A 110138-nucleotide genomic window follows, 5' to 3' on the forward strand; every position below is an offset into this window, starting at 1 on the left:
TTCATCGAGAGCATGCCATCTGGCTTTGGCACGTTGAAGGCGGTGCGCCATTCAGCGCTGCTGTCGAAGACGCCTGCGCAATGGAGCCGTCCGGCGATGCCGCTCGGCAGTCATCCGGCAGAGTGGCCGGTGACAAACTGACGTGAAGCTGACGTGTCGCAAATTTTTAACGCAAACCGAAAGGCGGCCGGCGTTTTTTAGGTTGTTTGAAATCACAATTCGGCACTATTAGCGCGACCGATGACGCTGGCATCCGCTGGTATCATCGCAGACATGACCGGGCCCCATGGTAGTTGAAAATACCAAGCGTTTGCAGGTGCTTACAAAACAACGGGTAATTACATCCGTAGTTTTACTAGCTCTTGCCGGTGCCGGGGCCTACGGCTTCCTCTATGCGGGAGCCAAGGAGAAGAGCCACTCCGAGATCTCCAGCCAATCGCGCAGAAATGCGCAGAACTTCACGCCGACGCCGTCCGAATGGGCGACGCTGACGATCGAGCCGGTCAAGGCCAAGACCTTCCGCGCCGAGTATGTCACCGAGGGCAAGGTCGCAGTCGACGAGGACCGTTCGACGCCGGTGTTTTCACCCTATGCAGGCCGGGTGACCAAGCTGCTCGCCAAGCCAGGCGAGGTGCTGAAGCAAGGCCAACCGCTGTTCACGATCGAGGCCGCCGACACCGTGCAGGCCCAGAACGATTTCATTGCGGCGATGAGCTCGCAGAACAAGGCCAAGTCGGCGATCGATCTTGCCGATATCCAGTTCAAGCGCGCCAAGGACCTCTACGAGGGCCATGCCATCCCACTGAAGGACTATCAGCAGGCGGAAGCGACCCAGGTTCAAGCGCTGAACGACATGCGCTCCTCGGCGACAGCGCTGGAAGCCGCGCGCAACAAGCTGCGGATCCTCGGCTTCACCGACGAGACCATCAAGGCGTTCCAGGACAAGGGCGTCATCAATCCGGAAGTCACGATCTATTCGCCAATCGCAGGCACGGTCGTGCAGCGTAAAATTGGCCCCGGCCAGTACGTCAATTCGGGCGCCAGCGATCCGGTCTTCGTCGTCGGCGACCTCTCCACGGTCTGGCTCACCGCCTTCGTGCGCGAGAGCGATGCGGCTGCCGTGTGCATCGGGCAGGACATCACCGTCAACGTGATGGCGCTCCCGGGCCGTCCCTTGACCGCCAAGGTCAACTACGTCGCCGCCGCGATCGATCCGAACACCCGTCGCCTGCTGGTCCGCGCCACCATCGACAACAAGGACGGTCTGCTGAAGCCGGAGATGTTCGCCAACGTAACGATCTATTCGTCCGGCGACCGCGCCGCGCCGGCGGTACCGAAGCAGGCCTTGATCTACGAAGCCGACAAGGTCCGGCTCTGGGTGGCACGCGAGGACAAGTCGGTCGAGCTGCGGGAGATCAAGATCGGTCTCATCAATGGCAATCTCGTCGAGGTCACCAGCAATCTGAAGCCCGGCGAGCAGGTGGTCACCAAAGGCAGCCTGTTCATCGACCGCGCGGCGTCCGGCAGCTGATCGACGGGCCGGGAAAAAAAGACAAGCTGAAGACCTGAATGGATCGCCTCGTCGCCCTTGCCGTCAACCGGCGCTTCCTGATGGTCGGGATGTTCGTCGCCGTGCTCATCGGCGGCCTGATTGCGTTCAACCAGCTCAACATCGAGGCTTATCCGGATCCGACCCCGCCGATGGTCGACATCGTGACGCAGAGCCCGGGCCTGTCGGCGGAGGAGATCGAGCGCTACATCACGATTCCGATCGAGACCCAGGTCGCGGGTCTGAAGAACGTGACGACCATTCGCACCATCTCGCTCTACGGCCTCTCCGACGTCAAACTGCAGTTCTCGTTCGCTTACACCTATGACGAGGCATTGCAGCAGGTGTTGAACCGCCTGGCGCAGCTCGCGCCGCTGCCCGGCAATGTGCAGCCGCAGATCTCGCCGCTCAGTCCAATTGGCGAAATCTTCCGCTACCGTCTCGTCGGCCCGCCGAACTACAGCGTGCTCGACCTCAAGACCATCCAGGACTGGATCCTCCAGCGGCGCTTCCGTGCCGTGCCCGGCGTGATCGACGTCACCGGATGGGGCGGCAAGAGCAAGACCTACGAGCTCCAGGTCGACTTCAACAAGCTGGTCGCCAACGGCCTGACGCTGCCGCAATTGCTCCAGGCGGTCGGCAATTCCAACGTCAATGTCGGCGGCAACACCGTCAATATCGGTCAGCAATCGGCCGTGGTGCGCGGCGTCGGCCTGATCCGCTCGATCGACGACCTCGCCAACACCATGGTCTCGCAGACCAACGGCAATCCGGTGCTGGTCAAGGACGTCGCCACCGTCACCGTCGGCCAGAAGCCCCGTCTCGGCATCGCCGGCCTCGATGAGTCCGACGACATCGTGCAAGGCATCGTCCTGATGCGCCGCGGCGAGCAGAGCTCGCCAACCATCAAGCGCGTCCACCAACTCGTTCAAACCATCAACGACTCCAGCATCCTGCCGCCCGGCGTGCGCATCGAGCGCATCTATGACCGCGGCGACCTGATCGACCTCACGACCCACACTGTGCTCCACAACATGGTGATCGGAATTCTGCTGATCGTGTTGCTGCAGTGGATATTCCTCGGCGATCTCCGCAGTGCGCTGATCGTCGGCGCCACCATTCCGTTCGCGCTGTTCTTCGCGGTGATCATCCTGGTGCTACGGGGGGAATCGGCGAACCTGTTGTCGGTCGGCGCGATCGATTTCGGCCTGATCGTCGATGCCACCGTCATCATGGTGGAGGCGATCTTCCGGCGCCTGACGCAGACGACGCCGATGTCGGAATCCGAGCAGATGTCGTCCGAGACGCTGTTCGGCATGAAAAGCCACGCCATTCTCAGCGCGGCGGCCGATGTCTCTCGTTCGATCTTCTTCGCCGCGGCCATCATCATCGCGGCCTTCCTGCCGCTGTTCACGCTCTCCGGCGTCGAGGGCAACATCTTCGGACCGATGGCCCGGACCTATGCCTACGCGCTGGCCGGCGGTCTGCTTGCGACGTTCACCGTCACTCCTGCGCTGTCGGCGATCATTCTGCCGGCGCATGTTCATGAGACCGAGACCAGGGTGATGCTGATCCTGCATCGGATCTACATGCCGGTGCTGCATTGGGCGGTCGCCAACCGCGGCATCATGCTCGGTGGCGCGTTCGGCCTCGTACTGATGACGGTTGCGCTCAGCCGCTTGCTTGGCCTCGAATTCCTGCCGAAGCTGGAGGAGGGCAATCTCTGGATCCGCGCCACGCTGCCGCCGACCATCTCGCTTCAGGAAGGCAACTCCTACGTCAACGAAATGCGCAAGGTGATCCGCGCGCGGCCTGAAGTGGAATCCGTGGTGTCGCAGCACGGCCGCCCCGATGACGGCACCGACGCCGCCGGCTTCTTCAACGCCGAGTTCTTCGCGCCCCTCAAGCCCGCCAGCCAATGGCCCGGCACCCGCGACAAGGAAGAGTTGACCGCGCAACTGCTCAAGCAGCTTGACGATCGCTTCCCCGGCGTCGAGTTCAACTTCTCGCAATATCTCCAGGACAATGTCTCCGAAGCCGTTTCCGGCGTGAAGGGCGAGAACTCGATCAAGCTGTTCGGCAGCGATCTCCAGGCGCTGACCGACACCGCCAACAAGATCAAGTCGGTGCTATCAACCGTGCAGGGCGTCACCGACCTTGCCGTGTTCACCTCACTGGGGCAGCCGACCATCCAGATCGATATCAACCGTGCCAAGGCCGCGCGCTATGGCCTCGCGCCGGGCGACATCAACGCCACCATCAAGGTCGCGATCGGCGGCGACACCGCCGGTGACATCTACGAGGCAGGAAGCGACCGCCACTTCCCGATCATCGTTCGTCTTGCGCCGGAATTCCGCAGGAGCGCCGAGGCGATCCAGAATTTGCGGATCGGTGCGCCCGGACCGAACGGCACCGTCACGCAGATCCCCCTGAGCGAGGTCGCCACCATCAGCCTCGTCTCGGGTGCGGCCTACATTTATCGCGAGCAGCAGGAGCGCTATCTGCCGATCAAGTTCTCGGTACGTGAACGCGACCTCGGCAGCGCCATCCGCGAGGCGCAGCAGAAGATCGCCGCTCAGGTGCAACTGCCGCCCGGCGCGCACATGGACTGGGTCGGCGAATTCGGCAATCTCCAGGACGCGATCCGGCGATTGTCGATCGTGGTGCCGATCTCGCTGGCGCTGATCGGCGTCCTGCTCTGGTTCAATTTCGGCTCGATGACCGACACGCTGCTCGCCATGAGCGTGATTCCGATGGCCATCTTCGGCGGCGTGCTCGGTCTCTTGATCACAGGTACCGCCTTCAGTGTCTCGGCGGCGATCGGCTTCATCGCGCTGTTCGGCATCGCCGTGATGGACGGCATCATCATCCTGTCGCAGTTCAACCAACTCATCGAAGAGGGCATGGACCGCATGACCGCGGTGATACGCACCGGCGAATTGCAGCTTCGGCCGGTGCTGATGACCTGCGTCGTCGCCGGCATCGGCCTGTTGCCGGCCGCGCTGTCGGAAGGCATCGGCTCGCAGGTGCAGAAGCCGCTTGCGGTCGTCGTGGTGACAGGCATGATGCTCGCCCCTATCGTGATCCTGGTGACGCTGCCGGTGTTGATCTCCTTCTTCTCCCGCCGCGCACGCTGACGCCGCCAATCACAGCATCCGCTGCGCGATCCGCACCAGCATCATGGTGCCGAGGCCCAGCAGCATCAAGCTGGCCAACCGACTGCTCATCGACAGCATGCGCGGCGTCAGCCGTGACCGCGCCATTGCCACGATCGTGCTGAGCACGGTCCACCAGATCGCGGAACCGACGAAGACACCGGCGATCAGCGGGGCTGCCGCGGTCTGCATTGAAAAGGCGTGCAGCGCAGCCAGAAACAGGATGACGGTCAGCGGATTGGTGAACCCAAGCGCGATGGCGCTGAGATAGGCCCGCGCCAGATGCACGTTGTCGACGACGTCGGTCCTCTGGAGCGCGACCGAGCCGCGATGGGTCCGGATCGCGAACCACAGCAGCGTGAGCGCCGAGACGGTGCCGAAGCCGGCGGCATTGGCCTCGACCCGGGGCTGTGCCAGCGAGCCCAGTCCTAAAACCGCGAGAGCGCTGTAGGTGAGATGCACGGTCGCGGCGCCGAAGCCGGTTGCGAGGCCCGTGGCCATGCCGGATGCCAATGTGCGCTGTATGCACAGCATGCCCATCGGTCCGATGGGGGCGGCCACGGTGAAACCAATTCCAATGCCGGAAAAAAGCGCGGCAAGATAATGCGATAAAGGCATGCACCCGCACGAACAAATGAAATCTGTGCGTGTGCGTAGCCCCGAAAAAGAATGGCCGCCTCAACCAGAAGGGTGAGAAACGGACGAGAGCACAAACACGTTCGTGTGAGTCCAACGAGTTTGTGCCTTCGCGACAACAGTTCCACGCCTCATTGTGGAACCGTGTCGCGGTCGTTGAACCGAATTGCGCTTGGCGCGACTCAGAACCCGTAGAGTTGCGCCGGGTTGTCGACCAGGATCTTCTTGCGCACATCTGCATCCGGCGCCCACACCGGAAGCTGGTTGAGCAGGCGGCCGTCGTCGATCTGGTAGAGCGGCGCGATGTCGGTGGCTTTGCGTCCCTCGACACGGCTCGAATCCGGATGCGGCCAGTCCGTGCCCCAGACGATGCGGTCCGCATTCGCCGCGATCAGTGCGCGGGCATAGGGCACCATGTCCTGATAATCGGGCGCGAGCTTCGAGGAGCGATAGGCGCCGGAAATCTTGACATAGGCCTTGCCGGATTTCACCAGCGCGACCAGGTCGGAAAATCCCGGCTGCTCCAGCCCAAGCGAGGCCTCAAGGCCGCCGAAATGGTCGAATACAACGGGTACTGGCGCCGTCTCGACGAGGTCCTTGATCGCCGAGATCATGGGAAGCGTCGTGTAGAGCTGCACGTGCCAACCGCGCGCCTTCATGCGCTCGACTGCGGCGGTGAAGCGCGGCCGGCCGACATTGGGGTCGTTGACGCCGCCGGTCGCGAGATTGAGGCGGACACCGCGAAAGCCGTCTGCCTGCATCGTGTCAAGCTGGGCCTCGGTCGTTTTGTCGTCGATCACGGCCACCCCGCGCGCGGCCGCGCCACGCGCTTTCATGCCGAACAGCGTCGACGAGTTGTCGGTGCCGTAGACGCTCGGCGTCACGATCACCACGCGCTCGATATGCAGCGCCTTGTGCAGCGCGGCCATCTCCTCCGGCGAAGCCGGTTCCGGCGTGTAGACGCGGCCCGCGAAGAACGGAAATTTTTCGACATCGCCATGGATGTGGGTGTGACAGTCGCAGGCATGGGCCGGGACGTCGAAATTGACCGGAGTGGCGGGCTGCGCGGCACGTGCGTGGGCTTTGTTCGACATGGCAACTCCGGCGGCAAGGGAGGCAAGCAGGACGCTGCGTCGGCTGAGCATGGTTTCTCTCCCTGTATTATTATTTGGCAGTGGCATCGTGACAGTATCACATCAGCCCGGCAGCCGCTGCGCTTCGCTGCATAGCTGCTCGACGAGGTCCGCAAGCAGGCGTGAGCCGTCGACGCGCACGACCGGGCAGGGCAGCTTCGCGAGCCACGCCTCATCTCTTGCGAGACTGCGACCCTCGCGATCGCCGGCTTCGTAGTGCGAGGCCCAGTCGACGAACGACTCCGCCTCCTCATGACGCCAGCCGCCCTGTGCGACGGCATCCGCTCCGAAATGCGTAGCCTCGCGGTCACGCAGGCGCTGCAAGCGAAGCTCGCGCGGCGTCGTCACAAAGACGACGAGATCGAAGAATGGGATGAACTCGTCGCCCCAGCCGGTGACCGTTCCGCTCAGCACCCAATCGAGCCGCGGCAGAAACATCTCGCGCATCAGGCGCAGACGCTCGGCAGCGGGGCGCGTGGTCTGGTAGGGCGGCGCCGTCGGCAGCCAGAAATAATCATCGCTGTCGTGATGCGGCAGCGCAAGCCGGCTCGCGAGCGCGCGGCCGATCGTCGTCACGCCGGAGCCGGAGGCTCCCATCAGATGGATGCGGCGGCTTTTCATCGGCACCAAGCCAGACGATTGAAACTACTGCCCCGATGGCGTGCGCAGGCCGTGCCAGGCGTCGCGGACCTGCTGGTAGTGCACCTCGGGCAGATAGTCCGGCGTGTTCAGGCTCAAGGTCTTGACGTCGAGATGGCCGACGGCGCTGAGCAGCGTGTAGGAAGCGATCACGCGGTCGCGATTGGCGCCGATCAGGCGGGCCTTGGCCTGGATCAGATCGGCCTGCGAGTTCAGCACATCCACCGTCGTGCGCTGTCCGCCGGCGGCCTCGCGCTGCACGCCCTGGAGCGCGACGGTCGCCGCCTTCACTTCGGACTCCGAAGCCGAGACCGCGATCTTGGCGCCTTCATTGGCAACCCAGGCGCTGACCGCCGCCGTGCGCGCCTGGTTGCGCACCTGATCGAGCACGAGCCGGCTCTGCGCCCTGATTTCCTTGGCCTGCCGGGTCTGTGCGGCGGCCTGGCCGCCGTCGTAGATCGGCACGGTGACATTGGCGACGATCGAGGCCTGATCTTCGGCGAAGGTGCCGAGCGTCGGGTCGTTGTTGCGGCTCTTGCTGGCGCTGCCCTGGACGCTGGCGCTCGGCAGCAGCGCGCCTTCGGCGACGCGGATGTTGGTGGAGGCGACATCGACGTCGAAGCCCGCCGCCATCACCGCTGGGTGCTGGCGGATCGCCATCGTCAGCGCGTCTTCGCGGCTCTTCGGCAGATAGCGGTCGACGACTTCGGCGGCCCGAAGCTGCGACGGCGCATTGCCGATCACCTGCGCGTAGATCGCCTGGCTCACCGCCAGCGCGACTTCCGCGGCGTTGAGATCGGAAAGCCCGCGGTTGAGCCGCGCCTCGGCCTGGGCGCTGTCGGTCGGCGTGACGTCGCCGGCGTTGAGGCGCCGCTGGGTGACCGAGAGCGTTTCGCGCAGGAAGGCGACGTTGGAGCGCTGCGCCTCGACCAGCGACTGGTTGGCGAGGACATTGGTGTAGGCGGTGACCGCGTCGAGCAGCACACCCTGGCCGACGTTGCGCAGCGCCTCGCGGCCAGACTGCACCTGGAGTTCGGCGGCGCGCACGTTGTTGGCGGTGCGGAAACCGTTGAACAGGGTCTGCGACACGGTGACGCCGATGATCCATGGCTTCAGATTGGCGGTCTGGATGGTGTTGTCGGGCAGCAGGTTGCGCACCGACTGCAACCCGGCGCTGAGGCTTGCCACGATCTGTGGCCGGTAGCCGGCGAGCGCCTGCGGCACGTTCTCGTCGGTGGCGCGCTGCCGCGCACGCTCGGCATTGAGTTGCGGATTGGTCTGGTAGGCCTTGGCGAGCGCCTCCGGCAGCGCTTCCGCCCGTGCGGCCGAGGGCAGGGCGCAACACAGCGCCAGCGTGGTCCATGTCGCGAGCACAGGAGCCACGCCCGATCGATGCCGCGTCATCACGCGACCAGCTCTGGCGGCACGCCCAATCATGTAATCCCGCAAATCCCGGCTGTCCGCCCCCGCCGACGGCGGCTCTCTTAGCTGTTTAACCAGCCGAGGTCCCGCAGGCAAACTGCCGCGGGGGAAACCCCCATGTATTCCGTGCTTGTTGCAGGCACGTCACAGGGATTCTGCGGGAAAGCGGCAGAGCCTTACACCAGGCTGACCGCTCGCCTGCCTTTACCTGTTCTTGTTCACCGGCTTCCGCTTCTCGATGAACGCCGCCATGCCCTCGGAGCGGTCCTCCAGTGCGAAGGTCGAGTGGAACAGGTTGCGCTCGACGCTCATGCCCTCGGCGAGCGTGGTCTCGAAGGCGCGGTTGACCGCTTCCTTGGCCATCGCGACCGCGGGCCGCGACATCGCGGCGATCTTCTCGGCCGCGGCCATCACCTCGTCCATCAGCTTGTCGGCGGGAACGATGCGGCTGACCAGGCCGCTGCGCTCGGCTTCGGCCGCATCCATCATGCGGCCGGTGAGGCAAAGGTCCATCGCCTTGGACTTGCCGATCGCACGGGTCAGGCGCTGGGTGCCGCCGATGCCGGGGATGGTGCCGAGCGTGATTTCGGGTTGACCAAATTTGGCGGTGTCGGCGGCGATGATGAAGTCGCACATCATCGCGAGCTCGCAGCCGCCGCCGAGCGCATAGCCTGCGACCGCGGCGATCGTCGGCTTGCGGCAGCGCGCGACCCGATCGCCGCCGATCGCGGCAAAATCCTCCGAGAACATGTCGATGAAGCCTTTCGGCTGCATCTCCTTGATGTCGGCGCCGGCAGCAAACGCCTTCTCGCTGCCGGTCACGACGATGCAGCCGATGGCGTTATCGGCTTCGAGATCGTCGACGGCCGCGGCGATCTCGCGGAAGACGCCGAAGGAGAGTGCGTTGAGCAGCTTCGGCCGGTTCAGCTTGATGATGCCGACCGCGCCTTTGCTTTCGACGATGATGTGTTCGAACGTGCTCATGCTCCACCCACGCTTTTGGTTGAGCGGGCAATGTGCCCGCTCGCGCGGTGGGCTTCAAGAGGCCGCAAAGCCATCGGCGCGAGGACGGCCGGAACACGCGGCCAGATGCGCGTTCCGGACCAGGTCCCGCGGGCCGGCGATCAGGCCAAAATCACGCCATGAACATACGCGCGGCGGAGGCCAGCGTCAGCAGCGTGCCGACGCCGATGAAGATTTTTCCGATCAGGGAGCTCTGGTCCCAGGCCGAGCTCTGCTGGCTGCTTGCCATCACCGGCGCCGGACGCGGCTGCGCGTCGATCACCGCCCTCTGCGCCGGCGTGTTGTCCTGTTGCAGGGCGCGGTCGATGTCGTTGAGCTGATCGGGTGCGACGACCTGGCTCTCGGCGTTCGGGGCGGCGGTATTATCGGCCGCGGCCTGGACGTTGTCGTTGGCCCGGCCCGTCATTGCGGAAGCGGCAGCCGCGGTCGGCGTATCGGCGGCGGCGAGTTGCGCGTTGGCGTTGGCGATTTCCGGCGGCATCTGGCTCGAGGTCGGCGCGTCACGATTGTCGGCCTTCGTCTCATCGGCCGTTGCCGCGGCGTCCTTCTTGTCGGCCTTGTCGTCGGATTTTTCTGCCGTCTTGGTGTTGTCGCGGTGACGCGACGTGTGATGCCGCTGCTTGGTCGGCTTGACCGTGTCGGCCTGTTTGCCCGCGCTGTCCGACTTGCTGCTTGCGGCTGAATTCGGCGCCGCCTGTGCAACGCCCCCGAACAGCAAGAAAAGCCCGGCCAGGAGAATCAGGGCCGCGCGCCCGCTGGCTTTCATCATGTTGACGATCTCCCCAAATTCCGCCCGTCCCGGGACTGAACAGAGACCCTGGGGCGTGACCACAGCGGGGCAGAAAATGGGAATCTTCGGGCCACACCGGGCAAAAGCGCGGCAAAACCGCTGCCTTCGCAGCCGGCCGCGGGGTGCGGACTGGACCGATCGGTGTTATGAGCCGTCGCAGATCCTGACGGCCGCATCGGTCGCGTGGCCAAGCAAGATCACGAATTCGTGATCTGGCTGATGCCAGCGTAACAAACTGAAAGAGCGGCCGAATTGCATGGTGAGGGGCGCGCGTGCGCGGACGTGAGGACGAGTGGACCGGCCTGATGCGGTCGGCCATGGCAGGCGATGACGCGGCGTATCATCGCCTGTTGAAGGCGGTCACGCCTGTGCTGCGCGCTGCCGCGAGGCGCGGCCTGGCTCGGGCCGGGCAGCCTCCCGACCAGGCCGAGGATATCGTGCAGGAGATTTTGTTGGCGGTGCATCTGAAGCGGCACACTTGGGACAGCGAAGCCCCCTTCGCCCCGTGGCTGTTTGCGATCGGCCGCAACAAGCTGATCGACATGCTGCGGCGACGGGGCAGGCGGATCTTCGTCAACATCGACGATTTCGCCGAGACCCTGCCGGGCGAGGCGCCGCAGGAGACGGTCTCGGCCGGCGAAGTCGCCAGCCAGCTCAATACGCTGCCGCAGCGCCAGCGCGACGTGTTGCAGTCGATCGCGGTCGACAGCACGTCGATCAAGGACACGGCGGTGAAATATTCGATGAGCGAGGGCGCGGTGCGGGTCGCGCTACATCGCGGACTTGCCGCGCTGACTGCCAAACTGCGGGACCAGTAGTCATGGACACCGATCAACTCATTCGCTCGCTCGCGGCCGACAACGCCCATCGTCCGCCGCGCGTCGGCGCGGTGCTGACCATGGCGCTGCTGGTCGCTGCGCCGCTGTCGATCCTGATCTTCGCCACCTTTCTCGGTGTGCGTCACGACGTGATGAGCGCGATGCACAACCCGTTCTTCGACATGAAGTTCGCGGTCACGCTGTCGCTCGCGATCCCGGCGATCATCGTCAGCCTGCATCTGTCGCGTCCCGAGGCCTTGCTGCGTGGCTGGGGCTGGCTACTGCTGCTGCCGGTCGGGCTGCTCGCGGTGGCGATCGGCAGCGAGGCGATGATGGCGCCGGCCATGCCGATGACGATGCGACTGGTGGGCAAGAATTCCAGGGTATGCCTGTTCGCAATCCCTGCGATGTCGCTGCCGCTGCTTGCTGGGGCCCTGTTCGGCCTGCGTCACGGCGCGCCGTCCCATCCGGCGCTCGCCGGGGCTCTCGCCGGCCTGGTGTCGGCCGGGCTCGCCGCGACGCTGTACGCTTCACACTGCACCGACGACTCGCCGCTGTTCGTCGCGACCTGGTACACGCTCGCCACCGCGTTGGTGGCGGCAATTGGCGCGCTCGTGGGGGCGAGGGTCCTACGCTACTAGCTCGCCGGCTTCACGCCGCCGGCGTCGCGCCCTGCTGCATGCGGTGGAAGCGCAGCACCTGCTGCGCGGTCGAGCTGCGCAGCGCCTCGTAAGCGTCGCGTAGCGTCAGCATGTCGGTCTGCGAGCCGCCTGAGAGCTTCTCGCGCAGGGCAATGATGGCGCGGACGCTCGACCATTGCATGGCCGCGACCTTGGCGAGGATCATCACGCCCTCGATCCGGCTTTCGATCATCATGGTCTCGGCGGTCTCGACTGCGACGCCCGCAAGCGCCGCGAGCCCCGCATTGGTCTCGTCGAACTTGCCCTGCTCCGCGAAGGTGGCGACCTGGAGCTCGGTGAGGCGGCCGTCCTCATGCAGCGACTTCACCAGCGCGCGCGCCCTCTCGGTCTGCCTGGTCATGCTGGCGGCGCGGATTCGCTGGGCCGCTTCCTGGACCACGCTGGACACGTCGTCCGCGAACTCGGGGTGCGCGGCCTCCAGCTTCCTGCGCACGGCCAAGGAGGCCTTTGCGACCAGCTTCAAATAATGATGGCGGGGCAAGTCGGGCCGCAGGCCGATGCAACTGGCGAGGTCGTCGTCACGCTCGGCGCGGGTCACGAGGTCGGCGAGACTTCCCTCCGACAGTTGCGCACCCGGATTGCTGACGGTCGATTGCACCACGTCCTCGTCGCCGCGGGTCACCAGCACGTCGGTCAGCGCTTCCGACAGCACCCGCCGTAGCGAGATCGCCTTGAGATGGGCTTGACCCCTGGTGCGCGCGATCTCGATCAGGATCTCCTCGTCCAGCCGTTCGGATTTCGACAGCACCGGGCCGGAAACCTCAATCACCTCGTCGAGCGCGAGCGTGCGGATGATCTTCGGCGGCGCAGCCGCGATCGGTGCGAGGCGGTCGGCGAGCAGCGCCTTGGCGGACGTCTCGATCTGCTCGATCAGGCATTGGAACACGTCATCGAACACACGAACGTGGTCGTCGGAATAGTCCGAGGCGTTGCCCACGAAGAGATCTGTGACGCGGCGCAGCGTCTCGACCCGGTGCGCGACGGTGCCGTGCGAGAGCGCGGTTTGCAATTCCTCGAGCAGATTCTCGGATGATTTGGCGGATTTAGATCTCATTGCCCTGTCCTGGCGCGTTCGGCCCGGCAGCGGCTTCGGTCGCGCCGGGAGAAAATGGATTGATCAGCTGGTTGCAATGCGGTTGCGCCCCTGTGCCTTGGCGGAATAGAGCGCGCTATCGGCGCGCACGAGAAACGTGTCGGCGGTATCGTTGTCGCGCAGCGTCACGACGCCCGCGGAAATGGTCACGCGCATGCCCGGGGAGAATGCGCTCCAGTCCAGATCGGCGACGATGCCGCGCAGCCGATCGAGCGTGCGCGATGCCGCATCGCCGTCCGTCCCCGGCAGCAGCAGCAAGAATTCCTCGCCGCCGTAGCGGCCGAAGCAGTCGGCCGGGCGGATGTTGGCGAAAATGGTGATTGCGAAGGTGCGCAGCACCTCGTCGCCGACGGGATGGCCATGGGCGTCGTTGATGCGCTTGAACCAGTCGAGATCGATGAGTGCGATCGCGCAAGGGGTCGATGTCTGCCGCGATTTTTCGATCTCGGCGTCGAGAAGCCGCATGATGCAGCGGCGGTTGTAGGAGCCGGTGAGTTCGTCGAGCTCCGCCAGCTCCTCGATGCGCTGATAGGCGGCCTTCAGCTCGATGCTGCGCCGGTACAGGATCTTGCGCAGCGTGGCGCCGAACAGGCCGAGGAAGGCGCACTGGCCAATCACCAGCACGAAGCACAGCATCGAGGCGGCCCGTTGCAGCTGGGTCGTAACCGGCAGTCCGATTGGCAAGTCCGAGGCGAGGAAGACCAAGGCGAGCCCGCAAGTGGCGAGGCCCCAGGTGAGCATCGCCTGGCTCGATGTCATACGAAGCGTGCCGAAGGCGAAGATCAGAAACAGCACGGCAAGGAACGCAACTCCGACTGTCGGCACCGCGAGCAGGAACAGCAGCTGCAGCGACATATGCGCCGAGATCTGGAAGACGGTGAGGTAATGATCCTCGAACCGGTCGCCGAAGCCCGCTTCCGACAGCACGGTGAAGGTTCCGATGGTCAGAAGGCCGCCGAGCCAGAACAGTGACGGAACGCCCATGGAGATGACGCCGTCATAGGCGTAGAGCAGCAGGACGGAGGCGCCGAGCGAGTAGCTCGCCACCTGGCCGACATACATCTGGCGCCGCTGCCGGATCCGGCGCGCCAGGACCTCGGGTGCCGCAGCCGCGGTCGTCAGGGCGAGATCCGCGGCCTCAGCGGCATTCCTCTCGGGAAAGGACGTCGCAGCCGTGCTCATGGTCCCGCCCAATGGTGGATGTCAGCCCAAAAATCTACGTGGCAAGCCTTTAGGTTTGGTATCCTTCGAAACCGAATCCACGCTGTGCAGCGCAGGAGCGGGGACGTCGAGCGGCCGAGGAATTTGCCGGCCGTGAGGCGTCGTGTGCGACGCGGTCGAGCCAAAGCAGGGCTTCGGAAGACATATGTCGTGCTAGGCTGCTAAGGTTCCATGCACGTCGGCTTCTCTATGCTGGACGGCATTGCTCAGGAAAGTGCTTCATTACTATGTTACCGTTCTTGAGCGCGGCGCCCAGCCGCGGGTGGCAAAAGGAAATTTCGCGTATGTGGGGTAGATCACACAGCCTCCCGTATGACTGCGGTAGGCTGAACAATTTTACCCCTCCCGTCGAACCGTCTGCCGCATCGACCCGACCAATCTTGCGAGACGGCCTTTGAGCGTGACACAAGCGGCTTCGGACGAGATCCTGATCGCCAGGATCGCTCAAGGCGACCGGCTCGCCATGCAGGTGCTGTACGGGCGGCACCATGTAAGGGTGTATCGGTTCGGCCTTCGGCTCGTGCGGGACGAGCAGGCGGCGGAAGACCTCATCAGTGAGGTATTTCTCGACGTCTGGCGTCAAGCCGGCAAGTTCGAGGGCCGATCCGCCGTTTCCACCTGGCTGCTGGCCATTACCCGATTCAAGGCCCTGTCTGCGCTTCGGCGCAGGAAGGATTTTGAGTTGGACGACGACGCCGCGAACGCGATCGAGGACACGTCCGACAATCCGGAAACGGCGGTGCAGAAGAAGGATACCAGTGAAGCGTTGCGGGAGTGTCTGACGGGCCTCTCGCCGGATCATCGGGAAATCGTCGATCTCGTCTACTACCACGAGAAATCCGTGGAAGAGGTGGCCGAAATCGTTGGCATCCCGGAGAACACTGTGAAGACGCGCTTGTTCTATGCGCGCAAGAAATTGGCCGAACTGCTGAAGGCAGCCGGCATTGAGCGAGGCTGGCCATGATGGCTTTGAGCAAGAAGATGCTGGAGCAAGAGCCCGGTGAAATTGAACTGCTGCTGCCGTGGCACGCCGCCGGCACGCTGAACCCGCGCGATGCGCGCCGCGTCGACGAGGCGCTAGCGCGCGATCCCGAGCTCGCGAAGCAATATGCCGCGATCCGCGGCGAGTATGAAGAGACCATTCATCTGAACGAGAGCCTGGGTGCTCCGTCGGCGCGCGCGATGCAGAAGCTGTTCGCGGCGATCGACGCCGAGCCCGCGCGGGCGGCCGGTTCGCTGCCGCTGTCGGCGCGCATCGCCACCTTCTTTGCGAGCCTGTCGCCGCGCACTCTCGCCTGGTCGGCGAGCCTTGGCGCCATGGCCCTCGTGCTGCAAGCCGGAATCATCGGCGCGGTGTTGACGCAGACCCAGACTGCGACCTTCCAGACTGCTTCGCTTTCGACCAGCGCTCCGATCACACGCGACCTCGGCACGACCGTCCCGCCAGCGCGCGCGCTGGTACGCTTCACGCCCGAGGCGCGCGTCGCCGACATCACCGCATTGCTCGACGGCTACCAGGCTTCGATCATCGGTGATGCCAAGGGCGGCATGTTCCGCCTCCAGTTCGACAAGGCGATGAGCCGTGACGAACTCAACTCGCTGCTTGGCAAGATGCAGCGCGAGAAGTTCGTCAACCTCGCCGTCGCGGCGCCGTAAGGCGCTTCCAAGCTGATGACGCGCAAGTCCGAAAGTGGAGTAAGAGCCGGGGTCTGCGCTTCGTCGGTCGCAGCCGCGCTTTTGCTCGCCGCCTGTCTCGGCGTCGAGGTTGCGCAGGCGCAGGCGATCATGCGCACGCCGACGATCAGCGTCCCCTCCCGAATGCCGACCATTTCTCCTGGCATCGCCGCACGCGTCAGTCCGGGCGTTGCAGCCAGAGCGGTGGCCGTCGGCCGCGGTCCCGGTCCGATCGTGACGACGAGGATTTCGGCGCGGATGGGGCCGACGCCGGTGCTGCCTTATGCGCGCTACTCCCCGAACCTCTATCCCGCCTGTACCGCGCCCGATCGCGACGCCGCCGGCGAATGCCTGGCGCAGCAGAATGCAGGCGGCGATGGCTCGGGCAAATCGGGCAAGAAGACCGCCGGAAAGCGGCGCGGCAACAACGCGCCCGTCGCCGCGGATTTGCGTACCTTCGCCGACGAATTCGTCGCCGAGATCGATGGCGGGCTGTCGTCGACCGAGGCCGACGAGCTTGCGCGTCGCCATGGCCTGACGCGCGTGTCCTCCGAGAATTTTCCGCTGATCGGGGCGACGTTCGGACTGTTCCGCATCACCGACGGCCGGCCCTCCGCGACGGTGCGGCGTGAATTCGCGGCCGACGGCAGCGTGCGTTCGGTCCAGCCGAACTTCCGCTACCTGCTTCAGGACCAGAAATCGTCGGTGCCGACCGAGGGAGATCCCGCGCAATATGCGCTGGCCAAGCTCCGCCTGCCGCAGGCACATACTCTCGCGCATGGCGCCAATGTGACGGTTGCTGTGATCGACTCCGGCATCGACGCCCGACATCCGGAACTTGCCAATTCCATTGCCGATAATTTCGATGCGCTCGGTAGCGCCGAAGGCCCGCACATTCATGGCACCGGCATTGCAGGCGCCATCGTGGCGCATGCCAAGCTGATGGGCAGCGCGCCCGAGGCGCGCATCATCGCCATCCGCGCCTTCGGCGGCACCACCGGCGGGGCCGAGAGCTCGTCCTACATCATCCTGCGCTCTCTGAACTATGCCGCCGAGCACGGCGCGCAGATCGTCAACATGAGCTTTGCCGGTCCCAAAGACGCGGTGATCGAGCGGGCCATCGCGGCGACCGCCGCGCGTGGCCTGGTGCTGATCGCAGCCGCCGGCAATGCCGGCGCGAAGTCGCCGCCGCTCTATCCGGCCGCCAATCCCAACGTGATCGCGGTCAGCGCAACCGACCAGCAGGACCGGCTGTTCACCGCCTCCAACCGTGGCAACTACATCGCGGTCGCGGCTCCCGGCGTCGATATCTTCCTGCCAGCGCCTGACGGCAAATACCAGATGACGTCGGGCACCTCGTTCTCGGCCGCGTATGTCTCCGGCGTCGCAGCGCTGCTGCTCGAGCGCAACTCCGCCTTGAAGCCGGAAGCGCTGCGCACGACGCTGGCGAAGACGGCGCGTGACCTCGGTTCACCCGGGCGTGATGATCTGTTCGGCGATGGCGGGGCCGACGCGTTTGCCGCGGTCATGGCCGTTCCCGCCGCCGGCGCGACGCCGGTCGCGGCCGCATCCGGTACAACAAAACGTGAAGATATCGAGAAGCGTCGCGACGAGCCTGGCATCCGCGCATTAGAGCAACCCTCGTTGTCGAGCACCGAGGATAAAGCCACGGTTTCTCAGGCGGATAGGCCGGCGACGCGATAGCGGCTGCGACAACTTTGCGCGCGGCGCGAAGGTTGAAAAATCAAACGCCGCATTGAACGTTCGGCCCGCTGCCACGACCAAATTATGTGGGAGCGGTTATCCCTCCCCATAAGTCATATCAGGCGCGAGCGCCCATCCACCCCAAGCGCCCATATGGCTCGACCCGTCCGGTTGTCCCCCCGGACGGGTCTTTTCTTTTTGGGCGTCCAATCCCTCGAAGCCTGCGCGAGATCAGCTTCCGGTTGAGAGATCGTGGCTCACTCATCGCCACTGCTCCGCCGGCACGCCGCAAGCGCGCTATGCTTGTGCGAAGCTTGACTCCAAAACCGCTTGAATCTCCGCACGACTACGGAGTTTGGCGACGAAAACATCGTCGTTGCTGGACAAGTCAAAACTTTTCCACAAAATATTCACGTCGCGTCTAAATTGATTCGTGTGCGTTGCGTCGCGTCCGTATTTTCTCCTGACGGGCTGATTTATGACACATCGCCAAGAGGCTATTCGCGACGTGGCTATTGGCCGCGACATTGCGGCACGCTGGTGCGCTCTCGCCGAGCAGCGGCTGGTGCATCTCTCCGAGATGTTCGAGACCGGGCGCTGGCGCCGCTATCACTCCGAGATCGCATTTCTCGAAAACATCCAGGAAGCGAAGCTCGCCGTCCAGACCTGGCGCGCCCTTGCCACCGGCGCTGACGTCGCCACGGCGGCCGCGAGCGTGTCGCCCGCATTCGGCTGGTCGCCGGCGACCATGCCCCGCATGTTTCCGCGCGAGCAGCAGGCGCAGACAGTGCAACCGAAGGCCGTGCACATCGTCCCGGAGACCGCCGTGCCGGTCAGGCTCGATCCCAAGCCGGGCGTTCTCGCCGACATCTCCGAAGCCCCGGCCGCGCGGGTCGCCGCGCCTGCCCCGATGGCACCGCTCCAAGTGCCGGCTGCCATGGCGCCGCCCACCGCGCCCGTCGCGATGACGGGGCCCAAGGTGCCGGCCGCGACGGCAGCGCCCAAGGCGCTGGCTGCGATGGCGGCGCTTCTGCCGCAGTTCTCTCCGCCGGCAGCCGAAATTGTCGCAGCCCCCGAGCGCCTGGTTGAGTTCACCTTCAGCCTCGACGGGCTCGAAGCGAAGTATCCACTGCTGCGGAACGCGTTCTAGCGTTCGGGAGGAGGCGAGCAGCGGCAGCTATCGCCGCACCGCATTCCCGCCGACCACCAATTGCGCAAACCGCTGGGCGCCGTCCACCGACAGATCGGACGTCACGGCGCGCGCATGATCGAGCCCGACCACGGCGCCGCGCGGGGTTTCCGAGATCATGTTGTTGTTGACGAGCGCGGTGCCGGCGCCGGGCACGACGGACACCCCGACGCCGGCCAGTGCCTTGCGGACCACGTTGCCCGTGATCGCGACGTCGCGGAGATATTTGCCCCAGCCGGCGACGATGCCGTAGGACGGCGCGTTCTCGATCACGTTGCCGGTGACAGATGAATCCGCCTCGATGTAGATGCCGATGCCGGCATCGTCATCCGGCGCGGTGCCGATCGGCCGCTTCGGGATCAGATTGCGGATGATGTTGCCCTGGACCACGGCGATGCGGCCGCCTTCGTTGAAATTGCAGACGGAGACGCCGACCGCGGCGCCGTCCACAATGTTGTTGGCGATCACCGCGGCCTCGAAAGCGAATTCCGAATAGAGCGCGACCTCGCGCACATCGCTGACGCTGTTGCCGGTGATGTGGATGTTCGAGGCCGAGTTGCCGCGCACGGCGGAGTAATCGCAGTTCTTGATGCGATTGCCGCGCACGATGACGTTGCCGGCGCGGAACGTGTTGATGGCGTTGCCGTACTGGCCGGAGCCGCCGGGGCCGGCCTTGATGTCCTCGATGCGGTTATCGGTGACCAGCGTGCCGTCATCGCCGATGGCCGTGCGCAGGATCTCGATGCCGTTGTCGTTGGTGCCGGTGATGGTGTTGTGGGAGACGCTGAGACCCCTGGCGTCGAACGACACCACTGCCGTCACCGCGATGTTGGTAAAGATGTTGCCCGAGATGTCGCCGGAGACCTGCTCGAGCCAGATGCCGCTGCCGCCGGAGCCGGTGATCGCGCAATCGGTGATGCGGACGTCGCGTCCGCCGAGGATCTGGATCAGCCCGCGCCGCGTCGGCAGCGGAATGCCGCCGCCGTCAAAGGTGATGCCGGAAAGGCCGATTGCATCGGAGCCGTCGCTCTGGATCGCCGAGGCCCCGCCGGTGAAGACGAATTTTGTCGCGCCGCGCACGCCGATCAGTTGCGCGCCGTTTGGCAAGCGTAGCAACCCACTGCGGTAGATGCCGGGTGGCAGCGCTAGCGGCATCTGCGCCCGCGCAGCCTCGTCGATCGCCCGCTGGAGCGCGCGGGTCTGATCCTCGCTGCTGCCGGGCCGCACGCCATATTGCGTGGCATCGCGGCCGAGCAGCGACGTCAGCGGCGCCGCACGCGCGGCGTCGGCTGGTATCGCGAGCGCGCCGGCGAGGCCTGCGGTCGATGCTCCAATGAGATGGCGGCGATTGAGGTCCATGACGCGTCCTCCGGCGGACGCGGGGGTCCGCAGCGGTTAGGTAGCGCAAAAACGGGACCGCGCGGCTGGGGCCGTGAGGATTGTTCGCGGTAGGGTTAAATGTTTACACAGTCGTGTTCCGAGCCTTCCGTGCCAACTGTACCATCTCCATCAGCATCGCTTCCCCGGCGTCCACCAGTTCCTCCAGCGTGATCCGCGGCGCGCCCTTGCGGCGCACGGCGCCACTGCGCGCGAGCAGGGGAATATGGATAAATGCGGCGAGCTTTGGCCCGCCGCCCCTGACGTTTTCGATCGCGCGCCAGCTCAGGTAATTGCAGAGATAGGCGCCGGCGTCGCGCGAGGGCCGCGCGTCGATGCCGGTGAGGCGGGCGGCGCGCAGCAGCCTTGCGGTGTGCGGGCCGAAAATCAGCGCGTCCGCATTACCGGCGATGCCGCGCTTGCTCGAGCGGGTGTTGGCGGCATCGGGCCAGAGCATGGTGACGGCGTTGCGCGCGCGGCTCTCGATGCGCAGATAGGGCGTGCGTGCGGCGAGGCCGAACATCAGCAGCGCGTCGGGCTTCTCTTTCGCGAGCACCTCCGGCAATTGCCGGTCCACCGCGGCATAGGTGACTGGGAAGATGTGGCTGGAGATCGCGGCATCGTCGAGTGCGGGACGGCGCAATTGCACCAGCCGGGCGACCAGCGGCTGGGTCGGATTGTAGGGCGCGCCGGGGAACGGGCCGAAGGCGGTGAGGAGAACGCGGAGCTTGTCGCTCATTGCAGCAACTCCAGGATCTTTTCGGCGGCGAGCGCCGGCGTGAGATGGCCGTCGGCCACCTCGGTCTCGATCTTCCGGACCTTGGTTCGCACCGACGCCTCGCTGCGCAACCGCGCCAGCATGCGTTGCTCCAGCATCGACCACATCCATTTCACCTGCTGCTCGCGCCGCCGTGCGGCGAAGTCGCCGGAGGCATTCATCGCCTTGCGGTGATCGAGGACTTTCTGCCAGATCTTCGCAATGCCGTCGCCAGTCAGCGCCGAATAGGTCTCGACCGGCGGATGCCAGTGCTCGGAGCGTGGCGTCAGGATATGCAGCGCGCCGCGATAATCGGCGGCGGTGATGTTGGCGCGCTTGAGATTGTCGCCGTCGGCCTTGTTGATCGCGATCATGTCGGCGAGTTCGACCAGGCCCTTCTTGATGCCCTGCAATTCGTCGCCGCCGCCTGGCAGCATCAAGGCCAGGAAGAAATCGGTCATGTCGCAGACCGCGGTCTCGGACTGGCCGATGCCGACGGTCTCGACCAGCACGACGTCGAAGCCGGCCGCCTCGCACAGCAGCATCGCCTCGCGTGTCTTGGCCGCGACGCCGCCGAGCGTGCCCGAGGACGGCGAGGGTCGGATGAAGGCATCGTCGGAAGCCGAGAGCCGGGCCATCCGCGTCTTGTCGCCGAGGATCGAGCCGCCGCTGCGGGCTGAGGACGGATCGACTGCGAGCACCGCGATCTTGTGACCCTGTTCGATCAGATGGATGCCGAGCGCGTCGATGGTGGTGGATTTGCCGACGCCGGGCGAGCCGGTGATGCCGACGCGGAGCGCTCTGCCGGTGTCAGGCAAGAGCATCTGCACCAGCTCGCGCGCCAGCGCCTGATGGTCGCTGCGCCGGCTCTCGACCAGCGTGATGGCCCGCGCCAGCGCCGCGCGGCTGCCGGCGCGAAGGTCATGGGCGAGGGATTTGATGTCCAGTGAAGGCTTTTTCTCAACCATGCCCTGCTTTACAACGCCCGCGTGGGGCAGGCGAGGGCCGCCCGCCCGATATCACCGGGATGTCGCCGCCACTCCGGTCCGCACCGGTTTCAGCTTTCGCCACGCCCAGACCATCACCGGCCACAGCAGCGCCCCGATCGCCATGGCGGCGAGGATCGCGGCCACGGGGCGCTCGAAAAACGGCAAAATGCTGCCGTCCGACTTGATCAGCGAAGTGACAAAGGCCTGCTCGACCATGGTGCCCATGACGATGCCGAGCACCATCGCGGCGACGGGATAACCGTTGGCTTCCATGACATAGCCGATCACGCCGAAGGCGGCGACGGTGACGACGCCGAACATGTTGTTGCCGATAGCGAACGAGCCGACTGCGCAGCACAGCATGATGATGGGCATGATGGCGGAGCGCGGTGCCAGCAGGATGTAGGCGGCAACCCGGATCATGGCGATTCCGAGCGGGATCATCAAAATGTTCGCGATGATGAACATCAGATAGATCGCGTACATGCTCGACGCTTTCTCGGTGAACAGCGTCGGTCCGGGGTTGAGCCCCTTCATGTAGAGCACGCCGATCGCGATCGCAGCGATGGTGTCGCCGGGAATGCCGAACAGTAATGATGGCACCCAGCCCGAGGCGATGCTGGCATTGTTGCTGGCGCCGGCCTCGACCAGGCCCTCGACATGGCCGGTACCGAATTTCTCCGGTTCCTTGGAGAAGCGCTTCGACATCGCATAGGACACCCAGGCGGCCATGTCGGCGCCGGCTCCGGGCAGCACGCCGATGATGATGCCGACGATGTTCCCGCGCGTCATCTGCCAATGGTATTTCTTGGTCAGCTTCCACTGACCGGCCATGATGCTTCCGAATTTGCGCCGCGGCAGCGGCGGCGGCTCGGGCGTCAGCATCGCGCGCATCACCTGGGCGACCGCGAACACGCCGACCAGCGCGGGGATCGGCTCGATGCCGCCGAACAGATCGGTGAGGCCGAAGGTGAAGCGCGGCACGCCGCCGGGATTTTCGATGCCGACGCAGGAGACCAGCAGACCGAGGAACATGCCGGCGATCGCCTTCACCGGCGAGGAGCGCGCCACCAGCGTCGCGCACATCAGGCCGAGCAGCGCCAGCCAGAAATACTCGAAGGTCGAGAACGAGAGCGCGATCTCGGCTAGCGGCGGCGCCAGAATCATCAGCGACAGCACGCCGGCGATGCCGCCCACGGCCGAGAACCACACGCCGGCCCCGAGCGCCAACTCGGCCTGTCCCTTCCGGGTCATGGCGTAAGCCTCGTCGGCATAGGCGGCGGAGGCGGGCGTGCCGGGGATGCGCAGCAGCGCACCGGGGATGTCGCCGGAGAAGATCGCCATCGAGGAGGCCGCCACGATGGTCGCAATCGCCGCGATCGGCGAGAGATAGAAGGTGACGGGGACGAGCAGGGCGGTTGCCATCGTCGCCGACAGGCCCGGCAGCGAGCCGATCACGAGCCCGTACACCGAGGCTGCGAACATCGCGATGATGACCTCCCAGGTGGAGATCAGTGCGAACGCTTCAATCAGGGTTTTCAGCATGGGGTCACCAGGGTGTCGGCAACAGGCCGGCGGGAAGCGGCACGCGCAGCAGCTTGCCGAAGATGAGGTGGATGGCGAACGGCGCCAGCGCTGCGAGCGGCAGCGCCAGCTTCCACTTTGCCCCCAACGCGGTCGAGGTGACGTAGACCATGATCGCCGCGGTGATGATGAAGCCGAGCCGGTCGGCCGCGACCACGTAGAACAGCAACAGCGCCGGCGGCAGCAGCGCGCGCAGGCCGTACAACTTTCCCTGAGGCGGCGGGGCAGCCGCTGCCTGGCCATCCTCGAGCGGGATCAGCTCTTCCGCCTCTTCGAAGGTGTGACCGATCCCGAACACGATCGCGAGCCCGCACAGCGCAAGCCCAATGCCGATCACGAGCGGAAATACGTTGGGGCCGACCGGCTGCCCGGGTACCGGCGGCAGCAGCCAGCCGCCATAGGCGGCTGCGGTGCCGAGCACGACGAGAAACGATCCCGTGACGGAGTCGGGAAGGCGCATGGGAGGATCCTATGAGATTTCTTATCCCTCACCCCGTTCTTACGGAGAGAGGGTGGAGTCCGGGGCTGCGTCCGCGTTGGCGGTGAAAGCTGGACTTGGAGAGACTCCCCCTCACCCGAATTTGGGCTGCGCTCAAATTCGACCTCTCCCCGCAAGCGGGGAGAGGTGACAAGATCACGCCTTGCTCAGACCCGCCGCCTTCATCGCTTCGCCCATCTGGGCGTCGCCCTTGTCCATGAAGCTTGCGAACTGGCCGGCATCGCCCCACACGGTGCCGAAGCCGCGATTGCTCATGAAGTCCTTGAACTCGGCGGAGTCGTAGACCTTCTGCAGCGCCGCGGTGAGCTTCGTTGCGATCTCCGGCGGCAGGTTCTTCGGCCCGGCGATGCCGCGCCAGGCGCCGGTCGCGTAGTCGATGCCCATCGCCTCCTTCAGCGTCGGCACGTCCTTGAAGATGGGATTGCGCGCCGGCGCCATGATAGCAAGGCTCCTGGCCTTGCCGGCCTCGATGATGGCGCGGGCTTCCGGCACCGAGCAGGTGGTGAGGTCGAGGCCGCCGGCGGCGAGGTCCTGCATCGCGGGTGCGGCGCCGTTGGACGGCACCCAGGCGACCTGGTTGGCAGGCAGGCCCATCGCCTGCATCCAGCCGACCAGCGCCAGATGCCAGATGCCGCCCTGGCCGGTGCCGGAGGCCTTGAACTTGCCGGGAGGGGCCGCCTTGATGGCTTCCGCGAGCTCCTTCACCGTCTTGTAGGGCGAGGAGGAGGAGACCTGGATGCCCGGGGGGTCTTCGTTCATCAGCGCCAGCGGGGTGTAGCTCTTCGGCGCCAGCTCGGTCAGCCCTTGCCAGTGCATCATCGAGATTTCGACGGTGAGCATGCCGATGGTGTAGCCATCAGGTTGCGCGGTCGCGATCGCGGTATGGCCGACGACGCCGGAGCCGCCGGTGCGATTGACCACGTTGAAGGGCTGGCCGAGATCCTTCTCCAGAAGCGCTGCGACAATGCGCGCGGTCGCGTCAGTGCCGCCGCCCGCGCCCCAGGGAACGATCACGGTGACGGGCCGCGCTGGATAGGCTTGCGCGCGTACGGGTGTGAGACCGAATGCGGCGGATGCCGCGACTGCGGCAGATGAAGCCGCAAAGCTGCGGCGCGTAATCTTGGACATCAATGCCTCCCAGCGGCGCCCACGACGTCGGGCGCTCTTGTCTATGGCGACATTCTAGTCGGCTTTGCAGCGCGGCTGCAAGGTAGCGCTACCAGCGCTCTGCGGGCAACGCGGCCCTCATGCGTGGAATAGTGGAAGGCGAGGCCGGGAGTCTTGCCCGCCTCGGTTGAGGACGCAAACGTCACCGCGCCCATCTGAGCAGGCTCCGCTTCAATTCCGCGAACCAGTCGTCGCAGTCGCGCTCGCATCGCGCTTCATCTTTGCGACCATGAGCGATGCAGTCACCCCCTTCACCATTGCGGTCATGGCGGCGTCGTTGTCGGCGGTCTCGGTGAAGAATGGGCGGATTGCCGAGCGGCGGCCGAATTACTCTGCCGCCTCGCTATGCCCGAGCCGGGCGTTCAGCTTGCGGATCAGCTCCTCGGCCGCGTCCGCGATCACCGTGCCCGGCGGGAAGATGGCTTCCGCGCCGGCCGCGTAGAGCGCATCGTAATCCTGTGGCGGCACCACGCCGCCGACGATGATCATGATGTCGTCGCGGCCCTGCTTCTTCAGCGCGGCCTTGAGCTCCGGCACTGCGGTGAGGTGGGCGGCGGCAAGCGAGGAGACGCCGAGGATGTGGACGTCGTTCTCGACCGCTTGGCGCGCGGCTTCGTCGGCGGTCGCGAACAGCGGCCCAATGTCGACGTCGAAGCCGATATCGGCGAAGGCCGACGCGATCACCTTCTGGCCGCGGTCGTGACCGTCCTGACCGATTTTTGCGACCAGGATGCGCGGACGGCGGCCTTCCGCCTCCTCGAAGGCGTCGATCAGCGCCTGAACCTTCTCGACCCGGTTACCCATGCTGGACGCCTCCCGCTTGTAGACGCCGGTGATGGATTTGATCTCGGCGCGGTGCCGGCCGAACACCTTCTCCATCGCGTCCGAGATCTCGCCGACGGTTGCCTTCGCGCGCGCAGCGTCGATGGCCAGCGCCAACAGATTGCCGTTGCCTTCGCCCGCCGAGCGCGTCAGCGCGGCGAGCGCGGCCTCGACGTCCTTTTGGTTGCGTTCGGACTTCAGCCGCGTCAGCTTGTCGATCTGGAGCCGGCGGACATTGGTATTGTCGACCTTGAGGATATCGATCGGAGCTTCGTCCGTCGGCTTGTATTTGTTGACGCCGATCACCGCCTGCTTGCCGGCGTCGATGCGGGCCTGGGTCTTGGCCGAGGCTTCCTCGATGCGCAGCTTCGGTACGCCGGCCTCGATCGCCTTGGCCATACCCCCGAGCTCCTCGACCTCCTGGATGTGGCCCCAGGCCTTGGCGGCGAGGTCGCGGGTGAGACGCTCGACATAATACGAGCCGCCCCAGGGATCGATGATGCGGGTGGTGCCGCTCTCGTGCTGCAGGAAGAGCTGGGTGTTGCGGGCAATGCGCGCCGAAAAGTCGGTCGGCAAAGCGAGCGCCTCGTCGAGCGCATTGGTGTGCAGCGACTGGGTGTGGCCTTGCGTCGCCGCCATCGCTTCCACAGTCGTGCGCATCACGTTGTTGAAGACGTCCTGCGCGGTCAGCGACCAGCCGGATGTCTGGCAATGCGTGCGCAGTGACAGCGAGCGCGGATCCTTCGGATTGAAAGGCTTCAGCAGCTTCGCCCAGAGCAGCCGCGCGGCGCGCATCTTGGCCACTTCCATGAAGAAGTTCATCCCGGTCGCCCAGAAGAACGACAGCCGCGGCGCGAAGCGGTCGACATCGAGGCCCGCCGCAAGGCCGGCACGAAGGTATTCGACGCCGTCGGCCAGCGTATAGGCGAGCTCGAGGTCCTGCGTCGCGCCGGCCTCTTGCATGTGATAGCCGGAGATCGAGATCGAATTGTATTTCGGCATTTTTTGCGAGGTATACGCAAAAATGTCCGAGATGATCCGCATCGAAGGCGCGGGCGGATAGATGTAGGTGTTGCGCACCATGAACTCTTTCAGAATGTCGTTCTGAATGGTCCCTGAGAGCTTCTCCGGCGGCACGCCCTGTTCCTCGGCGGCCGCAACGTAGAGCGCGAGGATCGGCAGCACCGCGCCGTTCATGGTCATGGACACGCTCATCTGGTCGAGCGGAATGCCCGCAAACAGCGTGCGCATGTCGTAGATGGAATCGATGGCAACGCCGGCCATGCCGACGTCGCCGCCGACGCGCGGATGGTCGCTGTCATAGCCGCGATGGGTGGCGAGATCGAACGCGACCGAGAGGCCCTTCTGTCCGGCCGCGAGATTGCGGCGGTAGAACGCGTTGGAATCCTCCGCGGTGGAGAAGCCGGCATATTGCCTGACGGTCCAAGGCTGGTTGACATACATGGTCGGGTAGGGGCCGCGCAGATAAGGCGCGATGCCCGGATAGGTATCGAGGAAGTCGAGCCCGGCCAGATCGGCCTCGCTATAAGCGGGCTTCACCAGAATGCCCTCGGGCGTCAGCCACGGCTCGGCGCTGCCGGTCGGGGCGCCGGCGGCGGCGCGCTCGAAGGCGACGTCGGCGAAATTGGGAATGCGGGTCATTCCTTGGGATCCTCAAACCTGCGATTGCGCTCAATCAGCTTTTGCACATTTTTCTTGTAGACGGGATCGTCCAAGCGGCTCTGAGTAATTTGGCCGGTCCCAACCCAGAGCAGCCGCGCGAACAGCTTCCCAATCTTCCATTCTGCCAGACCGAGCAACGTTTGTCCGAGCAGCTGAAACATGGCGGCGCCTCAATCATGGTCCGGATGCTGATGGCTGACGATGGTCGCCATCTTCTCCGGTCCGTAATTCTGCTGCGTGGTCTGGCTTGGAAGATTGGCGATCCCGACCACCCAGCCGAGACGGGACTCGGTGCCGAACTGCCGCGTCGGCACCACGTGGTCCGGGCGGTCGAACGCGCCGGTCATGATCTCGATCCGATCGCCGTCGATGCGGCCAAAGCTCAGCGGCGTGCCGCAGGCGGCGCAAAAGCCGCGCTCGGCGATGGAGGAGGAGCGGAAGAACGACGGCTTTCCCTTGGTCCAGGCGAAGTCCGTCTTGTTGATGTCGGCAAAAGAGGCGAACGGCGCGCCGCTGGCCTTCTGGCACATCCGGCAGTGGCAGATCGAAACCCTGTTCGGCGCCGTCATGACTCCAAAGCGCACTGCCCCGCATTGGCAGCCGCCGGTGAGAACGGGTTTGCCTGCTTCCGTCATGGCTGCTCCATCCGTCGATACGTGTCTTGCAGCGTCGCAAGCGCATCGGCACCGGCAAAGACGAAGCCGGTGACGCCGGCTGCACGCAGCGCCGCCTCGACATCGGTCGGGCGGCCTGCCAGATAGATAAGTCGGGCCCCGGCGGTTTGCAGGGCCTGCGCCGCGGCTTGGGCGTGTTCCGCATAAACCTTGTCGCTGGAACAAAGACAGGCGAGCCCGGCGCCGGAGGCCTTGAAGGCCGCAGCTAGCTGGGCCGGATCAGCGAAGCCCTCGCTGTCGACAGCCTGGATGCCGCCGGTCTCGAACAGGCTTTTGGCAAAGGTCGCGCGCGCCGTGAAATCAGCGGGCGTGCCGAGATTGGCCAAGAAGACTTTCGGCCGCGCGCCGTGTGCCTTCAAGGCCGCATCGGATTTGTCGCGCAGCGCCTCGAACGGTTCCGCAAGCCGGATCGGCGGCAGCGGGTCGAACTTGTATTTTTGCTCGCCATAGGGCGCCAGCGCGATCGGCGTCGCCTTCAGCACCGCAGTCTCGTTCTCGTGCAGGTTCGGAAACTCACTGGCGCCGGTCAGCACGTCGCGGCGTTTTGCGATGTTGGCGTCGCGGGCTTTTCGCGCAGCCGCGACCTTGCTCTGGAACAGGCCCTGCTGAAGCGCAGCGAAGGCGCCGCCGGCTCTCTCGCTCTCCTGGAAGAGCGCCCAAGCCGCGTCGCAGAGCTGGCCGGTCAGCGTCTCGATGCCGCCTGCGCCTGCCGCGGGATCGCTGACCTTGGCGAGGTTGCTCTCTTCCAGCAGCACGAGCTGAGTATTGCGCGCCACGCGCCGTGCGAATGGATCGGGCAGGCCGAGCGCCAGCGTATGCGGCAGCACGGTGACCGCGTTGGCGCCGGCAAGTCCGGCCGCAAACGTCGCCATGGTCGCGCGCAGCATGTTCACATAGGGATCGCGCTGCGTCAGGATGCGCCAAGCGGTATCGGCGGCGATGTACAGCGGTTTTGGCGTGAGCCCGCACGCCGTCTCGATACGCGCCCACAGCAGCCGCAATGCGCGGAATTTTGCCATGGTGAGGAACTGGTCTGCATCCGCGGCAAGCCGCGCATAGACCATGCCCTGCGCCTGCTCCAGAGGAACGCCCGCGCCCTCGATCGCGCGGAAATAAGCGACGCCGCAGGCGAGCGCGAAGGCGAGCTCCTGCGCCTCCGAGCCACCGGCATCGTGGATCACGCGTCCGTCGGCCGATGTAAACGGCCCCTTGAAGCCGAGCGCGGAGAGGCCCTTGACGCCGCCGGTGATGGCCGGAACGATCTCATCCCAGGTATAGGGGCTGTGGCCCCACACCGCGCAGGCCGCGAGCGGATCGAGCCCGAAGCGGATGTCGCAGGCCCCGGGATCGATGCCCTTGCTCTTCACATATTCCGCGACGTGGATCGCCGCCATCCGCGATTGCGGACCGATCTCGAGCTCGAGGCCGATGCCGGCATCGAGATGGACGTCCTTCAAGATCCTTGCGACTGCGTCGGCGGTCGGTTCCAGCCCGAAACCGTGAGCGGCATTGCCGCCGGCGAACACCAGCGCCAGACCCGTCGCGCCATTTTCGAGATCGGTCAGTGCCTGCGCATTCGCCGCACTTGCATCGGGATGGTCGATCCGCTGCATGATCCGCCAGGGCGCCGCCGCCGGCCGGCCCACCACGGGCGCAACACCTTTGGCGCGCGGATAGAGCGGATCGATCTTGAGTCCGTCATAGGTCTTGGCGACCAGCTTCTCGAACGGCGCGCCCTTTAGCACGCCATCGACCAGCTTGCGCCAGTCGTCGACGGTCGCCTTGGGAAAATCCGCCGCCAGCGGCAGGTCGTCAGTCGCGGAGGTCATGCGGCGAAGGGCTCCCGAAAATCTTGTTGTTCGCAGGCGAAATTGCCACGGCCGGCCGTCCCTGCAAACGGTTGTTTTTGGTTAACCGGTATCCGGAAGCCGCTCAATGCCTTGTGTCGAGACGCTGGCGAGACCGTCATGGACACGAATGCCTGCGATCACGCGGTCGGGCGCGATCTCGGCCAGCGGCACCAGCACAAAGGCGCGCTCGAATAGGCGCGGATGCGGCAGGGTCAGGTCAGGCTTCTGCATCGACACATCGTCATAGGCGATCATGTCGAGATCGAGCGTGCGCGGGCCCCAGCGCCGCTCTTTATCGCGCGTGCGGCCGAATTTCTGCTCGACCTTCTGCATCACGAACAGGAGCGCATGCGGATCAAGGCTGGTCTCGATCTCGATGCAGGCGTTGATGAAGGGAGCCTGGTCCTCGTCGCCCCAGGGCGGCGTCGCATAGTCCGACGAGCGCGCGATCAAAGCGGCCTGCGCCATGCCGCAGATATGGGCGATTGCCTTCTGGAAGGTCGCGCGGACATCGCCGACATTGCCGCCGAGCGCAATCAGGACGCTCGCCATGTCAGGGGTGCCGCGAGCGCGTCAGCATGACGCCGACGTCGTCGAAGATCGCGGCGATCGGCGCATGCGGCTTGTGCACGGTGATCTTGACCGCACGGATGCGCGGAAAGTGCGACAGGATGGCGTCGGCCACCGCGCCGGCCGCGCGCTCCAGTAGCTTGTAATTGGTGTTCTTGAAGGCCGCGGTGGTGGTCGCCACGACGTCGGCGTAGGACACGGTGTCGGCGAGCCGGTCGCTGCGGGAAGGCTCCGACAGGTCGGTATAGAGCTCGAGGTCGATGACAAAGCGTTGGCCGACCTCGGTCTCGTGCTCCATCACGCCGTGGCGGGCATGGATCGACAGGCCGGTTACGAAGATCGTATCGGTCATGGCTTGCTCTCGATTGCGTGCGCCACTCGCAGGGCCTGCAAGGTCTCGGCGACGTCGTGGGTGCGGATGATTTTCGCGCCGCGTTGTGCGGCGAGCAGATGTGCGGCGATCGAGCCGGCGAGCCGCTCGGTCGGCTCCGACGGCGACACCGAGGCGATGAAGCGTTTTCGCGAGGCACCAACGAGGATCGGCAGGCCGAACATGTCGAGCTCGCGAAGTCGTGCCAGTGCAATCATGCTCTGTTCTGCCGTCTTGCCGAAGCCGATGCCGGGATCGAGCACGATCTTGTCGCGGGCGATGCCGGCTTGTGCCGCGATATCCAGCGAGCGCTGGAAGAACGCCTTCATGTCCGCAATGATGTCGATGGCGGGATCGACCCTGTCGCGGTTATGCATGACGATGACAGGGACGCTCCTCGCGGCCACCAGCGGCGCCATGCCGGCGTCGCGTTGCAGGCCCCAGACGTCGTTGGCGATCGCAGCGCCCTGATCGAGCGCAAAGGCCACCACCTCGGCCTTCATGCTGTCGATCGAGACCGGCACGCCGAGCGCCACGATGTCCGATAGCACCGGCTTGAGCCGGGCCAGTTCGTCTGCCGCGGTGACCGGCCGGGCGCCCTTGTAGGGCCGGGTGGACTCGGCACCGATATCGATGATGTCGACCCCCACCTCGATCATCGCCCGCGCCCGCGCGAGTGCCTGCTCGGGCGCGATGAATTCGCCGCCGTCGGAGAATGAATCCGGGGTGACGTTGAGCACGCCCATCACCGCCGGGATCGGCCGCTCCAGTAACGTCCGCAGCACGTCAAGCCCGACTGAACCGGCCGCCGGGACGGATGGGGAGGGCGAGGCATTCATGCGGCCCGCTTTAGCGGTCGGGGAGGGGGAGTCAAGACGGGAAGGCGTGGGTTGCCAGCGTTTGGACAGGGCGTCGCACACCCTCGCTGTCATTGCCCGCGAAAGCGGGCAATCCAGTATCCAGAGACAGTGCCGCGATACGGAGGAGCCGCGGCGTACTGGATACCCCGCTTTCGCGGGGTATGACGGCAGAGTTGGGATGCATTGTTGCTCATCGGGCAAAACAATGCCGAGAGAGTAGCGCCCACCCCGTATGCGGAGAGCAGCAGTCCTAATACGAAATCTTCGGCGGCAGCTTCTTCGCCTTGGCGATGATGTCGCCGACCGACTTCTCCGAGGGCAGGATGCGGAGCAGCTTTTTCTTCTCGTTGGCGTCCCGCATGCTCTGGGCGAGCCTTGCCGGGTTACGGTAGGCGAGCTCGCGCACGGTGGTGACGCCGGCGGCGCGGACCAGACCGACCTTGGCCCTGCCCATGCCGGGGATGCGCATGTAGTCGGAGACGTTGGCCCATTCCAGCAGCAACTGCTCGCTGATGCCGGTCTTCACGGAGAGCGCCTTGCGGCCCTTCACGGTCGAAGCCGCCTCGAGCAGCGCGTCGGTGGTGCGGATACCCTGCGCCTTCAACTTGTTGGCGGCAAAGGCCGACAGGCCCTCAATCTCGGAGATCGGATATGTCATGATACTCGATGTGAAATGCGCAGGCGTCAGGCGAACTGGCTGAGGCCCGGGGTCCCCGCGATGATCTTGCCCATCTGATCCGCTCCGATTTTGTCTCGGCCGAAGCGAAAAAGTTCACGGGCGATGTTCTGAATCTCGGACATGCCAAGTCCCAGGCCCATCAGGCGCGTGCCGACCGCCATCAGGCCGCCGCCCATCAGCCGCGACAGTCCTCCGCCGGTGCCGGATGCCTCGATTGCCGCTTCTGCACCTGGAATCTGGTCGATCAGGACCTGGACGCTGTCGGAAGGACCCTCGTTGCGGAGGAAGCCCAAGATAATGCCGACGGTCTTTTCGGCGACAGCACTATCTATGCTGGCGTTTGTCGCCAGCCGCCCGATTAGCTCGTCCATATGGCCGCCCCTCAGCCGGTTCACATGCCGGAGTATTGCTTTCGAAAATGATCTTGAGCCGGTGTGGTGTGAAATACAAGCGATGAACGCCATCAACGTTCCGATTCATTCTCGAACGCGCGAGAAGTGTTGCAGTGATGCAAGAGCGGAGATGAAATCGGCAAAAAAATGCCGCGATGCGAATGCGTCCTTCCTACTTTCGGCGGATGTCCACCTGCATATTTCCGACGATGTCGCATGCCCGGAGCGCGTTGAATGGTTTCAATCAGCGCGCGACATGCGTTAAACTACGGAACTGTGCATTCGAGTTTCGATATGCGAAACAGGGCAGAGAGATCAGGGAATAATGACCGCACAGGACAGCAAGCTCGGTGATACCGACGACAAAATCTTCGTCGGTAAAGGAAACGAGCAGGCTTGGCTGACGCTGGCGTTCGCCAATCGCCACGGCCTCGTCACAGGTGCAACCGGAACCGGCAAGACGGTCTCGCTGCAGGTTATGGCGGAAGGATTTGCGCGCGCCGGTGTTCCGGTCTTCGCGGCCGACATCAAGGGCGACCTCTCGGGCATCTCCGAGGTCGGCGTGCCCGCGGATTTCATCGTCAAGCGCGCCACCGAGATGGGACTGACGTTCGAGCCCGACCAGTTCTCGACGGTGTTCTGGGACGTGTTCGGCGAGCAGGGCCACCCGGTCCGTGCGACCGTCACAGAAATGGGCCCGCTGCTGCTCGCACGTATGCTGGACCTGAACGACGTGCAGGAAGGCGTGCTCAACGTCGCCTTTCGCGTCGCCGACGACAACGGGCTGACCCTGATCGACATGAAGGATCTGCGCGCGCTGCTCGATGCCATCGTGCCCGATGCGGGCAAGAAGGGGACGGATGCCGAGGACAGTCCGCTTGCCGAGATCAAGAAGGCGGCGCAGGGTTTTGGTAATGTCACCAAGGCCACGGTCGGCACCATCCAGCGCCAGCTTCTGGTGCTCGAGAACCAGGGCGCCACCAAATTCTTCGGCGAGCCGGCGCTGACGCTGAAGGACTTCATGAAGACCGACCGCGACGGCCGCGGCATGGTCAACATCCTCGTCGCCGACAAACTGCTGCAGAGCCCACGGCTTTACGCGACATTCCTGCTGTGGATGCTGTCGGAATTGTTCGAGGAGCTGCCCGAGGCCGGTGACCTGCCCAAGCCGAAGCTGGTCTTCTTCTTCGACGAGGCGCATCTGTTGTTCAACGACGCGCCCAAGGCGCTGATGGACAAGATCGAGCAGGTGGTGCGCCTGATCCGCTCCAAAGGCGTCGGCGTTTATTTCGTGACTCAAAACCCGGTCGACGTGCCCGACCGCGTGCTCGGACAATTGGGCAACCGGGTGCAGCACGCGCTGCGCGCCTTCACCCCGCGCGACCAGAAGGCGGTCGCCGCTGCGGCCCAGACCTTCCGCCCCAACCCGAAGCTCGACACCGCCAAGGTGATCATGGAGCTCGGCAAGGGCGAGGCGCTGGTGTCCTTTCTCGAAGGCAACGGCACGCCGGCGATGGTCGAGCGGGTGATGATCCGGCCGCCATCGGCCCGGATCGGACCGATCACGCCGGAAGAGCGCAAGGCGATCATGGATGCAAGCCCGGTGAAGGGCAAATACGACACCGCCGTTGATGCAGAGTCCGCCTACGAGATCATCCAGAAGCGCATTGCCGGCACGGCGGCGACTGCCGATCCCGGCGCGGCCGGCGGCATTGGAGGCGGTGGCATCCTCGGCCAGATCGGCTCGATGGTCGGCACCATCTTCGGCACGAACGTCAAGCGCGGCCGCCTCTCGACGGGCCAGGTCATCGCCCGCGACGTGACCCGATCGGTCACCAATCAGGTAATCGGGGGGATGGCGGCCAATATCGGCAAGTCCGTCGCCGGCCAGCTTGGTGGCTCGATCGGCCGCACGCTGGTCCGCGGCGCGCTCGGCGGCTTGCTGCGCAGGTAGGCAGAAAGCCTCGTTTGAGGCAACTCCTCCGCAAACCCGCCGCTTGTGCGCGGCGGGTACAAATTCGGGTGATCAGGACTCTCCAAGCGTTCGTTGGTCTGCTAGGTGCTATGGCCCCTGACTGGACCACATCGTGACCTCACCTAAATCTTTCGTTCGATCCGGCGCACTCCGAACCCTGTCGTTGCGTGCGCCACTCGACCTGCTCTTCCTGCTCTGCTGCTTCATCCTGGCTGCCGATGTCCTTGGTCCCGAGATCTTCGGGCACGGCAAGACCAAGGACTACGGCCTGTGGTACTGGGCCGGGCAGCAGGTCTTGAAGGGTGGGCCGCTCTATCCCGGCGATATCCACCAGTACTTCGAGTTCATCTACCCACCGCTGCCGGCGATCCTGCTGGCAGTCCCGAGCTGGTTCGGCAAGATCGCGCTCTACAGCGTGCTGTCGATCCTGAATATTGCGGCGTGGTGGTACACCGGGATGCTCTCCAATGCCATGAGCGGTTCGGGCCGGACGCCTGGCCCTTGGCTGGAGGCGCTGCCCGCTCTCGTCACCGTGACCTTCGTGTTCGACATGTTCGATCTTGGCCAGCCGAACCTCGTCTTGCTGGCGATGATGCTCTACGGCTTCTGGAGTTTGCAGCATCAGCGCTCCTGGCTCGCAGGCTTCATGTTCGCGCTCGCCGCCGCCATCAAGGTGTTTCCCATTGCGGTGCTGCCCTATCTGGTCTGGCGGCGAAAGTGGGGAGCCGCCGTCGCTACGGTCGCGTTCGCCGGCATACTTCTCTATATCGTGCCGGCCCCCATTCGCGGCTTCGAGCGCAACGCCGCCGAGGTCAAGACCTGGTATCAGGGCATGGTCGGGTCGAGTTCGGAAAAAGGATTTGGCCAGCGCGACGAGCAGAACTGGTCGTGGGTGAACCAGTCACTCATTGCTGTCACGCACCGGCTGGTCCGGCCAATCAACTACAATCAGGAGGATCCGAGCAAGCCGCCGCGCACGATGAATGTCATCGACGTCGATTACAGGACGGCGAACTGGATCGTGCTGGCGCTGTCGGCGTTGCTCGGACTCGGCTTCGTCGCGGTCATGCCACGGCAAGCGCGGCGCACGGCGCGTTCGGACGCCGAGGAACTCGGCATCCTGTTCTGCCTGATGACGGTGGCATCGCCTCTGGCGCGGCAATACTACTTCATGTGGCTGTTCTTCCCGATGACGGTGCTGATGCATCGTGCCGCCTTCGACGAGCGGGCGAACGTGCGCCTTGGAACCTGGCTCGCCCTTGGCGCCGCCGGCATCCTCATGCTGCTGGCGCTGCCGTGGTTTCCAAATGTCTTGCAGGCCTGGGGCAACAACCTCGTCGCCACGGCGGTGCTCGCAGCTAGTCTCGCATGGCACATCCGGCATCCGCCGGTTGCGGCTGGCCCCAACGCCGCGGCAGCGCTAAAAGCCGATAGTTCTTGAGAAGACATCTTGAGCCCCGACGTCTTGGGATTCGAACGCAGGGAATACGACCAATGGCAAATGCGCAGCTTCAATCCGTGCTCGACCACATCGATAAGGAGTTCGACAACAGCCTGGAGCGCCTGTTCTCGCTGTTGCGGATCAAGTCGATCTCCGCCGATCCGGCCTTCGCGGCCGATTGCAAGGCGGCGGCCGAGCATCTTGCCAGGGACATCGCGAGCCTCGGCGTTGCCACTGAAGTGAGGCCAACCGCCGGCCATCCCGCGGTCGTCGGCAAGAGCTTCGCGGGCGGCCGTCCGCATGTGCTGTTCTACGGCCACTATGATGTGCAGCCGGTCGATCCGCTCGAGCTCTGGCACCGCCCGCCATTCGAGCCTGTTGTGACCGACCATGCCGATGGCCGCAAGATCATCGTGGCGCGCGGCGCCGAGGACGACAAGGGCCAGGTCATGACCTTCGTCGAGGCCTGCCGCGCCTGGAAGAAGGTGACGGGGTCGCTGCCGATCGACGTCACGTTTTTGATTGAAGGCGAGGAAGAAGTCGGCTCGAAGAACTTCGTGCCCTTCATCGAAGCCAACAAGGACGAGTTTAAGGCTGACTACGTGCTGGTCTGCGACACCGGCATGTGGGACCGCAACACGCCGGCGATCACGACCTCGCTGCGCGGCCTGCTCTATGAGGAGCTCAAGATCACCGCCGCCAATCGCGACCTGCATTCCGGCGTGTTCGGCGGTAGCGCGATGAACCCGATCCGGGTGCTGACCAAAATTCTCGGCGCGCTGTTCGACGACGACAATCGCATCACCATTCCGGGCTTCTATGATGGGGTGAAGGACACGCCGCCGGATATTCTCGCGCAGTGGAAGAAGCTCGATTTCACGCCGGACACATTCCTCAAGCCCGTTGGGCTATCGATACCGGCCGGCGAGAAGGGCAGGCTCCTGGTCGAGCAAGCTTCCACGCGTCCGACCTGCGACGTCAACGGCATCTGGGGCGGTTATATCGGTGAGGGCTCGAAGACGGTGATCCCGTCGCACGCCTCGGCCAAGGTCTCGTTCCGACTGGTCGAAGGGCAGGATCCGCAAAAGATCCGCAAGGCTTTCCGTGAGTACGTGACGGCGCGCATTCCGGGAGACTGCAAGGTCGAGTTCGGCGACCACTCTGCCGGGCCTGCGATTGCGCTCGACTGGAACATGAAGCCGCTCGCCGCGGCCAAGACCGCGCTGACCGAGGAATGGGGCAAGGAGACCGTGTTGATGGGCTCGGGCGCCTCGATCCCGATCGTCGCGGACTTCAAGCGTACGCTTGGGCTGGATTCGCTGCTCGTCGGTTTCGGCCTCGACGACGACAATATCCACTCGCCGAACGAGAAGTACGACCTCCGCAGTTTCCAGAAAGGCATCCGTTCCTGGGCCCGCATCCTCGCGGCGCTGGCGGAGGTGAAGTAGGGCGCTCTTTCCTCGTCATTGCGAGCGTAGCGAAGCAATCCAGAAATCTCTCTCCGGCGCCAGCCTGGATTGCTTCGTCGCTTCGCTCCTCGCAATGACGGGGCCAAATAAAAACGCCGCCCGGAATTGGGCGGCGTTTCATTCCAAAAGGCGTAGAGGTTCGTTGACCGTTACCCTACACCAAATCCCGAAAATTTCAAGAGCGGTAGCCCGGAAGCTCGCGGTCCAGCTTGCGTAGCAGCGGTGGCCACACGAGGTTGGTGGCGCGCAGCTCGGCGCGGTCGCGGTTGGCGAGCAGCTCGGTGTTCTTGTCGATCGCGACATCGTCGACCGGGTAGACCGGCGTGCCCAGCGCGCGCGTACGCACCTGCATCGAGCAGGCTCGCTCGAGGTGATACATGCGCTCGAAGGCCGAGGCGACCGAGCGCCCGACCGTCAGCGTGCCGTGGTTGCGCAAGAGCATGTGGTTGTGGTCGCCTAGGTCCTTCTGCAGCCGCGGCCGCTCGTCGTGGTCGAGGGCGATACCTTCATAGTCGTGATAGGCGAGGTCGTGGGTGACGAGCTGGGCGGTCTGGTTCAGCGGCAGCAGGCCTTCGGCGCTGCTCGAGACAGCGGTGCCGTCGAGGGTGTGAAGATGCAGCACGCAGATGGCGTCCTCGCGAACCTCGTGGATCGCCGAGTGGATGGTGAAGCCGGCGGGGTTGACGCTGTATTCGCTCTCGGAGAGCTGGTTGCCGTGCAGATCGACCTTGACGAGGCTCGACGCCGTGATCTCGTCGAACATCAGCCCGTAGGGGTTGATGAGGAAATGATGGTCGGGGCCGGGCACGCGCGCTGAGATGTGGGTGTCGACCAAGTCGTCCCAGCCGTAGAGCGAGACGAGGCGATAGCAGGCGGCGAGATTGACCCGTTGCTGCCACTCGGCCTCCGTCATGTTCGACGGCACTTCCTTCAGGCGCGCTTCCGCTGGCGACATGGCTGATCTCTCCGAACATCGTTGTTGCAGGGAGGGAGCGTAGTCCTGCCGCGACCTGCCAGCAAGGCACACAAAGCGCGGCAGTCCAGCGTAGCCCGCATGGGCGAAGCGACATGCGGGGCTGCCTGATAGGCCCCGGATGTCGCTGCGCTCATCCGGGCTACGGTCCTACAAGAGAGAAGAATTTTTACGGCGCCGGGATCGAGAGCAGGCTGGAAATGCTGCTGCCGCGGATATCGTAGACGCGGGCGAACACCACGTCGTCGCGCTTGATCTCGACCAGCACGGGGGCGGTGAGGCCCTTGCAGTAGAACTCACCGAGCGTCATGGCGAAATCGGCGGCATTGGAATCCCAGCCAATGGTGAAGTCGGGGCCGAGCGCGACCTGGGCGGGACGCTGCGGACCGCACACGGCGACCTTCCATTTCCGGTTGCGCGGCGGCACTTCCTGGCGTTCGACCAGCTGCTCGCGCAATTCGTCGGAGGCCTGCTTCAGCGCGAGGCCCCAATAATCCAGCATGAAGCGGTCGTCGGCGCCGCGCACGGTGCCGGCGATGTGGTTGAAGTGGGTGTATTGATAGGGATGCAGGCGGATCATCTCGGCGAGCGAGAGCGCAAGGCCAAAGCAGAAGGTGGCGAGCACGACCGGCTGCCAGGTGCGATGATTGGCGCGCAGGCGCTCCATGGCCCAGCCAAAGGCGACGCCGCCGAGCACCGCCATCGGCGGGATCACGAAGACGAAATGGCGGATGCCATTGTACAGCGCCGGTCGCTTCACCATCGCGATCGCGAGCGGCAGCGTCGCGGCGAGCGTGAGCATCAGCAGGATGGTCTTGCGGCGGGCTGGGACCTCGCGGCGGGGCAGCATAACCAAGGTGCCGATCACGGCGCCGAACGTCAGCACTAGCATCACCTCGGGCAACTGAAGTGCGAACAGCGTCGGCAGATAGGACCAGGGCATGTCAGGCACGGATACGATCGCGCCGTCGAACATCTCCTTCCAGGGTTTCTCGAAGAAGTGCGAGAAGTAGGTCAGCGCCTCGAAGGGATTGCCGGGCTCCATGATCGACCACGGCCAGATCAGCCCCATCACGAGATAGCCGAGCACGAGGCCGGGCAGCAGCACGTAGACGACATGAGCGAAGCGTCGGACCGACTCGCGCAGGCCCTCGCTGCGCAGTTCCTCCAGGAACAGCGGCATGAAGCCGATTACGGCATAGACCAGCGCAAGGCCGCCGAGGATGCGGGTGCCGAGCGAGAGGCCGGCACCAAGGCCGACGATCAAGATCGTGCGCGGCGAAGGCCGCGGATATTCCTCGGCGAGGCGCACAAGGCCCAGCATCAGGATGATCATGGCCACGGCGAAGGGCGCATCCTTCGGGTTCATGAACATGTGGCCGTAGAAGATGGGGCAGAGCGCGAGCAGCAAGAGTGAGGCAAGTCCCGCAAGCGGGCCGCCGATACGGCGGCCGAGCCGCCACGTCACGGCAAGTCCGATCACGCCGACGACGGCGCCGACCAGACGGCGCGTCTCGAACAGCTCGAGCGGAATCACCTTGTGCAGGAGGGCCGCGACCATGTCGAAGCCGCCGCCATACATATAGAGGTTGGCGAAGGAGAGTGCCGCGGTGTCCTTGAAACCGGAACCGAACATGCGCAGCAGCAGGTCGGCATATTCGGCGTGGGTGTAGTCGTCCCAGCCGAGCCCATAGTCGCGGAAGGTCAAGCCTGCAATGACGGCGACCGCAGCCAGCACCAGCATGGCGAGATCGTCGCAAGTCCGTTCAACCGAGCGCCGCAGAGGCGTGTCGATCGCCGAAGTCGTGATGGATGTCATGGCTATTGGTGACCCGGAATCCCCTCTTGGCCCTGCTGGTGCGCGCGGGCCTGCTCCCCGGAATCCCTATAGCGCAGTTCCATTACCAAGTAATTGGGCATTATGGCTAAATTCCTGATGCAACGCAGCAAATCCGACCAACTTGAGAGCAGCCTAGAAGTAGCGAGCCGTAGCTGAAGGGAATGTGAATAAGTCCCTGATTTCCTTTCCTTTAGGAACGCAGCCTATAATTCGACGTTGGCGTGGAACACCGGATGACGGTATCGTGGCGTGACGAGTGTCGCGTATGGCTGCGCGGCCGGGGGTGAGTTCGATGGCGTTGGCATTGTTGATCGCGGGGATTTTCGCCGTTTTGGCGGGCCTCCTTGCGATCCTGTTCGGCTTCACCGTCAGGGAATTCAGTCTCGGCAGTACCCTCATAATCTCCGGTACCATCGGCGTCTGCTCCGGACTGTTACTGGCCGGCCTCTACGTGGTGGTCGCGGAGTTGAAGGGCATCGCTCGCCGGCTGGCTGGATCAATTGCACCATCCGACGTTCGGGTCAGGCCCGTGCTGCCGGGTCTCGGGATGGCCGGGACGCCTGCCCCCGCGCCTGAGCCGGCGGGCGCCGAGAAGATGGAGCCGGCGCCGCCATTGCCGGCCGCAGGACCGCCGCCTTGGCAGAACGAAGCAGCCGCGCGCGAGCGTCCGCGCGTCGAGCCGCCGCCAGCGCCGGAAGCTCCGAGCCCGCCTGAGGTTCCGGAACCGCCGCGCCGGCGCAACCTGTTGTTCGCCTCGACCTCCCGCAAGGAGCGTGAGCGCGCGGAAGCGAAGACCGGCGAGGGCTTGCCGCCGCTGCCGCATGCCGAGCCGTCGGCGGAGCCTGCCGCCCCGGAGACGCCGCCTGCGAGCTTTGACGACGCCTGGCCGAAGCCGGACCGTATGAGGCCTCCGGAGCCGCCGGCCGCCGCGCGGCGCCCGCCACCGCGCTCGCCGTCGACCTTCGCTGAGCCTGCTCCGCCGCCCGCACCCGAGCCTGCGGCTGCGGCCGAGCAGGCGCCTGTGACCGTGCTCAAATCCGGCATCGTCGACGGCATGGCTTATTCGCTCTATTCCGATGGCTCGATCGAAGCCCAGATGCCTGAGGGGATGATGCGCTTTGCCTCGATCGACGAGCTGCGCTCCCACCTCGACCAGCGCGGCGCTTGAGAGCGGGCGCAGGCAAATCTGGTGCAGGCAAAGGCTAGCGTAGACAAGTAAAGCGGTGGTGTTCTTGTCACTTCGTCAGTAATCAGCCCGGATTCCTTAGTCGTCCCATTTCAGCCGAACGTATTGTTGACACGGAATACTTTGGCGTCGTCTCTCGCGTGAGACGCAAGGTGGAGAAAGGCGGGGCTTATGTCGGATGCTGGGGCTAAGAATTTCGTTGAGCTGACGGCGGGCATCGTGTCGGCCTATCTCAGCAACAATCCAACGCCTGCGGCTGAGATTCCGAATCTGATCAGCCAGGTGCATGGCGCGCTGGTGCGCGTTTCGTCAGGCCGCACCGAGACGGCGCCGCTCGAGCCAGCGAAGCCGGCGGTCTCGCTGAAGAAGTCGATCGCGCCCGATTATCTGGTTTGTCTGGAAGACGGCAAGCGCTTCAAGTCGCTGAAGCGCCATCTGCGCACCCAATACAACATGACGCCGGAGCAATATCGCGAGAAATGGGGCCTGCCGGCCGACTATCCCATGGTCGCACCGAACTATGCGGTGGCCCGCTCGCAGCTTGCGAAGCAGATGGGACTGGGACAGCAGCAGCGGAAGCGGAAGTAGAGTTTCTACGACGCTTCCGCGAGCGCCTCTTTCGCGTCGGTCTTGATCCGCTCGACCATCGAGCGCAGGCCGTTGGAACGCTGCGGCGTCAGATGGTCGCGAAAGCCGAACTCGTCGAATACGGCAATGGCGTCGGTCGCAAGAATCTCCTGTGGCGTGCGGCCGGAGTAAAGCGACAGCACGATCGCGACCAGCCCGCGCACGATGTGGGCGTCACTGTCGCCGCGATATGTCAGGATCGGCGCGCCGTCATCGCGACGATCAATCAGCTTCTGAAGCCAGACCTGGCTGACACAGCCATTCACCTTGTTCTCGGCCGAATGCTCGGCTTCGGACATCGGTTCCAGGGTGCGGCCGAGCTCGATGACGTACCGATAGCGGTCGTCCCACTCGTCCAGAATCTCGAAATTATCCCTGATTTCATCGATCGTCGTCATGCTGGCCCAAAGTTCCCGTTCAGGCCAATATAGGGACGCAAAGCGCCGAAATCGATAGGGTTTGGGCCCTAATTCGCTGTCGCGGGCGCCGGGCCGCGCCATTCCAGCGCGAGGTCGTCCTGGGACAGGGTGTCGCGCGGCGCCTCGCTCGCAGCAAGATCGCCTTCGCCGGCCAGCGCGATCGAGCCGGTGTGGTCGGGCGCCTTCTTGTCGGGCTTCTCGAGCTGCTCTTTCTTGTCGTTGATGATCTGGTAGATCTTCTTTGCGCCGTCCTGCGCCCGCTGGCCGATGATGGTGGCGGCCTGTCCGCCGACCTCGCAGGCCGCTGGCTGGCGCTTGCAGAACTGGGTCATGTCGGAGACGGCCGCGGTCGCAGCCTGCACCGCGTCGGCAGCGCCGATCTGCGGCAGCTTGTCCGATTCGGGCGTCTTGTCCCGCGGCAGGAGCACCAGCACCAGCCCGAGCCAGAATGTGATGCGAAGCAGAAAGCGCATCTTGCGACCTGTATGTTAGATCCCGCCGCGGCGATCTCCGCGGATGTCGGACCTAGCAACTCTCGATAAATCGCAAGTGATTGCCTTCCGCTTAATTCGCGGAAAATTGACTCAAGAATCTTTGCTATCGATGGTGTCGTAAATTTTCGATTGACGTCCGTGCCGTGAGCGCTGCCGCCACGCCCGTCCACCATTTCGAAACCATGCGCATCACGGTGAAACCCTGTGTTCACCATCCTCGCCGATGACGTCGTCAAATCGTCTAAAAAGCCCTGCGATGACGGGGTGTCCGGCGGCGCGCCGCGATGCCTTAGTGTTCGTTTAAGGTCGCTCTGACACGGTGGCTCAACGATAAGGAGGCGTTCCGGCGCGTCTTCCCGACGAATGAGCCGAAGCGCGAGACCCGTGACAGTTTTGAGTATCATCCGCGATTGTCTCGATGCGCTGCTGCATCCCTCCGCGCGTTACGACGCGCTGACGCGAGCGCGCCATCGTGCCTTCATGGCCCCGCGGCTGCTCGGCAGCCTAGCCGCCTTTGCCGCATTCCCGGTCTATCTCGCCATGCGCGGCGCGCCGAGCGCGATCGAGGTGGCAGCCTTCGCCTGGCTGATTGCGCCGATCCTGTTGTCCTGGTTCCTGTCGCGCACCGGCCGTTACGAAGGCGCGCATGTGCTGTCGTCGCTGGCGCTCTCGGGCCTGATCATGGCGGTTGCGGTGACGACCGGCGGCATCGAATCATTCGCCGCAATCTGGCTGGTTGTCGTTCCCCTCGAAGCTGCGCTGTCGGCCTCGCGCCGCGTCGCGGCCTTTGCCTCGCTGCTGGCGCTGTCCTGCGCCGGCATCCTGATCCTCGTCAGCCAGCTCGGCTGGCTGACGATTGGCGATACCAGCGCTGCGGAACGCGGCGTGCTGATAGCGTTCGGCGTCGCCTCGGCGACGCTCTATGCCGCAGGTCTGGCCTTCGGAGCGGAATCGCTCGCGCGCACCAGCGTTGCGCTCCTGTTGCGTGAGGAAGAGCGTTACCGCCTCCTGGCGCGGAACATGAGCGACGTCATCTCGCGGCATCAGCGCAACGGCGCGGTGCAGTTCATTTCACCGGCGGTGGAAGCCATGCTCGGCGTGCCCGTCGCGCAGCTGCTCGGCCACGGCCTGTTCGATCGCGTCCATGTCGCCGATCGGCCGGCGTATCTGACGGCGCTGTCCGATGCCGCGCGCGGCGACGTGCGTAGCGTTGAGTTCCGGTTGCGCCGGGAGCGTGCCGGCTCGGAGCGCGGCCAGGTTGATTTCATCTGGGTCGAGATGCGCTGCCGCCCGCTCGATCAGGATCTGGGCCGTGATGCCACGCGCGAGGCCGATGTCGTCGCCGTGATGCGCGATGTCACCGACCGCAAGCTGGGGGAGCAGGCGTTCGATCAGGCGCGCAGCGCTGCAGAGGCGGCGGACGCCGCCAAGACGCGCTTCCTCGCCACCATGAGCCATGAGCTGCGCACGCCGCTGAACGCCATCATCGGCTTCTCCGAGATGATCACGCAGGAGCAGACCTTGATGCTGGGCGCGGCCCAGCGGAGGGAATACGCCCAGCTCATCAACGATTCCGGCCAGCATCTGCTCTCGGTCGTCAACGGCATCCTGGACATGTCCAAGATGGAGTCGGGCAATTTCGAGATGGCGTCCGAACCGTTCGCGCCGCGTGCATCATTGATGCATTGCTGCAATCTGCTGGCGCTGAAGGCGCGGGAGAACGGCGTCGATCTCGTCACCGATGCGCCGCAGGACCTGCCTGTCATGACCGGCGATCCGCGCGCCTTCAAGCAGATCGTGCTCAACCTCGTCGCGAACGCCGTCAAGTTCACCGAGCGTGGCGGTCAGGTCACCGTCACGGCCGCGGTCTCGGGCTCGCAGCTTGCGCTGCGCGTCAGCGACACCGGTATAGGCATCGCGCCTGACGATCTCAAGCGCATCGGCGCGCCGTTCTTCCAGGCCGGCAAGACCTATCAGCGCCGTCACGAAGGCACCGGCCTCGGACTTTCGATCGTGAAGAGCCTGGTGGCGTTGCATCTCGGCGAATTGACGGTACAAAGCAGGCTCGGCGAGGGCACTGCCGTCACCGTCAAGCTGCCGCTCGTCTACACGCCGCAAGCCAAGACGTCTGATATGAAGACTTCTGATGGCAAGATGTCCGACAGCAAGGCGAGCGAGAGCAAGATCGCGACCCTGACGCCGGTGCTACGCCAGGAAGTTCAGGACCATCCTCACGACCAAGTTCAGGACCAACCCGCTCTGGTGAAGAAAAGTGCCTAAAAAGTCTGCCAAGGACGAAGCCGCTCCGCGCCGCCGTGGCGCCAAGGCCGCGGTCATCGATGTCGAGACCGAGCGCAATCTCGTGCTGCGCGTGCTGCTGCATAGCCCCAAGGATACCCTGGCCGGTCTCGTCGCCGTTGCCGCCATCGGCGCGATCGTTGCCAATGCGCTGTTCCTGCAGACCGGCCGGCATCCAGCGCCGATGTTCGGCACCGTGATCAATCTTCCCGCACCGTCGTCCCTGGCGCTGTCGAACCCCTTGCCGCGTCCGCGTCCCGTCGGCGCCGATACCTCGCCGCTCGAGCCGAGAGCGACGGAGTTTCGTGCCGAACCCAGACCTGCGGAAAAGCCGCCGGAGAGGCCCGTCGAGGCGACCGCATCGACGCCGCGCTCGGGCGATCCCATGACCAATCTGGTCAAGCAAACGATTTCGGCGCCGCCCTCCGTCACGCGTCCTCCGGCGCCGATCCCCGTGCAGCAGAGCCCGGCCGCGCGGCGCATCGCCGGCGTGCAGCGCGCGCTGTCCGAATATGGCTACGGGAATTTGAAGATCACGGGGGCGATGGGCGCCGAGACCCAGTCCGCGATCCAGAAATTCGAGCGCGAGCACAAGATGCAGGTCACCGGCCAGCTGTCCGACCGCCTGCTCCGCGAGCTCGGCGCCGCGATCGGACACCCCGTCGAATAGTCGTGACTGTTGCGAAGGCTGGTGCTGATTGCAGCGCTGTCCTATCGTGCGCTCCATGCGTTTGAAATCAAATATCTGGGTCTCAGCCTATCTGCGCCGGTGCCAGACCGAGGGCGTGTACGGCGCGGTGCGGCGTCGCGGCGCGGAGGAGGCGGGTGCGGTGTTCGTGAAGGTCTCGCTGCTTGACGGCAATGCGATGCTCTATGTGCCGGCGCCGCAGACCTCTTATGACGACGGTCGGCCGGTCGATCGCTTCTTTGTGCCGCTTGCGCCGCAACCGATGCCGGAGCCCGCGGTGGAGGAGCGCCTGACCAAGGAAATCCGCTTCGACTCCGATATCTGGATCGTCGAGACCGAAGACCGCGCCGGGCGGCATTTTCTCGAGCTGGCGAAGGCCTAACGATCCGATCCGTCAGTCCCTGTCCGCACCGCGGGCGCGGAGCCGGGCTGCACGCCCGGGCGCGTCTGGCTTGCGCCCACACGTGCGCGCTGGCGCTCGCTGTCATGCAGCGAGGGCTGGTACTTTGCGCGGGTGACGGCGAGCGTCGAGCCGCGCCAGGCGGCCAGCATCACCAGCGCCGCGCGATCGCTGAGGCGATCGTAAAGACGCGACAGCCGGTACACGTCGGTCACGGAGTTGCCGATCTCCGGCTTGAAGAACAGCAGGATACGCTGGAACACCGGGCTCGGCATGTCGAGCGCGCGCGCGGCGACTGCGAGCGCTTCGCCGCTTGCATCGTCGACGATCTGGGCTGCGACGCGCGAGGGCAGGATCAGGCTGTCGCCGAGCTCGGAGGTGAAATTCTCGACATCGCCCGCGATCGCCGCCATCTCGAGGATCTGGATCGCGCGCTTGGCGCGCACGATCGGAATCCGCGGCGCCGCCTTCAGCGGGGTCTGCGCCAGATTGTGCAGGATCAGCGCGCGCTCGGGGGCGCCGGCGCGGAAGAACATGTCGTGGATATCGGCCGCGTCCGTTGGCTGCATTGCCATGTTCGAGGCCATGCGCAGCTCGGCGTCGCTTGGCGTGCGAACCGGCAAGGGGGCAGGAGGGGGAGCAGAGGCGGGCGCCGGGGTTTCGCGCGCGAGCGGAACCCTGCGGCCCTCCTGCGCGGCCGACAGTCCGAGCTTCTGCATGATCGGGGCGGGCGTCGACGGATAGATCGCAAGCCGCGCCTTGACGGCCGCGCGCGTCGCGTCGTCGACCTGGTCGATCAGTCGTGTGGCGAGCTCGACGAACTGGCGCTGCTCGTCGTCGCTGTGGGTGCTCGACTGGACATAGAGGTCGGTCAGCACGCGCAGCAGCGTCGGACGAACATCGACGCCTTCGCGACGGGAGAGGGTCATCAGCCCGTCGAATCCTGGAAACAACGACTTGGTCATGGAGAGATACGCGACCTGGAAGAGATACTCGCCGGAGCCTATCGCGGGCTCCTTTAAAGGCTCGTTAAGGAAAACGAGGCGTGAAGCCGAACGCCTGCTTTGAAGCGTTCTCGTGCCGCAACGGGACGGTGGGTCCCGCCCGTGCGGTTACGGTGCCGCCGGCACGTTTACACCCCGTTAACCATGAACTGATCTTAATGATCCCCATGTTGCAGAGGCGCGCCGGGTCGCGCGGCAATTGAAGAGAGCTGATATGGGGACCATCATCGAATTTCCGGCCGGTCGCCGGGTGGGCGCGTCGGTGGACGTGGCTCCGCGCGCGGACATGGGCACGATTTTGATCCTTCCCGTGATCCGCATCGAGCGCGAGAGCGACGAAACCAGCGGCGATCACGGGCCGGAGCAGGGCACAGCGCCGGGGCGCCGTCGTCGTCGCCGTTAGCCTTCGGACTTTGCAATGCCGGAGAACCTCCGTCAGATCCGGCCCATCGTAACGGCCCTCATGCTCGCAGTGCTGGGCGCGACGCTTGCCGCCTGTAGTGGCGGCGATTTCGGCCGGACCCGTGCCGACATGCGCAGCGACGACATGCATCGCTGGCTGGGCGCGGAAGTCACCTCCAGCGTTGGCCTGAAGCCATCCCAATTCCAGCTCACCGACGAGGAGCGCCAGCTTCGCGACCTCGCCTATCCCCTGATCGAGCCGCCGCTGTCGCGGCCCGCCTGGAAGAGCGTGTTCGGCGACTACAAAGCGCTGCCCTCGCCCTGGCGGCAAACGATCGTGTTCGACCGCACCATGTATGGTCGCACGCTGATCGACGAGCCGCACCGTTCGCATTCTTCGCGCTATACGCAGTTGATGGAAGACGTGCGCAACGACATCACCCGCTTCGAGCCGTTCTTCGCCTCCGCGATCCGCGTCATCGACCTCGACAAGAAGCGCAATGCCAGCATGGCGCGCGTCTCCTCCCTCTCGCCGAAGGAGAAGGAGGACGCGGTCGAGCGCATGCAGGAGAATTCGCTGATCATCCAGTGGGTGCAGCAGTGCCTCGAGCAGCGCGTGTCGTCCTATCGCTGGGGTCTGGAGCGGCTGGTGATCCAGGCGCCCGACGGCATGGCCGCCGATGCCGACCGCCTGATCGGCGAACTCGCCGCCCAGACCGCCAACCCGCCGGTCGCGGCCCAGCCGCCCTACGGCCGTGCGGTCGTCTCGAAGGGTTAGGATTTTCCGCGGGCGCGCGATCGTTGCCCCGCGGGCTTGCGCCGCTGCTTCCGGAGCTTGCTGACAAGATCCTTCAGCGCATCCGGTAGCGGCACGGATGCGCGATAGGCGAGCCCGACCTCGCGCTTGACCTTGACCTCGATCTCGCGCACCGCGACATCCGGATTGCCGCGCGCTACGCCTTCCGGGACGATGGCGATGCCAACGCCGGCTGCGACCAGCGCCATGGCCCAATCCTCTGATTGCGCGATCGCCGCGGTCTGTCGGGCCTGCGGGTTGCGGCGGAAGAACTCGCTTTGCTCGCAATGGCAGCGGTCGATCAAGGGGACGCCGGCGAGATCGGCGGTGCGAAGCTTCTCCTTCAGGGCCAGCGGATGCGACGGCGGCAGCGCTGCGACATAGCGCTCACTCCACAGCGCCACGAAATGTTCGTCAGCGCGCAGCACGCTCTTGGAGATGATCCGCGCGTCGGCGCGCTCGTCGCTGCCGACGAGGCGGAGTGCGATGTCGGCGCGCGCCGTCAGCGGCTTGAGCAGTGCGATCGTCCGGGGCACGTCGAGCGTGCGCATCAGGCCGAGCGTCACATTGGTTTTGGTGCTCGGTCTCCTGAACAGGCTGCGCGCCGCGTCGGTCTCGTCGATGATGCGGCGGGCGAGCGTGTGAAACTGCTCGGCCGAGGCGGTTGGCGCGACGCCCTTCTTGTGCCGGATGAACAGCGTGGTGCCGAGCTCGGCCTCCAGATGGGTGATCGCGGTGGAGATCGACGGCTGCGAAACGAAGCAGACGCGCGCCGCCGCGGTCAGGTTGCGCTCGCGGTAGACGGCGGCGAAGTAGCGGAGTTCGCGTATGTCCATAGGATATGCCTAGAGATATTATCAATATTCGATATTTTACCTATGGATCTAACGATGACAAGAACGCTCTGCTCACAACAGGCAGGGAACGCGCGATGAAAATTCACCATCTCAACACCGGCACGATGTGCCCGATGGGGCGGCGCCTCGTGAACGGCACCGGCAGCCTGTTCCAGCGCGCCCGCATGGTCTGCCATTGCCTGCTAGTGGAGACCAATGACGGGCTCGCCCTGGTCGATACCGGCATTGGACTTGGCGATATCGCAACGCCCGATCGGCTGGGACGACGATGGCTGCGGCAGACCGCGCCAAGGCTCGATCCGGCGGAGACGGCGGTGCAACAGGTGAAGGCACTCGGCTATTCCCCCAAGGACGTGCGCCATGTGCTGCTGACCCATCTCGACCGCGATCACGCTGGCGGCGTGCCGGACTTCCCGCATGCCGCGATCCATGTCCATCGCGCCGAATACGACATGGCGGTGCAGCGCAAGCCGGCGCCGCCGGAAGGGCGCTATGTCACCGGGCAGTGGAGCCATGGACCGAGCTGGACATTCTATGGCGAAGCCGGCGAAGACTGGTTCGGTTTCAAGGGCGTGCGCGCCCTCGGCGACGCAGAGGCGGACATCCTGATGATCCCGCTCGCCGGCCATACGCTCGGCCATTGCGGTATCGCGGTGCGATCAGGCGACAAATGGCTGCTGCACGCCGGCGACAGCTATTTCCATCACGGCCAGCTCGACGCATCGCCCCGCATGCCGCTGGTGCTGGGCTATTTCCAGCGTCGCGCCGACATGGACCGCGGCATGCGGATCGCCAACCAGGTGCGACTGCGCGCGCTGAAGCTGAACCACGGCGAACGCGTCACGATCGTCAACAGCCATGATCCCGTCGATTACGAGCGTTGCCGCTGCAACGCGCATTGATCGCGCCCGTCAGCGCTGTCCGTCGTGCGCGGAGATCGCGGATGCCGCGAGGCCTCCGATGCGCGCGTGAGGCCGGCCGCCGGTCGCCATCACGAGCCCGAAGGCGATCTCGTCGCGCCGTGGTGAATCCCACAGCGTCATCTCCGCGGTGCCGAAATGGCTGCGGACATAGGCGGCGTGGATGTGCCCGAGCGGAACCATGAGCCGCGTGCCCGGACCGCCGATGGTCTTCGCCGCCGGAACGATCGCCTTGGGCTGACCGAGCACCTCGCGCATGCCCTGACCGCCGGCCTCGTGCCAGACCGCGCCGTGCTCGAGCTCGCCGTCCTCGCCGACGATGATGCCCTTGCCATAGGCTTCGATCTGCGCGGCGCCGCCGAGCTGCGCGATCAGCCGTGTTGCGAGCTCGCGCCCGAGTTCGCGCAAGGATGCCTGAAACGGCATCAGGTCGGGTTCGAAGCGGCCCGCGAAAGGATTGCGGATCACCGCAATGGCCGTCCCGACCAGCAGAGGCTTCTCCAGCCGGGGACCGCGCTCGTGCCAGGTGGTCTCGACGCTAAGCGCGGTCTTGCGGATGTCATGGGACACGTCTTGAGACGACATGCGCAGGCGCTATGCTTCGTCGACGACGGGATTGCGCAGCACGCCGATGTTCTCGATCTCGACCTCGACCACATCGCCGGGCGTGAGGAAAACAGGCGGCTTGCGAGTGAAGCCGACGCCGGCCGGCGTGCCGGTGGCGATGACGTCGCCGGGGACGAGGTCGAAGATGGTCGAGCTGTACTCGATCAGCCGCGGAATCGAGAAGATCAGCATCGAGGTGTCGGACGACTGCACCACCGCGCCGTTGACGCGCGTCTCGAGCTTCAATTTGGTGGGATCGCCGATCTCGTCCGGCGTCACCAGCCATGGTCCGAACGGGCCGGTGCCGACGAAGTTCTTGCCGGAGGCGATCTGCTGGGCGTGACGCTGCCAGTCGCGCACGCTGACGTCGTTGTAGATCGAATAGCCTGCCACGTGATCCCAGGCGTCGGCCTGGCTGATGTGACGGCCGCTCTTGCCGATGACCACGGCAAGCTCGCCCTCCCAGTCGAAATTGTCCGAGACTTTCGGCCGGATCACCGGCGCGTTGTGCGCGACCTGGGAGCGCCAGACCCGGAGGAAGATCGGCGGAAATTCCGTGATCTCGCGCTTCATCCCGAACGCCACGGCTTCATTGTGGTGGTCGAGATAATTGCGCACGGCGCAGACGATCTTCTCCGGACGCGGGATCACCGGCAGATATTTGACGTCACTGAGCGCCATTGTGGGCTTGTGCCCGGCGACGATGGCCTCGCGCCGCGCATAGTCGTCGCTGCCGAGGAAGTCCGCGAGAACAGGATACTGGGGCAGGGCGCGACCGAGATCCACCACGCCATTCTCGGCAACGGCGCCCCAGCTCTCCCGATTCCCATCCAAGAACGACAGCAGCTTCATGGTACGCCTCAAAGGTTGGCATTTTCGATCTTGCCTATTATTTTCGAAAATCAGGCGAGGCGCAAGCCCGCGGCGATAAAAAGCCGTTGCCGCCTATTCGGTATCGAGCAGATGCGCGGCGTAGGTCGCCACGTTGTCGGCGGTCGTGCGGATATGCGCCTCGATCAGCTGCACCGCGAGATCCGGATTGCGCGAGATGGCGGCTTGCATGATCGCCTGGTGCTCGCCGGCCTTGTCGCGCGGGCGGGGGCGGAAATTGGCCGAAAGGTGCCGATAGCGCTCGGCGCGATCGAACAGATCGGCGCGAATGGCGAGGAGTGTCGCGGAGCCGCAGGCGGACACCAGCGCCTGGTGGAATTGGCGGTGGGCGATCTTCCATTCGGGATCGCGCAGGGGATGTTCCGGATCGCGCTGCTCGATTCGCTTCAATCTGTGCAGGGTCGAGATGACGGCGATTTCCCAGTCGTCGTCGCCCCGCTCGATCGCGCGGCGGATCAATTCCACCTCGATCAGCACCCGGGCATCGGTGACTTCCACCAGGTCCTGGCGGCTGACCGGCGCCACCCGAAATCCGCGCTGCTCCTGCGCGTCGACCAGGCCTTCGGCGGTAAGCGCCGTCAGCGCCTCGCGCAGCGTCGTGAAACTTACGCCGAATCGTTCGCGCAGGACGTCGAATCGCAGCGGCTCGCCCGGCGCCAGGCCGCAGGCAATGATCTCCTCGCGCAGCCGATGGGTGATGTCGGCGGCAACGGTCTTGCCGAATTCCTTGCGGGAGCGAATGGCGCTTTCGGACATGATTTCTGTCATTTGAATCGATGGCTCAACATGCCGCGCCAACGACCATCTTGCAATAATTTTCGTAAACGGTATGATTTTCGAAAATATAGCTGGGGAGGCGTGTGACATCATGAGAGCGGTGCTGGTGCGTCAGCCGGGTGGGCCGGATGCACTCGAGTTGGTTGAGCTTCCGGTGCCTGTGCCCGGACCAGGCCAGGTGCAGATTCGCGCCGAAGCGTTCGGCGTTGGGCAGCCCGATGTGCTGATCCGGCGTGGCGTCTACAAATGGATGCCGCCACTGCCGGCCAATCCGGGCAACGACGTCGCCGGCCGCATCGCCGCGCTCGGGTCCGGCGTCGAGGGGCTTGCGATCGGCCAGAAGGTGCTGCTGAGCGCACGCGACCTGTCGCAGCGCGGCGGCTGCTACGCCGACTATGTGGTCGCGCCTGCGGACGCCATTCATGTGCTGCCCGACAATGTCGATCTGCAGGCGGCCGTGTGCCTGTCGAACTACCAGGTCGCTTACGCGCTGCTGCACGAGTGCCGCCATCCGCGCGCACCGGCGAGCGTGCTGGTGATCGGGGCGGCGGGTGGTGTCGGCACCGCGCTGGTACAGCTTGCCAAGCTCGCACAGATGAATGTCATCGGCACGGTCTCCACCGAGGAGAAGGCCGCATTCGCGCGGGGCAACGGCGCCGATGAGATCATCTTCTACCGCCGCGAAGACGTGGTGGCGCGGGCCCGCGAGCTGACCAAGGGCGAGGGCGTCGGCCTCGTGCTCGATCACGTCTGTGGGCCTGAGTTCACCGGCTATCTCGGCGCGCTCGGCAAATGGGGGACGCTGCTGTCGTACAACGCCTTCGCCGGGTTGCCGGAAGAAAACCTGATGGCGGCGATGCGCGACCATCTCGACATCTGCCCGGCGATACGCTGCTTCTCCTTTCATATCTACGACCACGATCGCGACGGGCGTCGCGCGCTCATGCGCAATGTGATTGACGCGCTGAGCCGCAATGCGATCAAGCCGGCGATCTCGGCGGTCCTGAAGCTCGACGAGGTCAGGCAGGCCCACACGCTGCTCGAGCAGGGCTCCGCGCTCGGCAAGATCATCATGACGCCATGAGGGGGTGGATCGCACAATGACGACACAAGCACCCATTGCACGCTTCACCCGGCTCCGGCACGCGAGCTTTGCCTCGCCAGATCCCGAGCGGTTGCTCGACTATTACCGCGCCGCGATCGGTCTTGGCCTCGTCGGCCGCGACGGCAACCGCATCTTCCTCGCCAACGATGCCGAGCAGCTTTCGCTGGTGATCGAACCCGGCCACGCGGCGCTGACGAGCATCGCCTTCGAGATAGCTCCCGATGTCCAGATCGAGACGCTCGGCGCGGCGCTGAAGCAGGCCGATCTGCGGCCCGAACTTCAGAGCGATCCCCTGCCTGGCGTTTCCAGGCTGCTGTCGTTCAGCGATCCCGAAGGAACGCGCTTCGAGTTGATCCAGGGCTGGACGCCGACGCCCGCGCAGGAGCGGATCGGAGCGCTTGCCGTCAGCAAGATCGGCCATGTCGCGCTTGCTACGCCCGATCCGCGCGCGGCCTCGGAGTTCTACGCGAACATGATGGGCCTGCGCGTCTCCGACTGGATCGAGGATCGCTTCGTGTTCATGCGCAGCGGCTTCGAACATCACACGCTGAACTTCGCCCGCGCGCCCGTCCGTGGCCTGCATCATGTCGCGTTCGAGCTGCGTGGTGCCGCCCACATGCACGAGGCCTGCGATCATCTCGCGCGGCACAAGCTGCCGGTTCTCTGGGGGCCGGTGCGTCATGGCCCCGGGCACAACACCGCGATCTACCACCGCAATCCCGACGGGCATGTGGTCGAGCTGTTCTTCGATCTCGACCGCATGACCGACGAGGCGCTCGGCTATTTCGAGCCGCGTCCCTGGCATCGCGATCGACCGCAGCGGCCAAAAGTCTGGGTCGGCCTGCCGCGCGACGTCTGGGGCATGCCGCCATCGCCTGAATGCACGGAGTTCGCCCGCTAGCGGATCAAACGCGAGTTGAAGAAACGCCGCCTCGTCGCGGCCAACGATAGAACAACCAAAAGGGAGGACGCATCCATGCAACGGATGAAGCGGCTTGCTGCGGCGATTTTTCTGTTTGGCGGTTTTTTCGCAACCACTTCGGCGTCGGCGGAGAATTATCCGTCGCGCCCGATCCGGCTGTTGCATGGATTTGCCGCCGGCGGCGCGGCCGACACGCTGTCGCGCATCATCGCCGACGGGCTCTCGAAAAAGCTCGGGCAGCCGATCATTGTCGAGGCCAAGCCGGGCGCCGGCGGCAACATCGCCGCGGATGCCATCGCGAAGGCGGCGCCCGACGGCTACACGATCGGGCTCGTCACCGGCGCTCACGCCATTTCCGCGGCGACCTACAAGAGCCTCGCCTACCAGCCGGCCGAGAGCTTCGAGATGATCTCGACGCTGGTCTATTACGCGCTCGTCATTGCCGTGCGTAGCGACTATCCGGCAAAATCGCTGGGCGAGCTCGTCGCCATGGCAAAGCAGAAGCCCGGTGCGCTCAGCTTTGGATCGGTCGGTTTCGGCAGCACGCACCATCTTGCAGGAGAGCTGTTGAACGCAGCCGCCGGCGTCGAGATCGTGCACGTGCCCTATCGCGGCGATTCCCAATCCGTCACCGCGCTGCTCGGCGGAGAGGTTCCGGTGATCGTCGGCACGCCGGTCCTGCTCGCCCCGCAGATCCAGGCCGGTGCGATCCGCGGCCTGGCGGTGACCTCGCCGACGCGCACCGCATTGTTGCCCGACGTGCCGACCGTTCAGGAAGCCGGGATCAAGGGATATGACGTGCGCACCTGGGCCGGCCTGCTGGCCCCGAAGGGAACGCCGCCCGGCATCATCGCCGCACTCAATGCGGCGACGCTGGATGCACTCAGGGATCCCGACCTCAAGCAGCGCCTGGAGACCGCCGTCGGCGGCGAGGTTCGCGGCAGCTCGCCGGAGGAGATGAAGACGCTGATCGAGACCGAGATCAGCAAATGGATCGGCGTGGTGGAGCGGGCGAAGATCCCGAAGATCTGATGGTCGAAGTGCAAAAGTGAACATAGTACCGCCTCGCGCATGCGGTAGTTAACAGCGCGCGAATCGGATTTCCGCGCCGGCGCACATTGTTCGACGGCCCGCTTGAATGTCGGGCAGCGGCGTGCGTCATTGATCGCTCGGGAGGTGAGCGTGGCCGCCAGAGCAATCAGGTATTCGATGCGGGCGTTGATCGTTGCGGCTTGCCTGGTCGCGGCTGCCCAGTCCGCGGCTCAGGAAGACAAGAAAACCGACGACGACAAGCCTGCCGATCCCGATACAGGCGAGAGCACCATCGAGGAGAAAACGCTCGGGCTGCTGCCGAACCCCTGGCAAAAGTACGGGGTGAAGTTTGCGGCCACCTATATCGGCGAGGTGCTCGGAAATCCGACCGGCGGTCTGAAGAAAGGTGCGGTCTACGAAGGCAGGCTCAATCTCGCCGTCGATCTGGATTTCGAAAAACTCGTCGGCATCGACAAGCTGACCTTTCACGCCAACATGTTTCAGATCCACGGCGAAGGCCTCTCGCGCTCGAATCTGCAGAATTTCTTCGTCGTCAGCGGGATCGAAGCGTTGCCCTCGACGCGACTCTACGAGGCCTATTTCGAGAAGCAGTGGGGCGACAAGAAACTATCGCTCAAGCTCGGGCAGCTGGCGGCCGACAGCGAGTTCTTCAATACCAAGTACACGGATGTGTTCACCAACGCCTCGATGGGTTGGCCGGCGATCACGTCGCTTGCTTTGCCAAGCGGCGGGCCGTCGCCGCCCTTGGCGGCCGTGGGCGCGCGCCTCCTGTGGAACGTGACGGACCAGTTGTCCGTCCTTGGCGCGATTTTCGACGGCGACCAGGCCGGGCCCGGTTCCGGCGATCCGCAGGAGCGTAACCGGTATGGCGTCAATTTCCGGGTCAACGATCCGCCGCTTCTGCTCGGCCAGGTTCAATATGCCTGGAATAACAGGAAGGGTGACCCGAACTTGACCGGCCAGTTCAAGGTCGGTGGCTGGCGTCATTTCGGATCGTTCGGGGATCAGCGCTTCGCATCCAACGGCGTCTCGCTGGCCGCGCCAACGAGCAGCGGGGAACCGCGGCTCTTGTCGGGCGATATTGGAGCCTGGGCGGTCTTCGAGCAGCAGATTTATCGGGTGCCGAACAGCGACGATCGCGGCATCGGCATTTTCGCACGCGTGTCCGGCGCGCCGGCTGACCGCAATCTGGTCGATGTCTATGCAGATGGCGGCGTCGAGCTCATCGGGCTCAGCAATGCACGCCCCGACGACAAGTTCGGCATTGCCGCCGGGTATGCGCATGTCTCAAAACGGGCCCAGACGCTCGACGCCGATTATGCCAGGTTCGTCGATCCGCGCTGGCCGGTGCGAAGCTTCGAGGGGCTGCTCACGGCCGTCTATCAATACCAGATCAAGGATGGCTGGACCGTTCAGCCGAACTTTCAATACATCGTCCATCCCGGTGGCGGCGCGACGGCTCCGGCTAGTCCGCTGCCGGGACGGGCATTGCGCAATGCCTCGGTTTTCGGATTGCGCACGACCCTGAAATTTTAAGTCGAGGCAAACGCGAGTGAGGCCATGTCGGCAATCATCGCGCCTCGACCACCTCGCCATCCTCCTTCACGAACCGGCCGACGGGATTGTCCAGGAGATCGATGACGGCTTCCGAGGGCCGGCACAAGCGTGTGCCCTTGGGCGTCACCACGATTGGACGGTTGATCAGGATGGGGTGCGCGAGCATCTGGTCGATCAGCTCGTCGTCCGACCATTTGGGGTCGTGGAGGCCGAGCTCCTTGTAGGGCGTGCCTTTTTCCCGCAGCAGCGCGCGAACGGAGATGCCGAGGGCCTTGACGAGCTCGACGAGCTTTTCGCGCGACGGCGGCGTCTTCAGATATTCGATCACGTCGGGCTCGACGCCGCTTTGCCGGATCATCGCCAGCGTGTTGCGCGAGGTGCCGCAGGCGGGGTTGTGATAGATCGTGACGCTCATAAGGTAGTCTCCGCGATTGGGATGGGGCCTCGCGCCTGGGGCGGTCCGAGCAGCCAGTTCATCAACAGCATGGCGGCAAAGGCTCCGCAGAGCTCCGCGAGAATGAATCCGGGCAGGTCGGTGGGACGTATGCCCGCGAACGTGTTGGTCAATGACCTCGCGATAGCCACGGCCGGATTGGCGAACGAGGTCGAGGCCGTGAACCAATAGGCCGCCGTGATGTACAGGCCGACCAGCCAGGGGACGGCCGCCCGCTGGAAACGGATGCCCGCGACGATCGTCGCGACCAGACCGAAGGCGGCGACGGCTTCGGCGAACCATTGCGGTCCCCCGGTTCGCACCTTCGCCGAGAAATCGAGCAGCGGCAGCCCGAACATCAGATGCGCCGCCATCGTTCCCGCGATGCCGCCGGCAATCTGCGCGACGACGTAAAGTGCGGCGTCGTTCACCGGTAGCTCGCGCTTGCCGGTGAAGACCAGCGTGACGGCCGGATTGAAGTGCGCGCCGGAGATCGGTCCGAGCACGGTGATCAGGACGACCAGAATGGCGCCGGTCGGCAACGTGTTGCAGAGAAGCGCAAGCGCGACATCCTTGGTCAGCGTCTCCGCCATGATGCCGGAGCCGACCACGGTGGCGACGAGAATGCCCGTGCCGAGCGCCTCGGCCGCGAGGCGGCGCGGAAGATCGAATTGATCAGGCACGGCTCCGCTCCCTTCGTCTCGGCTTGCAGCAGGCTTGCAGGGTTTCGACGACCGGCTCGCAAACTTCCGGCCGCCCGCCGCAGCAATCCCGCAGCAGGAAGACCGCAACGTCGCGGAATTCGGTGAGGTTGGCGCGGTAGACGATCGAACGGCTGTGCCGCTCGGAGGTGACGAGGCGCGCGCGCGTCAGGATCGACAGATGGGCAGATAGCGTGTTCGATGGGACTTCCAGCAGGCGGGCGAGATCGCCCGCCGCAAGGCCATCGGGCTCGTGCCGGACAAGCGTTCGGAACGCCTCCAGTCGGGTCGGCTGGGACAGCGCGGCGAGCGCCAGGACGGCTTCTTCTGTTTCCATATATCCAGACTTATGGAACTAATTGGAACGCGTCAATCCGGAATTCCATGGTGGGCGACCGAATAGTTATTTCGAATATTCTAGAAATATGTTTGACAGTTGACATCGGCAGGCGCATCGTGGCGGCCATGAAGATCGACGACGCAGCAGCACGCCTCGAAGCTTTGGGTAACCGGACGCGACTCCAGATCTACCGGGCCCTGGTCCGGGCCGGGCACTCCGGCATGCCCGTCGGTCGCTTGCAGGACAAGCTGAAGGTACCGGCGTCGACCCTGTCGCATCACATCAAGACCCTGGTCTCGGTCGGGCTCGTCAGCCAGGTCCGGGAATCGACGACTCTGATTTGCCACGCAAACTTCGACGCGATGCGGGGTCTGGTCGATTTCCTGGCGGCGGAGTGCTGCGCAGACGAAGTCGGATGCAAGACGACGCAAACGGCGGCGTGATTTTTTTGGCTGATATTGTTCGATGATTCTAGAAGTATGGGAGAAGCCGAATGAACGCTAAGACGGTCGCCATCATCGGGGCAGGGCCTGTCGGACTCGCAGCAGCTGCGCACGTCCTGGAGCGTGGCATGTCACCCATCGTTCTGGAGGCAGGATCCGAAGCGGGGCACGCGGTGCGCCAGTGGCAGCAGGTCCAGCTCTTCTCGCCGTGGGAGTACAATGTCGACAAGGCCGCCGCGCGCCTGCTCGCGCCGACGGGATGGAATTCGCCGGACCCGAGCGCCTATCCGACCGGCGGCGAGCTGATCGATCGATATCTGACGCCGCTTGCGACGCGAACGCCATTGCGCGAGGTGATCCGGACATCCAGCCGTGTCTCCGCTATCAGCCGCGTCGGCTTCGACAAGGCGAAGACGAAGGGGCGTGAGCTGGCCCCTTTCGAAATCCGCTACCAGAACGGCAAGGGCCCCGAAGTGCTGCGCGCCGATGCGGTGATCGACACATCAGGTACATGGTTCTCGCCCAATCCTGCCGGAGGTAATGGTCTGCCCGCGATCGGCGAGCGTGAATGCGCTGGCCACATCGCCTACGGCATGCCCGATGTCCGGGGGGCCGGTCGCGCCAGATATGCCGGGAGGACCGTTGCGGTGCTCGGCGCTGGCCACTCCGCGGTGGGCACACTGATCGATCTCGTGCATCTCGCGGGCGAGGCGCCGGGGACGCAAGCTATCTGGCTGTTGCGCGCCGCCGATCCCGCCAAGGCGTTTGGTGGCGGCCGGAATGACAAGCTCGCTGCACGCGGAGAGCTCGGCAGTGCGTTCGCTGCGCTCGTTGCCTCCGGCAAGATCAGGGTGGAAACCGAATTCGGCGTCACGCATCTGGCTGAGACCGAGGGCCGCCTCGAGATCGCGGCCGGCTCGGGTTGCAGCGGACGGAGCGTGATCGTGGACGAGCTGATCGTCTCGACGTGCTTTCGTCCCGATTTTTCGTTCCTGTCCGAATTGCGCCTGCGGCTCGATCCCGCTATCGAGGCGCCGGTCGCCCTGGCGCCGCTGATCGATCCTAACGAGCACAGCTGCGGCACCGTGCGCCCGCACGGCGCCCGCGAGCTCGCGCACGAAGAGCCGGGCTTCTACATGGCGGGCATGAAGTCGTATGGTCGCGCGCCAACCTTTCTCATGATGACAGGATATGAGCAGGTGCGCTCGATTGCGGCCGATCTCGCCGGCGACAAGAAAGCCGCCGCAAGGGTGGAGCTCGTGCTACCGGAGACCGGCGTCTGCACGCGCGGCGGCGTCGAAGCCGCCGGCGCCGTATCAGGATGTTGCGGTGGGCCGGCGAAGCAGGAATCAACGGCCTGTTGCGCCGCCGACGAAGCAGCAAAGAAGGCCGGCGCTTCGGGGTGCGGTTGTTTATGAAGTCGGTTCTTGCAGCTGATGCCGGAGAGTTATCCATTGTGGTTCGTGCGCCGTTTCGGCGTGGGGGCGGGAGGACAGCATTCGTAACTTGAGCGGCCGGTCTCTGATCGCGGTGATGTGCATCGGCCAGGTCGGCAATCTGCTGCCGCACGTGACGCTATCCGCCAATCTGGCGCAGCATCTGATGCCGACGTGGGGCCTCTCGGCGGCCGAAGGCGGCTTGATGGCGAGCGGTTACGCGTTCGGCTACATGCTCGCCGTGCCCGTGCTGACGACATTGACCGACCGGATCGACGCACGGCTCGTCCTGCTCTGGGGTTCGATCGTCAGCGGGCTGGCGACCGCAGCGTTCGGAATCTTCGCGCAAGGGTTTTGGTCCGCGACCGCGATCTGGTCCCTGGCAGGGCTTGGATTTGCCGGCGCCTACATGCCGGGCCTGAAGGCGCTGACGGATCGGCTTCCCGCCGGCGATAGTTCACGCGCCGTCACGCTATACACGTCGAGCTTCTCGGTCGGCGTCGGTCTCTCGTTCCTGGTCGCGCAGCTGATCGCCGACCGTTGGGGATGGCGGACCGCCTTTCTTGTCACCGGCTTCGGTCCGATCGCGATGGTCGTCGCGTGCCTTCTGATGCAGGAGCAGCGGCCCGCGCCGAAGGCGGGGCGTCTGCTCAACTTCGCGCCCGTCTTCGCCAATCGCGAGGCGCTCGGATACATCTTCGGCTACGGCGCCCATTGCTTCGAGCTCTACGGCATCCGCACCTGGCTGGTCGGGTTTTGGACCTTCGTCGTCGCCCATCAAGGCGCCCCGTCGTGGTTGAGCCCCGTCGTGCTGAGCTTCTGCTTTGCGGTGATCTCGATGCCGGCCAGCATCCTCGGCAACGAGGCCGCGCTGAAATTCGGGCGCCATCGCGCGATCACGGTCGTGATGATCGCGTCGGCTTGCGTCGCGCTGGTCATCGGCCTCAACGCGACAGCGCCGGCATGGGTGCTGGCACTGCTGCTGCTCGTCTATGGCCTGACCTTGCCGGCGGATTCGGGCGCATTGACCGCCGGCATGTCGGCCGCGGCTGTGTCCGAACATCGCGGCGCGACCCTGGCTCTGCATTCGACGGTCGGCTTCGGCCTGTCGGCGGTCGGCGCCTGGGGCACCGGCGCCGCCCTCGATGCAGCCGGCGGCCCGCAGAGCGCGACCGGCTGGCTCTTGGCGTTCAGCGTCCTCGCGGTCGGGATTGCACTGGGGCCGCTGGCGCTGCTGTGGGCGCGGAAGGTGCAGCCTGGTGGGGCGAAGTCGATATGAGGTCGCGCAATTCTACTCGGCGGTGGAAAATCGATCGAGGCGCAATCGATGCCGATGATCGGTCAGAAGGCGAGCGCCTCCCGTCACGGCGGCGAGCGTCCCCAATCCCGTCCCGCCGGCGATCAAGAACATGATCAAGAGTTGATACTTGACGGCGTCGATCGGTTCGACGCCTGCAAGGATTTGACCGGTCATCATCCCCGGCAAAGAGACAAGGCCGATCGCAGCCATGCTGTTCATGATTGGCGTGAAGCCGCTTCTCAATGCGTCCCGCAGGACCGGCAGCAACGCCTGATACCGGGTACCGCCAAGAGCAAGGCAAGCTTCGACGGCGGCTCGTTCGCGCACCAGTGTATTCGTCAGCACGTCCAGGCCCAGGCTTATTCCCGTCATGGTGTTGCCCAGGATCATGCCCAACAATGGCAGCGCATAGCGCGGATGATACCACGGATCCGGACGTAGCTCCGTCAGGAGCGCGAACATCGTGACGGTACCGGCCGCCAGCAGCATGCATCCCGCTCCTAAGCCATAGCTCCAGATACCCGGTAGGCGTCGCTTTTGCCGAGCGACGATTTCCCGTGACGCGAAGAGAACCATGATGACGGCGGCGAGGGCGGTCCAGAGCGGCGAGACCGCGGCAAACAGGAACGTCAATACGTATCCAACGAGCACCAGCTGAAGCACCATCCGCACGGTGGCGATGGCCAGCTGCTTTTCAAGCTTGAGGCGGAGAGCGAGCGAGAGAGCGCCGTCCATGACGACAAGGAGCGCGGGCAGAACCAAATCGCCGTATGCCAAGTGAATGTAATTCACGGCCGATTGTCCTCGATCCCGCCGTCGGCATTCATCACAATGACCCTCGACCCGACGCGGCAGGCCTGGGCGTTGTCGTGAGTGCTCCAGACGACACTCGTTCCGTTCGAAATGCGTTCCGCGATCAAAGATTCCACTGCCGCCGTCGATGCCGAATCGAGGGCCGATGTCGGCTCGTCCAGGAGAAGAACCCGCGACCGCAGCATCAGCGCCCGCACTAGCCCCAGCCGTTGTCGCTCGCCGGTCGACAGTCTTTGGACCGGCCAGGGACCGCAACTGCACGGCAACCCCAGTCTCATGACCAGCGGTAAGGCATCATCCCAGCAGCTGAAGTGATCTTGCACGATGTCTGACCACCAGCCCGGCTCGGCAGCGAGGTAGGTCACCCGCTTGCGCCAAGCCGGAGCGGGCATGGCCTCCCTGAGCGTTCCGTCCAGTTCGACCATTCCTTCGTTGGGATCGAGGTCCGCGATCGAGCGAAGGAGCTGGGTCTTCCCGGCGCCAGAAGGCCCTTGCAGGGCGACGCATTCGCCGTCCTGCAAGTCGAATGAAACGGAGAGGTGCAAGCGCTTGAGCGCGCGGACCGTCAGCATGTGTCAAAGCTTCGCCGGAGCCGATCGGCAACTCGCCTCGCGATCTCCGCCGGCGCCTCGTCCGGATAAGGATGCACCGAGCTGACATTGATCTCGCCGAGGACATAGCTGTCGGTCCCGTCGGGAAGGACCGGACCAAGCATGAAGTCGGCGTCCCAAATCGCAGGCAGGTCAAGTCGCGCAATATCCAGCAACGACGTCAGCTGGGGCGTCCACTCGTCTTCCATCAACCGACGCAGCCGCTGGAAACGCGGCTCTGCGTTCGAGGTGTAGAGGCGCGGTCCGGCCTCGGAACGGGCGGCCGGCGAGTCGACCAGGGCTTTGACCTTGTGATAGCCGAAGCCGGCACAGCGATCGCCCGCCATGTAGCAACGCACCACGCCTTCGCTTAAGCGAGGCTGGAATGGTTGGTCGATCACGCTGCCGTTCTCGAAATACTCCGCGCAACGACGGAGAAAATCATCCAGCGTCAGTTCCTCGGGCGCGTCTTTCGTCGCGTCCAGCACCTTTATCATGGAGGAGGTCGGCAGACTCTCGACCTTCCAGACGCCTTGGCCGCCATTGCCCCGGTTGCGCTTGATCACGCGCGGACCAGCGGCGAGCCGTGTCGGCAACTCGGCGCGCATGGCCTCGGCGCTTTGATATAACGCCGTGTCGCATCCCCAGCCCATCGAGCGGGTACGATAGAGTACCTCCTTGGTGCCCATCTTGAGGATGACATCGGGATGAGCGCTGACCCACACGCCCTGAGCCGCGACGTCTCGCAGCAATGCGTCGAGACCAGCGCGATCTCGACGGTCTTGAATGGGGTTGACCCAGACCAGCACGCCGTCAATCGCGAGCAATTGTTCACGAACGTCCTCGGCGAAGCTTTCATCATAGATCGCCGGCTGGGCTTCAATGCCGACGGCGGCGAGTGCTTCGAAGACGTGTACGAAGCGGCTTTTTTGCGCCGTCGCATCCCGCCGCGCGGCAGCGTCTCCGCGTGAGAGGATGGCGACGGTGTGTCGATGAGAAGGGTGTCGTTCGATGTCCATGCGCAAGCTCCACGAATGGCGTGCTGCGCAGAGCTTGGACCGAGGCCTCACGGGGAGTCTGCTTTGTCCCCACGCAAAGGACACTAGCGGGGCCGTCCGCGAGTTTCAAGACATGGCTGGCGCGGTTCCGCGGAGCGGTGAATTCTTTGTGACGTTCGTCGGCGACTTCGGTGGGCCGCCCGAAGCCTACGCCCGTTGACAGCCGCCGCCCTCGGGTTTTTACTTGGGGTTCGGGGATGTGCGATCTCCCCGTGAGGCGACATGCCCAAGCATCGCGTCCTGATCACCAAGGGCGCACCATGTCATCATACTTTCCTCGATTGCATCCAGCAGACTGGCTCGATTTCTCGGCACGGCGTCCGCGCCGGTCGCATCGCTGTGCGCATTGATGCCCGCGGCCTGTTGCGCCGTGTTGGCACCGAGTAGGGGAAGATCGCGAAACGGACTTCACTTGGGGCAGGACAAGACCAGGAGAATGATCATGCGAACACGAGCAATCTTCCGCACGGTCCTGTTGCTTGCGATCGCGGGCGTGCTGTCGAGCGCGCACGCTCTGACACAGGAGGAGTTGGTCGCCAAGATCCAGGCGGCCGGCTACGCGCAAGTCAGCGATATCAAGTCGACGGCTGAAGGCGTCACCGCCAAGGCGGTGAAGAACGGCAAGGCGGTGACGCTGGTCGTCGACAGCAGTGGTCGGGTTAAAGAGCGAAACTAAGCCGAGGAGTAGCACGATGAAAAGAATCATCTGGGCCGTGGTCGGCATTGGCGTCTGCCTTCTTGCATTTCGCTTCGGCCCCTTCATCCCGGCATATGCCCAGGATGCCGACTGGCAGAAGGTGGACGAGACCCTGGGCCGCAAGCCCGCCGTCTCGGACGACGTCCGCCGTTTCGGCTTTCCCCGCACCGATCTCTCCGTGACATTGGACGGCGTCGCGATCAAGCCGGCGCTGGCGCTCGGTGGCTGGATCGCGTTCAAGCCTGCGCATGGCGGCGCCATGGTCATGGGCGATCTTGTGCTGCTCGAAACCGAGATCAATCCGGTGATGGCGAAGATGATCGCGAGCGGGCTCGAGATCACCGCCGTGCACAATCATCTGCTGCGTGCGAGCCCGGCGACGTTCTACATGCACGTCGCCGGACATGGCGACCCGGTCAAGCTGGCCGCGGCGATCCATGATGCCCTGGCCGAAAGCAAGACCCCGCTGACGGTCACGGCGCCGGCGAATCCGCCGCCCGCCATCGACCTCGACACGGCGAAGCTCGACCAGATCATCGGCGTCAAGGGGCAGGCGAACGGCGGCGTCTACCAGTTCAACGTGAAGCGGCGCGACCCCATCACGGAGGACGGCATGCTGTTGACGCCCGTCGCCGCCATGGGTGTCGCAATCGCCATCAACTTCCAGCCGACGGGCGCGGGTAGGGCGGCCATCACGGGCGACTTCGTGCTGACCAGCGACGAAGTGAACCAGGTCATCCTCGCGCTTCGGACGCACGGCATCGAGGTGACCGCGCTGCACAGCCACATGCTGGACGAACAGCCTCGGCTCTTCTTCATGCACTTCTGGGCCAACGACGATGCCGTCAAGCTTGCCGAAGGCCTCCGCGCGGCGCTCGACAAGACGGCGAGCACGAAGAGCTGATGCGAGGCGGGAGCTGCGCGCGAAGAGGTTCGGTGAAATGCGAGCCGGCCAAATTCACGCGCAAGTATCGCATTGCAGCACTGAAACGGCTCCGACCGTTCCGAACCCAAGCTTGTATCGGTCGTTACCGTTCTACGAACGGAGGAGGTAGGCATGCGTGTCCTAGTGATCACCGCGGCAGTATTACTGTCTTGTACGCTCAGTCCCTCACGCGCCGACGAGACGGCTCCTGCACGTCAGGCGCAGGCGACCGTTCCGGTGCAGCCGGATCGAACTCCCGAGCAAGCTGAACAGGCCCGAGACCAAGACAGGAAGAACGCCGAAGACGTTAAGATCGAACGTGATTGGAAGGCGCAAGGCGGCACCGATGGCGATCGCGCCGGCCGAGCCAATCAATCGGATCAGGATCATCAAACGGTGGGACGTGATTGGCGGGCCCGGCCAGACAACGCCGAGCGTCGTTGAGACAAAATCGAATCCTCTGCGGTCCAAGCCGACAGCGACATATATGGGTGACACGATCACGAGCACCAGCAGGTGACGAGAAGCTTGGTCGGATCCGCGCCGTCTAGTGGTTAGAAACAAAGCTTCGACGGCATTGACAAATTCGACCGGCGCGTAATATTTGCCTCACGGGGAAGCGATCTCCCCGCGAGGCGACATGCCCAAGAATCGCGTCCCGGTTTCGACAAGGACGCTGCATGTCTTCCGTTTTCCGATCCCCTCTCCAAGCCGCTTTATCCGTCTCGCGCCCGCCAGGGCCTCGCTGTCGGCGGTGGGATCACCGTGCCGACGGACTCTGCCGGGCGGGCAGCGATCGTGAACCATCCAACTCGAAATTCATCCGTGATCTCAACGGAGGACTGCCATGACCTACGTCATGAAGCCGCTGTCGTGCGACCCGAGTCGAATCCGCGGCATGTCGGACGAAGTCCATTATCGCTTCGTCTACGACCAGGACGGCACGCTTCGAAGCTATTCGATGGGCGAGCGAAGCATCTGACATAACAACTGACGATTCGGGGATACCGAGACCTCCCCGTGAGATGGAGTCCCATCCAAGCGCTCGCCACCTCGATCCGGGGACGATCATATGGACGCACTTGGCTTCGCTATCTTTGCTCTTGCCGCCCTTGCCGGTGGCTTCGTCAGCGGCTTCTCTGGCTTCGCGATGGGCCTGGTCGTCTCTGGTGTCTGGCTGCACATCATCACGCCGATCCAGACCGCCACTTTGATCGCGGGGTACGGTCTGCTCACCCAAGGCTACGGCATTTATAGGCTGCGACATGTCCTGGATCTGCGCAAGGCATGGCCTCTCGCGCTTGGAACAGTCATCGGCATTCCGATTGGCGTTGAAATTCTCGTCTATCTCAATCCCCTCTATCTGAGGTTCGGAGTCGGTGTGTTGTTGATGATTTACTCCATTTACGGCTTGGCGCGCCCTGTGTTCGCGCCCATGAGAATCGGCACCGGAGCAGACATCGCAATAGGCATCTCGAATGGGATGCTTGGCGGGTTGACGGGGCTCGGCGGCGTGATCTCCACGATATCGTGCCAATGGCGCGGTTGGCCGAAGGATTTGCAGCGGGCCGTGTTTCAGCCGGTGCTGTTCATCGCCTTCGTGGTCATCTCCTTGTCCCAGGCAGCGGCCGGCTCCATTACCAGGGAAACACTGGTGCTGTACGCGTTGGGCGTTCCCTTCATGGTCGCCGGCCTTTGGTCCGGCTTCAAGATGTTCGGGACCATCCAGGACGAGACCTTTCGCAAGGCTGTGTTGGCACTGTTGCTGTTGGCGGGGCTCTCGCTGGTCGTCTCGACCCTCCCTTTTTCCGCTGATCGATAAGGGCATCATGCTATTGAAGCGACTGGGCGCCATCGCCATCCCGAACGGACTGAACAGCGATTTCGATCACGCCGCGTTCGATCCGAAGACGCGCCGCGTCTTCACGGGGGCCTCCTCGCATTCTCCGATGAGTGATGAGTGCAGATCGAGCGCGGCAGGCCGCGCGCGAATTCAATCTTCTGCATGGGCCAGGCTTGCGCTGCCATCCATGCTGGCTTTGTTGATGGGAGGAAATGCCATGGCCGAGACCCTGAATTTCGACAGCGCTGCTGTCGGAACTTCGCCCGACGGGTGGACTTTGACGATGACCGGCAAGGGACAGCCGAAATGGACCGTCGAGGCCGAGGCTACGGCGCCAAGCAAGCCGAACGTTCTCAAGCAATCCGGACGGGCGACGTTTCCCCTCGCCATCAAGCGCGATACGTCCATCCGTGACGGCTTCGTCGAGGTGAAATTCAAGGCCGTTGCCGGCTCCGAGGATCGCGCCGCGGGAGTCATTTGGCGTGCGAAGGATGCCGACAATTACTACGTGGTCCGGGCTAACGCGCTGGAGGACAATGTCGTTCTCTACAAGACGATCAATGGCGTTCGAATGTCGCTCGAGATCGTGGGTCGCAGAGGCGGCTATGGCGTCAGCGCGCCGGTGTCGTCCGGGCAATGGCACCTGCTGCGCTGCGACTTTGCAGGAAGTCGGTTCAAGGTGAGCTATGACGGAAAGCAATTGTTCGAGGTGGAAGACGCCACCATTCCGGACGCGGGCATGATCGGCCTGTGGACCAAGGCAGATAGCGTGACCCTGTTCGATGATCTGACATATGGTGAGAGCAAATAGGCCTTTGGTCACCTATGCCGGAGATTGCCATGAACGTTCGATGCCTGTCGGTCGCGACGGCCCTGCTGATTGCGTCCATCTGCCCAGTACGGGCGGAGGAAGGTCTGGTCGCCTACAAATCGCTCGGTCCAGAACTGGCGCTCGATCTTGCGCGCGCTGCGTTGGCGAACTGCCGCACCCGTGGATACCAGGTTGCAGTTGCCGTCGTCGATCGCTTCGGCGTCACGCAAGTGATGTTGCGCGATCGCTTTGCAGGCCCTCACACGCCCTCGACGGCAGCAGGCAAGGCGTGGACAGCAGCCTCGTTCAAGACCAGCACGACCGAGCTCAATGCGATCAGCCAGCCGGGGATGATGCAGGCGGGCATTCGCAACCTTCCCGGAGCGGTCGTCATTGCCGGAGGACTGATCGTTGAAGCCGGCGGCTCCCTGGTCGGAGCGGTCGGCGTGTCCGGCGCGCCGGGCGGTGACGCGGACGAAGCGTGCGCGAAAGCCGGAATTGATGCCATACGCGACAAGCTGGACTTCTGAGAAGACGTCAAGATCGCGGTCAAAAAGTCCTTCGGCCTTTCACGAGCCTGGCGGCCGTCTGATCCACAGGGACAAGCAGACGCGCCGCCTTCGCACGCGCAGGTGTGGGGCGCTCACCGACAGGAATCGACAATATCCGATTTGTCGCGCCAACCTGAGAAGTAACACCGTCGAGCTTCCCCAACGATTGTTCTCGACAAGCCGATGTCCGCGAGAAGCCGGTCATCCAGTTCGAGAAGCTCGTCGTATTGGCGGCGCCGTGTGATGCCGTCCAGCAGCGCGAGCGTGAGTTTCCAGAACCATGCAGGGCTTGGAGAAGGAACGAAGGCTGCGCTGGATGTGCCGATTGAGCCAGTGGTGCTGTCGCAAGACATGTTTCACCTCCATAATGGAGCGAAACAACGCTTGGCTCGAAAGCTGGTCGGGCGGTTGTGTTTGACCCGATGGCCTTTTCTATCATGCTCGTCTCTGCCGCACAAGCGATCCGCTGATCTGGAAGCTGGAGGCGTCGCTGGAGTGCCGGTCATGCTGAAAGGAACGTTCGGCGCCGCCCGTCCACTGGATCAAGCTGACCGCAACGCGAAGCATCACACCCTGCAAATGAGTGTATCCGACCGAGGAGCACTGATCGGAGCGCCGCCTGATGGTTAAGATCCTCGCTCCCTCAGTGGTGCAACTGAGATCCAGATTCCGACAGAGGCATGCAACGCACGAAGCAGCACCACGGAACAATAAAAAGACTTCGCGGTTAAACGGTCTCCCCCGACACCGGAGTCGACCATTTGCAAGCCCATCAGTCAAAACTTGACGGGATCGACGATACTGCGCGCCTTCAACTGCTCATCGACGCAATCGTTGATTACGCCATCTACATGATCGACCTCGACGGCACAGTCCGCAGCTGGAACTCCGGTGCCCAGCGGTTGAAGGGCTACTCGCCCGACGAAATCATCGGCAAGTCGTTCGCATCCTTCTATACGCCAGATGATCGCACCAATGGGCTTCCAGAGCGCGCCTTGAGCGTCGCAGCACGAGAAGGCCGCTTCAGCGCCGAAGGATGGAGAGTCCGCAAGGACGGAAGCCGTTTCTGGGCATCGGTCATCATCGATGCCGTCCGCAATCAAGCCGGCGAAGTGATCGGCTTCGCCAAGGTCACGCGAGATGTTACCGAACGTCAGGAAGCCCATGAAGAGCTTCTCAATAGTGAGCGGCGCTATCGCCAGCTAATCGAGGCCGTGGTCGATTACGCGATCTTTCAGCTCGACCCACTGGGCAACGTGACAACCTGGAATCCCGGAGCAGAGCGGATCAAGGGCTACGCGCCGCCGGAGATCATCGGTCAGCATTTTAGCGCTTTTTACACGCCCGAAGACATCGAACTCGGTGTGCCCAAGCGTGCGCTTTCAGAGGCGGCGGAGCATGGTCGCTTCGAGGCGGAAGGCTGGCGTTTGCGAAAAGACGGCTCCCGCTTCTGGGCGTCGGTCATCATCGATCGCATCACGGACGAGGCCGGAAACATCGTCGGGTTTGCCAAAGTCACGCGCGACGTTACGGACCGGAAGCGCGCCGAGGACGAGCTCAAGCACGTTCAGGAGCAACTCGCCGCATCCCAAAAGCTGGAAGCGGTGGGGCAACTCAGCGGTGGCATCGCGCACGACTTCAACAATCTGCTCATGATCGTCCTTGGCAATCTCGAAACAGCTGAGCGGCACGCCAAGGCGCCCGGAGCCAATCTGAACCGGGCGCTCGCAAACGCGAAGCGCGGCGCACAGAGAGCCGCGGCGTTAACCAGTCGCTTGTTGGCATTTTCGCGCCGACAAGCGCTCGATCCCAAGCCAATCAACGTAAACAACTACGTCAATGGCCTGCAGGAATTCCTTCAGCGCACGCTCGGAGAGCGCATCGAAGTCCAGACCGTCGGAAGTGCGGGTCTTTGGGAAATCGAAGCCGACGCCAATCATCTGGAGTCAGCCATCGTCAACCTGGCAATCAACGCTCGTGACGCCATGCCCGACGGCGGAAAGCTGACTTTGGAAGCAGCCAACATCTCCGCCGACGATGATTACTGCCGGCTCAATCCTGAACTGGCGCCCGGTCAGTACGTCGCCATTTGCGTGACTGACACCGGAGGCGGAATGTCGCGCGACGTTCTCAGTCACGCTTTTGAGCCCTTCTTTACGACAAAGGAGCCGGGCCACGGCACCGGCCTTGGCCTGAGCCAGGTCTACGGCTTCGTCAAGCAATCCGGAGGCCACGCAAAAATCTACAGCGAGGTGGGGCAGGGCACCACCATCAAGATGTACTTTCCGCGCTTCTCCGGAAGCACACGGCCCGAAGAAATCGCACCTGAGGAAATTGCCGAGGGTGAGCTATCCGAGACCGTTCTCGTCGTCGAGGACGATGAGGATCTGCGCGTCTATATTTCTGACGTCCTGCGGGATCTCAACTATCGCGTCCTCTCGGCCCGCAGCGCTCAGGCCGCTCTGACCATTCTCCTGCAAGACGACTCGAAGGTGGACCTTCTTCTCACTGACGTGGTCATGCCGGGGATCAATGGTCGCGAACTCGGCAGGCGCGCGCATCAAATTAGACCGGGACTGAAGATCCTGTACATGACGGGCTATTCGCGTAATGCCGTGGTCCATCAGGGAAGGCTTGATGAAGGTGTCAACCTGCTGGAGAAGCCAATCTCGCAAGCAAAACTGGCGCTGAAGGTGCGAGAGATTCTGGATCAGTTTGAATGCCCAGGGTCTGACCAGCGGTACTATCCTGACCGCTGGCCGGCGGCGGCCACCGTAGCACCGTCCGTTCTCTGGGGCCTTAGCCGTCATCCCTTCCCTGACTGCCTGGTGCCTCAACGGGCACCAGGATTCCCATACTGCGCTCACCCTGAGGGAGTGGATCGGTAGCCGGACTTCCCCGCTTGACCTTTTTTCGCGCCGTGAGATTTTTAAGGGTCCGAAAAAAGCCGGGGGCGGCGATGAAACTGTTGAACGAATACCTGGAGCGTGCCGTCGGTCTGGAGAAATTGGCGGCGGGCGAGCAGGATTCGACCTTCAAAACTCAGCTGTTGAACCAGGCCGCGGCTTACAGAAAGCTGGCGGCAAAGCGCGCCTTGGAATACGGACTGCCGCCACCAAGCCCGCCAGAAGACCCGCCGCAGCCCTGAGAGAGTTAAAAGATCGATCTGGATCAGGGCCGCCTGCGGCCGTGCGGCTGGTCAGCGAGGGCGACGAGGCCCGGTGACGCATCCTCCAAGAGTATGTCGCGGGCTTTCGCGAATTGATCGGGAAGTTGCGCAAGAAGCTGCACTCCCGAAGTCGAGCTGACATCCGTTGGGCGGGGGACCCTTGCTCCCTGTGTTCAAAATGGAACATAACTCTTTATCGCGAGTTCCTTCCCGATCGCACAGCGGGGTGCGCAGGGGGCCAGCATGCAAGGGACGGGAGTTACTATCCTCGTCGTCGAAGACGAACAGCTTATCCGCGACATGGTGGCCGACGCATTGTCAGATGGCGGCTTTGAAGCCGAAGTCGCCGTCAGCGGGGAGGATGCAGTTAGTCTTCTGCAGGGCAACCAAACCAAGTATCGCGCACTCGTTACCGATATAAATTTGTTCGGAAAGCTCGATGGCTGGCAAGTCGGCCATCGCGCCAGGGAGCTAAATCCGGACATCTCTGTGATTTACATGACAGGCGCGGCGGCCGATCAATGGCCCGCCCACGGCGTGCCCAACAGCATCTTGCTGACCAAGCCATTTGCACCTGCGCAAATCGTGACCGCCGTAGCTCAACTTCTGAATACCGGAACTCCGCCCGCTCAGTCCTGAGGGGAGTGGACGAAGCCTTCTCCGACCGAGGCAGCCTTAGTTCTTCGTCAAGGGCTTGGGCGGCTCTTCGGCCATGGCCTCGACATCAATGGCAGGAAGCTCGCCAGTGCGGTCTTTCAGGTCTGCCGCACGCTGGACCAAGCCAGCAGCGACCGTGGGATTTTTTGTTGTTTTTGCCATGCGCAGCAATGCCGCTGCGGCCTCACGGGCGAACTGATTTAAGCGCGACACGGTTGGACATCCGACACTTAGCTGACGTGGAATGATTCAAGGGTCGAATATTCGTTCCGAATTCGGCTTAAAAATGCGCGCACGACACAAGAAGGGCTTCAGCTCGGGGCTGGGCCAGCTGAGGTCCTTCGTGTGTCGGCACCACGTTATTGGAGCGCGGTTCCGAATGATGCCCAACTAAAGAGGTGGTTCTTGGTTCCCGGTTATCAGCCCAAATTTCGAGAAAAAAACGGGCCCCAGCTCGCGGGGCTATTGGGGGGCATGGAGCTGGGGCCACTCGGGGTCGCCCTTGGGGAAGGGCATCGGGAAAACTTGGCAATCGCAGGAATGTTCCTGTCTTTTCCAAAGAGCGAGTGTGTAGATCAACCGCACGGCCGCGACTTGAGACGTCCTCGTGAAGGACTTCATGACCCCCTGAGCCCCGGTCCTCCGGGGACACACCGCGTTGCAAACTCGCTATGATGGATCGAAGCCGCGCAGAGTCGTTGGGCGACCAGTCCTGCAATAGTGAGAGGCGCGGTGATCCACAGCGCTACGAAACCAAGGCGTGTGCGCTGTCGAATTCATACGAAAGGGCCAGATCCGGGCGCGACGCCCCCGGGACTACGCGCCCACATCGCAAGACGGCGATGCTCGGTCTGACTTAACGTACGTGCCTTATTCGGACACAGCGAGAACGGTCAGGCCCCTGGTGCGCTTGTGGGGCGTCTCGAAGTCGATCCGCTGCCCCGGCGATAGGCCGATCAAAGCCGCTCCAACAGGCGTCAGGACCGAAATCCGACTGAGCTCGATGTTTGCCTCATGCGGATAGACCAGCACGATCTCTCGGCTCGCACCCGTCTCGTCATCGCGATAGGTCACTTTCGATCCCATCCTGATCACGCCTCGCAAGTTGTTCTCGTCCGTCACCGTGGCACGTTCCATCTCTCGAGCCAGAAAATGGGCCACTCGCGGAAACAGATCCATGCTCGAATTGGCCAAGGAACTGAGGCGCCGTGATTCGTCCTCAGTAATCTTGATCGGCGGCAACGCCGACTGTTCTCGCCGGCTCTCAGCTTCGAAATTGCGCATTGGTCGCTCCTATGCTGCAGTTGGTCCGGGGTCGTCATCGAACGGGTTGCCTGACCGCGTCGGCCCTCTCCGGAAGAATGGGACGACCTTTGAATCCGATGGGGTCAGGCTTTGGACCCTGACGACATTCAGACATCCGGCGACGAAGTACGGCATCTGATCGCCGACCCGCAGTCCGATCAAAGCTGTACCCAGCGGGGTCAACACCGAAATGCAGGCGGGATCCGACCAGCACTCCTCGGGCCAGACCAGTTGCACGGTGCGACGCGGAACGCCCCAATTCGTGCAATGGGTGACCCATGATCCGATCGTCACGAAAGGACGGACGTTGTCCGTTTCGTCCGCGACGATATCGGCGCGGTTGATTTCGCCCATGAGGAATATCCCGTCCAAATCTCCTTTTTGGACGGCGAGGCGGGCGAGCTGTTCGAGCCGCGGATAGTCTGATGAGGTCAGTGCGATTTTCGGAAGAGGCAGCACGGCGCACTCCTTCTGCTTCAAGACGACCTCTCGAGTGGAGGTCACGAAAGCTGGAAAAGAGCCCGGACGGCGCGAACACCGTCCGGCTAACCGCCTGCTTGGAGGCGGCCGGCGTGAAGAGCAAAACGCGCGGTGCGCGCATCAATGTCGATGTCATAAGCCATGTTGCTCTGACTATAGTGGTTCATTTCCCTGGAAACATTGCGACGAAACCGCACAGCACCTGTACACGCGAAATATCGAGAGGAGACAAGGAGCGTCATTGAAGTGAGACATCGAACAATCACGCGGGTCTACCCAGCTGCGCAAGAACGTGCGTCGAAGATTACATCGCGTGGGATGGACAGGCTGACGTTGCTGCAGGCGAACGCTCTTGTCGCACCGGTAGGCCCCGGGCGGCGGTTTGACGTGAATGTGAGCCGTAGTTCTACAGAACCATTATTATAGTCGGCATCGATCGCTTGCACCTGGCGATGGAACACTGAACGGGCGCCATGACATGCGATACCGCTTCGAGGTCAGCCCAGCTGAGGACACCGAGCCGGTCGAGATGAGTGGCTGGCGGGGGATCGCGCTCTGCGGATTCTGTGCGTTGCTGGGCGCTCTCGCCGCCGTCGTTGCCGCCGCGACTGGCACCCTTCCACACTGGATCTGAACCGCTCGATCGCGGAGCCAGTGTCCGCGGGAATGGCGGTTTCCGGCCAAACCATCACAATGGCGCTAAAATCTAGCAGTGGAGATATCGATCCGCCTCGGCTAAGCAATTGAGGATCAGCGAAAGCATCTCTCCACCTCGCAGCCTGGGGCAATGAACGCAAATGTTCCTGCTTGCCGTTCTCGTCCTTCCTTTCGCGGGAAGCTTTATTGCGGCACTCTTGCGGGTCAATGCACGCAACGCTGAGGCATGGCTCGCTGGAGCGGTCGCACTTACAGCTTTTTGCCTCATCGGCGCGGCTTATCCGAACGTGACGAATGGTGGCGTTGTCGGGTGGCGAACGGACTGGGTCGCTGAACTTGGACTCGCATTTGTGCTGAGGCTTGACGGGTTCGCATGGGCCTTCGCCATGCTGATCACCGGCATCGGTTTTCTGGTGGTGCTGTATGCCCGGTACTACATGTCACCCAGTGATCCCGTTCCGCGGTTCTTCTCCCTGCTGCTCGCCTTCATGGGAGCAATGCTGGGAATCGTGCTCTCCGGCAACCTGCTCCAACTGGTTTTTTTCTGGGAGCTGACCAGTCTCTTTTCATTCCTGCTGATCAGTTACTGGCACCACAACGCGGCGGCGAGAGACGGCGCGCGGATGGCGCTGGTGATCACGTCGACGGGTGGGCTTTGCCTCTTCGCCGGCGTGCTGCTCATCGGGCACATCGTCGGCAGCTATGACCTGGAGCAGGTGCTGGCTTCCGGAAACGCGATCCGTTCGCACGCGCTTTATGTCCCCGCACTCGTTCTGATCCTTCTCGGCGCTCTCACAAAAAGCGCCCAGTTCCCGTTTCATTTCTGGCTGCCGCACGCGATGGCCGCTCCAACTCCCGTTTCAGCTTATCTCCATTCGGCAACAATGGTGAAGGCCGGAGTGTTCCTTCTAGTGCGGCTCTGGCCGGCAATGGGTGGAACGAATGAATGGCTGTGGCTGGTGGGCTCGATCGGCCTGATCACGTTTTTTCTGGGCGCCTTTCTCGCCGTGTTCCAGCAGGATCTGAAGGGGCTATTGGCCTACTCGACGATCAGCCATCTCGGATTGATCACGCTTTTGACCGGACTCGATACCCCATTCGGACAGATCGCGGCGATTTTCCATATCATGAACCACGCGACCTTCAAGGCATCGCTGTTCATGGCGGCCGGCATCATCGATCACGAAACCGGCACGCGCGACATCCGCCGCCTTAGCGGGCTATGGGCCTTCATGCCGATTACGGCGACGCTGGCCATGGTGGCTGCCGCGGCAATGGCGGGAGTGCCGTTGCTGAATGGTTTTCTGTCGAAGGAAATGTTTTTTGCCGAGACGATCGAGGTCCATGACAATTCCCTCGTCGATCAGGCGCTGCCGTACATCGTCACTCTCGCCAGCACGTTCACGGTTGCCTATTCGCTGCGCTTCATTCGCGACGTGTTCTTCGGCCCGGCTCCAACCGGCTTGCCACGCGTTCCACATGAGCCGCCCCTGTTGATGCGACTTCCGGCCGAACTGCTCGTGCTGGCATGCCTCATCGTCGGTGTCGCGCCGGCTCTCACAGTGGCGCCGATCCTCGATACGGCTGCCCGGGCGGTTCTCGGCTCCGCGATGCCGGAGTACAGCCTTCGTCTCTGGCACGGAATTACGCCTGAACTTCTGATGAGCATCGTAGCGATGGCCGGTGGGTTGGGCGTCTACGTCATGCTGCGCTCCTACCTGCTCGCGCATGAGGGACCGCCCTTGCTCGGTCGCATCAATGGCAAGCGGATCTTTGACTGGGTGTTGGTGACATTGTCCTGGCGGTTTGCGCGATGGCTCGCCACCAATCTCGGCACGAGGCGTCTCCAACCACAATTGAGACTGTTGGCTGGCGTGGCGTTCGTCGCTGCTCTGCTGCCCCTCTACGCCCGCGGCCTCTCGCTGACGGGACCGTCAAGGAGGGAATTCGACCTCGTCTTTGGACTACTCTGGGTGGTGGGCGTTGGCTGCGCGGTGGCGGCCGCGGTCCAGGCCAAATTTCATCGGGTGGTGGCGCTGATACTGCTCGGGACCGCGGGTCTCGTCACCTGCGTCAGCTTCGTCTGGTTATCCGCTCCCGATGTCGCGCTGACGCAGATCGTCGTTGAGACGGTTACGACGGTTCTCCTGTTGCTCGGCTTGCGGTGGCTGCCGAAACGCATCGCGCGACCAGGCCCGGCAGAGGCGCCCGACAGCATTCGGTGGCACCGCGTTCGCGATTTCTCCATCGCGCTCCTCGCCGGGCTCGGTTTGGGCACGCTTGCGCTGGCGGCCATGCAGCTCCCGGACAACCACAGCATTTCGCGATACTTCGTGGAAAACGCCTACACGAAGGGGGGCGGAACCAACGTGGTGAACGTCATCCTGGTGGATTTTCGCGGGTTCGATACGCTCGGCGAGATCACCGTGCTTGCGGTCGTCGCACTGACCGTCTTTGCGCTTTTGCGCCGTTTCCGTCCGGCCCCCGAAAGCATTCCCGTTCCCGAACAGCAGCATGCCCAGGATGCCCACGACGAGGCTCATCCCGATCGACAGAAGGGCGACACTGCCAAAGACACGCTTGCTACCGCGGCATTGATGATGGGGCTGCTGTTTCCCGTGATCGGCGTCGTGGCCATTTTCCTTCTCTTGCGCGGGCACGACCTTCCGGGCGGCGGCTTCATCGCCGGCATCGCCATGGCAACAGCATTCATCCTGCAGTATATGGCTCGCGGCACGGTGTGGGTGGAAGCTCGTCTTCACGTCATGCCGGTGCGTTGGATGGGTTTCGGCCTCTTGCTGGCAGGGTGTGCGGGAGCTGCCGCCTGCGTTTTCGGACACCCCTTCCTGACCTCGTACTTTGCATATGCCGAACTGCCTCTGCTCGGTCGCGTCCCCACGGCCAGCGCTCTTCTCTTCGATATCGGTGTGTTCTCGCTCGTCGTCGGCGCCACGGTATTGATGCTCATCGCAATCGCGCATCAATCGCTGCGTCGCTATGGCGTGCCGCTCCAGGCGGGGCAACGCGCGCACGATGAGCGAGCGAAAGAGGAGTTGGTGTAATGGAGCTTAGCCTGGCCATCGGCATAGGTGCGCTTACGGCGTCCGGAGTGTGGCTGATCCTCAGGCCGCGCACGTTTCAAGTCATCATCGGGCTTTCGTTGCTCTCTTACGCCGTCAATCTCTTCATCGTGGCCATGGGACGGGTGCGGACGGGAGCGCCGGTGCTGATCGCAAAGGAGATCGGGGATGCAACGAAACATGCTGACCCGCTACCACAGGCGCTCGTACTGACTGCAATCGTCATCAGTTTTGCGACGACGGCGTTGTTCCTTGTCGTTCTCCTCGCGTCGCGCGGCCTGGCTCGCACCGATCACGTCGATGGTCAGGAGCCCGAGGCGTGAGCGGAATCGCAAATCTCGTCGTTGCGCCTATCGTCCTGCCCCTGCTTGCCGGCGCAGGCATGCTGCTCTTGAATGGAGAGCGGCACCGCAACATCGTGGCTGCGGTCAATGTCGCCGCAACGGTTGCACTCGTTTGCGTCGCGGTGATCTTGCTCGGAATGTCTGATTCGGGTCACCCCGGAATCAGGGAAGTCTATCGCCTGGGCGATTGGCCTGCTCCGTTCGGAATTGTCCTCGTTCTCGATCGGCTCTCCGCGCTCATGCTGCTCCTGACCAGCATCCTGGCGTTGGCGTCGGTTGTGTTCTCTCTTGCCCGTTGGCACCGGACAGGCGCGCATTTTCATCCGCTCTTTCAATTTCTGTTGATGGGCCTCAATGGTGCCTTCCTGACCGGCGATCTCTTCAACCTGTTTGTCTTCTTCGAGTTGTTGCTGGCCGCTTCGTACGGACTTCTGCTGCATGGTTCCGGTCTTGCACGGGTGAAGGCCGGGTTGCACTACATCGTCGTGAATCTGGTCGCGTCTCTATTGTTCCTGATCGGGGTCAGCCTGATCTATGGCGTCACCGGGACGCTCAATATGGCGGACCTCTCGGCGCGGATACCTGCAATCGCTGCGGAGAGCCGCGGTTTGCTCGAAGCAGGCGCCGGCATGCTGGCCGTGGCCTTCCTGCTCAAGGCCGGCATGTGGCCTCTGTGTTTCTGGCTGCCGACGGCCTACGCATCTGCGAGTCCACCGGTGGCGTCGATCTTTGCGATCATGACCAAGGTCGGCGTATATATCATCCTGCGTCTATCGCTGTTGCTTTTCGGTGAGGGCAGCGGCGCGTCAGCGGGCTTCGGCAGTGACTGGCTGTTGTGGGGCGGGGTGGCGACGATCGCCTTCGGAGCAATCGGCACATTGGCATCCCAGGACACCGCCCGTCTCGGCGGCTTTTCGGTGCTCGTATCCTCCGGAACCGTGCTGGCAGCCACCGGGACCGGGCAAGTCAGTGTCGCCGGCGGAGCACTGTTTTACCTGGTCAGCTCGACTCTCGGCATCAGCGCGTTCTTCCTTCTGGCCGAACTCATCGAGCGCGGCCGCGAACCCGGAGCTGACGTGATCGCCGTCACGCGAGAAGCTTACGGAGAAGACCACGGTGCGGACGATACCGAAGAGGAAGTCGGCATGGCCATTGTGGCCACGATGGGATTGCTCGGCGTCGCCTTTATCGGATGCGCCCTGGTCATCGCCGGGCTTCCGCCGCTGTCGGGGTTCATAGCCAAATTCGCGCTGCTGACGGCGGCGCTTCATCCTTCAGACATGCATCCGGGCGGTGCCGTTCCCGGCAGTGGATGGGCGCTCCTGTTGGCGCTCCTCGTGTCCAGTTTTGCGGCGTTGGTCGCGCTGACCCGAGCAGGTATCCGCTCCTTCTGGGCCTCGCCAGATCGCACCGTGCCGCGTGTGCGCCTGATCGAAATGGCGCCCATCATGTTCCTGTTGATCATTTGCGCGACCCAGACAGTGCTCGCCGGTCCGGTGATGCGTTTCATGCAGGCAACGGCGCAATCGCTGCACGCCCCGGCGGGCTACGTCAGCGACGTCCTGGAGATCAGCGTCCAAGGCAGCCGAAAGGCGGGTGGCGAATGACGCGATTCCTGCCCTTTCCGCGGGTGAGCTTCTGTCTTCTCGCATTGTGGCTGCTGCTCAATCAAGCAGTCACGGTCGGACATGTCCTCCTCGGTTGTGTGATCGCGCTCGTCGGCGGGCGGATCCTCACCGTGCTGGAGCTGCCAAGCACGCACGTCAGGCGACCCGGCGTCCTTCTCCGCCTGTTGGGATTGGTAGCGATTGATATCATCCGCTCCAACTTGGCGGTTGGCCGGATCATTCTCGGCTTTGGGCGCCGGCAGCGAAAATCCGGGTTCGTGAACATTCCGCTCGACATGCGCAATCCCTACGGACTGGCCATGTTGGCTTGCATCATCACCTCGACGCCCGGAACGCTGTGGGTGAATTTCGATGCACAGAAGGGCTTGTTGATGATCCATGTTCTCGACCTGGTCGATGAAGCCGAGTGGATCCGCACGATCAAGCAGCGCTACGAACGCCATCTGCTGGAGATATTCGAATGAGCCAGCTCTTGCTGATCTACGCGCTTGTCGCCGCACAGGTACTTCTGGTGTTGGCTATCGGCTGTGGCGCGGCTCGCATCTTTCGGGGGCCGCGAGCACAGGATCGCGTTCTGGGTTTCGACACGCTGTCCGTGAACGCGATGTTATTGCTTCTGACGTTCGGGATTCGATCCGGCGAAACGCTCTATTTCGAGGCGGCTCTGGCCATGGCCCTCTTCGGTTTTGTTGGTACGGTTGCGCTAGCGAAGTTTCTGCTGCGCGGCGAGGTGATGGAATGAACGGCATCGAACACCTGCCGCCCTGGGCTGCGGCTCTCACGGCATTTCTCCTTCTTGTCGGCGCCGCCGCCACACTGGTCGGTTCGCTGGGCCTTTTGCGGTTCGGCACATTCTACGAGCGGGTCCACGCGCCGACGCTCGGGACAACGCTGGGCACCGTATTCATTGCAGCTGCTTCAATCGTTTGCTTTTCGGTACTTCAGAGCAGGCCCGTGCTGCACGAAATCCTGATCATCGGGCTTGGCGTGGTAACCACGCCTATTGCGCTGACCGTATTGGTGGGCGCAGCGCGATTTCGCGATACCGCCGAAAAGAGTGCGCAAGTTCGCGGACCAGAGGGCAATTAGCGCGAGACGCGCGATTTTTTGGTTCCTTGACCGGCCAGTCGGTCAATCCAGGCTAAATGTCGCATTTGATTTCCTGCATCGCATGCCCACCTCTAAGTACATGATGCATGACGCTGAGTAGTAGGCGAGTTCGCCGAAGTCTTTGCATGTTGGCCGCCTGATCGGAGGCAATCAGCCCCGAACTCAGTCCATGCCGCGTTCGCGAGGGCTGGAAGCTCGGTGCCCGGCAGAGCGAGCAATGCACATGCCGCTCGCAAGCGAGCCGCACCGCAAACAGAGGCAGTGATGACTACAACGCTACGACGCCGGATTTATAGGACCCAGCTGCAGATCCGCCGGTAACCCGGACGATTCAGATCGTCCGGGATGGTACCTCAACATTTCTGCAACCAAAGCCGGGAGTTTCTCATGTCGGTGTTCTTCGCGCTGCTCGTCCTGACCTCATGGGTCATGTTCATCTGGATTTCAGATCCCGATGGCTTCCGCGAGGCATTCGCTCGCCGCCGAGCGCCAATTCCTCACGATCCTAAAAGGTGACGTTGGGAGGTTCACCTCCGTCACCGCGTACAACAGTTGCTTATGAGCGAGAAAGATATCGTGCGCCGCATGTTCGCGGGGCGCGATGCTTGGTTGCTTCTCGGCTCCAGATCGTCGGTCCAGGCCAAACCGGACGAACGAAGCTGGCAGGCAACAGCGTCATAGGCCCTCCGCAAGGCAACCGAATTGCCGCGCTGGTCGAGCTTGGCAGGCCATCGGGCCGGCGGCCGTTCGCAATTGTAAGGATTCTGACATGAATATCGTCGCTGCGACAGATTTCTCGACGCGGTCCAATCGCGCTTTGCGGCAGGCCGGCCTCCTGGCGCGCTCCCCTGATGCAACTCTGCACCTTGTTCATGTCGTCGACGAGGATCAGCCAGCCGAGCTGATCCGCATCGAAGAGCGTGAGGCACAGCGGGTGCTGGTTGAGCAGATCGCATCCATGCCGGAGCTGCAAAACGTTCAGTGCTACCCGATCGTGGTCAAGGGCCATCCCTTTGACGGGATATTGCGAGCGGCTGCAGCAGCCGACGCGGATCTCGTTGTAATGGGAGCCCATCGTAAGCAGTTTCTGCGCGACATCTTCACAGGCACCACAATCGAGCGTGTAATTCGCGGAGGAAGGTATCCGGTTCTGATGGTGAACAACGAGGCGCAGCGGCGCTATGAACGCGCTCTGGTGCCGGTCGATATGTCGGATACATCCGCCGATGCAATCCGCGTGGGGCTGTCCACCGGACTCTTGACACAGGGCGCAACAACGATCCTTCACGCCTTCTCGCCGATGACGAAAGCGCGATTGGTCCGCTCCGGTGCGAGCGCGGCCGTCATCAGCGGATATGTCGATAGCGAGCGTCTGAAGGCAACGGAGGAGCTGACGAAGTTTCTGGTGGCGAACAAGCTCGGCACGCAACGATGGTCTCTCCAGGTCGGCGAGGGCGGGCCCATGCAGGTCATCACCCGTGCTGTTTCGGAGAGGCAGCCTGACATGCTGGTGATGGGGACGCACGGGCGATCTGGATTGGTTCGGGCCTTGATCGGGAGCGTAACGGAAGAAGTCCTGCGTTCGTTGAGTGTGGACGTTCTCGTTGTTCCTCCCGCCGGCTCTGAACGCACAATGTCAAATCCGCTGATCGGCACCGACCCGAAGGCGTGACGCGTACCGCGGCTCATCGCTCGCCGGCGAACCCTTCTTTCCGCGAGACCACGGCTCCCGCTCTGTCGGCTGATCGATAGACTAGCGGCGCCGTCGTTCGCTGTCGCGCGCAGCCGGCTTTGCTGCTTGTGGTTTGGTTGAGCCCCGCGTGATCTTCAGCGGATCGCTGGCCGGAAAGGTTTGCTGCAATTGCCGGTCCAATTCCTCGTCGAGTTCCCGCTTCTCCCGCTGCTTCGATGTTTCGTCATGCTTTGGCATTGCTCAATCTCCGCGTTTAGCACTTGGTGACCGGCCGTCCGTGATCGGGAACAGTTGACGCCAAACCGAGCGGAATTGAGGATTTGGAATCAGCACGGATCTTGAAGTAACAGACCGGTGCTCGGGACATCAGCGTCGCTAGTCCCGCCCGCACGGGGGACAATAGTGTTTCTCGATCATGGCACCTGCGCTCCGGCATGAAAAAACCCGCGGCGGATTGCTCCGCGCGGGTGAACTTTCGATGATGCCATTCTGCCAGTGTTTTGCCCGACGTGTCAAAGCTGAACAGCACGACGGGCAGGGATGTATCGGTTCGGCAAACGCCTAGTTGGTGCAATCAAAATGGCTAATGATTTCAATACCCCCGCTACTGTGCATGGGGTTGTTTTTCGTTTTTTTGTTTTTGCGCCGCCGAAGCCGCACCTCAGCGCCGTCCGCGCGGTGCTTCCGCCTTGGCCGGCGGCTCGGTCTGCGGTCCGCAGCTCGCGGCAGCGAGGGTTGACTGCGCTTGCGGCATCAGGCCGGGCTCGGGGGCGAGCGCCTTCATCACGATCAGGCCGGTGGTGCTGGGGGAATCGATGATCAGGCGGTCGGCGGCGGTGATCTCTTCGTCTTCGGGCAGCTCGTTGTGCTGCGGCTCGGTCATCAGGTCGAGCTCGATCACCTTCTTGCCGGCCGAGCGGTCGTTGATGGCGTAGTAGGCGATCTCGTTGCGGGTGTAGAACGACACCGACGTGTAGGCCTGGCTGACGGGGACCGTCAGCTTGATCGGCCCGTTCGACAGATCGTAGCGGCAGATCGCGAGCGCAAAGGCCGGGTCCATGAACGGCATCGGCGAGGTCTGCGGATCGGCGAGCGGAAGCTGCGTGACGGCGTTGAGTTTCGTCATCGGCGTCAGCCGCGAATAGGCGTCCTGGGTCGCGATCCGCGGCAACGCCAGCACGCTGACGAGATGGACCACGAGGCCCAGCACCACGCCGGCAACGATGGTGAACAACAGCCGGATCATGAGCAGCCCGCCGTCGTGATCGTGGGCATCGGCGCGTCGCGCTGGGTGCGCGTGGCAACGCCGACCGGGGTGTCGTAGAGCCGCAGCATCAGCGTGTAGCGTTCGATGCCGCCAGTCGGCAGCCAGTTGCCGGCGCGCGAGCGCGAGGCGATGCGGATCTCGAACGAGCCGTCGGACTGCCGCACGATCTCCTGGCTGGTGAAGCCGTAGCGCTGCAGCGAATTGGGAACGAGATGACCCTTGCGGTCATAGAGCGTCAGCGTCCAGAACCGTGCCGGCGGTGTCACGCCGGAGACCACGACGTCGCAGCGGCCGTCGAGCACCTTCTTCTTGTCGTCGGCGGTGGCGGTGAAGGCGACGCCGTCGCCGGTGCCGATAGGCAGCTCGCCGTTGCGCACGATGGTGGCGCGCGAATAGGGATCGACGTCGGCGGTGCCGGTGCGCGGACGCGCGGTCCAGGGGCCGATGGTCAGCGCGCCGATCTCGGTGCCGCGCGTCGTCGTCATCCAGGTCGCGCCGACGCCCACCACGGTTGCGAGCAGAAGGGCCGTCAATGTGATCAGGATCAGCCGCACTTGTTCGGTCAGTTCTTGCGCGGGGCGGATGCGTTCGCATTCTCTTCCGCATAGTTCTGCGGGAAGGCGAGCGCGCTCGTGGACGATGCCGGTTTGGCTTGCTTGGGGTCGGTGGCGGCCGCTTTGGCCGCGGTCCTGGCCGCGTCATCCAGCAGCTTCTCGACGCGCACCAAAACGTCGGCGCCGCGCTTGGTCAATACGGGCGGCGGACCGGGCTTGGTCTCCAGCACCTTCGGCGCCGCATTGGCCTGTGCGTTGGTGATCCGCTCGGGCGGCAGCTTCTGGCCCATGCCGATACCGGCGATCTCCCGGACCTCGACGCCCTGATGCGCCGCGAGCATGATGTCGTGCCAGGTCTGCGCCGGCAGCGAGCCGCCGGTCATGCGGTTGGTCGGCGAATAGTCGTCATTGCCGTACCAGACCGCGCAGGTGAAATTGCCGGTGTAGCCGACGAACCAGGCGTCGCGATACGCATTCGTCGTGCCGGTCTTGCCCGCGGTCGGAATGCCGTCGAGGGCTGCGCGGCGCGCGGTGCCTTCGCTGACGACGTGGCTCATCATGCCGGCCATGTCGGCGGCTACGGAGGCGGGAATCGCCTGGCGCGGCTTCGGCCCGTCGCGGTCCCAGCGCCAGACCGGATCGCCCGCGCCGGTGCGCACTTCCAGCACGGAATGCGGCGTCACTGCCTTGCCGCGGTTGGGGAAAGTCGCGTACGCCACCGCGTGCTCGAGCACGGTGACTTCGTCCGAGCCGATCGGCAGCGACGGCGTGTCGGGCAGCGGTGCCTTGAGGCCGAAGCGGCGCGCGACCTCGACGATCTTGGCGCGGCCGATCTTGGCCGGGTTCGGCGCCTTCGGCTGCTCCTTCTGGCCGATCGCGATCGACAGCTTGACGGGTACAACGTTGATCGAGCGCGTGATCGCCTGCGTCAGTGTCACCGCGCCGGAATAGGAATGGCCATAGTTCTGCGGGCACCAATTGCCGATGCAGACCGGGCCGTCGACCACGATCGAATTCGGCGTGAAGCCGTTGAGGAGCGCGGTGGTGTAGACGTAAGGCTTGAACGACGAGCCCGGCTGGCGATAGGCGTCGGTGGCGCGGTTGAACTGGCTGGCGCCGTAGTCGCGGCCGCCGACCATGGCGCGGATGCCGCCGTCGAGATCGGAGACGACGGTCGCGGCCTGCGTCGCGTGATAGTCGCGGCCGAACTGGCGCAGCTGGTTCTCGACCGCGTCCTCCGCCGCCTTCTGCACGTTGGTGTCGATCGCGAGCCGGACCACGAAGACGCGCTCAGTGTAGGATTTCGGGAAGGTGTCGACCAGCTTGCGCATCTCGTCGAAGGCGTAGTCGAGATAATAATTCGGCGACGCCTCGTAGCGGCGGTCGACCGCGAAGGCGGGGTTGCGGCGGGCGCCGAACACCTGGCCCTCGGTCATGAAGCCGGCGTCGACGAGATTGTCGAGAACGACATTGGCGCGGGCGCGGGCGGCGGGCAGGTTGATGTGGGGCGCGTATTTGGTCGGCGCCTTGAACAGGCCGGCGAGCATCGCGGCTTCGGCGAGCGTCACGTCACGTGCCGACTTGTTGAAGTAGAAATGCGCGGCGCCGTCGACGCCGAAGGTGCCGCCGCCCATATAGGCGCGGTCGAGATACAGTTTGAGGATCTCGTTCTTGGTCAGGCGCCATTCCAGCCAGACCGCGAGGAAGGCTTCGTTGACCTTGCGCTCGATGGTGCGCTCGTTGCTCAGGAACAGGTTCTTGGCGAGCTGCTGGGTGATCGAAGAGCCGCCCTGGCGGACGCCGCCGGCCTGGGCGTTGGTGACGAGCGCGCGCGCGGTGCCGGCGATGTCGATGCCGAAATGCTCGTAGAAGCGGCGGTCCTCGGTCGCGAGCGTCGCCTTGATCAGCACGTCCGGAAAATCTTCCAACGGGATCGAATCGTTGTGCTTGATGCCGCGGCTGCCGATCGGGTTGCCGTAGCGGTCGAGGAAGGTCACCGCGAGGTCGGACTTCTTCAGCCAGTCCTCGTCCGCGGTCTCGCGGAAGGCGGGGATGGCCAGGGTCAGCATCACAACCAGGCCGCCGAGGCCCAGCGTCGCGGCCTCCGACAGCGGCTCGATGAACACCCAGCGCTTCCAACGCCCGACATAGAAGCGGTCCATGAAGGTCGAGTAGCGCTCGTAGAGCTCGCGGATGCCCTTGGCCGAGGAGAACAGCGAGGAGTCGATGCGCGCATCGAGGTCCAGGAAGAAATTCCGGATCCGGGCCTTCCAATGCGGTGGTATGATCTGGCGCACCTAGAACCCTTGCGGCTTGGTTCGAAAGCGTTCAAGCACCCGGCCGGGGGCGGCATCGAGACGTCTTGCGGGAGTGTTGCGGCAAACCCAAGGCGCCCGGCCAGCGACGGTGGGGACTCGCTGTTCCTTCTAGCCGAGCAGGGCCTATAAACCAATGGTCACGCTTGCGATTTTGAACAACAGGCCTAATTGACCCCGGTTCATTACGGGCCTCACGCGGGCGTTGCTTGCAGCCCCACGGCCGCACGCCCTAGATGGCACCAACCGTAGCTCTTTCGAACTTTTGTTGAGGCGCATGACCGCAGCTCCCAAACGACCTTCAGGCCAGGAAGGATTCTTCTGGAAAACCAAGACGTTGGAAGAGATGTCGGGGCCCGAATGGGAGAGCCTGTGCGACGGCTGCGGCCGCTGCTGCCTGAACAAGCTCGAGGAAGATGGCACCGGCGACATCTATTTCACCCATGTCGGCTGCAAGCTGCTCGATGGGGTGACCTGCGGCTGCAAGGACTACGCGAATCGTTCCGACAAGGTTCCGGACTGCGTCCGCCTGACCCCGGCCAATGTCCGCACCCTGAACTGGCTGCCGCCGAGCTGCGGCTACAAGCTTGTTGCGGAAGGCCGCGACCTCTATTGGTGGCATCCCCTGGTGTCAGGCGATCCCGACACCGTGCATGACGCGGGCGTCTCCGTACGCGGACGGGTCGAAGGCAGCGAGGTCGAGATTCCGGACGATGAGCTCGAGAACCACATCGTGCAGTGGCCGGCGCAGCTGCCAAAACGGGCGCGCCTGAAGCGACGTCCGAAGGACTGATCCGCCGCACCAGGTAGATCACGTCCTCGCGATGGCCGTGGGGTGGGATGCTCCCATGCGCCGCGGTGCCTGCCTTAGAAGAACTTTGCTGTCTACATTGACTGCATAGAACGAATCCTTCGCGGTGTTGCGCCGCCTCATGGCTTCCGGTCGAGATGAACAAGTTCGAGCGGCAGAGCAGTTCTGCCGACACCCAGACATTGCCCGACGACATCGCCGAGGAATTGTCGCGCCTTCCGAGCGAGGTCTTGAGCGTCGATGACGCTCCTTCGCTCGCGCCGCCGGCGCCGCTGTCGCAGGACGAGGTCCGCACCATCGTCATCAGCCTGATGTTGACGATGTTCCTGGCCGCACTGGACCAGACCATCGTCGCCACCGCGCTGCCGACCATCGGACGCCAGTTCCACGACGTCTCCAATCTCTCCTGGGTCATCACCGCCTATCTGCTCGCCTCGACCGCGGTCGCGCCGGTTTTCGGCACGCTCAGCGACATCTACGGGCGCCGTGTGATGATCATCATCTCGCTCAGCCTGTTCGTCGCGGGCTCGGTGCTGTGCGCGATCGCTCCGAACCTGCCGATGCTGATTCTTGCACGCGGTCTCCAGGGACTGGGTGGCGGCGGCATCATGCCGGTGGTGCAGACCGTGATCTCCGACGTCGTGAGCCCACGCGAGCGCGGCCAGTATCAAGCCTATTTCTCCAGCGTCTGGATGGTCGGCGGCATTCTCGGCCCGGTCATCGGCGGCGTGTTCGCCGAGCATCTGCACTGGTCGATGATCTTCTGGATCAATGTGCCGCTCGCGGCGGCGGCGATCGCGTTGCTGCTGCCCAGGATGAAGAAGATTCCGGTGTTCCACCGCAAGCGCAAGGTCGACTGGATCGGCGGCGTGCTGCTGATGGCCTCTGCCGTCGTCTTCATGCTGGTGCTGACCTGGGGGGGCACGCGCTTCCCGTGGCTCTCGCCCACCGTGCTTGCGATGGTGGGCGGCGCTGTAGCGCTCGCGGTCACCTTCGTGTGGCACGCGCGCCGGGCGGAAGAGCCGTTCCTGCCGCTGCCGCTGCTCGGAGGATCGGTTGTGCCGTTCGGGCTGACGGCCGGCGGTTGCGCGCTCGGTGCGATCACGGGCCTCACGGTGCAGCTGCCGCTCTATTACGAGGCGGTCTATCACCTCAGCGCCAGCGAAGCGGGCCTCGCGCTGATTCCGCTCGCGGCGGTCTCGACCTGCGGCGCGGCCATCGCTGGTCGCACCATGGCGCGGGCCAAGCACTACAAGCGGGTCGCCATCGTAGGAACGTCCTGGGCAGCGCTGTGCGGCCTCGGCCTCACGTTGACGACGTTGCCGCTCTGGGCGCTGCTGACGCTGATGGCTGCGTTTGCGCTTGGCCTCGGCACCACCTTTCCGGTCTGCGTCGTCTCGGTGCAGAATTCGGTCGCCCGTCCGCAGGTCGGCACCATCACGGGCGCGTTGAACTTCTTCCGCTCGCTTATGTCCTCGTTCACGGTTGCGGCGTTCGCGGCCATCCTGCTCATCGCGCTCGGTGCCGACGTTCCGCTCGCCGGCGAGCATCACGGCGCCGTCAATGCGATCCCCGCGGACGACATGCGGCATGCGTTCCGCTACGTCTTCGGCGCCGCCACCGCGCTGATGGCTGGCGCCGCGCTCTGCCTGATCATGATGGAGGAGCGGCCGCTGGCCGGTCCGTCCACGACGCAACCCGTCGAGATGGCGGAATAAGAACCGCTAGCCGCGGCGTCCGTCCGGAAAGCTGCTGCTTCGCGGCAATCGAATCGTGAACTCGGTGAACGCGCCGGGCTCCGTCGCGACGTCGATTGTGCCGCCGTGCTGCTTCACCACGATATCGTGGCTCATCGACAATCCGAGGCCGGTGCCTTCGCCGGCCGGCTTGGTGGTGAAGAACGGATCGAACATCTTTTCCTTCACCTCGTGCGGAATGCCGGTGCCATTGTCGCGGATGCGGATCTCGATACTGTCGCCCCGGTCGCGTGTCGCGGCGATCACTACCGGCTCGTAATCGGCGGCGCCGTCATCCGACTTGCGCTTGGCGACCGCGTGGAAGCCATTCGAGATTAGGTTCAGCAGCACCCGGGTGATCTCCTGCGGAAACACTTCCGCTTGTCCGGCCGCCGGATCGAGCTCGCGCTTCAGCGTCACGTCGAACTGTGGCTTCTCGGCGCGGGCGCCGTGATAGGCGAGGTTGAGGCTCTCCTCGACCAGTGCGTTGATGTCGCTCAGCCGATGCTCGCCGCCGCCCTCGCGGGAATGCAGCAGCATGTTCTTGACGATGGAGTCGGCGCGCCTGCCATGCTGCACGATCTTCGCGAGATTGTCCTTCAACAGTCCGGTCAGCTCGTCGACCTCGCTACGAACGTCGTCCGCGAGCGGGACAGGCGCGAGCGCCGCGTTCAGCTCGTCCGTCAGCTCGGCGGAGAGCGATGCAAAGTTGTTGACGAAGTTGAGCGGGTTCTTGATCTCGTGCGCGATGCCGGCGGTGAGCTGGCCGAGCGAAGCCAGCTTCTCGGTCTGGACCAGCCGGTCCTGGGCAGCGCGCAAATCGTCGAGCGATTTGGCGAGGTCCCGGGTGCGGTCCTGCACCTCGTTGAACAGGCGCGTGTTCTCGATGGCGATCACGGCCTGGTCTGCAAAGGTCTTGAGCAGGGCGATCGCCTTGTCCGGGAAAGGACCGGCCTCCGGCCGCGTCACGCCGATGGTGCCGATCGCGACGCCGTCGCGTAGCATCGGGATCACGAGGATGCTGCGATAGCCTCGCGTCCGCGCCAGCTCTCTCATGGCGTCCGTGAGGTCGGGCTCGTTCTGCATGTCGCTGCGGAATGCGAACTCTCCGCTTCTTGCCACCCGGCTGTGAATGCCGGATGCCGACAGCGGCACCGGGAACGAATTGAGCAGCTCTTCATTGCCGGCTTCGTTGTCGGTGCTGAAGGCGGCCAGGTGCAGCAGGTCGTCGATGACGCGCGTGACGGTGGAGGAATGTCCGCCGACCAGGGACTTGGCGCTGTCGGAGATCGCCTGGAACACCGGCGTCACATCCGCGGGCGAGGCCGCGATCACCTTGAGGATGTCGGCGGTCGCGGTCTGCCGTTCCAGCGCTTCCCTCGTGGTGTTGAACAGGCTGACATTCTTGATCGCAATCACCGCCTGGTCAGCGAAGGTCTGCAATAGCCGCACGTGATGCTCGCCGAACGCGCCGGTCGCGCGCCGCGTGGCGATGATGACGCCGATCGCCGCGCCGTCGCTCATCAAGGGCGCGAACAGCATGCTGCGGTAGCCCCGGGCGCGCGCGATGTCGCGGGCTGCGGGTTCGACTTCGGTGTCGGGCAATTGCGCCGCCACACCATTGGCCACGAGCCGGTAGGGCGGGAACTGCGCGAATGGCACCGGGAACGAGGCCTGCAGCACGCGATCGCCGGCCGGATCGGTCGGCGTGAACGCCGCAAGGTGCGCCGCGCCCCCAATGTAGCGCAGCACCGCGGTGGAGAAGCCGCCGATCAGCCGGTTGGCATTGGCCGCGATGGCGTCGAACACCGGCTGTACGTCGGACGGCGAGGCGGCCATCACTTTCAGAATGTCGGCGGTGGCGGTCTGACGCTCCAGCGTCTCGCGTGTCTCGTTGAACAGGCGCGCATTCTCGATCGCGATCACTGCCTGATCGGCGAAGGTCTGGAGCAGCTGGACGTGGTCGGCTGCGAACGCGCCGGGCTCGGCGCGCGTGACGCTGATCATGCCGACTGGCGTCGCCCGATTCATCAGGGGCATGAACAGCACGCTGCGGAAGCCGCGCAGCCGCGCAAGGTTCCGATTCAGCTCCGGGACCTCCGCGGCTTCGCTATCGGGAAACTGGATCGTCTCGCCGCCACGCACCAGCGCAAAGGTCGGAAAGTCGGCAATCTTGCGCGGGAACGACGCCTTGAGCCCTTCGTCCGCCTCGGGGCTCGTTGGTGTAAACGCCACGAGGTGGAGCTCGTCCTCGATGAACTGAAGCACGGTGGCGGAGAAGCCGCCGAGCAAGCGCCGGGAGCTGGACGCGATCGCCTCGAAGACCGGCCGGGCATCGGACGGAGAGGCCGCGATGGTGCGCAGAATCCCGGCGCTGGCGTTCTGACGATCGCGCGCAATCGCGAGCTCGCTGCGAAGCTGCGCGTTCTCGGCTGTGGCCGCCTGCAACAGGCGTTTAAATTCCGCGATGTCGTTGGAAGGGGCGGTCATTCGCAATCCGGCTTGATGCCGCGACAAGCGCGGCACCGAGGCGGATTATCACATCTCCTGCGGCCGGAGCCAGCCTCCGCGACAGCGAGTTTTGCTGCCGGAATCCGGCCCGCTTCACGTGCCCGGCCGCGACACCTCGGTCTCCTTGCTGGTGATGAACTCCAGCAGCACGGGAACGCCTTCCTGCGTCTTCTGGATGCCGCGCCTGATCGCGGGGGTGATGTCCTCAGGTCTCGTCACCCGCTCTCCATAGCCGCCGAAGGCGCGCGCCATCGCGGCGTAGTCTCCGGAAATGTCGGTCGAGCGATATTTCTCGGTCGAGACCGGCATCACCTTCAATTCGATCGCCATTGAAAAATTGTTCAGCAGGATCGACATGATCGGGATGCGCTCGCGCACCGCGGTCTCGAAATCCATGCCGGTGAAGCCGATCGCGGCGTCGCCCCAGACATTGATGCAGAGCTTGTCAGGCTTTGCGAGCTTTGCGCCCATGGCCAGCCCAAGGCCGTAGCCGAGTTGCGTCGTCTTGCCCCAGCCAAGATAGGTGAGGGGCTCGACCGACTTCCAGAACGGCGAAAGCTGGTCGCGGGGGCTGCCGGCATCGTGGGTGATGATGGTGTTGCGGATGTCGACGGTATGTTGCAGGTCCCACAGCACGCGATAGGGGCTCAAGGGCGCATCATTGCTGGTGAGCTTCGGCATCCATTTCGCCAGCCACTCCTTGTGCGAAGCCGCGATCTCGGCTGCCACCGCCGACGCGTCGCGATCCGCGCTGACGGTCTTGCCGATCTCCTCCAGCAGCGCGTCGAGCACAAGCCCGGCATCGCCGACGAGGCCAATCCTGGCTTCCACGTCCTTGTTGAGATGGTTCGGATCGAGTGTGGAGTGGATGATGGTTTTGTCTTTGGGCATCGCGATGCCGAAGCTTGTTTCAGTGAAGGAGCAGCCGATGCCGAAAATGAGGTCGGCCTCAGCCAGAAACTTCGGCACGGCGCGCGGCACCGCAAGGCCGCCGGAGCCGAGCGAGAGCGGATGCGTTTCCGGGAAGGACGATTTGCCCCCAAGGCTGGTCGTGACGGGAATGGCGAGCCGTTCGGCCAGCCGCTTCAGTTGTGGCCACGCCTGGGCGTAATGCACGCCCTGGCCGGCATAGATCGCCGCGCGCTTGGCGTTGACGAGCAGGTCGGCCGCCTCCTTCATATGAATGGGATCCGCGCCGTAGCGGGTGCGCAGCACAGGCGTGTAGTTCAGCGGCTCCGGCACCTCCTCGTTCCACATGTCCGCAGGGATCTCGACGATCACAGGGCCGCCGCGGCCGTTCTTCAGCTTGGTAAAGGCGCGGCGAAAAATGTTGGCGACTTCCGCGGCCAGGATGATCGGCTCCGACGATTTCGAAAACGCCTTCATCGCCTCGCTGGAATTGAAGTTCGGCTCGATATGCGCAAGCCTGCGCTGATAGCCCATTGGCAGCACCAGTACGGGAACGGATTCGCCGTAGCATTGCGCAACGCCGCCCATCGCATTCTCCGCACCGGGGCCATGCTGCATGCAGAACGCGCCGATCGAGCGTCCCGATGTCACCCGCGAGATCGCATCCGCCATGTGGATGCCGACGCGCTCCTGCCGCACCATCACCGGCCGGATATCGGCCTTGGCCGCATGCTCGATCAGATGGTTGACCGGATAGCCGCAGAGGATCCCGATCCCCTCGCGCTTCATGATTTCCGCAATCGCGGTGCCGAGCTTCATGGCGTCTCTCTCCCTGGCGTAGGCCGGTTGCTCCGGCCGATTAGGGGAGAGAGGATCAGGAAATCCGGGGAGGGTAAAGCGCGGACGATGAGAGTCGCGGTGGGTCAGCTATGCAGCGAGTGCCATAGCCCGGATGGAGCGCAGCGCAATCCGGGGCCGTTCCACCCGGATAGACCAGTGACGAATTTCGCTGCGCTCCATCCGGACTACGACCGCTACTTGCAGCTTTGGCAGATCATCAGCTTGCGTTTCAGCGACTCGTCTTCTTGATCGATCAATTGCTCAGCGGCGCCTTTCGCACCCGGATCGGCCCTGGAGCCCTTCGCATTGCGTGACCTCACAGGCGGGACTACCTGGCTCGAGGTGTCGTTGCCGTCGCCGATACCTACGCTGAAGCCATCGTAGTCGGCAGCTGGGTTCGGCGCCGATGGAAGCCCGCCGATCACCGGCGGCGAAGCTTCTCTGATGGATGCTGCCGGCGGAGGTCTGGAAGTTTTGGCGCCCGCATGCGGCGGCGATGCATTGGGCGGAGAAAGCGAAACCGACGGCGCGGCCGAAGTCTGCCCTCTCGCGCTGTCCTGCGACCAGACGCCAACAAAGATGAGGCTGAAAGCCAAGAGCATCACGCTTCTCATCCGCATCCTTCAAGCCGCCGTGGTTCGTCGATTGACAGTGTGAAGCGTATCAGGACCCGCATGGTCGTCAAAGCGCCGCAGCCCGGATTTCGCTACCGGGAATATAGTTCACAAAGCGTGACCGGCCCGCCGCGCACCAAGCCAGGCCCTGTCAAGTCAAAGAGGAATTTAACGCTTGCGCCCTAACTTGCGCTCGCCATGAGTGACCAGGTCGTCCACAGCGAGGTTCAACCGTTTTCGGCGCGTGCGGCGCTTCCCTGGCTGGTGAGCCTTGGCGTCTATGGCCTGCTGCTGATCCTTGGACCGCGGCTGCTCAATGATCCCGACAGCTATTCCCACATCGAGGTCGGGCGCTGGATCATCGCGCATGGCACGCTGCCAGCGACCGACCCATTTTCCTTTTCGAGGCACGGCGCTCCCTGGATCACCTTCGAATGGCTCTCGGAGGTGATCTACGCCGCAGCCTACGCGCTCGCCGGCTGGCCAGGCGTCCTCGTCGTCGGCGCCGCGGCGATAGCGCTCGCCTTTGGCCTGTTCACCTTCTTCCTGCTGCGCGAGCTTTCGCCGACCCAGACGCTGCTCATGGTGATCGTGGCCGTCATCCTCTTGGCGCCGCATATGCTGGCGCGGCCACATGTACTGGTGCTGCCGCTGATGGTGACCTGGGCGGCGGCCCTGGTACGCTGCATGGATTGTCGAGGGCCTCCGCCGTACTGGGCCCTTCCGCTGCTGGTCGTGTGGGCCAATCTGCACGGCAGTGTGGTGCTGGCGCTTGGACTGATCGGCCCTGCAGGGCTCGAGGCGCTGCTATGCGAGGAGCGTAGTGAATGGCCACGCGTATTCCTGCGTTGGCTGCCGTTCACGGCGCTTGCGGTCGCGGCGTCCTGCCTGACCCCCTACGGGCCGGAACCGCTGCTGATGCCGCTGACCACGCTCGGCCTCGGCCCCGCGCTCGGTTGGATCGCGGAATGGCGGCCGCAGGATTTCAGCCATATAGGCTTCTTCGAGCTGTTGCTGCTGGCCGGGATCTTCGCGCTCTCGCGCGGCGTGACGCTGCCGGTGGTCCGGGCCTTGGTCGTGATCGGCTTGCTGCATTTCGCGCTGGCCCAGATCCGCAATGCGGATCTGCTGGCCATGCTGGCGCCGCTCTATCTGGCGGCTCCGCTGGGGCGAAAGTTCGGCGGACCGATTGGGAAAGATGCGGCCGGCTCGTCGCGCCGCCTGAACCTGGCCGCCCTCGGTGTGTTGATTGCGGTGAGCGGGGCGACGCTGGCCCGTGATATACGGCCGGCTCCGGCCATCACCCCTCAGGCTGCCATCGCTGAAGCCAACCTCGCCGCAGCGGGGCACGTGCTCAACGATTATACCTTCGGTGGCTATTTGATCTTTGCCGGCATTCCCACCTTTATCGACGGTCGCGGTGAACTGTACGGGGGAGCGTTCATCAACCGCTACAATCGCGCCCTGGCGCTCGTCGATCTCGGCGACTTTCTCAGATTGCTCGACGAATACAGCATCGGCGCGACGTTGCTCGCGCCGGGGACGCCGGCTATAGCGATGCTGGACCGGCTGCCCCAATGGCAGCGCGTCTACAGCGACGACGTGGCGGTCGTGCACAAGCGGCGAGATATACCGCAAAGATAGATCAAGCGGTCCCGTAGGCGGCGTATTGGCCGCCGAGCGGCACGCCGCTCAGGGTCGCTTCGAGACGCCGCGACGGCTTGGTGTCGCAGGGCAGCAGCAGGAAATGGCGCGCACCGATCTCGCGCAAGCCGCCGGCAGCCATCAATTTTCGGGTTGTGCCGGCCCCGAGCAAGACGGCGTCCCGGTCGAACTCACAACGCGCGACGGCAAGACGGGTCAGCGGGTTGTACGGATTGTGCTCGATGACGCAGACGAGTCCACCGGGGCGCGTCACGCGCCGCATCTCCGCGATGAATTGCGCCCATTCCGTTGGCACGAGATGGTGCATCACGCAGACGGCCGTGACCAGATCGAAGCTGGCATCGTCGAAAGGAAAGGTGCGGCCGTCGAACTCACGGTAGTCGACCCTGCCGTTGTCAGCGCGCGCCTGCGCCAGGCTGGCCGACGAGACGTCGATGCCGCTCAAGCGGCCGACCATGCCGTGCAGCAGTGGATGAAGGCTGCCTACGCCGCAGCCGACGTCCAGCATGTCGGGCCTCTCCGTGTCGAGCCGCTGCGCGATCAGGTTGCCCAGCAGATCGGCCTTGGCGCGCATGAAGAAATGATGCGGCAAGCCGGAGAAGTCGATCGAGGATTGGACCACGTCACGGTAGTTGTCGTGATAGCCGTCGAAGAGCTCGGTCATGCGCTGTGTCACTCGTTGACGGCGTGGATCGCGGGTGCGGCTGCCGCCTCGTTGCGGTCGAAGCCAGCGCGGGTCTGCACCACGTAGAGCGGTCGACGTTTCACCTCGGCATGGATGCGGCCGACGTAAAGCCCCACGATACCCGTCATCAGCATGTTCATTCCACACAGCAGGGACATGACGACCATCGTCGAGGACCAGCCGGTCACGAGATGACTATCGTTGCTGAGCCACAACAGGATCACCCAGCCGCCATAGAGCAGTGCCAGACCTGAGACCGTCAATCCGCACCAGATTGCCAGGCGCAAGGGCAGATCGGAAAAGCCGAGCGCGGCGTTCATCGCGAGCCGCAGCATCTTGAACAGCGGATATTTGGTCTCGCCCGCTGCTCGCTCGAGGCGGTGGAAGGTGACCTCCGCCTGCCGGAAGCCGAGCCAGGCGATCATGCCGCGTACGAAGCGGTCCTGCTCCGGCATCTGCCGAAGCGCGTCGAGCACCTTGCGATCGATCAGGCGGAAGTCGCCGACGTCGGCGGGGATGCCGACCGAGGACATCCTGCCGAGAAGCCGGTAGAACAGATGCGCGGTCGCGCGCTTGAATCGGCTTTCGCCGTCGCGCGACAGGCGGCGGGCGTGGACGATGTCGTTGCCTTCCTGCCATTTTGCGATCAATTGCTCGATCACTTCGGGCGGATCCTGCAAATCGGCATCCATGACGATGATCGCTTCACCTTGCGCGGCGTCCATGCCGGCGGTGATGGCGATCTGATGCCCGAAATTTCGCGACAGGCCGATATAGCGAAAGCGCGGGTCGCGCGTGGCGAGTGCCTGTAGCACGATCGAGCTGGAATCGCTGCTGCCGTCGTCAACGAAGATCGCCTCTGCCGGCCCGTCGAGCCGGGACAAGACGAGGTCGAGCCTGCGCAGCAGCACCGGCAGCACGGCTTCCTCGTTGAACACGGGGATGACGAGGCTGTAGCGGATCGACTGGAAATTGGCCGCCATGCGAGAGAGTCCAACTCGTTGCAGGAGCGGAAGTCTATGCCGGCGGTGGTTAAGGTCGCCTTGCCACAACCATTAAGGATATGGGGCACCGCGGTGGCTTCCAAAAGGCGGGTGCAGATGGTGATGCCCGATTAACCACGCTGGGCAGCCGCGGCTTCGGCCTAGGACTTGCGGTCTAGGACTTGCGGCGGATCTTGTAGAGAACAAATCGCTCAGAGGTGTCCAGCGCTTCCAGCAGATCCGGCAGCGGGTTTGCGGCTCGCGGCCCGAGGACATAGAGATAGTCGAAGTCCTGATGCCAGGTGCGGACGAACGGCGGAACGCCTGCCGGCGGCCGGCTTGCCGCAATCGCGGTAAGCACGCCCAGCGGCACCGGCCCCCCGTAGGGAATGGCAAGACGGCGCACGTCCTCGCGTGGCCGCACGGGCTGCTTGCCCGCTTCCGTGAATAGATTGGGCACGAACGCGTTGGCATAGTGCACGGCCAGCGTAGGTGCATAGTACATCGGATATGAGGTGAGGTCGGCGAAGGGCGGGTCTCCATTGTCGTCCGTGCTGGCGACGAGGATGCGCGAGCCGCGATCGATCTTGTGGAACGACTCGACGATGGCCGCATAGTCGGTGCGGTAAGGCAGCCACACCGTGAGCACGACGGCGAGATTGATCAGTATGACGCCACTGATCGCGGCGAGCGCTGCCATTCTCCACGCCCGGCTGGGCAGCGTCAGCGAGCAGAAGGCCGGCAGGATCAGAGCCGCAGCGGGAATGACGCGCAGGTCGACGAACGAGGTTCCGAACAGCTTCGAGGGAATGACGACGTAGAGCAGCGCGAAGCCGATCGCGAGCCAGGTCCCGGCTGTTTCGAGCTTGAGGACGCCGCGTCTTGCGGCGAAGAACAGCGAGACCATCAGCGTAAGCCCGGTCGCCGCTGCGATTGTCAGATTGTAACCGTTCATGATGCGCAACGGCCAGATCGGCTTGAATCCGATGAACCAGCTCGTTCCTTCGCTTCCGATCGATCCCGCGGTCATGCGCATGATCCCAAAGAGGGCAAGCGCCGGTATGGCCAACGCGCCGAGCCGCGCGGCGGCGACCCCGTACGACCTTCGCCCATGGCGGATGCGCGAGAGCTCGTAGACGCCGAGCGTCGCGCCATAGACGCCGAGGGAGAAGAAATGTGCTGCAAACAGCGCAGCGACGAAGACCATGTTGACGACGAAACGCAGTGGCCATGGGCGCTCCGCGAGCATCAGATAGACGGCGATGCCGCAAAGAGCGAGGCCCAGTCCGAACTCGAAATTCACGAAGCCCCAGCTGAACGGCAGACAATAAAGGAAAGCGAGCGCCGCAAAGCCGGCGAGATGGACCCGTCCCTTCCGGGCCCATTCGAGCAAAAGCGCGCCTCCGACGATCAGCAATTGGCTCAGGAGCAGAAACAGGCGCGTGGCGTTCTCGACGTTGATCAGCCGCGCCATTTGCGGGACCAGCAGATCCATTCCAAGGTTGGGATAGAATGCCCAGGCCACTTCGTAATACGGATTGGCATTGGGAGTGCCGTTCTGGCTCAGAATGTACATCCGGGCGAGATGATTGGGATAGTCGACCATCGCGGGGATAGCGGTCAGCAGCACCGGAAGAAACGACAGGGCCGCCAGGACAGCAAGAACGCTGATCGGTGTCGATCGGTCCGAGCCAAGACGAGCCCAGATTGTCGAGGTCGGCTTGTCGGAAGGAATCATGTCATAGGGCCGCTAGAGTTTGAGCTTACGCTCTACGACAGCGCAACCGCGCGACACAACGCCAATAATGCGAACTTCGCGAAAATCAAACTGGGGTCGCCGCCGCATCGGAAGGAGGAGCCTATCATCCGGCGCGCTGCACGCGGATTCGTGCTGATGCGATTGCGGCGCGCCGGCTATGCCGGCTACTTCATCGCCGCGCTGATCGAGTTGAATTTGCTGCTCAGGAGTGCGCTGCCCGTGTTGTTCACGGCCGTGATGATCGCGAACGCGATGCCGGTGGCGATCAGACAATACTCGATGGCGGTGGCACCATTTTCGTCGGCAAGAAATGACTTGAGCAAAGTCATCGTCAACTCCTGTTCATCCGTCCAACCTAGGCCGGTGCCGTTTTCGGAATGGTAAATTGATTCACTAAGTTTTCGTGAGCGCGCCAAAACGCAGGGCGGATGGTCCTCACCTGCCGTTTGATATGGTGACATCGATTGACTTAAGGTTTCGTCACCCAATTCGGACGCATTTGGCGATGTCGTCATCCCGTCTCAGGACGAGATCTGGCGTTCCGGTGCGGCCTTGCTGGAGCGTTTCAGCACTATCGCCAGACGTCCGACCAGATAGCTGACCACGGACGGCTGCGCTCGCGCGGAGCTGCCGGCCAGGCTTTCTTCCTCGGCCGCGTCGTTGACGATGCCGATGTAATTCTTTCTGGCGTCCTGCTGCTTCACGAGCCTGCAACCCCGAGTTCAATCGAGGGGCGACGATGCTGCGCTGAGCGGGAAGCGTCGGTTAATTTTGTCTTCCGTAGGATTACGTGCCCTCCGGCCGCAGGCAGACGCTGAAAGCGCGGCTTGACTTAACGGATTGTTGAGCCTGTTCTCGAGCGGGGCGCCCGGCTCACTCGCGCCGACCGTCCGCATTCAGCGCCCGCAACACCGCGATGCGGGCGAACATCATCCAGCCGCCGCCGGTCTCGGCCGCGTTGATCAGGGTTTCGATCGCGGTCTGCCAGTGGCTCGCATCCTGCGTATCCTCGGGCAGTCGCATGATGTGATCGGCAGCTTCTTGCAGCGTCCGCAGCTTGCGCCCGCCACGTAACGAGATGGGTTCGTCGAACGCGGTCGACCAGGGCATGTCAGGTCGGCCGATCGACGAGGGGCAGCATCACGGCGTCGGCGCTGTGCGATGCCGCTAGCCGGCCTTCTTCGCCCGGGCCGGCGCGCGCACCGGCTTGTCCGCCTTTTTGGGAGCGGCTTTCGCAGCAGTGTCCTTGCCGCCCTTGCCGGTGATCGGCAGCAGCATCTCACGCTGGCCTTCGACGCGCTTCTTCGGCTTCTTGCCCTTGACGGCGTCCTTGGTCACGTCCTTGGCCACCTTCGCCGCGGGGCCTGCGTCCTTCTCGTTCGCGATGCTCTTCTTCAGCGCGTCCATGAGGTTGATAACGTTGCCGCTGGTCTTGGGCGCGGCCTTTGCTGCGATGGGCGCGCCGCTGCGCTTCTTGTTGATGAGGTCGATCAGTGCGGTCTCGTAATGGTCCTCGAACAGCTCAGGCTCGAACGCGCCGGACTTCTTCTCGACGATGTGCTTTGCAAGGTCGAGCATGTCCTTGGTCAGCTTCACGTCCTGGATGTCGTCGAAATAGTCCTTCTCGCCGCGCACCTCGTAGGGGTAGCGCAGCAGCGTCCCCATCAGGCCGCTCCCGAGCGGCTCCAGCGCGATGATGTGCTCGCGGTTGGTCAGCACCACGCGGCCGATCGCGACCTTGTCCATGCTCCGGATCGTCTCGCGGATCACCGCAAATGCGTCGTGGCCGACCTTGCCGTCGGGCACGAGATAGTAGGGGCGGATCAGATAGCGGCTGTCGATGTCGGTCTTCGGTACGAACTCGTCGATCTCGATCGTGTGGGTGGACTCCAGCGCGATGTCGTCGAGCTCGTCCTTGGTGACCTCGATATAGGTGTCGGTGTCGACCTTGTAGCCCTTGACGATGTCCTCCGAAGTCACCTCGTCACCGGTCTCGGCGTCGACCTTGAGGTACTTGATCCGGTGGCCGGTCTTGCGGTTTATCTGGTTGAACGAGACTTTCTCGGTATCCGAAGTGGCCGGATAGAGCGCGACCGGGCAGGTCACGAGCGACAAACGCAGAAAACCCTTCCAATTGGCGCGGGGGGCCATGGGCTACTCCAAACGCAACGGGGACAGAAGACGAAGATACCATCGGGGAACACCGAATCATAGCAAGGCGGATCGCTGAATCTTGCAACTGCGTTAATCGGCCGCCCGGCGCGCGGTTGCAGCCCGATCCGGCTGCAAAAACCGGAACATCATATCCGATCATGCGTTGCCACTGGACATTCGCCGCGAGGAGTCGCGGCCATCCGATGCGACGGCCAGAAATTGAGGTCACCATGGCAACCACGCGAGACCAACGTCAGATCGTGGAAACTCCGACGGAGGCGCGCCAGGGCGAGCCTGGGCCGTCGGTGGCGGCGCTGCTCGCCATATCAACCGGGCTCGCGATCCTGATCCTCGCGGTCATCTGGTTCGTGTTCTTCCGGACCTGATCGGCAGATCGACCGGCGGTTTGCACCTTCCGACTCGCCGCGTAACGCGGCACATTGCGCCCGCCATGCCGTCGGTTCGTCCGGTGGCATGGCGGGCGCAGTGCGTTGACTGCGAACTGGTCGGATATGACCAAAAAGTAACGCGGCCGGTTCCCCGGTGTTCATATTCAGTTCACGCCGGAATTGCTCATCTGTGCAGGTGTTCATGCGGCCTAATTCTGGAGAGAAGCGTGCGCCTGCTCGTCGTTGAGGACGACCCCGATCTCAATCGCCAGCTTACCAAGGCGCTGACCGACGCCGGCTATGTCGTCGATCGCGCCTTCGACGGGGAGGAGGGGCATTTTCTCGGTGACAACGAGCCCTACGATGCCGTGGTGCTCGACATCGGCCTGCCGAAGAAGGACGGCATCTCGGTGCTGGAGGCCTGGCGGCGCAACGGCCGCACCATGCCGGTCCTGATCCTCACCGCGCGCGACCGCTGGAGCGACAAGGTCCAGGGCTTCGATGCCGGTGCCGACGACTATGTCGCAAAGCCGTTCCACCTGGAGGAGGTGCTGGCGCGGATCCGCGCGCTGCTGCGCCGCTCCACCGGCCACGCCCAGAGCGAGCTGACCTGCGGCCCCGTCACGCTCGACACCAGGACCGGCCGGGTCAGCGTGTCGGGTAATCCCATCAAGATGACGTCGCACGAATATCGGCTTCTGGCCTACTTGATGCACCATTCGGGGCGTGTCGTGTCCCGTACCGAGCTGGTCGAGCATCTCTACGACCAGGACTTCGACCGCGACTCCAACACGATCGAGGTCTTCGTCGGCCGCATCCGCAAGAAGCTCGACGTCGACATCATCCAGACTGTCCGTGGCCTCGGCTATCTCCTGACCCCGCCGGCCCCCGGCGCTTGAAGCGCGGTGTCTCGAACTATCTCGTCTAGACGTATCTTGGCTTGACGGGCGGCGCAGCAGGGGCCTTGTTCGGGTCATGAGTTCCGACGCCATGCCACCCCGCGCCTCCGGGATCATTCCGATGCCCGCCAGCTCGCTTGCGAACCGCCTGTTTCTGTCGGCGACCGCGTGGCTCGTCGTGATCCTGGCCATCACCGGCGTGGTGCTGTCGTCGGTCTACAAGAACGCCACCGAGCGCGCCTTCGACCGCCGGCTCAATCTCTATCTCCGCACGCTGATCGCCGAGGTCGCCACCCCCGACGAGCCGCCGGACCGCCAGTTCCAGTCGCTCGGCGAGCCCTTGTTCGAATTGCCGTTGTCCGGCTGGTACTGGCAGATCACGCGGACCGACACCGAAAAGCCGGAGGTGCGCTCCTCGCGCTCGCTCTGGGACAAGAAGCTGCCAAAGCTTGAAGAGCAGGGCACCGAGCTCACAGCCGCGGGCATCCGGATCGCTTATGTCGACGGTCCAGAGGGACAGAACCTGCGCATGGTGGAGCGGCCGGTCGATCTCGGCGCGGACGGCAAATTTCTCGTCAGTGTCGCCGGTGACGACACCGAGATTTTCGACGAGACGCGCAGTTTCGATTACTACCTCGGCGGCACCTTCACCGCGCTCGGTATCGTGTTGCTGCTGACCACCGTGTTTCAGGTCCGCTTCGGTCTCGCGCCGCTCAAGCGCATCTCCGAATCCATCGCCGACATCCGGTCCGGGCGGGCGGAGCGGCTCGAGGGCGAGTTCCCGGTCGAGATCGCACCGCTGGCGCGCGAGACCAACGCGCTGATCGACGCCAATCGCGAGATCGTGGAGCGCGCGCGCACCCATGTCGGCAATCTCGCCCACGCCATCAAGACGCCGCTCTCGGTCATCGTGAACGAGGCCGGCGCGCATGCCACCGATCCGTTCGCGGCCAAGGTGATGGAGCAGGCCGACGTGATGCGCGACCAGGTCGCCCATCATCTCGAGCGCGCGCGCATCGCGGCGCGGGTCTCGGTCGTTGCGACGGTGACGGAGGTGGCACCGGCCATCGAGGCACTGCGGCGGACCATGGAGAAGATCCACCGCGGCCGCGGCATCGTGGTCGAGGCCGAGGCCGATCCGTCGGCGAAATTTCGCGGCGAGCGGCAGGATCTGGAGGAGATGGTCGGCAACCTCGTCGACAACGCCTGCAAATGGGCGGCGTCGCGGGTCTTCATCGAAGTTCTGGCGGAAGCGCCGCAGCAGGCGAGCATCGGTCCGCGGCTGCATATCATCGTCGACGATGACGGCCGCGGCCTGTCGGAGGCCGAGCGCACCCAGGTCTCACGGCGCGGCCAGCGGCTCGACGAGTCCAAGCCCGGATCGGGCCTGGGACTGTCGATCGTGACCGAGCTCGCTGCGCTCTATGGCGGCAGCCTCTCCCTCGGCCGCGCACCGACGGGGGGCCTGCGGGCGGAGCTGGTCCTCCCCGGAATATAATCCCTTGTTCCGACGCGACTATTTGGCTTGCGGCACCCCGATCCGGACGAAACCAGGGGTATTCGGAGCGACTTCCTAAACGGCTTCTTAAGTGGCCCCACCTATGATCGAGGAGGACGGATCCCACGTCCGCCATTTACCGTTCATTACCCGGGCGCATGAGCCAGACATCGATCGAGCGGCTGAGGGACTATCTCGCGCAGCTCCCGCCGCAGGCGCAGGCGCTGCTGATGCGAGAGTTCGAGCGTGCGCTCGAGCGCGGCCAGGACACGGCCGTGGCAACCCTCGTGCTCGATCAGCTGCGCAAGATTGTCCGCAAGACGGAAGCCGACGAGGCCGCACCGCCGCGTACGGACGATCTGTCGCGGCTGCTGTTCCAGGTGCTGGAACCATTCCTCGTCGAAGCAGGCGCTCCGATCCGGGTCGGGCAGGTCCGCCGCTCCTCGCTGGCTCCGATCTGGCAATGGCTCGGCCGCGACGGTGCTCCGGACAAGCTGAAGGAACTCGAGGCGGCGCTGGCGCGCACGCCGGCCGACAGCGCAGGCCAGGTCGAAGCGCTGACCTCGAAGCTCCAGGCGGTCGCTGCGGATGCCATCTTCGAGCTGACGGGGCCGGGCGGGGGCGACAAGTCGCGTGCGCTCGCACGCGTTGGCCCGCCCAACGTGATCGAGGACTTCTATTCGAGCGGGGCGGTGCTCGCGGTCCGCGACGCCATTGCCACCTTGAACGAGAAGCTGCCGCGCTCTTTGCGCGCCTTCGGCGATGCCCAGATCGCATCGGTGACTGCAGCGCTCAACATTCCCGTCCTCCAGACCCCGCAGATGCTGCCCTTCGCGCTCTCCATCGTCGTGCAGCGGATGACCGCGCCGTGGCAGATCATCCGCCTCGCCATCAAGATTGCCGCATCCGACGACGAGATCCGTGTTGCGGCAACGCCCTATGGCGTCGCCGTCACGATCGCGCTGCATGATCTGTCCTGCGTGGCGGCCATCCTGCGCATGGACATCAAGCGCGGCCATTTCGACAATGTCGCCGCCAATCTCAAGACGCTGCACGACGGCGTGCGAGGCCTGCGTACCGAGCTCGACCTGCGCAACGATTCCGCCTGGGGCAAGCAGTTGACCTCGATCCGGGCCGACATCTCTAACGCGCTGCAATCCGAGATCGACAGTGTTCCCGGCCGCGTCCGCCGCATCCTGCGCCAGCGCGCCGAGAAGGACATTCCGCCGGGCGCGCGGATCGACAGCACCGAGGTCGAGGAAACCGTCGCGCTGATCGATTTCGTCGCCACCTGCCGCAATTATGCGAGCGAGCTTGCGATCAACGAGGTGACACTGCGCACCTATTCCGACCTCCAGCAATATGTCGAGCGTTCGACTGAGCAGCTGGTGCAGTCGCTGCGCGGCGCCGATCACAAGGTCCGCACCTATCGGCAGCAGCAGGTGCAGGCCGCGATCCGCTTCTGCCAGGTGCTGTTCGGCGATGATTATGCCTCGCTGATGAGCCGCGCCGCGGAGAACGCGGCCACGGGCGAGCGCAAATCGTCGCGCGCTAGCTGATCCAGGCGCATATTTCAGTAGTCACAATTTCAGGTTGACGGTGTCGGTGGCTGGCCCTACGGTCGCCGTGCAGGTTTTTTATATTTCTATCTGTGGGCGCATGAAATCCGTTATCAGTTCCATCGAAATCGAGAATCGCGTCGTTGTTGCCAAATATCAAAGGCTGATGGTCGGCGCGAAGGTGGTGCTGGTCGAGAAGGCAAGCGGTCGGCAGCTTCCTGAGACCGTCACCAGGGTTGCATCACCCGTTCCCGTCGGGGCGTTGCGCATCAGATTGCCCGACGCTATCGAGCCGGGAACATATTTCCTGAAGGCCTTCAACGGGCATGGCGAGGACGCCGCTCAAAGCGCGGACTTCGAGATCGGCTAAGCCGTTGGATTTTCACCATTTCGGGACTGTGCGCGGTCGCGCCGAATTGACAATTGTCAATTGCCGCATCGTCCGGCCGTGGTGTAAAGCGACCTGTGGGCGCGGCTTGCGCGCTGCCGGAAGCTTGCCAGATGATGCTATGGTTCGTGTTCGCGCTGATGACGGTCGCGGCGATCTTCGCCGTGCTTTTGCCGCTCGGCCGTAGCGGACGCGCGCAAAATCAGGGCAGCGAGGTCGCGGTCTACAAGGACCAACTCGCCGAGATCGAGCGTGATCTTGCCGCAGGGCTGATCGCCGCGCCCGAAGCCGAGGCCGCGCGCGTCGAGGTCAGCCGCAGGCTGCTTGCCGCGGCCGGCAGCGAGCCCGCAACGGCACCGAAATCCAGCCTCAAATGGCGCCGCGCGGCGGCCGTGCTGGCGCTTGCCGGCCTGCCGCTGGTTGCGATTGGTGTCTATGTGCCGCTCGGCTCGCCCAGGCTTCAGGACTTTCCACTGGCGCAGCGGGAGCGCGGATCCGGGTCCGGCATGGCGCAGTCGCTCGAGAATCTGGTCGTACAGGTCGAGCAACATCTGGAAAAGAATCCGACCGACGGGCGCGGCTGGAACGTGATCGCGCCCGTGCTGGAACGGCTCGGTCGCTTCGACGACGCCGTGCGCGCCTATCGCAACTCGCTCACCTACAATGGCGAGAGCGCGGAGCGCCGGTCCGATCTCGGCGAAGCGATCTCGGCCGCCGCCGGCGGCGTCGTGACCGCCGAAGCCAAGACCGAGTTCGAGCGCGCGCGCGCGCTCAGCGCCGACGACCCCAAGGCGAACTATTTTCTCGGTCTCGCCGCCGAGCAGGACGGCCGCAAGGCCGATGCCGCCAATATCTGGCGCGCGCTGCTGGCGAAAGCGCCGGCGGATGCGCCGTGGCGACCTCTGGTGCAGACCTCGCTCGCGCGGGTCGGTGGCGGTGGCGCGACGATGCCGGCGCTGTCGGATGAGACCCTCGCAGCTTCCAAGGACATGAAAGAGGTCGATCGCAACGCGATGGTTCGCGGCATGGTCGAACGGCTCGCCACGCGCCTCAAGCAGAACGGCGACGACGTCGAGGGTTGGCTGCGCCTGGTGCGCGCCTATCTCGTCATGGGTGATCGCGACAAGGCGGTGGGGGCATCGACCGATGCCCGCCAGGCGGTTGCCAACGATGCAGCACGGTTGCGCCAGCTTGATGAAGGCCTCAAGACACTCGGGCTCGACGGATGATGATGTCAGGACGAGACGGGCAGGGAATGGATACGCCATGACGCGCAAGCAGCGACGTATGACCATCATCGGCGGCTCGCTTGCCGTGCTCGCCCTCGCGGCCGCGCTGGTGCTCAACGCTCTGCGCGATTCCATCGTGTTCTTCTCGACGCCGACCATGGTCGCCGAGAAGCACGTTGCGCCCGGCAAGCGGTTTCGCCTCGGCGGCCTGGTGCAGCCCGGCTCGCTCCAGCGCGGCGACAATCTCGCTGTGACCTTCGAGGTCGCCGACGGCGGCGCAAAGCTTCCGGTCGCCTTCAAGGGCATTTTGCCCGATCTGTTCCGCGAAGGGCAGGGCGTCGTCGCCGAAGGCGCGCTCGATGCTGACGGCGTGTTCAAGGCCGACACCGTGCTCGCCAAGCACGACGAGACCTACATGCCAAAGGACGTCGCCGATGCCCTGAAGAAGCAGGGGCACTGGAAGGATGATTACGGCGCCAAAGCTTCCGACGGCGTCAAGCCCGCGGCCACGACCGCGCAGGGCAATCCGCAGGGAGCAGTTCGGTGATCGCGGAGTCAGGACATTACGCGCTGGTGCTGGCGCTCGGACTGGCACTGATCCAGTCCATCGTGCCCCTGATCGGCGCGCGGCTGCGCGATGACGCGCTGATGAATGTGGCGCGCTCCACTGCGCTGGCGCAGCTTCTGTTCGTCGGTGCGTCGTTCATCGCGCTTGTGATGCTGCACGTGGAGTCGGACTTCTCCGTCGTCAACGTCTACGAGAATTCCCACTCCATGAAGCCGCTGCTCTACAAGATCACTGGCGTGTGGGGAAACCATGAAGGCTCGATGCTCTTGTGGGTGTCGATCCTCGCGCTGTTCGGCGGATTGGTCGCGGCCTTCGGCAACAATCTGCCGCTGTCGCTGCGCGCGCACGTGCTGGCCGTACAGGCGTGGATCGCCAGCGCCTTCTATCTCTTCATCCTGGTGACCTCCAACCCGTTCCTGCGCATCACCAACCCGCCGATCGAGGGACGCGATCTCAATCCGGTGCTTCAGGACATCGGTCTCGCCGTGCATCCGCCGATGCTCTATCTCGGCTATGTCGGCTTCTCAATTTCGTTTTCCTTCGCGATCGCGGCGTTGCTGGAGGGGCGGATCGATGCCGCCTGGGCGCGTTGGGTGCGGCCGTGGACGCTGGTCGCCTGGATCTTCCTGACGCTCGGTATCGCCATGGGCTCGTACTGGGCCTATTACGAACTGGGTTGGGGCGGCTGGTGGTTCTGGGACCCGGTCGAGAACGCCTCGCTGATGCCTTGGCTTGCCGGCACCGCGCTGCTTCATTCGGCTCTGGTGATGGAGAAGCGCAACGCGCTGAAGGTCTGGACCATCCTCTTGTCGATCTTGACCTTCTCGCTATCGCTGCTTGGGACCTTCCTGGTGCGCTCGGGGGTCATCACCTCGGTGCATGCCTTCGCGACCGATCCAACCCGCGGGGTGTTCATTCTCCTGATTCTCTGCCTGTTCATCGGGGGCAGCCTGTCGCTGTTCGCGGGGCGCGCGACGTCGTTGAAGCAGGGCGGCCTGTTTGCACCGATCTCGCGCGAGGG

Annotated in this window: 113 protein-coding genes (2 of these 113 running past the window's edge); 57 read left to right on the forward strand and 56 right to left on the reverse strand. The window is 64.0% G+C overall.

Translation table 11 applies throughout. From position 1 onward, the window contains the following. From IVB19_RS11825 to IVB19_RS11835, 3 genes are all read left to right on the forward strand, one after another. Positions 1 to 141 carry the 3' end of a CoA transferase gene (locus IVB19_RS11825; RefSeq protein WP_018456901.1) on the forward strand. The gene continues 1272 nt to the left of window position 1, outside the view, so 141 of the gene's 1413 nt are visible here — the last part of the coding sequence; the start codon falls outside the window, past its left edge; its stop codon occupies positions 139 to 141. A gap of 145 nt (positions 142 to 286) precedes the next feature. Beyond that, on the forward strand, positions 287 to 1531 hold the full coding sequence (locus IVB19_RS11830; protein WP_018456900.1) for an efflux RND transporter periplasmic adaptor subunit: 1245 nt from the start codon (positions 287 to 289) through the stop codon (positions 1529 to 1531). Positions 1532 to 1569: 38 nt separating this feature from the next. After that, positions 1570 to 4686 (forward strand): efflux RND transporter permease subunit, encoded by a 3117-nt coding sequence (locus IVB19_RS11835; protein ID WP_018456899.1) that lies wholly within the window; start codon positions 1570 to 1572, stop codon positions 4684 to 4686. A 9-nt stretch (positions 4687 to 4695) separates the two neighbouring features. Here IVB19_RS11835 and IVB19_RS11840 read toward each other — a convergent pair whose 3' ends face one another. From IVB19_RS11840 to IVB19_RS11865, 6 genes are all read right to left on the reverse strand, one after another. Then, positions 4696 to 5265 carry a LysE family translocator gene (locus tag IVB19_RS11840; RefSeq protein ID WP_247821427.1) on the reverse strand — a complete coding sequence of 190 codons (570 nt, stop codon included), beginning with the start codon at positions 5263 to 5265 and terminating at the stop codon, positions 4696 to 4698. A 257-nt stretch (positions 5266 to 5522) separates the two neighbouring features. After that, positions 5523 to 6485: an amidohydrolase family protein gene (locus IVB19_RS11845; protein ID WP_018456897.1), complete on the reverse strand. Its 963-nt coding sequence runs from the start codon at positions 6483 to 6485 to the stop codon at positions 5523 to 5525. 51 nt (positions 6486 to 6536) lie between these two features. Beyond that, the gene (locus IVB19_RS11850; RefSeq protein ID WP_018456896.1) at positions 6537 to 7094 is read right to left on the reverse strand and encodes a P-loop NTPase family protein; all 558 of its coding nucleotides are present in this window, start codon (positions 7092 to 7094) and stop codon (positions 6537 to 6539) included. A gap of 24 nt (positions 7095 to 7118) precedes the next feature. Then, entirely contained in the window at positions 7119 to 8516 is a 1398-nt protein-coding gene (locus IVB19_RS11855) for a TolC family outer membrane protein (RefSeq protein WP_204510676.1), read from the reverse strand. A 222-nt stretch (positions 8517 to 8738) separates the two neighbouring features. Next, a complete protein-coding gene (locus tag IVB19_RS11860; RefSeq protein WP_018456894.1) occupies positions 8739 to 9518 on the reverse strand; it encodes an enoyl-CoA hydratase in 780 nt (259 codons plus the stop codon). A gap of 151 nt (positions 9519 to 9669) precedes the next feature. Continuing rightward, on the reverse strand, positions 9670 to 10326 hold the full coding sequence (locus IVB19_RS11865) for a hypothetical protein (protein ID WP_018456893.1): 657 nt from the start codon (positions 10324 to 10326) through the stop codon (positions 9670 to 9672). A 293-nt stretch (positions 10327 to 10619) separates the two neighbouring features. Between IVB19_RS11865 and IVB19_RS11870 the strand changes: the two genes are divergently transcribed. Further along, positions 10620 to 11165 (forward strand): sigma-70 family RNA polymerase sigma factor, encoded by a 546-nt coding sequence (locus IVB19_RS11870; protein ID WP_085352255.1) that lies wholly within the window; start codon positions 10620 to 10622, stop codon positions 11163 to 11165. 2 nt (positions 11166 to 11167) lie between these two features. Continuing rightward, entirely contained in the window at positions 11168 to 11806 is a 639-nt protein-coding gene (locus tag IVB19_RS11875; RefSeq protein ID WP_018456891.1) for an NrsF family protein, read from the forward strand. A 10-nt stretch (positions 11807 to 11816) separates the two neighbouring features. On the opposite strand, the gene IVB19_RS11880 is transcribed toward IVB19_RS11875, so the two are convergent. Next, entirely contained in the window at positions 11817 to 12920 is a 1104-nt protein-coding gene (locus tag IVB19_RS11880; protein ID WP_026233261.1) for a DUF2336 domain-containing protein, read from the reverse strand. A gap of 63 nt (positions 12921 to 12983) precedes the next feature. Beyond that, complete coding sequence (locus IVB19_RS11885; RefSeq protein WP_018456889.1) at positions 12984 to 14141, reverse strand: GGDEF domain-containing protein; 1158 nt, start codon at positions 14139 to 14141, stop codon at positions 12984 to 12986. Positions 14142 to 14574: 433 nt separating this feature from the next. Here IVB19_RS11885 and IVB19_RS11890 point away from each other — a divergent pair, with 433 nt between their 5' ends. The 4 genes from IVB19_RS11890 (at position 14575) to IVB19_RS11905 (ending at position 18708) form a co-directional block, all read left to right on the forward strand. Next, positions 14575 to 15144 (forward strand): sigma-70 family RNA polymerase sigma factor, encoded by a 570-nt coding sequence (locus IVB19_RS11890; protein ID WP_007593582.1) that lies wholly within the window; start codon positions 14575 to 14577, stop codon positions 15142 to 15144. Continuing rightward, a complete protein-coding gene (locus IVB19_RS11895) occupies positions 15141 to 15836 on the forward strand; it encodes a hypothetical protein (protein ID WP_026233260.1) in 696 nt (231 codons plus the stop codon). Before IVB19_RS11890 ends, IVB19_RS11895 begins: the two co-directional genes overlap by 4 nt. Positions 15837 to 15851: 15 nt before the next feature. Beyond that, the gene (locus IVB19_RS11900; RefSeq protein WP_026233259.1) at positions 15852 to 17558 is read left to right on the forward strand and encodes a S8 family serine peptidase; all 1707 of its coding nucleotides are present in this window, start codon (positions 15852 to 15854) and stop codon (positions 17556 to 17558) included. Positions 17559 to 18066: 508 nt separating this feature from the next. Then, entirely contained in the window at positions 18067 to 18708 is a 642-nt protein-coding gene (locus tag IVB19_RS11905) for a TIGR03809 family protein (RefSeq protein ID WP_018456886.1), read from the forward strand. A gap of 27 nt (positions 18709 to 18735) precedes the next feature. Here the strand turns inward: IVB19_RS11905 and IVB19_RS11910 are convergent, their stop codons facing one another. The 15 genes from IVB19_RS11910 to IVB19_RS11980 all read right to left on the reverse strand — a co-directional run bounded on the left by IVB19_RS11910 (position 18736) and on the right by IVB19_RS11980 (position 32999). After that, the gene (locus IVB19_RS11910) at positions 18736 to 20106 is read right to left on the reverse strand and encodes a TIGR03808 family TAT-translocated repetitive protein (RefSeq protein WP_018456885.1); all 1371 of its coding nucleotides are present in this window, start codon (positions 20104 to 20106) and stop codon (positions 18736 to 18738) included. 103 nt (positions 20107 to 20209) lie between these two features. Continuing rightward, positions 20210 to 20863 (reverse strand): pyroglutamyl-peptidase I, encoded by a 654-nt coding sequence (locus tag IVB19_RS11915; RefSeq protein ID WP_018456884.1) that lies wholly within the window; start codon positions 20861 to 20863, stop codon positions 20210 to 20212. Further along, positions 20860 to 21849: a methylmalonyl Co-A mutase-associated GTPase MeaB gene (meaB, locus tag IVB19_RS11920; protein WP_018456883.1), complete on the reverse strand. Its 990-nt coding sequence runs from the start codon at positions 21847 to 21849 to the stop codon at positions 20860 to 20862. Before meaB ends, IVB19_RS11915 begins: the two co-directional genes overlap by 4 nt. Positions 21850 to 21900: 51 nt before the next feature. Then, complete coding sequence (locus IVB19_RS11925) at positions 21901 to 23415, reverse strand: tripartite tricarboxylate transporter permease (protein ID WP_018456882.1); 1515 nt, start codon at positions 23413 to 23415, stop codon at positions 21901 to 21903. 4 nt (positions 23416 to 23419) lie between these two features. Further along, complete coding sequence (locus IVB19_RS11930) at positions 23420 to 23914, reverse strand: tripartite tricarboxylate transporter TctB family protein (protein WP_007608177.1); 495 nt, start codon at positions 23912 to 23914, stop codon at positions 23420 to 23422. A 174-nt stretch (positions 23915 to 24088) separates the two neighbouring features. Next, a complete protein-coding gene (locus IVB19_RS11935; RefSeq protein ID WP_018456881.1) occupies positions 24089 to 25081 on the reverse strand; it encodes a tripartite tricarboxylate transporter substrate binding protein in 993 nt (330 codons plus the stop codon). 366 nt (positions 25082 to 25447) lie between these two features. Next, positions 25448 to 27604, reverse strand: a complete 2157-nt coding sequence (gene scpA, locus IVB19_RS11940) for a methylmalonyl-CoA mutase (RefSeq protein ID WP_018456879.1) — start codon at positions 27602 to 27604, stop codon at positions 25448 to 25450. Then, the gene (locus IVB19_RS11945; protein WP_018456878.1) at positions 27601 to 27786 is read right to left on the reverse strand and encodes a hypothetical protein; all 186 of its coding nucleotides are present in this window, start codon (positions 27784 to 27786) and stop codon (positions 27601 to 27603) included. Before IVB19_RS11945 ends, scpA begins: the two co-directional genes overlap by 4 nt. A 9-nt stretch (positions 27787 to 27795) precedes the next feature. Then, positions 27796 to 28260: a GFA family protein gene (locus IVB19_RS11950; RefSeq protein WP_007608185.1), complete on the reverse strand. Its 465-nt coding sequence runs from the start codon at positions 28258 to 28260 to the stop codon at positions 27796 to 27798. Next, positions 28257 to 30128 (reverse strand): methylmalonyl-CoA mutase subunit beta, encoded by a 1872-nt coding sequence (locus tag IVB19_RS11955; protein ID WP_018456876.1) that lies wholly within the window; start codon positions 30126 to 30128, stop codon positions 28257 to 28259. Before IVB19_RS11955 ends, IVB19_RS11950 begins: the two co-directional genes overlap by 4 nt. A gap of 81 nt (positions 30129 to 30209) precedes the next feature. Further along, a complete protein-coding gene (gene folK / locus IVB19_RS11960) occupies positions 30210 to 30701 on the reverse strand; it encodes a 2-amino-4-hydroxy-6-hydroxymethyldihydropteridine diphosphokinase (protein WP_018456875.1) in 492 nt (163 codons plus the stop codon). Position 30702: 1 nt separating this feature from the next. Beyond that, positions 30703 to 31071, reverse strand: coding sequence for a dihydroneopterin aldolase (gene folB / locus IVB19_RS11965; RefSeq protein WP_018456874.1), 369 nt, complete (start codon positions 31069 to 31071; stop codon positions 30703 to 30705). Next, a complete protein-coding gene (folP, locus tag IVB19_RS11970; RefSeq protein ID WP_026233258.1) occupies positions 31068 to 31928 on the reverse strand; it encodes a dihydropteroate synthase in 861 nt (286 codons plus the stop codon). The genes folB and folP overlap by 4 nt, the downstream gene beginning before the upstream one ends. 271 nt (positions 31929 to 32199) lie before the next feature. After that, positions 32200 to 32607 carry a DUF4332 domain-containing protein gene (locus tag IVB19_RS11975; protein ID WP_018456872.1) on the reverse strand — a complete coding sequence of 136 codons (408 nt, stop codon included), beginning with the start codon at positions 32605 to 32607 and terminating at the stop codon, positions 32200 to 32202. Positions 32608 to 32633: 26 nt separating this feature from the next. Beyond that, positions 32634 to 32999: a hypothetical protein gene (locus IVB19_RS11980; protein WP_018456871.1), complete on the reverse strand. Its 366-nt coding sequence runs from the start codon at positions 32997 to 32999 to the stop codon at positions 32634 to 32636. A 346-nt stretch (positions 33000 to 33345) separates the two neighbouring features. Here IVB19_RS11980 and IVB19_RS11985 point away from each other — a divergent pair, with 346 nt between their 5' ends. The 3 genes from IVB19_RS11985 to IVB19_RS11995 all read left to right on the forward strand — a co-directional run bounded on the left by IVB19_RS11985 (position 33346) and on the right by IVB19_RS11995 (position 37884). Continuing rightward, positions 33346 to 34974, forward strand: a complete 1629-nt coding sequence (locus IVB19_RS11985) for a helicase HerA-like domain-containing protein (protein WP_018456870.1) — start codon at positions 33346 to 33348, stop codon at positions 34972 to 34974. A 133-nt stretch (positions 34975 to 35107) separates the two neighbouring features. Continuing rightward, a complete protein-coding gene (locus IVB19_RS11990; RefSeq protein ID WP_026233257.1) occupies positions 35108 to 36436 on the forward strand; it encodes a glycosyltransferase family 87 protein in 1329 nt (442 codons plus the stop codon). A gap of 53 nt (positions 36437 to 36489) precedes the next feature. Further along, positions 36490 to 37884, forward strand: a complete 1395-nt coding sequence (locus IVB19_RS11995) for a M20/M25/M40 family metallo-hydrolase (protein ID WP_018456868.1) — start codon at positions 36490 to 36492, stop codon at positions 37882 to 37884. A gap of 196 nt (positions 37885 to 38080) precedes the next feature. On the opposite strand, the gene IVB19_RS12000 is transcribed toward IVB19_RS11995, so the two are convergent. Together IVB19_RS12000 and IVB19_RS12005 are read right to left on the reverse strand one after the other, a co-directional pair. Next, positions 38081 to 38860 (reverse strand): class II aldolase/adducin family protein, encoded by a 780-nt coding sequence (locus IVB19_RS12000; RefSeq protein ID WP_018456867.1) that lies wholly within the window; start codon positions 38858 to 38860, stop codon positions 38081 to 38083. A gap of 187 nt (positions 38861 to 39047) precedes the next feature. Continuing rightward, positions 39048 to 40697 carry an ArnT family glycosyltransferase gene (locus IVB19_RS12005; protein WP_247300178.1) on the reverse strand — a complete coding sequence of 550 codons (1650 nt, stop codon included), beginning with the start codon at positions 40695 to 40697 and terminating at the stop codon, positions 39048 to 39050. A 313-nt stretch (positions 40698 to 41010) separates the two neighbouring features. Here IVB19_RS12005 and IVB19_RS12010 point away from each other — a divergent pair, with 313 nt between their 5' ends. Beyond that, positions 41011 to 41886, forward strand: coding sequence for a hypothetical protein (locus IVB19_RS12010; RefSeq protein ID WP_018456865.1), 876 nt, complete (start codon positions 41011 to 41013; stop codon positions 41884 to 41886). 189 nt (positions 41887 to 42075) lie between these two features. Next, on the forward strand, positions 42076 to 42492 hold the full coding sequence (locus IVB19_RS12015) for a Ros/MucR family transcriptional regulator (protein WP_018456864.1): 417 nt from the start codon (positions 42076 to 42078) through the stop codon (positions 42490 to 42492). Positions 42493 to 42497: 5 nt separating this feature from the next. On the opposite strand, the gene IVB19_RS12020 is transcribed toward IVB19_RS12015, so the two are convergent. Both IVB19_RS12020 and IVB19_RS12025 read right to left on the reverse strand, forming a co-directional pair. Further along, the gene (locus tag IVB19_RS12020) at positions 42498 to 42929 is read right to left on the reverse strand and encodes a SufE family protein (RefSeq protein WP_018456863.1); all 432 of its coding nucleotides are present in this window, start codon (positions 42927 to 42929) and stop codon (positions 42498 to 42500) included. Positions 42930 to 42997: 68 nt separating this feature from the next. Then, positions 42998 to 43423, reverse strand: a complete 426-nt coding sequence (locus IVB19_RS12025; RefSeq protein WP_018458485.1) for a DUF5330 domain-containing protein — start codon at positions 43421 to 43423, stop codon at positions 42998 to 43000. 384 nt (positions 43424 to 43807) lie between these two features. On the opposite strand from IVB19_RS12025, the gene IVB19_RS12030 reads away from it, so the two are divergent. Genes IVB19_RS12030 through IVB19_RS12040 form a run of 3 tightly spaced genes read left to right on the forward strand, consistent with a single transcriptional unit; the run spans position 43808 to position 46812 of the window. Further along, positions 43808 to 45724, forward strand: coding sequence for a PAS domain-containing sensor histidine kinase (locus IVB19_RS12030; RefSeq protein WP_088930786.1), 1917 nt, complete (start codon positions 43808 to 43810; stop codon positions 45722 to 45724). Beyond that, positions 45717 to 46412 carry a peptidoglycan-binding domain-containing protein gene (locus tag IVB19_RS12035; RefSeq protein WP_018458487.1) on the forward strand — a complete coding sequence of 232 codons (696 nt, stop codon included), beginning with the start codon at positions 45717 to 45719 and terminating at the stop codon, positions 46410 to 46412. Before IVB19_RS12030 ends, IVB19_RS12035 begins: the two co-directional genes overlap by 8 nt. 55 nt (positions 46413 to 46467) lie before the next feature. Continuing rightward, complete coding sequence (locus tag IVB19_RS12040) at positions 46468 to 46812, forward strand: DUF1491 family protein (RefSeq protein WP_018458488.1); 345 nt, start codon at positions 46468 to 46470, stop codon at positions 46810 to 46812. Here IVB19_RS12040 and IVB19_RS12045 read toward each other — a convergent pair. Further along, positions 46809 to 47795 carry a DUF2336 domain-containing protein gene (locus tag IVB19_RS12045; protein WP_018458489.1) on the reverse strand — a complete coding sequence of 329 codons (987 nt, stop codon included), beginning with the start codon at positions 47793 to 47795 and terminating at the stop codon, positions 46809 to 46811. The two genes, IVB19_RS12040 and IVB19_RS12045, sit on opposite strands and share 4 nt — an antisense overlap. 253 nt (positions 47796 to 48048) lie before the next feature. On the opposite strand from IVB19_RS12045, the gene IVB19_RS12050 reads away from it, so the two are divergent. Then, a complete protein-coding gene (locus tag IVB19_RS12050) occupies positions 48049 to 48237 on the forward strand; it encodes a hypothetical protein (RefSeq protein ID WP_018458490.1) in 189 nt (62 codons plus the stop codon). A 15-nt stretch (positions 48238 to 48252) separates the two neighbouring features. Then, the gene (locus IVB19_RS12055; protein WP_018458491.1) at positions 48253 to 49014 is read left to right on the forward strand and encodes a hypothetical protein; all 762 of its coding nucleotides are present in this window, start codon (positions 48253 to 48255) and stop codon (positions 49012 to 49014) included. Here the strand turns inward: IVB19_RS12055 and IVB19_RS12060 are convergent. Beyond that, positions 49011 to 49868 carry a LysR family transcriptional regulator gene (locus IVB19_RS12060; RefSeq protein ID WP_018458492.1) on the reverse strand — a complete coding sequence of 286 codons (858 nt, stop codon included), beginning with the start codon at positions 49866 to 49868 and terminating at the stop codon, positions 49011 to 49013. The two genes, IVB19_RS12055 and IVB19_RS12060, sit on opposite strands and share 4 nt — an antisense overlap. A gap of 95 nt (positions 49869 to 49963) precedes the next feature. Between IVB19_RS12060 and IVB19_RS12065 the strand changes: the two genes are divergently transcribed. After that, the gene (locus tag IVB19_RS12065) at positions 49964 to 50791 is read left to right on the forward strand and encodes an MBL fold metallo-hydrolase (RefSeq protein ID WP_026233595.1); all 828 of its coding nucleotides are present in this window, start codon (positions 49964 to 49966) and stop codon (positions 50789 to 50791) included. Positions 50792 to 50800: 9 nt separating this feature from the next. Here IVB19_RS12065 and IVB19_RS12070 read toward each other — a convergent pair whose 3' ends face one another. The 3 genes from IVB19_RS12070 to IVB19_RS12080 all read right to left on the reverse strand — a co-directional run bounded on the left by IVB19_RS12070 (position 50801) and on the right by IVB19_RS12080 (position 53062). Then, entirely contained in the window at positions 50801 to 51394 is a 594-nt protein-coding gene (locus IVB19_RS12070; protein ID WP_018458494.1) for an amino acid synthesis family protein, read from the reverse strand. Between the two features lie 9 nt (positions 51395 to 51403). Beyond that, the gene (locus tag IVB19_RS12075; RefSeq protein WP_018458495.1) at positions 51404 to 52267 is read right to left on the reverse strand and encodes a fumarylacetoacetate hydrolase family protein; all 864 of its coding nucleotides are present in this window, start codon (positions 52265 to 52267) and stop codon (positions 51404 to 51406) included. Positions 52268 to 52360: 93 nt separating this feature from the next. Further along, entirely contained in the window at positions 52361 to 53062 is a 702-nt protein-coding gene (locus IVB19_RS12080) for a GntR family transcriptional regulator (RefSeq protein WP_018458496.1), read from the reverse strand. Between the two features lie 112 nt (positions 53063 to 53174). On the opposite strand from IVB19_RS12080, the gene IVB19_RS12085 reads away from it, so the two are divergent. The 4 genes from IVB19_RS12085 (at position 53175) to IVB19_RS12100 (ending at position 57699) form a co-directional block, all read left to right on the forward strand. Further along, complete coding sequence (locus IVB19_RS12085) at positions 53175 to 54167, forward strand: zinc-dependent alcohol dehydrogenase family protein (RefSeq protein WP_247300175.1); 993 nt, start codon at positions 53175 to 53177, stop codon at positions 54165 to 54167. A 16-nt stretch (positions 54168 to 54183) separates the two neighbouring features. Then, positions 54184 to 55089: a VOC family protein gene (locus tag IVB19_RS12090; RefSeq protein ID WP_018458498.1), complete on the forward strand. Its 906-nt coding sequence runs from the start codon at positions 54184 to 54186 to the stop codon at positions 55087 to 55089. 75 nt (positions 55090 to 55164) lie between these two features. Beyond that, positions 55165 to 56142 (forward strand): tripartite tricarboxylate transporter substrate binding protein, encoded by a 978-nt coding sequence (locus tag IVB19_RS12095; RefSeq protein ID WP_026233596.1) that lies wholly within the window; start codon positions 55165 to 55167, stop codon positions 56140 to 56142. A gap of 177 nt (positions 56143 to 56319) precedes the next feature. Further along, complete coding sequence (locus IVB19_RS12100; protein WP_247375655.1) at positions 56320 to 57699, forward strand: carbohydrate porin; 1380 nt, start codon at positions 56320 to 56322, stop codon at positions 57697 to 57699. 34 nt (positions 57700 to 57733) lie between these two features. Here IVB19_RS12100 and arsC read toward each other — a convergent pair whose 3' ends face one another. The 3 genes from arsC to IVB19_RS12115 are packed head-to-tail and all read right to left on the reverse strand — an operon-like array spanning position 57734 to position 59191. Continuing rightward, entirely contained in the window at positions 57734 to 58135 is a 402-nt protein-coding gene (gene arsC, locus IVB19_RS12105) for an arsenate reductase (glutaredoxin) (RefSeq protein ID WP_018458501.1), read from the reverse strand. Then, positions 58132 to 58836 (reverse strand): aquaporin, encoded by a 705-nt coding sequence (locus IVB19_RS12110; RefSeq protein ID WP_018458502.1) that lies wholly within the window; start codon positions 58834 to 58836, stop codon positions 58132 to 58134. The genes arsC and IVB19_RS12110 overlap by 4 nt, the downstream gene beginning before the upstream one ends. Further along, positions 58829 to 59191: an ArsR/SmtB family transcription factor gene (locus IVB19_RS12115; protein ID WP_018458503.1), complete on the reverse strand. Its 363-nt coding sequence runs from the start codon at positions 59189 to 59191 to the stop codon at positions 58829 to 58831. Before IVB19_RS12115 ends, IVB19_RS12110 begins: the two co-directional genes overlap by 8 nt. A gap of 128 nt (positions 59192 to 59319) precedes the next feature. Between IVB19_RS12115 and IVB19_RS12120 the strand changes: the two genes are divergently transcribed. The 3 genes from IVB19_RS12120 to IVB19_RS12130 all read left to right on the forward strand — a co-directional run bounded on the left by IVB19_RS12120 (position 59320) and on the right by IVB19_RS12130 (position 62352). Then, positions 59320 to 59637 (forward strand): ArsR/SmtB family transcription factor, encoded by a 318-nt coding sequence (locus IVB19_RS12120; protein ID WP_018458504.1) that lies wholly within the window; start codon positions 59320 to 59322, stop codon positions 59635 to 59637. 50 nt (positions 59638 to 59687) lie between these two features. Next, positions 59688 to 61055 (forward strand): NAD(P)-binding domain-containing protein, encoded by a 1368-nt coding sequence (locus IVB19_RS12125; RefSeq protein ID WP_247821428.1) that lies wholly within the window; start codon positions 59688 to 59690, stop codon positions 61053 to 61055. A 115-nt stretch (positions 61056 to 61170) separates the two neighbouring features. Beyond that, positions 61171 to 62352 (forward strand): MFS transporter, encoded by a 1182-nt coding sequence (locus IVB19_RS12130; RefSeq protein WP_247821678.1) that lies wholly within the window; start codon positions 61171 to 61173, stop codon positions 62350 to 62352. Between the two features lie 12 nt (positions 62353 to 62364). Here IVB19_RS12130 and IVB19_RS12135 read toward each other — a convergent pair whose 3' ends face one another. Genes IVB19_RS12135 through IVB19_RS12145 form a run of 3 tightly spaced genes read right to left on the reverse strand, consistent with a single transcriptional unit; the run spans position 62365 to position 64795 of the window. Continuing rightward, positions 62365 to 63165: an ABC transporter permease gene (locus IVB19_RS12135; RefSeq protein ID WP_018458507.1), complete on the reverse strand. Its 801-nt coding sequence runs from the start codon at positions 63163 to 63165 to the stop codon at positions 62365 to 62367. Then, the gene (locus IVB19_RS12140) at positions 63162 to 63758 is read right to left on the reverse strand and encodes an ABC transporter ATP-binding protein (RefSeq protein ID WP_018458508.1); all 597 of its coding nucleotides are present in this window, start codon (positions 63756 to 63758) and stop codon (positions 63162 to 63164) included. Before IVB19_RS12140 ends, IVB19_RS12135 begins: the two co-directional genes overlap by 4 nt. Beyond that, positions 63752 to 64795: a Cj0069 family protein gene (locus IVB19_RS12145; protein WP_026233598.1), complete on the reverse strand. Its 1044-nt coding sequence runs from the start codon at positions 64793 to 64795 to the stop codon at positions 63752 to 63754. Before IVB19_RS12145 ends, IVB19_RS12140 begins: the two co-directional genes overlap by 7 nt. A gap of 481 nt (positions 64796 to 65276) precedes the next feature. On the opposite strand from IVB19_RS12145, the gene IVB19_RS12150 reads away from it, so the two are divergent. The 7 genes from IVB19_RS12150 (at position 65277) to IVB19_RS12175 (ending at position 69640) form a co-directional block, all read left to right on the forward strand. After that, positions 65277 to 65510 (forward strand): hypothetical protein, encoded by a 234-nt coding sequence (locus IVB19_RS12150; RefSeq protein ID WP_026233600.1) that lies wholly within the window; start codon positions 65277 to 65279, stop codon positions 65508 to 65510. A gap of 16 nt (positions 65511 to 65526) precedes the next feature. Then, positions 65527 to 66435, forward strand: coding sequence for a DUF1259 domain-containing protein (locus IVB19_RS12155; protein WP_018458514.1), 909 nt, complete (start codon positions 65527 to 65529; stop codon positions 66433 to 66435). A gap of 153 nt (positions 66436 to 66588) precedes the next feature. After that, positions 66589 to 66900, forward strand: a complete 312-nt coding sequence (locus tag IVB19_RS12160; RefSeq protein ID WP_240543400.1) for a conotoxin — start codon at positions 66589 to 66591, stop codon at positions 66898 to 66900. A 403-nt stretch (positions 66901 to 67303) separates the two neighbouring features. After that, entirely contained in the window at positions 67304 to 67438 is a 135-nt protein-coding gene (locus IVB19_RS40220; RefSeq protein ID WP_018458516.1) for a hypothetical protein, read from the forward strand. 90 nt (positions 67439 to 67528) lie between these two features. Continuing rightward, on the forward strand, positions 67529 to 68278 hold the full coding sequence (locus IVB19_RS12165) for a sulfite exporter TauE/SafE family protein (RefSeq protein WP_018458517.1): 750 nt from the start codon (positions 67529 to 67531) through the stop codon (positions 68276 to 68278). Between the two features lie 238 nt (positions 68279 to 68516). Continuing rightward, positions 68517 to 69110: a hypothetical protein gene (locus IVB19_RS12170; protein ID WP_039800453.1), complete on the forward strand. Its 594-nt coding sequence runs from the start codon at positions 68517 to 68519 to the stop codon at positions 69108 to 69110. Between the two features lie 29 nt (positions 69111 to 69139). Then, positions 69140 to 69640 carry a GlcG/HbpS family heme-binding protein gene (locus IVB19_RS12175; protein WP_026233603.1) on the forward strand — a complete coding sequence of 167 codons (501 nt, stop codon included), beginning with the start codon at positions 69140 to 69142 and terminating at the stop codon, positions 69638 to 69640. Positions 69641 to 69753: 113 nt separating this feature from the next. Here the strand turns inward: IVB19_RS12175 and IVB19_RS12180 are convergent, their stop codons facing one another. Beyond that, on the reverse strand, positions 69754 to 70014 hold the full coding sequence (locus IVB19_RS12180) for a YjiS-like domain-containing protein (protein WP_083926524.1): 261 nt from the start codon (positions 70012 to 70014) through the stop codon (positions 69754 to 69756). Between the two features lie 408 nt (positions 70015 to 70422). Here IVB19_RS12180 and IVB19_RS12185 point away from each other — a divergent pair, with 408 nt between their 5' ends. From IVB19_RS12185 to IVB19_RS12195, 3 genes are all read left to right on the forward strand, one after another. After that, complete coding sequence (locus tag IVB19_RS12185; RefSeq protein ID WP_247821429.1) at positions 70423 to 72549, forward strand: hybrid sensor histidine kinase/response regulator; 2127 nt, start codon at positions 70423 to 70425, stop codon at positions 72547 to 72549. Between the two features lie 71 nt (positions 72550 to 72620). After that, positions 72621 to 72809: a hypothetical protein gene (locus IVB19_RS12190; protein WP_018458521.1), complete on the forward strand. Its 189-nt coding sequence runs from the start codon at positions 72621 to 72623 to the stop codon at positions 72807 to 72809. Positions 72810 to 73073: 264 nt separating this feature from the next. Continuing rightward, on the forward strand, positions 73074 to 73469 hold the full coding sequence (locus IVB19_RS12195; protein ID WP_085352290.1) for a response regulator: 396 nt from the start codon (positions 73074 to 73076) through the stop codon (positions 73467 to 73469). 36 nt (positions 73470 to 73505) lie between these two features. Here IVB19_RS12195 and IVB19_RS12200 read toward each other — a convergent pair whose 3' ends face one another. The 3 genes from IVB19_RS12200 to IVB19_RS12210 all read right to left on the reverse strand — a co-directional run bounded on the left by IVB19_RS12200 (position 73506) and on the right by IVB19_RS12210 (position 75272). Beyond that, a complete protein-coding gene (locus IVB19_RS12200) occupies positions 73506 to 73700 on the reverse strand; it encodes a hypothetical protein (RefSeq protein ID WP_026233604.1) in 195 nt (64 codons plus the stop codon). Positions 73701 to 74357: 657 nt separating this feature from the next. After that, entirely contained in the window at positions 74358 to 74771 is a 414-nt protein-coding gene (gene rnk / locus IVB19_RS12205) for a nucleoside diphosphate kinase regulator (protein ID WP_039800433.1), read from the reverse strand. Between the two features lie 9 nt (positions 74772 to 74780). Further along, positions 74781 to 75272: a GreA/GreB family elongation factor gene (locus IVB19_RS12210; protein WP_018458525.1), complete on the reverse strand. Its 492-nt coding sequence runs from the start codon at positions 75270 to 75272 to the stop codon at positions 74781 to 74783. A 478-nt stretch (positions 75273 to 75750) separates the two neighbouring features. On the opposite strand from IVB19_RS12210, the gene IVB19_RS12215 reads away from it, so the two are divergent. The 9 genes from IVB19_RS12215 (at position 75751) to IVB19_RS12250 (ending at position 83763) form a co-directional block, all read left to right on the forward strand. Further along, a complete protein-coding gene (locus IVB19_RS12215) occupies positions 75751 to 75906 on the forward strand; it encodes a hypothetical protein (protein WP_018458526.1) in 156 nt (51 codons plus the stop codon). A gap of 163 nt (positions 75907 to 76069) precedes the next feature. After that, complete coding sequence (locus IVB19_RS12220) at positions 76070 to 78991, forward strand: monovalent cation/H+ antiporter subunit A (protein WP_018458527.1); 2922 nt, start codon at positions 76070 to 76072, stop codon at positions 78989 to 78991. Further along, positions 78991 to 79332: a Na+/H+ antiporter subunit C gene (locus tag IVB19_RS12225; protein ID WP_018458528.1), complete on the forward strand. Its 342-nt coding sequence runs from the start codon at positions 78991 to 78993 to the stop codon at positions 79330 to 79332. Before IVB19_RS12220 ends, IVB19_RS12225 begins: the two co-directional genes overlap by 1 nt. Continuing rightward, a complete protein-coding gene (locus IVB19_RS12230; RefSeq protein WP_018458529.1) occupies positions 79329 to 80960 on the forward strand; it encodes a monovalent cation/H+ antiporter subunit D in 1632 nt (543 codons plus the stop codon). The genes IVB19_RS12225 and IVB19_RS12230 overlap by 4 nt, the downstream gene beginning before the upstream one ends. Beyond that, positions 80957 to 81445, forward strand: a complete 489-nt coding sequence (locus tag IVB19_RS12235) for a Na+/H+ antiporter subunit E (RefSeq protein WP_018458530.1) — start codon at positions 80957 to 80959, stop codon at positions 81443 to 81445. The genes IVB19_RS12230 and IVB19_RS12235 overlap by 4 nt, the downstream gene beginning before the upstream one ends. Next, complete coding sequence (locus tag IVB19_RS12240) at positions 81442 to 81723, forward strand: K+/H+ antiporter subunit F (protein WP_018458531.1); 282 nt, start codon at positions 81442 to 81444, stop codon at positions 81721 to 81723. Before IVB19_RS12235 ends, IVB19_RS12240 begins: the two co-directional genes overlap by 4 nt. Further along, the gene (gene mnhG, locus IVB19_RS12245; RefSeq protein ID WP_018458532.1) at positions 81720 to 82070 is read left to right on the forward strand and encodes a monovalent cation/H(+) antiporter subunit G; all 351 of its coding nucleotides are present in this window, start codon (positions 81720 to 81722) and stop codon (positions 82068 to 82070) included. The genes IVB19_RS12240 and mnhG overlap by 4 nt, the downstream gene beginning before the upstream one ends. A 408-nt stretch (positions 82071 to 82478) precedes the next feature. Further along, positions 82479 to 82607, forward strand: coding sequence for a hypothetical protein (locus IVB19_RS40225; RefSeq protein WP_018458533.1), 129 nt, complete (start codon positions 82479 to 82481; stop codon positions 82605 to 82607). A 253-nt stretch (positions 82608 to 82860) separates the two neighbouring features. Next, positions 82861 to 83763 carry a universal stress protein gene (locus IVB19_RS12250; protein WP_018458534.1) on the forward strand — a complete coding sequence of 301 codons (903 nt, stop codon included), beginning with the start codon at positions 82861 to 82863 and terminating at the stop codon, positions 83761 to 83763. 81 nt (positions 83764 to 83844) lie between these two features. Here the strand turns inward: IVB19_RS12250 and IVB19_RS12255 are convergent, their stop codons facing one another. From IVB19_RS12255 to IVB19_RS12270, 4 genes are all read right to left on the reverse strand, one after another. Beyond that, positions 83845 to 84021, reverse strand: coding sequence for a hypothetical protein (locus tag IVB19_RS12255; protein ID WP_018458535.1), 177 nt, complete (start codon positions 84019 to 84021; stop codon positions 83845 to 83847). Between the two features lie 424 nt (positions 84022 to 84445). Beyond that, on the reverse strand, positions 84446 to 85030 hold the full coding sequence (locus IVB19_RS12260) for a DUF1254 domain-containing protein (RefSeq protein ID WP_018458536.1): 585 nt from the start codon (positions 85028 to 85030) through the stop codon (positions 84446 to 84448). Continuing rightward, positions 85027 to 85605, reverse strand: a complete 579-nt coding sequence (locus IVB19_RS12265; protein ID WP_018458537.1) for a DUF1214 domain-containing protein — start codon at positions 85603 to 85605, stop codon at positions 85027 to 85029. Before IVB19_RS12265 ends, IVB19_RS12260 begins: the two co-directional genes overlap by 4 nt. Before the next feature lie 8 nt (positions 85606 to 85613). Then, complete coding sequence (locus IVB19_RS12270; RefSeq protein WP_085352296.1) at positions 85614 to 87902, reverse strand: transglycosylase domain-containing protein; 2289 nt, start codon at positions 87900 to 87902, stop codon at positions 85614 to 85616. Positions 87903 to 88197: 295 nt separating this feature from the next. On the opposite strand from IVB19_RS12270, the gene IVB19_RS12275 reads away from it, so the two are divergent. Together IVB19_RS12275 and IVB19_RS12280 are read left to right on the forward strand one after the other, a co-directional pair. Beyond that, complete coding sequence (locus IVB19_RS12275; protein ID WP_026233606.1) at positions 88198 to 88713, forward strand: YcgN family cysteine cluster protein; 516 nt, start codon at positions 88198 to 88200, stop codon at positions 88711 to 88713. Positions 88714 to 88868: 155 nt separating this feature from the next. Continuing rightward, the gene (locus tag IVB19_RS12280) at positions 88869 to 90449 is read left to right on the forward strand and encodes an MDR family MFS transporter (protein WP_018458540.1); all 1581 of its coding nucleotides are present in this window, start codon (positions 88869 to 88871) and stop codon (positions 90447 to 90449) included. A 6-nt stretch (positions 90450 to 90455) separates the two neighbouring features. On the opposite strand, the gene IVB19_RS12285 is transcribed toward IVB19_RS12280, so the two are convergent. The 3 genes from IVB19_RS12285 to IVB19_RS12295 form a co-directional block, all read right to left on the reverse strand. Beyond that, on the reverse strand, positions 90456 to 92957 hold the full coding sequence (locus tag IVB19_RS12285; protein WP_018458541.1) for a GAF domain-containing sensor histidine kinase: 2502 nt from the start codon (positions 92955 to 92957) through the stop codon (positions 90456 to 90458). A gap of 114 nt (positions 92958 to 93071) precedes the next feature. After that, complete coding sequence (locus IVB19_RS12290; protein WP_018458542.1) at positions 93072 to 94706, reverse strand: thiamine pyrophosphate-requiring protein; 1635 nt, start codon at positions 94704 to 94706, stop codon at positions 93072 to 93074. A 215-nt stretch (positions 94707 to 94921) separates the two neighbouring features. Continuing rightward, positions 94922 to 95341 (reverse strand): hypothetical protein, encoded by a 420-nt coding sequence (locus tag IVB19_RS12295; RefSeq protein WP_026233607.1) that lies wholly within the window; start codon positions 95339 to 95341, stop codon positions 94922 to 94924. Positions 95342 to 95605: 264 nt separating this feature from the next. Between IVB19_RS12295 and IVB19_RS12300 the strand changes: the two genes are divergently transcribed. Further along, a complete protein-coding gene (locus tag IVB19_RS12300) occupies positions 95606 to 96985 on the forward strand; it encodes a hypothetical protein (RefSeq protein WP_247564888.1) in 1380 nt (459 codons plus the stop codon). 1 nt (position 96986) lies between these two features. On the opposite strand, the gene IVB19_RS12305 is transcribed toward IVB19_RS12300, so the two are convergent. The 7 genes from IVB19_RS12305 to ku all read right to left on the reverse strand — a co-directional run bounded on the left by IVB19_RS12305 (position 96987) and on the right by ku (position 102584). Continuing rightward, positions 96987 to 97670: a class I SAM-dependent methyltransferase gene (locus IVB19_RS12305; RefSeq protein ID WP_018458546.1), complete on the reverse strand. Its 684-nt coding sequence runs from the start codon at positions 97668 to 97670 to the stop codon at positions 96987 to 96989. A gap of 8 nt (positions 97671 to 97678) precedes the next feature. Next, positions 97679 to 98674 carry a glycosyltransferase family 2 protein gene (locus IVB19_RS40400; protein ID WP_018458547.1) on the reverse strand — a complete coding sequence of 332 codons (996 nt, stop codon included), beginning with the start codon at positions 98672 to 98674 and terminating at the stop codon, positions 97679 to 97681. 175 nt (positions 98675 to 98849) lie between these two features. Then, positions 98850 to 100412 carry a hypothetical protein gene (locus IVB19_RS12315; protein WP_018458548.1) on the reverse strand — a complete coding sequence of 521 codons (1563 nt, stop codon included), beginning with the start codon at positions 100410 to 100412 and terminating at the stop codon, positions 98850 to 98852. 185 nt (positions 100413 to 100597) lie between these two features. Continuing rightward, positions 100598 to 100762: a Flp family type IVb pilin gene (locus tag IVB19_RS12320; protein WP_018458549.1), complete on the reverse strand. Its 165-nt coding sequence runs from the start codon at positions 100760 to 100762 to the stop codon at positions 100598 to 100600. 192 nt (positions 100763 to 100954) lie between these two features. Next, positions 100955 to 101137 (reverse strand): hypothetical protein, encoded by a 183-nt coding sequence (locus IVB19_RS12325; protein ID WP_018458550.1) that lies wholly within the window; start codon positions 101135 to 101137, stop codon positions 100955 to 100957. 169 nt (positions 101138 to 101306) lie between these two features. Further along, a complete protein-coding gene (locus IVB19_RS12330) occupies positions 101307 to 101543 on the reverse strand; it encodes a hypothetical protein (RefSeq protein ID WP_018458551.1) in 237 nt (78 codons plus the stop codon). A 57-nt stretch (positions 101544 to 101600) separates the two neighbouring features. Then, complete coding sequence (ku, locus tag IVB19_RS12335; protein WP_018458552.1) at positions 101601 to 102584, reverse strand: non-homologous end joining protein Ku; 984 nt, start codon at positions 102582 to 102584, stop codon at positions 101601 to 101603. A 233-nt stretch (positions 102585 to 102817) separates the two neighbouring features. On the opposite strand from ku, the gene IVB19_RS12340 reads away from it, so the two are divergent. The 8 genes from IVB19_RS12340 to IVB19_RS12375 all read left to right on the forward strand — a co-directional run. Next, positions 102818 to 102973, forward strand: a complete 156-nt coding sequence (locus IVB19_RS12340; RefSeq protein WP_007593402.1) for a hypothetical protein — start codon at positions 102818 to 102820, stop codon at positions 102971 to 102973. Positions 102974 to 103203: 230 nt separating this feature from the next. Further along, positions 103204 to 103875, forward strand: a complete 672-nt coding sequence (locus tag IVB19_RS12345) for a response regulator transcription factor (RefSeq protein ID WP_018458554.1) — start codon at positions 103204 to 103206, stop codon at positions 103873 to 103875. A gap of 121 nt (positions 103876 to 103996) precedes the next feature. Further along, on the forward strand, positions 103997 to 105373 hold the full coding sequence (locus tag IVB19_RS12350; protein WP_018458555.1) for an ATP-binding protein: 1377 nt from the start codon (positions 103997 to 103999) through the stop codon (positions 105371 to 105373). A gap of 158 nt (positions 105374 to 105531) precedes the next feature. Next, on the forward strand, positions 105532 to 106932 hold the full coding sequence (locus IVB19_RS12355; protein WP_018458556.1) for a hypothetical protein: 1401 nt from the start codon (positions 105532 to 105534) through the stop codon (positions 106930 to 106932). Between the two features lie 100 nt (positions 106933 to 107032). Further along, positions 107033 to 107302, forward strand: a complete 270-nt coding sequence (locus tag IVB19_RS12360; protein ID WP_007593394.1) for a hypothetical protein — start codon at positions 107033 to 107035, stop codon at positions 107300 to 107302. A gap of 131 nt (positions 107303 to 107433) precedes the next feature. Next, positions 107434 to 108549 carry a c-type cytochrome biogenesis protein CcmI gene (ccmI, locus tag IVB19_RS12365; RefSeq protein WP_026233608.1) on the forward strand — a complete coding sequence of 372 codons (1116 nt, stop codon included), beginning with the start codon at positions 107434 to 107436 and terminating at the stop codon, positions 108547 to 108549. A 37-nt stretch (positions 108550 to 108586) separates the two neighbouring features. Further along, positions 108587 to 109096: a cytochrome c maturation protein CcmE gene (gene ccmE / locus IVB19_RS12370; RefSeq protein WP_026233609.1), complete on the forward strand. Its 510-nt coding sequence runs from the start codon at positions 108587 to 108589 to the stop codon at positions 109094 to 109096. Beyond that, on the forward strand, positions 109093 to 110138 hold the 5' portion of the coding sequence (locus IVB19_RS12375) for a heme lyase CcmF/NrfE family subunit (protein ID WP_018458559.1). Its footprint extends 937 nt past the window's final position; 1046 of the gene's 1983 nt are visible here — the first part of the coding sequence; it begins with the start codon at positions 109093 to 109095; its stop codon lies beyond the right edge, outside the window. The genes ccmE and IVB19_RS12375 overlap by 4 nt, the downstream gene beginning before the upstream one ends.

Source organism: Bradyrhizobium sp. 187 (assembly GCF_023101005.1).
GTDB lineage: Bacteria > Pseudomonadota > Alphaproteobacteria > Rhizobiales > Xanthobacteraceae > Bradyrhizobium > Bradyrhizobium canariense_D.

What these genes read in the sequence shown, in the direction of transcription:
- IVB19_RS11830 (WP_018456900.1), top strand. Translation starts at nt 287, where the DNA reads ATGGTAGTTGAAAATACCAAGCGTTTGCAGGTGCTTACAAAACAACGG.
- IVB19_RS11835 (WP_018456899.1), top strand. Translation starts at nt 1,570, where the DNA reads ATGGATCGCCTCGTCGCCCTTGCCGTCAACCGGCGCTTCCTGATGGTC.
- IVB19_RS11845 (WP_018456897.1), bottom strand. Translation starts at nt 6,485, where the DNA reads ATGCTCAGCCGACGCAGCGTCCTGCTTGCCTCCCTTGCCGCCGGAGTT.
- IVB19_RS11850 (WP_018456896.1), bottom strand. Translation starts at nt 7,094, where the DNA reads ATGAAAAGCCGCCGCATCCATCTGATGGGAGCCTCCGGCTCCGGCGTG.
- IVB19_RS11855 (WP_204510676.1), bottom strand. Translation starts at nt 8,516, where the DNA reads ATGACGCGGCATCGATCGGGCGTGGCTCCTGTGCTCGCGACATGGACC.
- IVB19_RS11860 (WP_018456894.1), bottom strand. Translation starts at nt 9,518, where the DNA reads ATGAGCACGTTCGAACACATCATCGTCGAAAGCAAAGGCGCGGTCGGC.
- IVB19_RS11865 (WP_018456893.1), bottom strand. Translation starts at nt 10,326, where the DNA reads ATGATGAAAGCCAGCGGGCGCGCGGCCCTGATTCTCCTGGCCGGGCTT.
- IVB19_RS11875 (WP_018456891.1), top strand. Translation starts at nt 11,168, where the DNA reads ATGGACACCGATCAACTCATTCGCTCGCTCGCGGCCGACAACGCCCAT.
- IVB19_RS11880 (WP_026233261.1), bottom strand. Translation starts at nt 12,920, where the DNA reads ATGAGATCTAAATCCGCCAAATCATCCGAGAATCTGCTCGAGGAATTG.
- IVB19_RS11885 (WP_018456889.1), bottom strand. Translation starts at nt 14,141, where the DNA reads ATGAGCACGGCTGCGACGTCCTTTCCCGAGAGGAATGCCGCTGAGGCC.
- IVB19_RS11895 (WP_026233260.1), top strand. Translation starts at nt 15,141, where the DNA reads ATGATGGCTTTGAGCAAGAAGATGCTGGAGCAAGAGCCCGGTGAAATT.
- IVB19_RS11900 (WP_026233259.1), top strand. Translation starts at nt 15,852, where the DNA reads ATGACGCGCAAGTCCGAAAGTGGAGTAAGAGCCGGGGTCTGCGCTTCG.
- IVB19_RS11910 (WP_018456885.1), bottom strand. Translation starts at nt 20,106, where the DNA reads ATGGACCTCAATCGCCGCCATCTCATTGGAGCATCGACCGCAGGCCTC.
- IVB19_RS11915 (WP_018456884.1), bottom strand. Translation starts at nt 20,863, where the DNA reads ATGAGCGACAAGCTCCGCGTTCTCCTCACCGCCTTCGGCCCGTTCCCC.
- meaB (WP_018456883.1), bottom strand. Translation starts at nt 21,849, where the DNA reads ATGGTTGAGAAAAAGCCTTCACTGGACATCAAATCCCTCGCCCATGAC.
- IVB19_RS11925 (WP_018456882.1), bottom strand. Translation starts at nt 23,415, where the DNA reads ATGCTGAAAACCCTGATTGAAGCGTTCGCACTGATCTCCACCTGGGAG.
- IVB19_RS11930 (WP_007608177.1), bottom strand. Translation starts at nt 23,914, where the DNA reads ATGCGCCTTCCCGACTCCGTCACGGGATCGTTTCTCGTCGTGCTCGGC.
- IVB19_RS11935 (WP_018456881.1), bottom strand. Translation starts at nt 25,081, where the DNA reads ATGTCCAAGATTACGCGCCGCAGCTTTGCGGCTTCATCTGCCGCAGTC.
- scpA (WP_018456879.1), bottom strand. Translation starts at nt 27,604, where the DNA reads ATGACCCGCATTCCCAATTTCGCCGACGTCGCCTTCGAGCGCGCCGCC.
- IVB19_RS11945 (WP_018456878.1), bottom strand. Translation starts at nt 27,786, where the DNA reads ATGTTTCAGCTGCTCGGACAAACGTTGCTCGGTCTGGCAGAATGGAAG.
- IVB19_RS11950 (WP_007608185.1), bottom strand. Translation starts at nt 28,260, where the DNA reads ATGACGGAAGCAGGCAAACCCGTTCTCACCGGCGGCTGCCAATGCGGG.
- IVB19_RS11955 (WP_018456876.1), bottom strand. Translation starts at nt 30,128, where the DNA reads ATGACCTCCGCGACTGACGACCTGCCGCTGGCGGCGGATTTTCCCAAG.
- folK (WP_018456875.1), bottom strand. Translation starts at nt 30,701, where the DNA reads ATGGCGAGCGTCCTGATTGCGCTCGGCGGCAATGTCGGCGATGTCCGC.
- folB (WP_018456874.1), bottom strand. Translation starts at nt 31,071, where the DNA reads ATGACCGATACGATCTTCGTAACCGGCCTGTCGATCCATGCCCGCCAC.
- folP (WP_026233258.1), bottom strand. Translation starts at nt 31,928, where the DNA reads ATGAATGCCTCGCCCTCCCCATCCGTCCCGGCGGCCGGTTCAGTCGGG.
- IVB19_RS11975 (WP_018456872.1), bottom strand. Translation starts at nt 32,607, where the DNA reads ATGACATATCCGATCTCCGAGATTGAGGGCCTGTCGGCCTTTGCCGCC.
- IVB19_RS11980 (WP_018456871.1), bottom strand. Translation starts at nt 32,999, where the DNA reads ATGGACGAGCTAATCGGGCGGCTGGCGACAAACGCCAGCATAGATAGT.
- IVB19_RS11985 (WP_018456870.1), top strand. Translation starts at nt 33,346, where the DNA reads ATGACCGCACAGGACAGCAAGCTCGGTGATACCGACGACAAAATCTTC.
- IVB19_RS11995 (WP_018456868.1), top strand. Translation starts at nt 36,490, where the DNA reads ATGGCAAATGCGCAGCTTCAATCCGTGCTCGACCACATCGATAAGGAG.
- IVB19_RS12000 (WP_018456867.1), bottom strand. Translation starts at nt 38,860, where the DNA reads ATGTCGCCAGCGGAAGCGCGCCTGAAGGAAGTGCCGTCGAACATGACG.
- IVB19_RS12005 (WP_247300178.1), bottom strand. Translation starts at nt 40,697, where the DNA reads ATGACATCCATCACGACTTCGGCGATCGACACGCCTCTGCGGCGCTCG.
- IVB19_RS12010 (WP_018456865.1), top strand. Translation starts at nt 41,011, where the DNA reads ATGGCGTTGGCATTGTTGATCGCGGGGATTTTCGCCGTTTTGGCGGGC.
- IVB19_RS12015 (WP_018456864.1), top strand. Translation starts at nt 42,076, where the DNA reads ATGTCGGATGCTGGGGCTAAGAATTTCGTTGAGCTGACGGCGGGCATC.
- IVB19_RS12020 (WP_018456863.1), bottom strand. Translation starts at nt 42,929, where the DNA reads ATGACGACGATCGATGAAATCAGGGATAATTTCGAGATTCTGGACGAG.
- IVB19_RS12025 (WP_018458485.1), bottom strand. Translation starts at nt 43,423, where the DNA reads ATGCGCTTTCTGCTTCGCATCACATTCTGGCTCGGGCTGGTGCTGGTG.
- IVB19_RS12030 (WP_088930786.1), top strand. Translation starts at nt 43,808, where the DNA reads ATGAGCCGAAGCGCGAGACCCGTGACAGTTTTGAGTATCATCCGCGAT.
- IVB19_RS12040 (WP_018458488.1), top strand. Translation starts at nt 46,468, where the DNA reads ATGCGTTTGAAATCAAATATCTGGGTCTCAGCCTATCTGCGCCGGTGC.
- IVB19_RS12045 (WP_018458489.1), bottom strand. Translation starts at nt 47,795, where the DNA reads ATGACCAAGTCGTTGTTTCCAGGATTCGACGGGCTGATGACCCTCTCC.
- IVB19_RS12050 (WP_018458490.1), top strand. Translation starts at nt 48,049, where the DNA reads ATGGGGACCATCATCGAATTTCCGGCCGGTCGCCGGGTGGGCGCGTCG.
- IVB19_RS12055 (WP_018458491.1), top strand. Translation starts at nt 48,253, where the DNA reads ATGCCGGAGAACCTCCGTCAGATCCGGCCCATCGTAACGGCCCTCATG.
- IVB19_RS12060 (WP_018458492.1), bottom strand. Translation starts at nt 49,868, where the DNA reads ATGGACATACGCGAACTCCGCTACTTCGCCGCCGTCTACCGCGAGCGC.
- IVB19_RS12065 (WP_026233595.1), top strand. Translation starts at nt 49,964, where the DNA reads ATGAAAATTCACCATCTCAACACCGGCACGATGTGCCCGATGGGGCGG.
- IVB19_RS12070 (WP_018458494.1), bottom strand. Translation starts at nt 51,394, where the DNA reads ATGTCGTCTCAAGACGTGTCCCATGACATCCGCAAGACCGCGCTTAGC.
- IVB19_RS12075 (WP_018458495.1), bottom strand. Translation starts at nt 52,267, where the DNA reads ATGAAGCTGCTGTCGTTCTTGGATGGGAATCGGGAGAGCTGGGGCGCC.
- IVB19_RS12080 (WP_018458496.1), bottom strand. Translation starts at nt 53,062, where the DNA reads ATGTCCGAAAGCGCCATTCGCTCCCGCAAGGAATTCGGCAAGACCGTT.
- IVB19_RS12085 (WP_247300175.1), top strand. Translation starts at nt 53,175, where the DNA reads ATGAGAGCGGTGCTGGTGCGTCAGCCGGGTGGGCCGGATGCACTCGAG.
- IVB19_RS12090 (WP_018458498.1), top strand. Translation starts at nt 54,184, where the DNA reads ATGACGACACAAGCACCCATTGCACGCTTCACCCGGCTCCGGCACGCG.
- IVB19_RS12095 (WP_026233596.1), top strand. Translation starts at nt 55,165, where the DNA reads ATGCAACGGATGAAGCGGCTTGCTGCGGCGATTTTTCTGTTTGGCGGT.
- IVB19_RS12100 (WP_247375655.1), top strand. Translation starts at nt 56,320, where the DNA reads ATGCGGGCGTTGATCGTTGCGGCTTGCCTGGTCGCGGCTGCCCAGTCC.
- arsC (WP_018458501.1), bottom strand. Translation starts at nt 58,135, where the DNA reads ATGAGCGTCACGATCTATCACAACCCCGCCTGCGGCACCTCGCGCAAC.
- IVB19_RS12115 (WP_018458503.1), bottom strand. Translation starts at nt 59,191, where the DNA reads ATGGAAACAGAAGAAGCCGTCCTGGCGCTCGCCGCGCTGTCCCAGCCG.
- IVB19_RS12120 (WP_018458504.1), top strand. Translation starts at nt 59,320, where the DNA reads ATGAAGATCGACGACGCAGCAGCACGCCTCGAAGCTTTGGGTAACCGG.
- IVB19_RS12125 (WP_247821428.1), top strand. Translation starts at nt 59,688, where the DNA reads ATGAACGCTAAGACGGTCGCCATCATCGGGGCAGGGCCTGTCGGACTC.
- IVB19_RS12130 (WP_247821678.1), top strand. Translation starts at nt 61,171, where the DNA reads ATGTGCATCGGCCAGGTCGGCAATCTGCTGCCGCACGTGACGCTATCC.
- IVB19_RS12140 (WP_018458508.1), bottom strand. Translation starts at nt 63,758, where the DNA reads ATGCTGACGGTCCGCGCGCTCAAGCGCTTGCACCTCTCCGTTTCATTC.
- IVB19_RS12145 (WP_026233598.1), bottom strand. Translation starts at nt 64,795, where the DNA reads ATGGACATCGAACGACACCCTTCTCATCGACACACCGTCGCCATCCTC.
- IVB19_RS12150 (WP_026233600.1), top strand. Translation starts at nt 65,277, where the DNA reads ATGCGAACACGAGCAATCTTCCGCACGGTCCTGTTGCTTGCGATCGCG.
- IVB19_RS12155 (WP_018458514.1), top strand. Translation starts at nt 65,527, where the DNA reads ATGAAAAGAATCATCTGGGCCGTGGTCGGCATTGGCGTCTGCCTTCTT.
- IVB19_RS12160 (WP_240543400.1), top strand. Translation starts at nt 66,589, where the DNA reads ATGCGTGTCCTAGTGATCACCGCGGCAGTATTACTGTCTTGTACGCTC.
- IVB19_RS40220 (WP_018458516.1), top strand. Translation starts at nt 67,304, where the DNA reads ATGACCTACGTCATGAAGCCGCTGTCGTGCGACCCGAGTCGAATCCGC.
- IVB19_RS12165 (WP_018458517.1), top strand. Translation starts at nt 67,529, where the DNA reads ATGGACGCACTTGGCTTCGCTATCTTTGCTCTTGCCGCCCTTGCCGGT.
- IVB19_RS12170 (WP_039800453.1), top strand. Translation starts at nt 68,517, where the DNA reads ATGGCCGAGACCCTGAATTTCGACAGCGCTGCTGTCGGAACTTCGCCC.
- IVB19_RS12175 (WP_026233603.1), top strand. Translation starts at nt 69,140, where the DNA reads ATGAACGTTCGATGCCTGTCGGTCGCGACGGCCCTGCTGATTGCGTCC.
- IVB19_RS12180 (WP_083926524.1), bottom strand. Translation starts at nt 70,014, where the DNA reads ATGTCTTGCGACAGCACCACTGGCTCAATCGGCACATCCAGCGCAGCC.
- IVB19_RS12190 (WP_018458521.1), top strand. Translation starts at nt 72,621, where the DNA reads ATGAAACTGTTGAACGAATACCTGGAGCGTGCCGTCGGTCTGGAGAAA.
- IVB19_RS12195 (WP_085352290.1), top strand. Translation starts at nt 73,074, where the DNA reads ATGCAAGGGACGGGAGTTACTATCCTCGTCGTCGAAGACGAACAGCTT.
- rnk (WP_039800433.1), bottom strand. Translation starts at nt 74,771, where the DNA reads ATGCGCAATTTCGAAGCTGAGAGCCGGCGAGAACAGTCGGCGTTGCCG.
- IVB19_RS12215 (WP_018458526.1), top strand. Translation starts at nt 75,751, where the DNA reads ATGCGATACCGCTTCGAGGTCAGCCCAGCTGAGGACACCGAGCCGGTC.
- IVB19_RS12220 (WP_018458527.1), top strand. Translation starts at nt 76,070, where the DNA reads ATGTTCCTGCTTGCCGTTCTCGTCCTTCCTTTCGCGGGAAGCTTTATT.
- IVB19_RS12225 (WP_018458528.1), top strand. Translation starts at nt 78,991, where the DNA reads ATGGAGCTTAGCCTGGCCATCGGCATAGGTGCGCTTACGGCGTCCGGA.
- IVB19_RS12235 (WP_018458530.1), top strand. Translation starts at nt 80,957, where the DNA reads ATGACGCGATTCCTGCCCTTTCCGCGGGTGAGCTTCTGTCTTCTCGCA.
- IVB19_RS12240 (WP_018458531.1), top strand. Translation starts at nt 81,442, where the DNA reads ATGAGCCAGCTCTTGCTGATCTACGCGCTTGTCGCCGCACAGGTACTT.
- mnhG (WP_018458532.1), top strand. Translation starts at nt 81,720, where the DNA reads ATGAACGGCATCGAACACCTGCCGCCCTGGGCTGCGGCTCTCACGGCA.
- IVB19_RS40225 (WP_018458533.1), top strand. Translation starts at nt 82,479, where the DNA reads ATGTCGGTGTTCTTCGCGCTGCTCGTCCTGACCTCATGGGTCATGTTC.
- IVB19_RS12250 (WP_018458534.1), top strand. Translation starts at nt 82,861, where the DNA reads ATGAATATCGTCGCTGCGACAGATTTCTCGACGCGGTCCAATCGCGCT.
- IVB19_RS12255 (WP_018458535.1), bottom strand. Translation starts at nt 84,021, where the DNA reads ATGCCAAAGCATGACGAAACATCGAAGCAGCGGGAGAAGCGGGAACTC.
- IVB19_RS12260 (WP_018458536.1), bottom strand. Translation starts at nt 85,030, where the DNA reads ATGATCCGGCTGTTGTTCACCATCGTTGCCGGCGTGGTGCTGGGCCTC.
- IVB19_RS12275 (WP_026233606.1), top strand. Translation starts at nt 88,198, where the DNA reads ATGACCGCAGCTCCCAAACGACCTTCAGGCCAGGAAGGATTCTTCTGG.
- IVB19_RS12280 (WP_018458540.1), top strand. Translation starts at nt 88,869, where the DNA reads ATGAACAAGTTCGAGCGGCAGAGCAGTTCTGCCGACACCCAGACATTG.
- IVB19_RS12285 (WP_018458541.1), bottom strand. Translation starts at nt 92,957, where the DNA reads ATGACCGCCCCTTCCAACGACATCGCGGAATTTAAACGCCTGTTGCAG.
- IVB19_RS12290 (WP_018458542.1), bottom strand. Translation starts at nt 94,706, where the DNA reads ATGAAGCTCGGCACCGCGATTGCGGAAATCATGAAGCGCGAGGGGATC.
- IVB19_RS12295 (WP_026233607.1), bottom strand. Translation starts at nt 95,341, where the DNA reads ATGAGAAGCGTGATGCTCTTGGCTTTCAGCCTCATCTTTGTTGGCGTC.
- IVB19_RS12305 (WP_018458546.1), bottom strand. Translation starts at nt 97,670, where the DNA reads ATGACCGAGCTCTTCGACGGCTATCACGACAACTACCGTGACGTGGTC.
- IVB19_RS40400 (WP_018458547.1), bottom strand. Translation starts at nt 98,674, where the DNA reads ATGGCGGCCAATTTCCAGTCGATCCGCTACAGCCTCGTCATCCCCGTG.
- IVB19_RS12315 (WP_018458548.1), bottom strand. Translation starts at nt 100,412, where the DNA reads ATGATTCCTTCCGACAAGCCGACCTCGACAATCTGGGCTCGTCTTGGC.
- IVB19_RS12320 (WP_018458549.1), bottom strand. Translation starts at nt 100,762, where the DNA reads ATGACTTTGCTCAAGTCATTTCTTGCCGACGAAAATGGTGCCACCGCC.
- IVB19_RS12330 (WP_018458551.1), bottom strand. Translation starts at nt 101,543, where the DNA reads ATGCCCTGGTCGACCGCGTTCGACGAACCCATCTCGTTACGTGGCGGG.
- ku (WP_018458552.1), bottom strand. Translation starts at nt 102,584, where the DNA reads ATGGCCCCCCGCGCCAATTGGAAGGGTTTTCTGCGTTTGTCGCTCGTG.
- IVB19_RS12340 (WP_007593402.1), top strand. Translation starts at nt 102,818, where the DNA reads ATGGCAACCACGCGAGACCAACGTCAGATCGTGGAAACTCCGACGGAG.
- IVB19_RS12350 (WP_018458555.1), top strand. Translation starts at nt 103,997, where the DNA reads ATGCCCGCCAGCTCGCTTGCGAACCGCCTGTTTCTGTCGGCGACCGCG.
- IVB19_RS12355 (WP_018458556.1), top strand. Translation starts at nt 105,532, where the DNA reads ATGAGCCAGACATCGATCGAGCGGCTGAGGGACTATCTCGCGCAGCTC.
- IVB19_RS12360 (WP_007593394.1), top strand. Translation starts at nt 107,033, where the DNA reads ATGAAATCCGTTATCAGTTCCATCGAAATCGAGAATCGCGTCGTTGTT.
- ccmI (WP_026233608.1), top strand. Translation starts at nt 107,434, where the DNA reads ATGATGCTATGGTTCGTGTTCGCGCTGATGACGGTCGCGGCGATCTTC.
- ccmE (WP_026233609.1), top strand. Translation starts at nt 108,587, where the DNA reads ATGACGCGCAAGCAGCGACGTATGACCATCATCGGCGGCTCGCTTGCC.